Annotated in this window: 113 protein-coding genes, 1 tRNA gene, 1 pseudogene and 1 riboswitch (2 of these 116 running past the window's edge); of the genes and pseudogenes, 49 read left to right on the top strand and 66 right to left on the bottom strand. The window is 69.2% G+C overall.

What is annotated here, in order from left to right; all coding sequences use genetic code 11:
* Both ACSQ2H_RS18895 and ACSQ2H_RS18890 read left to right on the top strand, forming a co-directional pair.
* On the top strand, positions 1-1,009 hold the 3' portion of the coding sequence (locus ACSQ2H_RS18895) for an acetyl/propionyl/methylcrotonyl-CoA carboxylase subunit alpha (protein ID WP_436062916.1). 872 nt of this gene lie to the left of the window's left edge; the window shows 1,009 of its 1,881 coding nt (coding positions 873-1,881); the start codon falls outside the window, past its left edge; it ends in the stop codon at positions 1,007-1,009.
* Between the two features lie 34 nt (positions 1,010-1,043).
* Positions 1,044-1,844 (top strand): aminoglycoside 3'-phosphotransferase, encoded by an 801-nt coding sequence (locus tag ACSQ2H_RS18890; RefSeq protein ID WP_436062915.1) that lies wholly within the window; start codon positions 1,044-1,046, stop codon positions 1,842-1,844.
* Here ACSQ2H_RS18890 and ACSQ2H_RS18885 read toward each other — a convergent pair.
* Positions 1,817-2,608, bottom strand: coding sequence for a hypothetical protein (locus tag ACSQ2H_RS18885; protein ID WP_436062914.1), 792 nt, complete (start codon positions 2,606-2,608; stop codon positions 1,817-1,819). The two genes, ACSQ2H_RS18890 and ACSQ2H_RS18885, sit on opposite strands and share 28 nt — an antisense overlap.
* Before the next feature lie 467 nt (positions 2,609-3,075).
* On the opposite strand from ACSQ2H_RS18885, the gene ACSQ2H_RS18880 reads away from it, so the two are divergent.
* The gene (locus ACSQ2H_RS18880; RefSeq protein WP_436062913.1) at positions 3,076-4,098 is read left to right on the top strand and encodes a hypothetical protein; all 1,023 of its coding nucleotides are present in this window, start codon (positions 3,076-3,078) and stop codon (positions 4,096-4,098) included.
* A gap of 12 nt (positions 4,099-4,110) precedes the next feature.
* Here ACSQ2H_RS18880 and ACSQ2H_RS18875 read toward each other — a convergent pair.
* The 7 genes and pseudogenes from ACSQ2H_RS18875 to ACSQ2H_RS18845 all read right to left on the bottom strand — a co-directional run.
* A pseudogene (locus tag ACSQ2H_RS18875) lies at positions 4,111-4,292 on the bottom strand (S-(hydroxymethyl)glutathione dehydrogenase); the annotation flags it as partial.
* A 4-nt stretch (positions 4,293-4,296) separates the two neighbouring features.
* Entirely contained in the window at positions 4,297-5,121 is an 825-nt protein-coding gene (locus tag ACSQ2H_RS18870) for a phosphate/phosphite/phosphonate ABC transporter substrate-binding protein (RefSeq protein WP_436062912.1), read from the bottom strand.
* Between the two features lie 19 nt (positions 5,122-5,140).
* Positions 5,141-6,253, bottom strand: a complete 1,113-nt coding sequence (locus tag ACSQ2H_RS18865; RefSeq protein ID WP_436062911.1) for an S-(hydroxymethyl)glutathione dehydrogenase/class III alcohol dehydrogenase — start codon at positions 6,251-6,253, stop codon at positions 5,141-5,143.
* A gap of 79 nt (positions 6,254-6,332) precedes the next feature.
* Positions 6,333-7,532: an alanine racemase gene (locus ACSQ2H_RS18860; RefSeq protein ID WP_436062910.1), complete on the bottom strand. Its 1,200-nt coding sequence runs from the start codon at positions 7,530-7,532 to the stop codon at positions 6,333-6,335.
* Complete coding sequence (locus ACSQ2H_RS18855; RefSeq protein ID WP_436062909.1) at positions 7,529-8,044, bottom strand: Rid family hydrolase; 516 nt, start codon at positions 8,042-8,044, stop codon at positions 7,529-7,531. Before ACSQ2H_RS18855 ends, ACSQ2H_RS18860 begins: the two co-directional genes overlap by 4 nt.
* A 102-nt stretch (positions 8,045-8,146) precedes the next feature.
* Positions 8,147-8,638: a RidA family protein gene (locus ACSQ2H_RS18850; protein ID WP_436062908.1), complete on the bottom strand. Its 492-nt coding sequence runs from the start codon at positions 8,636-8,638 to the stop codon at positions 8,147-8,149.
* A gap of 56 nt (positions 8,639-8,694) precedes the next feature.
* A complete protein-coding gene (locus ACSQ2H_RS18845; protein WP_436062907.1) occupies positions 8,695-10,269 on the bottom strand; it encodes a flavin monoamine oxidase family protein in 1,575 nt (524 codons plus the stop codon).
* Between the two features lie 649 nt (positions 10,270-10,918).
* Between ACSQ2H_RS18845 and ACSQ2H_RS18840 the strand changes: the two genes are divergently transcribed.
* Positions 10,919-13,576, top strand: coding sequence for a TonB-dependent receptor plug domain-containing protein (locus ACSQ2H_RS18840; protein WP_436062906.1), 2,658 nt, complete (start codon positions 10,919-10,921; stop codon positions 13,574-13,576).
* Here ACSQ2H_RS18840 and ACSQ2H_RS18835 read toward each other — a convergent pair.
* Positions 13,549-14,142 (bottom strand): GNAT family N-acetyltransferase, encoded by a 594-nt coding sequence (locus ACSQ2H_RS18835; RefSeq protein ID WP_436062905.1) that lies wholly within the window; start codon positions 14,140-14,142, stop codon positions 13,549-13,551. The two genes, ACSQ2H_RS18840 and ACSQ2H_RS18835, sit on opposite strands and share 28 nt — an antisense overlap.
* A 105-nt stretch (positions 14,143-14,247) precedes the next feature.
* Between ACSQ2H_RS18835 and ACSQ2H_RS18830 the strand changes: the two genes are divergently transcribed.
* Positions 14,248-15,621, top strand: a complete 1,374-nt coding sequence (locus tag ACSQ2H_RS18830) for an L-serine ammonia-lyase (protein ID WP_436063588.1) — start codon at positions 14,248-14,250, stop codon at positions 15,619-15,621.
* Positions 15,622-15,720: 99 nt separating this feature from the next.
* Positions 15,721-16,122, top strand: coding sequence for a DUF6491 family protein (locus ACSQ2H_RS18825; protein ID WP_436062904.1), 402 nt, complete (start codon positions 15,721-15,723; stop codon positions 16,120-16,122).
* Here the strand turns inward: ACSQ2H_RS18825 and ACSQ2H_RS18820 are convergent.
* The gene (locus tag ACSQ2H_RS18820) at positions 16,119-20,033 is read right to left on the bottom strand and encodes a CHAT domain-containing protein (protein WP_436062903.1); all 3,915 of its coding nucleotides are present in this window, start codon (positions 20,031-20,033) and stop codon (positions 16,119-16,121) included. The genes ACSQ2H_RS18825 and ACSQ2H_RS18820 overlap by 4 nt on opposite strands.
* Positions 20,034-20,124: 91 nt before the next feature.
* Between ACSQ2H_RS18820 and ACSQ2H_RS18815 the strand changes: the two genes are divergently transcribed.
* The gene (locus tag ACSQ2H_RS18815; RefSeq protein WP_436062902.1) at positions 20,125-21,321 is read left to right on the top strand and encodes a S1C family serine protease; all 1,197 of its coding nucleotides are present in this window, start codon (positions 20,125-20,127) and stop codon (positions 21,319-21,321) included.
* Positions 21,322-21,329: 8 nt separating this feature from the next.
* On the opposite strand, the gene ACSQ2H_RS18810 is transcribed toward ACSQ2H_RS18815, so the two are convergent.
* The 3 genes from ACSQ2H_RS18810 to ACSQ2H_RS18800 form a co-directional block, all read right to left on the bottom strand.
* Positions 21,330-21,419, bottom strand: a tRNA-Ser gene (locus ACSQ2H_RS18810).
* Between the two features lie 48 nt (positions 21,420-21,467).
* The gene (locus ACSQ2H_RS18805) at positions 21,468-22,424 is read right to left on the bottom strand and encodes a hypothetical protein (RefSeq protein WP_436062901.1); all 957 of its coding nucleotides are present in this window, start codon (positions 22,422-22,424) and stop codon (positions 21,468-21,470) included.
* Positions 22,391-23,296, bottom strand: coding sequence for a tetratricopeptide repeat protein (locus tag ACSQ2H_RS18800; RefSeq protein WP_436062900.1), 906 nt, complete (start codon positions 23,294-23,296; stop codon positions 22,391-22,393). The genes ACSQ2H_RS18805 and ACSQ2H_RS18800 overlap by 34 nt, the downstream gene beginning before the upstream one ends.
* A gap of 139 nt (positions 23,297-23,435) precedes the next feature.
* Between ACSQ2H_RS18800 and msrA the strand changes: the two genes are divergently transcribed.
* Genes msrA through ACSQ2H_RS18785 form a run of 3 tightly spaced genes read left to right on the top strand, consistent with a single transcriptional unit; the run spans position 23,436 to position 24,765 of the window.
* Positions 23,436-24,089, top strand: coding sequence for a peptide-methionine (S)-S-oxide reductase MsrA (msrA, locus tag ACSQ2H_RS18795; RefSeq protein ID WP_436062899.1), 654 nt, complete (start codon positions 23,436-23,438; stop codon positions 24,087-24,089).
* Positions 24,086-24,430 carry an MmcQ/YjbR family DNA-binding protein gene (locus tag ACSQ2H_RS18790; protein ID WP_436062898.1) on the top strand — a complete coding sequence of 115 codons (345 nt, stop codon included), beginning with the start codon at positions 24,086-24,088 and terminating at the stop codon, positions 24,428-24,430. Before msrA ends, ACSQ2H_RS18790 begins: the two co-directional genes overlap by 4 nt.
* A complete protein-coding gene (locus ACSQ2H_RS18785) occupies positions 24,427-24,765 on the top strand; it encodes an MmcQ/YjbR family DNA-binding protein (protein WP_436062897.1) in 339 nt (112 codons plus the stop codon). Before ACSQ2H_RS18790 ends, ACSQ2H_RS18785 begins: the two co-directional genes overlap by 4 nt.
* Here the strand turns inward: ACSQ2H_RS18785 and ACSQ2H_RS18780 are convergent.
* Both ACSQ2H_RS18780 and ACSQ2H_RS18775 read right to left on the bottom strand, forming a co-directional pair.
* Positions 24,762-25,475 carry a DUF599 domain-containing protein gene (locus ACSQ2H_RS18780; protein ID WP_436062896.1) on the bottom strand — a complete coding sequence of 238 codons (714 nt, stop codon included), beginning with the start codon at positions 25,473-25,475 and terminating at the stop codon, positions 24,762-24,764. The two genes, ACSQ2H_RS18785 and ACSQ2H_RS18780, sit on opposite strands and share 4 nt — an antisense overlap.
* A gap of 55 nt (positions 25,476-25,530) precedes the next feature.
* Positions 25,531-25,911 carry a DUF983 domain-containing protein gene (locus ACSQ2H_RS18775; RefSeq protein WP_436062895.1) on the bottom strand — a complete coding sequence of 127 codons (381 nt, stop codon included), beginning with the start codon at positions 25,909-25,911 and terminating at the stop codon, positions 25,531-25,533.
* A 163-nt stretch (positions 25,912-26,074) separates the two neighbouring features.
* On the opposite strand from ACSQ2H_RS18775, the gene ACSQ2H_RS18770 reads away from it, so the two are divergent.
* On the top strand, positions 26,075-26,236 hold the full coding sequence (locus tag ACSQ2H_RS18770; protein WP_436062894.1) for a hypothetical protein: 162 nt from the start codon (positions 26,075-26,077) through the stop codon (positions 26,234-26,236).
* Positions 26,237-26,241: 5 nt separating this feature from the next.
* Here the strand turns inward: ACSQ2H_RS18770 and ACSQ2H_RS18765 are convergent, their stop codons facing one another.
* Positions 26,242-26,379: an entericidin A/B family lipoprotein gene (locus ACSQ2H_RS18765; RefSeq protein WP_436062893.1), complete on the bottom strand. Its 138-nt coding sequence runs from the start codon at positions 26,377-26,379 to the stop codon at positions 26,242-26,244.
* A gap of 98 nt (positions 26,380-26,477) precedes the next feature.
* Here ACSQ2H_RS18765 and ACSQ2H_RS18760 point away from each other — a divergent pair, with 98 nt between their 5' ends.
* Positions 26,478-26,870: a DUF2784 domain-containing protein gene (locus tag ACSQ2H_RS18760; RefSeq protein ID WP_436062892.1), complete on the top strand. Its 393-nt coding sequence runs from the start codon at positions 26,478-26,480 to the stop codon at positions 26,868-26,870.
* Here ACSQ2H_RS18760 and lepA read toward each other — a convergent pair.
* Positions 26,839-28,644, bottom strand: a complete 1,806-nt coding sequence (gene lepA, locus ACSQ2H_RS18755) for a translation elongation factor 4 (protein ID WP_436062891.1) — start codon at positions 28,642-28,644, stop codon at positions 26,839-26,841. The two genes, ACSQ2H_RS18760 and lepA, sit on opposite strands and share 32 nt — an antisense overlap.
* A gap of 143 nt (positions 28,645-28,787) precedes the next feature.
* Between lepA and ACSQ2H_RS18750 the strand changes: the two genes are divergently transcribed.
* On the top strand, positions 28,788-29,414 hold the full coding sequence (locus ACSQ2H_RS18750) for a DUF1134 domain-containing protein (RefSeq protein ID WP_436062890.1): 627 nt from the start codon (positions 28,788-28,790) through the stop codon (positions 29,412-29,414).
* Positions 29,415-29,434: 20 nt separating this feature from the next.
* Entirely contained in the window at positions 29,435-30,193 is a 759-nt protein-coding gene (locus ACSQ2H_RS18745) for an alpha/beta fold hydrolase (protein WP_436062889.1), read from the top strand.
* Positions 30,194-30,204: 11 nt separating this feature from the next.
* Here ACSQ2H_RS18745 and ACSQ2H_RS18740 read toward each other — a convergent pair whose 3' ends face one another.
* From ACSQ2H_RS18740 to rpmI, 6 genes are all read right to left on the bottom strand, one after another.
* Positions 30,205-30,753, bottom strand: a complete 549-nt coding sequence (locus ACSQ2H_RS18740) for a TIGR00645 family protein (RefSeq protein WP_436062888.1) — start codon at positions 30,751-30,753, stop codon at positions 30,205-30,207.
* Positions 30,754-30,807: 54 nt separating this feature from the next.
* A complete protein-coding gene (gene pheT / locus ACSQ2H_RS18735) occupies positions 30,808-33,183 on the bottom strand; it encodes a phenylalanine--tRNA ligase subunit beta (protein WP_436062887.1) in 2,376 nt (791 codons plus the stop codon).
* Positions 33,180-33,584 (bottom strand): ASCH domain-containing protein, encoded by a 405-nt coding sequence (locus ACSQ2H_RS18730; protein WP_436062886.1) that lies wholly within the window; start codon positions 33,582-33,584, stop codon positions 33,180-33,182. The genes pheT and ACSQ2H_RS18730 overlap by 4 nt, the downstream gene beginning before the upstream one ends.
* Positions 33,584-34,687 (bottom strand): phenylalanine--tRNA ligase subunit alpha, encoded by a 1,104-nt coding sequence (gene pheS / locus ACSQ2H_RS18725; protein ID WP_436062885.1) that lies wholly within the window; start codon positions 34,685-34,687, stop codon positions 33,584-33,586. Before pheS ends, ACSQ2H_RS18730 begins: the two co-directional genes overlap by 1 nt.
* 258 nt (positions 34,688-34,945) lie before the next feature.
* Positions 34,946-35,302 carry a 50S ribosomal protein L20 gene (rplT, locus tag ACSQ2H_RS18720; RefSeq protein WP_056017012.1) on the bottom strand — a complete coding sequence of 119 codons (357 nt, stop codon included), beginning with the start codon at positions 35,300-35,302 and terminating at the stop codon, positions 34,946-34,948.
* A gap of 13 nt (positions 35,303-35,315) precedes the next feature.
* A complete protein-coding gene (rpmI, locus tag ACSQ2H_RS18715) occupies positions 35,316-35,516 on the bottom strand; it encodes a 50S ribosomal protein L35 (RefSeq protein WP_183771800.1) in 201 nt (66 codons plus the stop codon).
* Positions 35,517-35,707: 191 nt separating this feature from the next.
* Between rpmI and ACSQ2H_RS18710 the strand changes: the two genes are divergently transcribed.
* A complete protein-coding gene (locus ACSQ2H_RS18710; protein WP_436062884.1) occupies positions 35,708-36,418 on the top strand; it encodes a DUF1345 domain-containing protein in 711 nt (236 codons plus the stop codon).
* Here ACSQ2H_RS18710 and ACSQ2H_RS18705 read toward each other — a convergent pair.
* From ACSQ2H_RS18705 to ACSQ2H_RS18695, 3 genes are read right to left on the bottom strand one after another with little or no spacing between them, the layout of a single operon-like run.
* Positions 36,415-37,320 carry an EamA family transporter gene (locus tag ACSQ2H_RS18705; RefSeq protein ID WP_436062883.1) on the bottom strand — a complete coding sequence of 302 codons (906 nt, stop codon included), beginning with the start codon at positions 37,318-37,320 and terminating at the stop codon, positions 36,415-36,417. The two genes, ACSQ2H_RS18710 and ACSQ2H_RS18705, sit on opposite strands and share 4 nt — an antisense overlap.
* Before the next feature lie 34 nt (positions 37,321-37,354).
* Complete coding sequence (locus tag ACSQ2H_RS18700; RefSeq protein ID WP_436062882.1) at positions 37,355-38,560, bottom strand: MFS transporter; 1,206 nt, start codon at positions 38,558-38,560, stop codon at positions 37,355-37,357.
* Positions 38,557-39,798, bottom strand: a complete 1,242-nt coding sequence (locus ACSQ2H_RS18695) for an MFS transporter (RefSeq protein ID WP_436062881.1) — start codon at positions 39,796-39,798, stop codon at positions 38,557-38,559. The genes ACSQ2H_RS18700 and ACSQ2H_RS18695 overlap by 4 nt, the downstream gene beginning before the upstream one ends.
* A 282-nt stretch (positions 39,799-40,080) precedes the next feature.
* Positions 40,081-40,187, top strand: a riboswitch (SAM-I-IV-variant riboswitch).
* A 44-nt stretch (positions 40,188-40,231) separates the two neighbouring features.
* Here ACSQ2H_RS18695 and ACSQ2H_RS18690 point away from each other — a divergent pair.
* Positions 40,232-41,161 (top strand): homoserine O-succinyltransferase, encoded by a 930-nt coding sequence (locus tag ACSQ2H_RS18690; protein ID WP_436062880.1) that lies wholly within the window; start codon positions 40,232-40,234, stop codon positions 41,159-41,161.
* 22 nt (positions 41,162-41,183) lie between these two features.
* Here the strand turns inward: ACSQ2H_RS18690 and ACSQ2H_RS18685 are convergent, their stop codons facing one another.
* Both ACSQ2H_RS18685 and ACSQ2H_RS18680 read right to left on the bottom strand, forming a co-directional pair.
* Positions 41,184-42,158, bottom strand: coding sequence for an acetyl-CoA carboxylase carboxyltransferase subunit alpha (locus ACSQ2H_RS18685; RefSeq protein WP_436062879.1), 975 nt, complete (start codon positions 42,156-42,158; stop codon positions 41,184-41,186).
* On the bottom strand, positions 42,159-42,644 hold the full coding sequence (locus ACSQ2H_RS18680) for a PaaI family thioesterase (RefSeq protein ID WP_436062878.1): 486 nt from the start codon (positions 42,642-42,644) through the stop codon (positions 42,159-42,161).
* A 96-nt stretch (positions 42,645-42,740) separates the two neighbouring features.
* On the opposite strand from ACSQ2H_RS18680, the gene ACSQ2H_RS18675 reads away from it, so the two are divergent.
* Positions 42,741-43,352, top strand: coding sequence for a TetR/AcrR family transcriptional regulator (locus ACSQ2H_RS18675; protein ID WP_436062877.1), 612 nt, complete (start codon positions 42,741-42,743; stop codon positions 43,350-43,352).
* Positions 43,353-43,441: 89 nt separating this feature from the next.
* Here the strand turns inward: ACSQ2H_RS18675 and infC are convergent, their stop codons facing one another.
* The 3 genes from infC to ACSQ2H_RS18660 form a co-directional block, all read right to left on the bottom strand.
* On the bottom strand, positions 43,442-43,963 hold the full coding sequence (infC, locus tag ACSQ2H_RS18670) for a translation initiation factor IF-3 (RefSeq protein WP_436062876.1): 522 nt from the start codon (positions 43,961-43,963) through the stop codon (positions 43,442-43,444).
* A gap of 114 nt (positions 43,964-44,077) precedes the next feature.
* Positions 44,078-45,052 carry a glycosyltransferase family 9 protein gene (locus ACSQ2H_RS18665; RefSeq protein ID WP_436062875.1) on the bottom strand — a complete coding sequence of 325 codons (975 nt, stop codon included), beginning with the start codon at positions 45,050-45,052 and terminating at the stop codon, positions 44,078-44,080.
* Entirely contained in the window at positions 45,052-46,230 is a 1,179-nt protein-coding gene (locus tag ACSQ2H_RS18660; protein ID WP_436062874.1) for a glycosyltransferase family 4 protein, read from the bottom strand. Before ACSQ2H_RS18660 ends, ACSQ2H_RS18665 begins: the two co-directional genes overlap by 1 nt.
* Before the next feature lie 84 nt (positions 46,231-46,314).
* Here ACSQ2H_RS18660 and ACSQ2H_RS18655 point away from each other — a divergent pair, with 84 nt between their 5' ends.
* On the top strand, positions 46,315-47,061 hold the full coding sequence (locus ACSQ2H_RS18655; protein ID WP_436062873.1) for an alpha/beta fold hydrolase: 747 nt from the start codon (positions 46,315-46,317) through the stop codon (positions 47,059-47,061).
* A gap of 3 nt (positions 47,062-47,064) precedes the next feature.
* Positions 47,065-48,402 carry a chromate efflux transporter gene (gene chrA / locus ACSQ2H_RS18650; RefSeq protein WP_436062872.1) on the top strand — a complete coding sequence of 446 codons (1,338 nt, stop codon included), beginning with the start codon at positions 47,065-47,067 and terminating at the stop codon, positions 48,400-48,402.
* A 128-nt stretch (positions 48,403-48,530) separates the two neighbouring features.
* On the opposite strand, the gene ACSQ2H_RS18645 is transcribed toward chrA, so the two are convergent.
* Entirely contained in the window at positions 48,531-49,391 is an 861-nt protein-coding gene (locus ACSQ2H_RS18645) for an SDR family oxidoreductase (protein WP_436062871.1), read from the bottom strand.
* 11 nt (positions 49,392-49,402) lie between these two features.
* Entirely contained in the window at positions 49,403-50,272 is an 870-nt protein-coding gene (locus tag ACSQ2H_RS18640) for a UTP--glucose-1-phosphate uridylyltransferase (RefSeq protein WP_436062870.1), read from the bottom strand.
* 281 nt (positions 50,273-50,553) lie between these two features.
* Here ACSQ2H_RS18640 and ACSQ2H_RS18635 point away from each other — a divergent pair, with 281 nt between their 5' ends.
* Positions 50,554-50,850 carry a hypothetical protein gene (locus ACSQ2H_RS18635; protein ID WP_436062869.1) on the top strand — a complete coding sequence of 99 codons (297 nt, stop codon included), beginning with the start codon at positions 50,554-50,556 and terminating at the stop codon, positions 50,848-50,850.
* Positions 50,851-50,854: 4 nt separating this feature from the next.
* Here the strand turns inward: ACSQ2H_RS18635 and glmS are convergent, their stop codons facing one another.
* Entirely contained in the window at positions 50,855-52,675 is a 1,821-nt protein-coding gene (glmS, locus tag ACSQ2H_RS18630; protein ID WP_436062868.1) for a glutamine--fructose-6-phosphate transaminase (isomerizing), read from the bottom strand.
* A 111-nt stretch (positions 52,676-52,786) separates the two neighbouring features.
* Between glmS and glmM the strand changes: the two genes are divergently transcribed.
* Positions 52,787-54,139 (top strand): phosphoglucosamine mutase, encoded by a 1,353-nt coding sequence (gene glmM, locus ACSQ2H_RS18625; protein WP_436062867.1) that lies wholly within the window; start codon positions 52,787-52,789, stop codon positions 54,137-54,139.
* Positions 54,139-55,152, top strand: a complete 1,014-nt coding sequence (locus ACSQ2H_RS18620; RefSeq protein ID WP_436062866.1) for an adenosine deaminase — start codon at positions 54,139-54,141, stop codon at positions 55,150-55,152. Before glmM ends, ACSQ2H_RS18620 begins: the two co-directional genes overlap by 1 nt.
* 198 nt (positions 55,153-55,350) lie before the next feature.
* Here ACSQ2H_RS18620 and ACSQ2H_RS18615 read toward each other — a convergent pair whose 3' ends face one another.
* From ACSQ2H_RS18615 to ACSQ2H_RS18605, 3 genes are read right to left on the bottom strand one after another with little or no spacing between them, the layout of a single operon-like run.
* On the bottom strand, positions 55,351-56,364 hold the full coding sequence (locus ACSQ2H_RS18615; RefSeq protein WP_436062865.1) for a DUF2891 domain-containing protein: 1,014 nt from the start codon (positions 56,362-56,364) through the stop codon (positions 55,351-55,353).
* Positions 56,342-57,292: a DUF979 domain-containing protein gene (locus ACSQ2H_RS18610; RefSeq protein ID WP_436062864.1), complete on the bottom strand. Its 951-nt coding sequence runs from the start codon at positions 57,290-57,292 to the stop codon at positions 56,342-56,344. Before ACSQ2H_RS18610 ends, ACSQ2H_RS18615 begins: the two co-directional genes overlap by 23 nt.
* Positions 57,289-57,966 carry a DUF969 domain-containing protein gene (locus ACSQ2H_RS18605; RefSeq protein ID WP_436062863.1) on the bottom strand — a complete coding sequence of 226 codons (678 nt, stop codon included), beginning with the start codon at positions 57,964-57,966 and terminating at the stop codon, positions 57,289-57,291. Before ACSQ2H_RS18605 ends, ACSQ2H_RS18610 begins: the two co-directional genes overlap by 4 nt.
* Before the next feature lie 259 nt (positions 57,967-58,225).
* On the opposite strand from ACSQ2H_RS18605, the gene ACSQ2H_RS18600 reads away from it, so the two are divergent.
* The gene (locus tag ACSQ2H_RS18600; RefSeq protein ID WP_183771836.1) at positions 58,226-58,381 is read left to right on the top strand and encodes a hypothetical protein; all 156 of its coding nucleotides are present in this window, start codon (positions 58,226-58,228) and stop codon (positions 58,379-58,381) included.
* 57 nt (positions 58,382-58,438) lie between these two features.
* Here ACSQ2H_RS18600 and ACSQ2H_RS18595 read toward each other — a convergent pair whose 3' ends face one another.
* The 4 genes from ACSQ2H_RS18595 to ACSQ2H_RS18580 form a co-directional block, all read right to left on the bottom strand.
* On the bottom strand, positions 58,439-59,743 hold the full coding sequence (locus tag ACSQ2H_RS18595) for a UDP-glucose dehydrogenase family protein (RefSeq protein ID WP_436062862.1): 1,305 nt from the start codon (positions 59,741-59,743) through the stop codon (positions 58,439-58,441).
* A 122-nt stretch (positions 59,744-59,865) separates the two neighbouring features.
* Positions 59,866-61,365: a phosphomannomutase/phosphoglucomutase gene (locus ACSQ2H_RS18590; protein ID WP_436062861.1), complete on the bottom strand. Its 1,500-nt coding sequence runs from the start codon at positions 61,363-61,365 to the stop codon at positions 59,866-59,868.
* A 96-nt stretch (positions 61,366-61,461) separates the two neighbouring features.
* Positions 61,462-62,424, bottom strand: coding sequence for a KpsF/GutQ family sugar-phosphate isomerase (locus ACSQ2H_RS18585; protein ID WP_436062860.1), 963 nt, complete (start codon positions 62,422-62,424; stop codon positions 61,462-61,464).
* 14 nt (positions 62,425-62,438) lie between these two features.
* Positions 62,439-62,684, bottom strand: coding sequence for a hypothetical protein (locus tag ACSQ2H_RS18580; RefSeq protein WP_436062859.1), 246 nt, complete (start codon positions 62,682-62,684; stop codon positions 62,439-62,441).
* A 102-nt stretch (positions 62,685-62,786) separates the two neighbouring features.
* Here ACSQ2H_RS18580 and gpmA point away from each other — a divergent pair, with 102 nt between their 5' ends.
* The 4 genes from gpmA to ACSQ2H_RS18560 all read left to right on the top strand — a co-directional run bounded on the left by gpmA (position 62,787) and on the right by ACSQ2H_RS18560 (position 66,110).
* Positions 62,787-63,497, top strand: coding sequence for a 2,3-diphosphoglycerate-dependent phosphoglycerate mutase (gene gpmA, locus ACSQ2H_RS18575; RefSeq protein ID WP_436062858.1), 711 nt, complete (start codon positions 62,787-62,789; stop codon positions 63,495-63,497).
* Positions 63,497-63,940: a bifunctional diaminohydroxyphosphoribosylaminopyrimidine deaminase/5-amino-6-(5-phosphoribosylamino)uracil reductase RibD gene (locus ACSQ2H_RS18570; RefSeq protein WP_436062857.1), complete on the top strand. Its 444-nt coding sequence runs from the start codon at positions 63,497-63,499 to the stop codon at positions 63,938-63,940. The genes gpmA and ACSQ2H_RS18570 overlap by 1 nt, the downstream gene beginning before the upstream one ends.
* A gap of 80 nt (positions 63,941-64,020) precedes the next feature.
* On the top strand, positions 64,021-65,280 hold the full coding sequence (locus ACSQ2H_RS18565; protein ID WP_436062856.1) for a pentapeptide repeat-containing protein: 1,260 nt from the start codon (positions 64,021-64,023) through the stop codon (positions 65,278-65,280).
* A gap of 62 nt (positions 65,281-65,342) precedes the next feature.
* Positions 65,343-66,110, top strand: coding sequence for a crotonase/enoyl-CoA hydratase family protein (locus ACSQ2H_RS18560; protein WP_436062855.1), 768 nt, complete (start codon positions 65,343-65,345; stop codon positions 66,108-66,110).
* Positions 66,111-66,226: 116 nt separating this feature from the next.
* Here the strand turns inward: ACSQ2H_RS18560 and ACSQ2H_RS18555 are convergent, their stop codons facing one another.
* Positions 66,227-66,682, bottom strand: a complete 456-nt coding sequence (locus ACSQ2H_RS18555; RefSeq protein WP_436062854.1) for an Hsp20 family protein — start codon at positions 66,680-66,682, stop codon at positions 66,227-66,229.
* Positions 66,683-66,942: 260 nt separating this feature from the next.
* Between ACSQ2H_RS18555 and ACSQ2H_RS18550 the strand changes: the two genes are divergently transcribed.
* Together ACSQ2H_RS18550 and ACSQ2H_RS18545 are read left to right on the top strand one after the other, a co-directional pair.
* Entirely contained in the window at positions 66,943-67,785 is an 843-nt protein-coding gene (locus tag ACSQ2H_RS18550) for a class I SAM-dependent methyltransferase (RefSeq protein ID WP_436063587.1), read from the top strand.
* A gap of 67 nt (positions 67,786-67,852) precedes the next feature.
* On the top strand, positions 67,853-68,746 hold the full coding sequence (locus ACSQ2H_RS18545; protein WP_436062853.1) for a class I SAM-dependent methyltransferase: 894 nt from the start codon (positions 67,853-67,855) through the stop codon (positions 68,744-68,746).
* Here the strand turns inward: ACSQ2H_RS18545 and ACSQ2H_RS18540 are convergent.
* On the bottom strand, positions 68,743-69,354 hold the full coding sequence (locus ACSQ2H_RS18540; RefSeq protein ID WP_436062852.1) for an MSMEG_1061 family FMN-dependent PPOX-type flavoprotein: 612 nt from the start codon (positions 69,352-69,354) through the stop codon (positions 68,743-68,745). The genes ACSQ2H_RS18545 and ACSQ2H_RS18540 overlap by 4 nt on opposite strands.
* 158 nt (positions 69,355-69,512) lie before the next feature.
* Between ACSQ2H_RS18540 and ACSQ2H_RS18535 the strand changes: the two genes are divergently transcribed.
* The 3 genes from ACSQ2H_RS18535 to ACSQ2H_RS18525 all read left to right on the top strand — a co-directional run bounded on the left by ACSQ2H_RS18535 (position 69,513) and on the right by ACSQ2H_RS18525 (position 71,865).
* On the top strand, positions 69,513-69,956 hold the full coding sequence (locus tag ACSQ2H_RS18535) for a DUF3617 domain-containing protein (protein ID WP_436062851.1): 444 nt from the start codon (positions 69,513-69,515) through the stop codon (positions 69,954-69,956).
* A 101-nt stretch (positions 69,957-70,057) separates the two neighbouring features.
* Positions 70,058-70,369 carry an SCP2 sterol-binding domain-containing protein gene (locus ACSQ2H_RS18530; RefSeq protein WP_436062850.1) on the top strand — a complete coding sequence of 104 codons (312 nt, stop codon included), beginning with the start codon at positions 70,058-70,060 and terminating at the stop codon, positions 70,367-70,369.
* 2 nt (positions 70,370-70,371) lie between these two features.
* Positions 70,372-71,865, top strand: a complete 1,494-nt coding sequence (locus tag ACSQ2H_RS18525) for an alpha/beta fold hydrolase (RefSeq protein ID WP_436062849.1) — start codon at positions 70,372-70,374, stop codon at positions 71,863-71,865.
* Here the strand turns inward: ACSQ2H_RS18525 and hisN are convergent, their stop codons facing one another.
* Positions 71,866-72,681, bottom strand: a complete 816-nt coding sequence (hisN, locus tag ACSQ2H_RS18520; RefSeq protein WP_436062848.1) for a histidinol-phosphatase — start codon at positions 72,679-72,681, stop codon at positions 71,866-71,868. It abuts the gene before it with no gap.
* An 80-nt stretch (positions 72,682-72,761) separates the two neighbouring features.
* Positions 72,762-73,163, bottom strand: a complete 402-nt coding sequence (locus ACSQ2H_RS18515) for a helix-turn-helix domain-containing protein (protein ID WP_183771864.1) — start codon at positions 73,161-73,163, stop codon at positions 72,762-72,764.
* A 126-nt stretch (positions 73,164-73,289) separates the two neighbouring features.
* Between ACSQ2H_RS18515 and ACSQ2H_RS18510 the strand changes: the two genes are divergently transcribed.
* A complete protein-coding gene (locus ACSQ2H_RS18510) occupies positions 73,290-74,204 on the top strand; it encodes a lysophospholipid acyltransferase family protein (protein ID WP_436062847.1) in 915 nt (304 codons plus the stop codon).
* On the opposite strand, the gene ACSQ2H_RS18505 is transcribed toward ACSQ2H_RS18510, so the two are convergent.
* The 4 genes from ACSQ2H_RS18505 to gcrA all read right to left on the bottom strand — a co-directional run bounded on the left by ACSQ2H_RS18505 (position 74,201) and on the right by gcrA (position 77,378).
* Positions 74,201-74,947, bottom strand: coding sequence for a M23 family metallopeptidase (locus ACSQ2H_RS18505; RefSeq protein ID WP_436062846.1), 747 nt, complete (start codon positions 74,945-74,947; stop codon positions 74,201-74,203). The genes ACSQ2H_RS18510 and ACSQ2H_RS18505 overlap by 4 nt on opposite strands.
* A 94-nt stretch (positions 74,948-75,041) precedes the next feature.
* Complete coding sequence (locus ACSQ2H_RS18500) at positions 75,042-75,260, bottom strand: DUF2093 domain-containing protein (protein ID WP_183771867.1); 219 nt, start codon at positions 75,258-75,260, stop codon at positions 75,042-75,044.
* Between the two features lie 47 nt (positions 75,261-75,307).
* Positions 75,308-76,765 (bottom strand): exodeoxyribonuclease VII large subunit, encoded by a 1,458-nt coding sequence (gene xseA, locus ACSQ2H_RS18495; RefSeq protein ID WP_436062845.1) that lies wholly within the window; start codon positions 76,763-76,765, stop codon positions 75,308-75,310.
* Positions 76,766-76,862: 97 nt separating this feature from the next.
* Positions 76,863-77,378 carry a cell cycle sigma 70 cofactor GcrA gene (gene gcrA / locus ACSQ2H_RS18490; RefSeq protein WP_436062844.1) on the bottom strand — a complete coding sequence of 172 codons (516 nt, stop codon included), beginning with the start codon at positions 77,376-77,378 and terminating at the stop codon, positions 76,863-76,865.
* A gap of 251 nt (positions 77,379-77,629) precedes the next feature.
* Between gcrA and ACSQ2H_RS18485 the strand changes: the two genes are divergently transcribed.
* Positions 77,630-78,451 carry an ABC transporter permease gene (locus ACSQ2H_RS18485; protein WP_436062843.1) on the top strand — a complete coding sequence of 274 codons (822 nt, stop codon included), beginning with the start codon at positions 77,630-77,632 and terminating at the stop codon, positions 78,449-78,451.
* 13 nt (positions 78,452-78,464) lie between these two features.
* On the opposite strand, the gene ACSQ2H_RS18480 is transcribed toward ACSQ2H_RS18485, so the two are convergent.
* On the bottom strand, positions 78,465-78,875 hold the full coding sequence (locus ACSQ2H_RS18480) for a YbaY family lipoprotein (RefSeq protein ID WP_436062842.1): 411 nt from the start codon (positions 78,873-78,875) through the stop codon (positions 78,465-78,467).
* A gap of 225 nt (positions 78,876-79,100) precedes the next feature.
* Between ACSQ2H_RS18480 and ACSQ2H_RS18475 the strand changes: the two genes are divergently transcribed.
* From ACSQ2H_RS18475 to ACSQ2H_RS18460, 4 genes are all read left to right on the top strand, one after another.
* Positions 79,101-80,279 carry an aspartate aminotransferase family protein gene (locus ACSQ2H_RS18475; protein ID WP_436063586.1) on the top strand — a complete coding sequence of 393 codons (1,179 nt, stop codon included), beginning with the start codon at positions 79,101-79,103 and terminating at the stop codon, positions 80,277-80,279.
* Between the two features lie 128 nt (positions 80,280-80,407).
* Positions 80,408-81,343, top strand: coding sequence for an ornithine carbamoyltransferase (gene argF, locus ACSQ2H_RS18470; RefSeq protein ID WP_436062841.1), 936 nt, complete (start codon positions 80,408-80,410; stop codon positions 81,341-81,343).
* 66 nt (positions 81,344-81,409) lie between these two features.
* Positions 81,410-82,318, top strand: a complete 909-nt coding sequence (locus tag ACSQ2H_RS18465) for an Hsp33 family molecular chaperone (RefSeq protein ID WP_436062840.1) — start codon at positions 81,410-81,412, stop codon at positions 82,316-82,318.
* 43 nt (positions 82,319-82,361) lie between these two features.
* The gene (locus tag ACSQ2H_RS18460; RefSeq protein ID WP_436062839.1) at positions 82,362-83,450 is read left to right on the top strand and encodes a hypothetical protein; all 1,089 of its coding nucleotides are present in this window, start codon (positions 82,362-82,364) and stop codon (positions 83,448-83,450) included.
* Here ACSQ2H_RS18460 and metZ read toward each other — a convergent pair.
* Positions 83,425-84,609 (bottom strand): O-succinylhomoserine sulfhydrylase, encoded by a 1,185-nt coding sequence (metZ, locus tag ACSQ2H_RS18455; RefSeq protein WP_436062838.1) that lies wholly within the window; start codon positions 84,607-84,609, stop codon positions 83,425-83,427. The genes ACSQ2H_RS18460 and metZ overlap by 26 nt on opposite strands.
* 137 nt (positions 84,610-84,746) lie before the next feature.
* Here metZ and ACSQ2H_RS18450 point away from each other — a divergent pair, with 137 nt between their 5' ends.
* From ACSQ2H_RS18450 to ACSQ2H_RS18430, 5 genes are all read left to right on the top strand, one after another.
* Positions 84,747-85,760 (top strand): 2'-deoxycytidine 5'-triphosphate deaminase, encoded by a 1,014-nt coding sequence (locus tag ACSQ2H_RS18450; RefSeq protein WP_436062837.1) that lies wholly within the window; start codon positions 84,747-84,749, stop codon positions 85,758-85,760.
* A gap of 44 nt (positions 85,761-85,804) precedes the next feature.
* Positions 85,805-86,281: a VOC family protein gene (locus tag ACSQ2H_RS18445; RefSeq protein ID WP_436062836.1), complete on the top strand. Its 477-nt coding sequence runs from the start codon at positions 85,805-85,807 to the stop codon at positions 86,279-86,281.
* 32 nt (positions 86,282-86,313) lie between these two features.
* Positions 86,314-87,588, top strand: coding sequence for a phosphoribosylamine--glycine ligase (purD, locus tag ACSQ2H_RS18440; RefSeq protein ID WP_436062835.1), 1,275 nt, complete (start codon positions 86,314-86,316; stop codon positions 87,586-87,588).
* 114 nt (positions 87,589-87,702) lie between these two features.
* Positions 87,703-88,770 carry a phosphotransferase family protein gene (locus ACSQ2H_RS18435; RefSeq protein ID WP_436062834.1) on the top strand — a complete coding sequence of 356 codons (1,068 nt, stop codon included), beginning with the start codon at positions 87,703-87,705 and terminating at the stop codon, positions 88,768-88,770.
* Positions 88,771-88,836: 66 nt separating this feature from the next.
* The gene (locus ACSQ2H_RS18430; RefSeq protein ID WP_436062833.1) at positions 88,837-90,789 is read left to right on the top strand and encodes a transglycosylase domain-containing protein; all 1,953 of its coding nucleotides are present in this window, start codon (positions 88,837-88,839) and stop codon (positions 90,787-90,789) included.
* On the opposite strand, the gene lpxK is transcribed toward ACSQ2H_RS18430, so the two are convergent.
* Genes lpxK through ACSQ2H_RS18405 form a run of 5 tightly spaced genes read right to left on the bottom strand, consistent with a single transcriptional unit; the run spans position 90,786 to position 96,522 of the window.
* A complete protein-coding gene (gene lpxK, locus ACSQ2H_RS18425) occupies positions 90,786-91,778 on the bottom strand; it encodes a tetraacyldisaccharide 4'-kinase (RefSeq protein WP_436062832.1) in 993 nt (330 codons plus the stop codon). The two genes, ACSQ2H_RS18430 and lpxK, sit on opposite strands and share 4 nt — an antisense overlap.
* The gene (locus ACSQ2H_RS18420) at positions 91,775-93,025 is read right to left on the bottom strand and encodes a 3-deoxy-D-manno-octulosonic acid transferase (RefSeq protein ID WP_436062831.1); all 1,251 of its coding nucleotides are present in this window, start codon (positions 93,023-93,025) and stop codon (positions 91,775-91,777) included. Before ACSQ2H_RS18420 ends, lpxK begins: the two co-directional genes overlap by 4 nt.
* 9 nt (positions 93,026-93,034) lie before the next feature.
* Positions 93,035-94,021 (bottom strand): cation diffusion facilitator family transporter, encoded by a 987-nt coding sequence (locus ACSQ2H_RS18415; RefSeq protein ID WP_436062830.1) that lies wholly within the window; start codon positions 94,019-94,021, stop codon positions 93,035-93,037.
* Positions 94,022-94,051: 30 nt separating this feature from the next.
* A complete protein-coding gene (locus ACSQ2H_RS18410; RefSeq protein ID WP_436062829.1) occupies positions 94,052-94,741 on the bottom strand; it encodes a lysophospholipid acyltransferase family protein in 690 nt (229 codons plus the stop codon).
* An 8-nt stretch (positions 94,742-94,749) separates the two neighbouring features.
* The gene (locus tag ACSQ2H_RS18405; protein ID WP_436062828.1) at positions 94,750-96,522 is read right to left on the bottom strand and encodes an ABC transporter ATP-binding protein; all 1,773 of its coding nucleotides are present in this window, start codon (positions 96,520-96,522) and stop codon (positions 94,750-94,752) included.
* Positions 96,523-96,683: 161 nt separating this feature from the next.
* Between ACSQ2H_RS18405 and ACSQ2H_RS18400 the strand changes: the two genes are divergently transcribed.
* Positions 96,684-97,241 (top strand): hypothetical protein, encoded by a 558-nt coding sequence (locus tag ACSQ2H_RS18400; protein WP_436062827.1) that lies wholly within the window; start codon positions 96,684-96,686, stop codon positions 97,239-97,241.
* A 74-nt stretch (positions 97,242-97,315) separates the two neighbouring features.
* Positions 97,316-97,981, top strand: coding sequence for a fused DSP-PTPase phosphatase/NAD kinase-like protein (locus ACSQ2H_RS18395; RefSeq protein ID WP_436062826.1), 666 nt, complete (start codon positions 97,316-97,318; stop codon positions 97,979-97,981).
* A 31-nt stretch (positions 97,982-98,012) separates the two neighbouring features.
* Here ACSQ2H_RS18395 and ACSQ2H_RS18390 read toward each other — a convergent pair whose 3' ends face one another.
* From ACSQ2H_RS18390 to ACSQ2H_RS18370, 5 genes are all read right to left on the bottom strand, one after another.
* Complete coding sequence (locus tag ACSQ2H_RS18390; RefSeq protein WP_436062825.1) at positions 98,013-98,249, bottom strand: DUF4170 domain-containing protein; 237 nt, start codon at positions 98,247-98,249, stop codon at positions 98,013-98,015.
* Positions 98,250-98,266: 17 nt separating this feature from the next.
* Positions 98,267-99,061 (bottom strand): 3'(2'),5'-bisphosphate nucleotidase CysQ, encoded by a 795-nt coding sequence (locus tag ACSQ2H_RS18385; protein WP_436062824.1) that lies wholly within the window; start codon positions 99,059-99,061, stop codon positions 98,267-98,269.
* The gene (locus ACSQ2H_RS18380; protein ID WP_436062823.1) at positions 99,061-100,392 is read right to left on the bottom strand and encodes a TldD/PmbA family protein; all 1,332 of its coding nucleotides are present in this window, start codon (positions 100,390-100,392) and stop codon (positions 99,061-99,063) included. Before ACSQ2H_RS18380 ends, ACSQ2H_RS18385 begins: the two co-directional genes overlap by 1 nt.
* Positions 100,393-100,435: 43 nt before the next feature.
* Complete coding sequence (locus ACSQ2H_RS18375) at positions 100,436-100,837, bottom strand: MAPEG family protein (RefSeq protein ID WP_436062822.1); 402 nt, start codon at positions 100,835-100,837, stop codon at positions 100,436-100,438.
* A 95-nt stretch (positions 100,838-100,932) separates the two neighbouring features.
* A complete protein-coding gene (locus ACSQ2H_RS18370) occupies positions 100,933-102,456 on the bottom strand; it encodes a UbiD family decarboxylase (protein ID WP_436062821.1) in 1,524 nt (507 codons plus the stop codon).
* Between the two features lie 143 nt (positions 102,457-102,599).
* On the opposite strand from ACSQ2H_RS18370, the gene ACSQ2H_RS18365 reads away from it, so the two are divergent.
* Positions 102,600-102,821: a hypothetical protein gene (locus ACSQ2H_RS18365; RefSeq protein WP_436062820.1), complete on the top strand. Its 222-nt coding sequence runs from the start codon at positions 102,600-102,602 to the stop codon at positions 102,819-102,821.
* A 114-nt stretch (positions 102,822-102,935) separates the two neighbouring features.
* Positions 102,936-103,226, top strand: coding sequence for a UrcA family protein (locus ACSQ2H_RS18360; protein ID WP_436062819.1), 291 nt, complete (start codon positions 102,936-102,938; stop codon positions 103,224-103,226).
* A gap of 3 nt (positions 103,227-103,229) precedes the next feature.
* Here the strand turns inward: ACSQ2H_RS18360 and ACSQ2H_RS18355 are convergent, their stop codons facing one another.
* The 4 genes from ACSQ2H_RS18355 to ggt all read right to left on the bottom strand — a co-directional run bounded on the left by ACSQ2H_RS18355 (position 103,230) and on the right by ggt (position 106,196).
* Positions 103,230-103,418 carry a hypothetical protein gene (locus ACSQ2H_RS18355; protein ID WP_183771920.1) on the bottom strand — a complete coding sequence of 63 codons (189 nt, stop codon included), beginning with the start codon at positions 103,416-103,418 and terminating at the stop codon, positions 103,230-103,232.
* A gap of 98 nt (positions 103,419-103,516) precedes the next feature.
* The gene (locus tag ACSQ2H_RS18350; RefSeq protein ID WP_436062818.1) at positions 103,517-103,858 is read right to left on the bottom strand and encodes an MmcQ/YjbR family DNA-binding protein; all 342 of its coding nucleotides are present in this window, start codon (positions 103,856-103,858) and stop codon (positions 103,517-103,519) included.
* Entirely contained in the window at positions 103,855-104,433 is a 579-nt protein-coding gene (locus ACSQ2H_RS18345; protein WP_436062817.1) for a YdeI/OmpD-associated family protein, read from the bottom strand. Before ACSQ2H_RS18345 ends, ACSQ2H_RS18350 begins: the two co-directional genes overlap by 4 nt.
* Positions 104,433-106,196, bottom strand: a complete 1,764-nt coding sequence (ggt, locus tag ACSQ2H_RS18340) for a gamma-glutamyltransferase (protein ID WP_436062816.1) — start codon at positions 106,194-106,196, stop codon at positions 104,433-104,435. Before ggt ends, ACSQ2H_RS18345 begins: the two co-directional genes overlap by 1 nt.
* Positions 106,197-106,360: 164 nt before the next feature.
* On the opposite strand from ggt, the gene ACSQ2H_RS18335 reads away from it, so the two are divergent.
* Positions 106,361-106,651, top strand: coding sequence for a hypothetical protein (locus ACSQ2H_RS18335; protein WP_436062815.1), 291 nt, complete (start codon positions 106,361-106,363; stop codon positions 106,649-106,651).
* Here the strand turns inward: ACSQ2H_RS18335 and ACSQ2H_RS18330 are convergent.
* Positions 106,648-107,154 (bottom strand): YkgJ family cysteine cluster protein, encoded by a 507-nt coding sequence (locus tag ACSQ2H_RS18330; protein WP_436062814.1) that lies wholly within the window; start codon positions 107,152-107,154, stop codon positions 106,648-106,650. The genes ACSQ2H_RS18335 and ACSQ2H_RS18330 overlap by 4 nt on opposite strands.
* Positions 107,155-107,195: 41 nt before the next feature.
* On the opposite strand from ACSQ2H_RS18330, the gene ACSQ2H_RS18325 reads away from it, so the two are divergent.
* Positions 107,196-107,270: the 5' end (the start) of a hypothetical protein gene (locus tag ACSQ2H_RS18325; RefSeq protein WP_436062813.1), read on the top strand. Its footprint extends 444 nt past the window's final position; only the first 75 of its 519 coding nucleotides appear in the window; it begins with the start codon at positions 107,196-107,198; the stop codon falls past the right edge of the window.

Here is a 107,270-nt window from a genome sequence, read left to right as displayed (position 1 = left end):
CATGGAAATGAACACCCGCCTGCAGGTCGAGCACCCGGTCACCGAGGCGGTCACCGGCGTCGACCTGGTCGAGTGGCAGATCCGCGTCGCCGCGGGCGAGCCGCTGCCGCTGGCCCAGGAAGACATCGTCCTCTCCGGCCACGCCATGGAGGCGCGCCTCTACGCCGAGAACCCGGCCGGCGGCTTCCTGCCCTCGATCGGTCCGCTCGAGCACTTCAAGCTGCCCGAGGACCTGGTCCGCGTGGACACCGGCGTGGAGGAGGGCGGCGAGGTCTCGCCCTTCTACGACCCGATGATCGCCAAGCTGATCGCCCACGCCGCCACCCGCGAGGGCGCCAGCGACCTGTTGGCGGAGGCCTGCAGCGAGGTCGAGGTCTGGCCGGTCAAGTCCAACGCCGGCTTCCTGGCCCGCTGCCTCGACCACCCCGACTTCATCGCCGGCGACGTCGACACCGGCTTCATCGAGGCGCGGATCGAGGCCCTGGCCGCCCAGCCGGCGCCGTCCGAGCACGCGCTCGCCTCGGCGGCCATGGCCGTCACCCTCGACGAGGAAGACGCCCCCGCCGATCCGTGGGACGGCCTGACCGGGTTCCGGCTCAACGCCCCGCCGGCCGCCGCCATGCGGCTCTATCTCGGCGACCAGGGCTTCGATGCGCCGCTCTCCAGCGACGACCTGCCGGGCGACGTGCTGCTCACCGACGACGGCGAGGTGGTGGTCTTCGACGCGGGCGAGACCTTCGTCCTCACCCTGCGCCCGCCGGTCAAGGACGCGGCGCACGGCGGCGGCGGCGACGGGGCGATCGCCTCGCCGATGCCGGGCAAGGTGGTGGCCGTCGCGGTGTCGGTCGGCGACAAGGTGGTGCGCGGCCAGACCCTGCTGACCCTAGAGGCCATGAAGATGGAGCACGCCCTCAGCGCGCCCTTCGACGGGCAGGTCGAATCCCTGTCGGTTTCTGTGGGCGACCAGGTCAGCGAGGGGGTGACATTGGCCAGGCTCGTCACCACCTAGGAACCTACACTTTGGCGTGCGAGGAGAGGCGGCCATGAACGAGGTCGCTTCCGCCGATGAGTACGTGCTCTGCATGCTGGAGGCCGCGGGCCTGCCGCGCGGCTGCGCCCCGGTCGAGATCGTCGGCCACGGCCAGTCGGGCGACCTGATCGCCACGGTCGGCCCCTGCGTCGTCAAGTTCGCCCCCGGCGATCATCCCGGCAGCGCCGAAGCCCTGGCCCGCGAGGGCGAGGTCGTGCGCTGGCTGGCCGGCCGCGTGCGCGTCGCCGCCACCCTGTGGAGCGGCCCCTTCGAGGGCGGCTTCTGCCTGGTCAGCGAGCGGCTGCACGGCCAGGCGGTCTCGCACGTCGCGCCGCACGACGCCGCCGACGCCCTGGCCGCCACCGCCGACCTTCTCGCCCGGCTGCACGGCCTCGATCCGGCCGGCTGCCCGTTCGACATGAGCCTGCCCGCCAAGTTCGCCCTCGCCGAGCGCCGCGTCGCCGCCCGCCTGGTCGACGAGGAGGACTTCGACGCCGAGCGGCTCGGCTGGACCGCGCCCCAGGCGCTCGACCACGCCCGCGCGACCCGCCCAGCCAGCGAGCGCCTGGTCCTCACCCACGGCGACGCCAGCCTGCCCAACTTCATCTGGAGCCCCGGCCGCCCGGTCGGCATGGTCGACCTCGGCCGCTTCGGCCTGGCCGACCGCTACCAGGACCTCGCCCTCTTCCTGCGCTCGGCGAAGTTCAACCACCCCCGCCTCGACGCCGCCGCCATCCTGCGCGAGCGCTACCCGCTCAGCGCCGTCGACGAAGCCGCCTGCGCCTTCTACCGGCTGATGGACGAGTTCTTCTGAGCGAGAGAGCCGCTAGGGCGACCCGCTTTGCAGAGGTCGGCGGTTAAGTCATGGATCAGCGGGGCTCCGCCCGACGCGAGGCTATAGCGTAGACGAATTGTAGCGCCAGCCTGCAGAAGCTTTTGGTTCGTGGGGTGGGCGCACATCGTACCGACCACGTCGGATCTGATGTACTCAGCGACCGCATCGCGCGACAGGTCGGCGATGTTGATGAGATAGTCGAAGACTATTGTTCGGGCCTCACGTGAAACGTTGGTCAACGTGGTGACGTCATCGAGCTTCACCGGCAACTCGGGCTTAACCTGCGCAACGGCGGTGTCCAGAATAGCTTCAACCGTCTGCGGGTTGCCGGCGCCTTCGAGCGCGTCATCACCCCAGAGGAATGGGAGGCTCGTGTAGAGCAGCGCGCCGATGACCGCCGTCAGCGCTACGATCTCCAGCGATTTGCGCGGCTTTGAGGCGGTTTCCTGACGTCCGGATCTAGCGTCGCGGTAGAGCTGGCGCACGAGGTAGACGACCCCGCCATAGAAGAGCACCAAGAACGCCACCCCATAGGCGGCGAGCGCCGGACCATTGTCAGTGGCCTGTCTTATGGCGCGACTAATCAGCCCGTCGCCCGTGGGGTCGTCCAGCGTCCCATGGCTTGCGAACAGAAACTGGGCGGCGGCTTGCCAGATCAACATCGCCACGACCCAACGCCAGTAGCTCCAACGCCGATAGCGCAGGATGCCGAAAATCGCGGGTACGTACACCAACAGCCACATGGATCAGCTCCGAACAGCGCTTCCCTGATGTTCTTATTTTGTTCTGGCCAAGTTTGCAATCTCAGATTACATTGTTCTCTCGGCGCGCATAGCGGCATAGGCAGCAAAGGACGGTGTGGATGGATCCTAGGTCGAGGTTGCTCACGATAGTCAGCGAGGCCGGCGACCGGGTGAGGCGGGCGCAGAAGGATGGCCAAGCCGCGATAGCAGCGGTGCGCAACGATGCCGCCAAGCTGGGTCGACAAGTCTCTGCCGAGGCGGTTCGGACGGCGGTGCGGCTGGCTCAGGATCCGCGGCTTCCGCCGAACCTGCGTACGCCTTTGCTTGTTGCGGCTGCGGTTGCGGCATCCAAACCCGGCACGCGGGCGCCTGCGAAATCTGCTCCGCCGCGTCAATCGACGAAGCCTGCGTCACGCCCAGCCGCCCCGCGAAGCTCGGACGCTCGCGGTGCATTGGTCGAGGCGGCGATGCAGGCAGACACCTTTGTTCGGGGCGCCGCCGACGTGCTCGCCTTCCGCAAGTCGGATGAGATCGCTGCCGGGTTGAACGCCGCGGGGGCGACGGCCATCAGCCTGATAACGCCGACGACGAAAGACGATCGATCCTTCAGAGAGAACTTCGCGGCGGAACTGGCCGCGGAGCAAGGACGCGATGCCTTCGACAAGGCAAATCGATCGACCGCCCGGTCCACAGGACAAATCGCGGGCGCGGGGCTTGGGCTCGCGGCGGGCAACATGGGAAGCGGCGCGGCGATCGTTCGCGCCATACCGAACGGAGCGCGCATCGTGAGAAATGCGCAGCCTGTGCAACGCCTCGGCCTGGACATGCGTGGCGTTACGCGACTGTCGGCGGTCGGCGGGGCTACTGTGGGCGGCGGAGGGCAACTCGCTGCTGACGTCGCTCAAGGCGAGCTAAGCAGCGCACGCGACTACGGGGCCGCAGTGTTGGCCGGGGGTGTTAGCGGCGTTGCGGGGCGCTTTGGCGGCGTGAAGGCTGCGGCGAGCGCCGCCGGCGCCGTTACCCCGCTTGCCCAATCGCTGGCCTCAGGAGAGGCGACTAGTGCTGCGGACCTGATCGACGACGCGACACATGGCGCATTGGCCGGCTTTGTCGCCGGACGGGCAGCGGGCGGACTCGGCACGTACGGCTCAAGCGCGTTGTCGCCGAAGTTGAAGGGGCGGCTTGGCGAGGGCCTATCCTACGTGAAGTCGGTCGCTCGCGATGGACGAGCGCCGAAGACACAAGTCGAGCGAGAATTCGGCGGCCGCAAGACGATTGCGGATCAGGCGTTGCAGGACGGACTGCTCGAAGCAAAGTTTGGTCGCTGGGCGAAGCTTAGCGCAGGCCAGAAGGCGGCCCTCAGGGCGTTGGGACACAAGTACATCATCGACCACTTCCTGCCGCGCGATGTTGGTCGCATCGCTGGTGTTGGCGCTGCAGTAGGCGCCGCTGGACGGACCGCTGACGACCGCGGTCCACCGCAACGCTGAGAACGATCGCCCCTAGAACACCACCACGCTTCTGATGCTCTCGCCCGCGTGCATCAGGTCGAAGGCCTTGTTGATGTCTTCGAGCGGCGGCCGCGGGCGCCGCCGAAGGCCGAGCCCTTCCAGACGCGGCCGGTGACCAGCTGGAACGGGCGGGTGGAGATCTCCTTGCCGGCCTCGGCCACGCCGATGATTACGAAGCTACGGGATCGGGGCCGAAAACCGCGCGTAGGGCGCCTCGCCGTAGGCCATGAGCCGCACCGCTCCCTCGGTCTCGGACCACCCCTTGGCGAGTTCGGCTGCCACACCGGCCTCGCTCAGCAGCACAGCCCCGATCTCGTCGCACGGCGTCGTCGCGGCGCGGACGCAGACCACCGGCCCGGGCGGCAGCGGGTCCGAGCGCCACAGCTCCACCAGGCCTTCGGCAGCGCGCGGGTCTTCGGCCTTCAGCTTGCGCCAGGGTCCCTCGGCGAAGGCGGCGAGGTCGGCGGTTCCGGCTTGCAACGCGGCCAGCGCCGCCTCGTGGGTCCCGGCCTGGTCGACCTGTGTGAAGCTGCTCGGTCCGAGGCGGGTCTCGCGCAGCGCGGCTGCCTGGACGAGGGCGCCGGAGGTCGAGCCGGGCAGCACCTCGGCGTAGCGCAGGCGCGCCGCCTTGGCCGGCAGATCGGCCATCGAGGCGAGTCCAGCGTCCCGCCGCGCGACCAGCACGCCGCGATAGAGCCCGGCGGTCGCCTCCGGCACGTCCAGCACCGCGACGGCCTGCACGTTCGGCTCGGTCCGCGCGGCCAGATAGGAGGCGAGGTTGGTCATGGCGACGTCCACCTCGCCGGCGCGCAGCGCCTGGGCCAGGGCGTCGGGGTTCTCCAGCAGCACGATCTGCGTCTGGCGCCCCAGCGCCGCGCCCAGGCGCTCGGCCATCGGCGCCAACGCCACGGCGCGGTCGTACTTGGGATAGGCGTAGGTCGCCACTTTCAGCGGCGGCGGCGCGGCGGCCGCCAGTTGCGCGGCGATCAGGAAGGAGATCATGCCCGCCGCGCCATTGTCTCTAGAACACCACGACGCTTCTGATGCTCTCGCCCGCGTGCATCAGGTCGAAGGCCTTGTTGATGTCTTCGAGCGGCATGACGTGGGTGATCATCGGGTCGATCTGGATCTTCCCGTCCATGTACCAGTCGACGATCTTCGGCACGTCGGTGCGGCCGCGGGCGCCGCCGAAGGCCGAGCCCTTCCAGACGCGGCCGGTGACCAGCTGGAACGGGCGGGTGGAGATCTCCTTGCCGGCTTCGGCCACGCCGATGATCACGCTCTCGCCCCAGCCGCGATGGCAGGCTTCCAGCGCCTGGCGCATGACGTTGGTGTTGCCGGTGCAGTCGAAGGTGTAGTCCGCGCCGCCGTCGGTCAGGGCGACCAGGTGCTGCACGATGTCGGCGCCGCCGATGTCGTTCGGATTGACGAAGTGGGTCATGCCGAACTTGCGGCCCCAGGCCTCGCGCTCGGGGTTGATGTCGACGCCGACGATCATGTCGGCGCCCACCATCTTCAGGCCCTGGATGACGTTGAGGCCGATGCCGCCGAGGCCGAAGACGACGGCGTTCGAGCCGGGCTCGACGCCGGCCGTATTGACCACCGCGCCGACCCCGGTGGTGACGCCGCAGCCGATGTAGCAGGCCTTGTCGAACGGGGCGTCGGGCCGGATCTTGGCCAGCGCGATCTCCGGCAGCACGGTGTAGTTCGAGAAGGTCGAGCAGCCCATGTAGTGGGCGATGGCCTGGCCACGATAGGAGAAGCGGCTGGTGCCGTCCGGCATCTGGCCCTTGCCCTGGGTGCCGCGGATCGCGGTGCAGAGGTTGGTCTTGCGGCTCAGGCAGCTTTTGCACTGCCGGCATTCGGGCGTGTAAAGCGGGATCACGTGGTCGCCGGGCTTCAGGCTGGTGACGCCGGGGCCGACCTCGACCACCACGCCCGCGCCCTCGTGGCCGAGGATCGAGGGGAAGATGCCCTCAGAGTCCAGCCCGTCGAGGGTGTAGGCGTCGGTGTGACAGATGCCGGTGGCCTTGATCTCGACCAGCACTTCGAACGCCTTGGGACCTTCCAGGTCGACCTCGACGATTTCCAGCGGCTTCTTGGCTTCGAAGGCGACGGCGGCGCGGGTCTTCATGGCGTCCTCATGGGCGGCGTAGGGGGCTGCGGGTGTTCGCCCCCCACTACGACGCGGCTTCCCGAAGGGAAAGCCACGATCAGCGTGAACTGCGCCGTGCGTCCACCGGCCAGGTTTCGAAGGATCCGTCCTCGTCCACCACGAGCAGCGCGTCATAGAGGTTGATGGTCGGGTCGATATGGCCCGGCTGCAGCCAGACCACGTCGCCGACCTTGGGCGCGTCGGCCGGCCAGGCGATCGACGCGTCCTCGTCGGCGGCGGCGACGCCGCCGGCGAAGTCGGCCCCGGCCGCCTTGACCACGCCCATCATCGCCGGATGGAACAGGGCCGCGTGCTCGTCGCCCATCGGCCGCCAGCGCGTCCCCTGCGGCGCGCCGGCCGCCACGCGGGCCGGCGGGCCGTCGACCGAGTGCGCCTTCAGCCCGCTGTCGCAGACCACGTGGGTCTTGTGGCGGGCCGAGACCACGCTGGTGGCGATGAACAGCGCCTGGGCGAACGGCCAGGCCTGGCCGTCGATGGCGCCGCAGTCCTCGTACTCGACGTCCATGAACACGTAGGAGCCGGCCTGGATCTCGTTGAACACGCCGCTGGCCAGGTCCTCGACATAGGTGCCGGTGCCGCCGCCGGTGACCAGCTCCGGCTTCAGCCCGGCCTGCGTCAGCTCGCCGACCAGGGCCCCCAGCCGCTGGCGGGTCACCTGGCAGGCGGCGCGCCGCGCCTCCAGGTCGGCCAGGTGCTGCAGGTGGCCGAGATAGGCCTGGATGCCGCGATAGGCGAGGCCCGGCGTCCCGGCGGCCAGCCGCGCCAGGGCCTCGACCTGCTCGGGCGGCACGCCGGTGCGATGGGTGCCCAGGTCGATGTCGACCACCAGGCCGACCGTGGTCCCGGCGGCCAGGGCCGCCGCGCCCAGCCGCGCGATTTGCTCGGCGTCGTCGGCGACCACCGCGATGTTCACGCCCGAGGCGGCGATGGCGGCGATCTTCTCCGCCCCCCACGGCGCCGGCGGCGAGGTGATCAGCAGGTCGCCCACGCCCGCGGCGGCGTAGGCCTGCGCCTCGCCGACCGTCTGGCAGCACAGCCCGACCGCGCCCAGCTCGACCTGCCGGCGTCCCAGCGTCGTGCACTTGTGCATCTTGCCATGGGCCCGCAGGCCGACGCCCGCGGCGCTGCACGCGGCCTGCATGGTCGCCAGGTTCGCCTCCAGCGCCGCTCGCCGCACGACCAGGGCCGGCGTCACGGGAGGTTGGAACGAGAGCAGGGGGCCCAGGGTGTCGGTCACGGTTTCCTCGCCGGCGAATGGACGATGAGCTGGACTTCTACGAGCCCGGTCTCACCGAGGAGCCCGGTCGTACCAACCGCGGTCCAGGCTGGATAGGGCGGCTTGAAGTATTCGCCCACCACCTCCTCGAAGGCGGCGAACTGCTGGTCCTTGGTTCCGGCGAAGTTGGGCCCGTCCCAGACGTGGAACGAGTTGATCATCGCCACGTCGGCGAAGCTGACGCCCGATGCGGTCAGGGTCTTCTTCAACTGCTCGAATCCCCGCCGGGCCTGCAGCTTGAAGGCCGCCGCGTCATTGCCTTCGCCCGGCGCGCGGAACACCACCACGCCGGAGACATAGAGCGTGTCGCCGGCCCGCCGCGCGGCGGCGTAGCGCCACTCGTCGTGCGCCTTCTTGGCGCCGGCGTTCGGCAGGATCACTTCGCCGCCGGGCGAGGGCAGGCGGATCGGATAGTCCTGGGCCGACGCCGAACCGGCGGCCAGCAGCAGGAAGGCGAAGATCAGGGCGCGCATGCGGGGCTCTCGTCTGGACAGCTGAGCTTCCGACGAGAACCCCGATTGCGCCAGTGGCGAAGCGCCGGTCGACCAAGGCCAATCCCTGGGCGACCAGGCGGCCTATTTCTTCGGCTTGGCGGCCTGCACCTCGATCTCGACCATCATGCCCGGCGCCACCAGGGCGGCGACCTGGCTGGTGATCCGGGCGGTCTTGTTCGGCTGGGCGTCGGTTCCGTAGAACTGCTTGTAGCCTTCCATCATGCCGGCGAAGTCCATCGCCCCGCCCTTGGCCGGGTCGCCGACCAGCAGCACCCGCATCATGAACACGTCGCCATGGGTCAGGCCCTCGGCCTTCAGGATGTCCTCGATCCGCTTCAGCACCCCGATGGTCTGGGTCTTGGTGTCGCCGAACTGCGGCGGCGTGCCGGCCGGCGCCCCGGCGTTGAGGGCCGGCGGGGTGATGCCGCTGACGTACATGATGTCGGTCCCGGCCGGCACGACCGCCGCCTGCAGGATCGGCGAGGTCGCCGCGCCGATCCGCTTGACCTGGGCCGCGGCGGGCGTGGCGGCGACCAGCACCAGCAGGGCGGCCGGCAGGATGAACTTTCGCATGAACTTCGGTTTCCTATGACTGAACTTGGCTATTGGGCAGGCGAAGGCGGCGGCGATCAAGCCGCCGCGCGGGTCTCCACCAGGGCGCGCTCCTTCACCTGGCCGTTGAGCGCCACGATCGTGCGTTGCGCGGAGAACACCGCGCCTTCCTGCCAACCGGGCGTCTGGCTGAGGTGGGCGCCTGCAAAGTGCACACGCCCGTGCGGCTGGTTCAGCAGCCGGTACTCGGCCGAATCGAAGTGGCCTTCCTGCATGCCGCCGCGTTCGCCCCAGCGCGGCCAGGGTCCCATGTTGAAGGGGATCTTGCTCCAGTTGACGACGACGGGGTTGGTCAGTTGCGCCTCGTGGCCGGGGTGCAGCTTGCCGACCACGCTGCGGGCCATGGCGATCTGCTCGGCCAGCGGTCGCTTGGCGAAGCCTTCCGCGCGCCCGCCCGAGCCGTAGCAGGCCAGCAGCATGCCGCGCTCGGTATGCAGGCCGTTGGATGGGTACCAGATCAGGCTGGTCTCGCCGCCGACGAACGAGATGCCGCCGTAGATCTGCTCCTTCTCCCAGAAGCGCGGCGCATCGAAGCCGATCTTGTTGGAGAAGTCGTTGGGCACCGAGGCGATCGCCGCCTTCACGTCCTTGTCGAAGTTGTTGTCGATCTTGGCCAGCAGGGCCAGCGGCAGGGTGATGATCGTGTAGTCGCCCTCGATCGCCTGGCTCTTGCCGCTGACGCAGTCGCGATAGGTGATCTTCACGCCCTTGCCGTCGGCGCGGATCTGCGTGACCTCGGCGTTCTTGATCACCGGGCTGCGGATCGCGCGCTCAAAGCCGGCGATGATCTGGTCCATTCCGCCGGTCGGCTGGAACATCGTCGCCTGCATGTTGATGTTGTCCTCGAACAGCGTCGCCCCGATCTGCGGGTGACCGATCAGGTCGCGGAACGCGGCCGGATCGCGGGCCTTGGCGAACTGGTCGGCGGCGCCTGGCGCCTGCAACAGGCCCGAACGCTCGGTGCCCTTGAAGGCCATGTCGTCGCCGAGGTCGCCATAGGCCTTGAGGAACGGCAGCAGCTTCTCCTTGTCCTCGAGGCTCAGGTCCTGGTCGAGCGCGCCCTTGTTCACCGCCTTGGCCAGCAGCTCGGAGATGTAGCCGCGGGTGTCGTTGACCCCTTGGCGCATCTGCAGCTTCTTGCCGCCGTCGGCCCACAGATAGGCGCTGCGACTGGAATTGATCTCCACCTCCAACGGCACGCCGAGCTTGCTGCAGTAGGACAGCAGACCCTGGTGATGGCTGGGGATCCGCGCCGGCCCCGCGTTCATGTAGAGCCCGTCGGAGAAGCGCACGGTCTGCGTCTCCTCGCCGGCCATCTCGACCTTCGAGCCGTTGCGCAAAGTCCAGTTGCGCCCGCCCAGGCGGTCGCGCGCCTCGAGCAGCGTCACCGTGTAGCCGGCGCGCTCCAGTTCATAGGCCGCCACCAGGCCGGCGACGCCGCCGCCCAGAATGACCACCCGCTTGCCGCGCCCGGCGTCGGCGGCCATCGCCGGCGTCGCCGCCGACGCCACCGCGCCCATCAAGCCCAAGGTCCGCATCGCCGAATAGGTCGCGCCGTATCCCCCGGTCGCGCCCAAACGGTGCAGAAACAAACGCCGACTGATCCCCATCTTTCGAGTTCCCCAGATCAACCACCAAGACGTTCATGACCCGCCTGCTCGCGCAGCGGTTCAAGCGACGCGCTGGTCCAGGGGTGTTTCGGCGAACGGTGTGATCAATCGCGCGGCGCCGGCGGCTCGAATATTCCGCATCCGGAACACTGTCCGAATCCCAAGGAATGTCGATCTCTGAGGTATTGATTAAAACCGGGCAGCCCGATGTCTGAACCTCGGGCAGCAGTCATTTCCTTGGCTGCTTTATCCAGGGGGACTGATTGACAGTCTAAACCTGCCGCGTGGAGCCTTCGGGTGTCGCGGCGGACGATATCCCCGCGCGGCGCCAGTAACCGCAAGACAAGAAGCAAGAGCGCGTTCGAGGAAACACACAGGGCCCGGGCTCTCACCTGCGCGGAGAGTGTCTGAGATGTGCCTGCGTAAGCCCGTTCAACGTTCAGACGCGCCGAGGCCTCGGGCTTCGATCGCCGCGACCTCATTCCAAGACATTACGGCGCGAGGCGACCAGGCTCGCCAGCGCCCGACCAATCCAGGCCCCTGACCGCCGAAGGCGGCGCCGGGGGGCTGTGACGAATGACGGTCGATGTCGGCCGTCAGTGCTGTGGGGGCAATAAACATGAGAACCAAAGTGCGTACCGGACTGCTCGCGGGCGTCTCTCTCGCGACTCTGTTTTCCGCCGGGATGGCTGCGGCGCAGTCATCGACCATCGACGAGGTGGTGGTCACCGGCTCGCGCGCCCTGCCGCGCACGGTGATGGAATCGCCGGTGCCGGTGGATTCGTTCAGCGCCGCGGACATCGAGGCGATCTCGCACTCCGACACCCAGGACCTGCTCAAGACCCTGGTGCCGTCGTACACGATCACGCGGCAGCCGATCTCGGACGGCGCGACCTTCATTCGCCCGGCGGCCCTGCGCGGCCTGTCGTCGGACAAGACTCTGCTGCTGGTGAATTCCAAGCGCCGCCACCGCGCCGCGTTGGTCACCACCGGCGGCGACGGCAGCCAGTCGGCGGACGCCGCGCAGATTCCGTCGGCGGCGTTGAAGTCGGTGGAAGTGCTGCGCGACGGCGCCGGCGCCCAGTACGGCTCGGACGCGATCGCCGGGGTCATCAACTTCATCCTGAAGGACAATTCCGAGGGCGGCGTCCTCAGCATCCAGGCCGGCCAGTACTACGAGAAGGACGGCGAAGGCATCGTCATCGGCGGCAACAAGGGCTTCTCGATCGGCGACTCCGGGTTCGTCAGCGTCTCGTTCGAGTGGGCGACCGATCAGCCGACCAGCCGCGGCAGGCAGTACTGCAACCGCAACATTCCCAATCAGGCGGCGGGCTTCTGCTCGGAGCTGTTCCCGACCGAAACCACCGCGCCCGGGTCTCCGTTCAGCGCCGCCTACGCCCAGTCTGTGGGCTACGGTCCCGGCCGCATTCCCGACGTCTGGCAGAAGTGGGGCCAGCCGGAATCCGAAGCCCTGCGGGTCTTCGTCAACGCCGGCTACGAGTTCTCCGACAACCTCGAGTTCTACATCTTCGGCAACTACGGCCAGAGCCACGCCAAGGAAGACTTCAACTACCGGCCGCCGATCGACATCGGCGCGACCACCAACCAGGCCGACGACTACGTCTACACCCGCAACGGCGGTCTGTTTCGCGCCAACCAGATCTTCCCGCGCGGCTTCACGCCCCAGTTCTTCGGCGACGTCTATGACGCCAGCGTCGCCGGCGGCTTCCGCGGCGAGGTGCTCAATGGTCTCGGCTATGATCTGTCGGCCCGCTATGGCCGCAACGAGCTGGCCTACGATCTGACCGAGACGGTCAACTTCTCGCTGGGCGAGGCCAGCCCGACAGAATTCCACGTCGGCTCGCTGGTCTCCGACGAGTGGTCGCTCAACGCCGACTTCACCTACGAGGTCGCCACCGGCTTCACCGAGAACCCGCTGGCCGTCGCCTTCGGCGCCGAGTACCGCAAGGAGGGCTACGAGATCCTGACCGGCGATGTACCGTCCTACACCGCCGGCCCCTATTCGACCCAGGACCCGTACGACTTCTGCACCAATGAAGCGGCGATCGCCCAACGCACGCTGCGTCCGACCGCGCCGCAGAACGCCGGCATCGTCTGCAACACCTCGACCATCGTGCTGAACGGCCGGACCATCACCAACCCGGTCTATGCGGTGCTTGGAGTCGGTTCGAACGGCGCGCCGGGCTTCCCGCCGCTCTATTCGGGCCGCCTGACTCGCGACTCCTACGCCGCCTACGCCGAGGCCAGCCTCGACGTCACCGACCGCCTGTTCCTGCAGGGCTCGCTGCGGGGCGAGGACTTCTCCGACTTCGGATCGACCGTCGACTACAAGGTCGCCGGCCGCTTCGAGATCACCGACGGCATCGCCATCCGCGGTTCGGTCGGCACCGGATTCCGCGCCCCGACCACCGGTCAGACCTTCACCACCTACACCTCGACCGTTGTGAACAACGGGGCGCCGGTGGCCCAGGGCCTGTTCCCGGCGACCAACCCGGTCGCCCAGTATCTGGGCGCCGCGCCGCTGGGCCCTGAGAAGTCGCAAAACTACTCGATCGGCCTGACCATGCAGCTGTTCGACGGCCTGAACATCACGCTCGACGCCTACCACATCAAGGTCGACGACATGTTCTACGCGATCACCCCGATCACGGTGACGCCGACCATCACCGCCGCGATGATCGCCGCCGGCATCCCAGGCGCCGACACCATTGGCCAGGTGAACTTCTTCCAGAACGCCTTCGACGCCAGCGTCACCGGCCTGGACCTGGTCGCGACCTACGCCCGCGCCTGGGAGAACGGCCAGAGCACCAACTTCTCGGCCTCTTTCAACATCAACAACCCGGTGGTCGAGGAGGTGAAGAAGTTCGTCGACGCCACCGGCACGACCCGCACCTTCTTCGACGGAGAGTACATCTACGACTTCAAGCACGCGACGCCGCACTGGCGCTCGGTGCTGACCGCGACCCACCACATGGGGGCGTTCTCGATCATGGGGCGGGCGAACGTCTATGGCCCGTACAAGAACATGTACAGCGTCTCGATCCCGACGGTTCAGACCTGGGATCCGGAGGTCCAGTTCGATGTCGAGGCGAACTGGGACATCGATGAGACCTACACCCTGACGCTCGGTGTCCGGAACATCTTCGACAGCTATCCGACCCCGGACGAGACGGGCGAGCAGGGCACCAACGGGCGCATCTATCGCTCCGACTCGATCGTCGATTGGCAGGGCGGCTTCTACTACGCCAAGATCCAGATGAAGTTCTGATCCTGCTGGGCGGCCTTGCCGGGCCGCCCGGCCTTCGACTTGCCCATCCGCACCAGCGGCACCTTCACGCCGTTCGAGGTCTCCGCCTCGAACGGCTCGATGCGCTGGTAGCCGCAGGCGACGTAGAGCGGCTCGCCGGCCATGGTCGCGGCCATCTCGCAGCGGCTGAATCCTTCGGCCTTCGCCTTGGCCTCGCAGGTCGCCAGGATCAGCCGCCCGACGCCGCGCCGCACGAAGCCGGGATCGGTGTACATCGCCCGCACCCGCGCCGGATCCGTGGCCGGGTCGACCAGCGCCGCGTCGCGGCCGGCCGAGTGGTCGCCGCCGAACAGGGTGGCGCGTCGGCTCCAGCCGCCGCAGCCGGCGATCACGTCCCCGGCCTCGACCACGTAATAGGTGCCGTCCTCGATCAACTGGGTGTCCAGGCCCATGACCTCCTGCGAGGCCAGCACCTGCGCGGGCGGCAGGAACGCCGGCAGCAGCGCCTTGATCGCCCGGTCCATGACCAGCTTCAGGGCCGGAATATCTTCGCGCTCGGCGGGTCGGATGTGCAGACTCTGGGTCATGCCCTCTAGCTAGTGGCCCGGGCCGCCCGCGTCATCCCGCGGCTTGCGGCGCGGAACGCCTTGCCCCGACTTGGCGTAAATCGCGCAATGACGTACCAACCTGCCATGGCGAGCGCGTTCGATTTGTTCAAGTTGGGTGTGGGCCCGTCCAGCTCCCACACCATGGGTCCGATGACTGCCGGCGCGCGCTTCGTGCAGCGCCTGGCCGACCAGGGGCTGCTCGCCCAGGTCACCCGGGTCGAGGTCGCGCTCTATGCCTCCCTGGCCCTGACCGGCCGCGGCCACGCGACCGATCGCGCAGTGATCCTCGGCCTCGCGGGATTCGTGCCCGCCAGCATCGACCCGGACGCCGCCGACGCCGCGCTTGAGGCGATCGCGGCGGCCGGCCGGCTGCGGCTCGGCGGGCAGGGCCCCGAGATCGCCTTCGACGCAGCCCGCGACCTCCTCTGGGAAGGCCGCACCCGTCTGCCGCAGCATCCCAACGCCCTGGCGTTCCGCGCCTATGGCGGCGAGGCGCTGCTCGACGAGAAGCTCTACTTCTCGATCGGCGGAGGCTTCGTGGTCGACGAGGCCGAACTGGCGGCGAACGCGGCCCCGGCCCAGACCGCGCCCGAGCCCTATCCCTACACGTCGGGCGCCGAATTGCTGGCCCAGGCCCAGGCCGCCGGCCTGACCATCGCCGAGCTGATGTTCGCCAACGAGACCGCCGTGCGGACGCCGACCGAGGTCGAGACCGGTCTCGACGCCATCTTCGCAGCCATGGAGGCCTGCATCGAGCGTGGCCTGCGCCAGGACGGCTGCCTGCCGGGCGGGCTCAAGGTCCGCCGCCGCGCGCGCCAGATCCACACCGACCTGATGAGCAAGGTCGAGCGCAACATCTCCGATCCGCTGGCCGCGCTCGACTGGGTCAACCTCTGGGCCCTGGCGGTGAACGAGGAAAACGCCTCGGGCGGCCGCGTCGTCACCGCGCCGACCAACGGCGCGGCCGGGCTGTTGCCGGCGGTGCTGCGCTACTACGACCGCTTCCATCGCGGCGGGCCCGAAGGGCGGCGGACCTTCCTGCTGACCGCCGCGGCGATCGGCTCGCTCTACAAGCGCAACGCCTCGATCTCGGGCGCCGAGGTCGGCTGCCAGGGCGAGGTGGGGGTCGCCTGTTCGATGGCGGCCGCGGGCCTCACCGCGGCGCTCGGCGGGACCAACGCCCAGATCGAGAACGCCGCCGAGATCGCCATGGAGCACAATCTCGGCCTGACCTGCGATCCGATCGGCGGCCTGGTCCAGATCCCCTGCATCGAGCGCAACGCCATGGGCGCGGTGAAGGCCATCGACGCCTCGCGCCTGGCGCTGCTGGGCGACGGCCAGCACACCGTCAGCCTCGACAAGGTGATCGCCACCATGAAGCGCACGGGCGAGGACATGAGCGAGATCTACAAAGAGACCTCGCTCGGCGGCCTGGCCGTCAACATCGTCGAATGCTGAGCCGATGAACGCCGGATGAACGGCGCTCTCAAAGCCAGTTCAAGGCGCCGTTTCTAACGTCCAGCCTCGGGCTGGGGCGTCCTACGAAAGGGACACGAGATGAAGACCCTGATCGCCGCCCTCGCCGGGGGCGCGATGCTGCTGACGGCGAGCTTCGCCGCGGCCGATCCTGCTCCTGCTCCAGCCGCCGCGCCGGATGCGCGGCCGCTGGGCGTCGACGCCCGCATCCCGTTCGCCAACAGCACCGGCATCCGCAACTTCCAGGCCGACGGCGACAACGCCCTGTGGATCGAAGGCCGCAGCGGCGAGTGGTATCGCGCCGAGCTGTTCGGCCCGTGCATTGGCCTCGACCACTCGATGAAGGTCGGCTTCATCACCCGCGGGACCAGCACCCTCGACCGCTTCGGCCAGGTGCTGGTGGACGGCTCGAAGTGCCAGATCTCCAGCCTGGTGACCTCGGCCCCGCCGCCCGCCAAGGTGAAGAAGGCCAAGGCGTCCTAGGGCGGCGACAGCCGCAGCACGACCGCCGCGCCGCCCAGCGATCCGCCCAGCAGCGCTTCGCCGGGCCGGCTTGCGTCCGCCGCGGACAGGTAGAGGTTGGATCCCGACTCCAGCAGCCTTTGCGCTGCGACTGCGCCATCGGCCCGCAGGTGGACGATCATGCCGCTGTACTGGGTCGTCGCCTCCTCGGGCTCGCCAGGGGCGACCACCGCCGTGGCCGGGCGATAGTCGACCTGGCTGGCCTTGATCGCGGCCACCAAGGTGGCTCCTTCAGCGGCCGGCGCCAGGGCGCGGACCTCCGAGCGGCCCAGGCTCTTGTCCTCGAACACCACGCGCGGCTGCAGGCCGGCGTCCAGGGCGACGACGCCGGCTCGCAACTCCGCCTCACACGCGCCAATGACTCCGCCGCCAAGCAGCACCTCGCCGCCTCGTGCCATGGCGCTCGACACAGTCCAGCCGCTCAGCTCCCGTGAGGCGACGAGCGCGCCGGTCCGGCTGTCGCGCAGCTCGGTCCAAGTGATCGGCACGCCCAGGCACGACGGCGCGTCATAGTCGTCCTCGACCAGCTGGCGGCGCGGGGGCGCGGGATAGCGCGCAGTATAGGTGACCAGCAGGCGCTCGCCGATCGGCGTGATCGTCGCCTCGTCGATGGCGACGGCGGCCGTCGGGACGATCTCGAACAGCAGGCGGGCGGCCGCGCCGTGTTCGGAGACGATCACCCGCACGCGATCGCCCTCGCGCCGGCCTGCTGCCCGGGCCAGTAGGGCGCGGTCGACCACGACAAAGGCCGCGCTGGTCGGCGTCAGCGCCGCGCCGGCGTCGATGAACGAGTCGTAGTCGCCCCGCGTCTCGCCCCGCCACTTGCCGCGAACGGCGCCGGTAGCGAGATCCAGCGTCTCCAGGGTCGGCGCCTGGCGGCCGTCGGCGCCCGGCTGATAGCCGCCAAGGACCACGCTCGTCCCCTGTTCGACAAGAACGCGGCTGGCCCCGATCGACGGATCGGCGTGACGCCATCCCGGCGTCAATGTCGCCCCGGAGACGTAGCTGTCGGTCCCAGCGGGCTTCGCCAGGAAGCGGGTCAGGACGCCGGCGTCGGACCGGCGCAGGGCGATGACCTCGCCGGGATCGTCGGTCACCGCTTCGACCGCGACGGCGCCCTTGGACGCGGCCGCAGGCGGCGGCCGCGCCCCGTCGCCCAGCACGATCAGCGGCGCCCAGAAGCGCGGATGCAGATAGGCCCGCGCCGGCGGCGCGGCGAGGAACGTCCGCTGCGCCTGGGCCAGCGCCAGGGCGGGGCTCTCGCCGTGCTCGGTGCGCAGGGTGGCGAAGGTGGTCGCCACGACCTCCTTCGTCGTCTGGGAATCCACGGCCCACAACGATCCCAGGGTCGAGGGCACGCCCGCCACCGCGAAGGCCGACGCCAGGGCCGGCAACTCGCCGGCCATCTGCGCGACGTCATAGTTGGCGGTGTTGCAGGCCGACAGCGCCACGAAGCGCGCGCCGAGGTTCAGGTCGGCGATCTCCGAGGCGGTCAGCAGCCCGTCGTCGAAGGGATCGATGGAGGACACCGGCGTCAGCGCCAGCGCCGGCTCGCTCAGCCCCTCGATCTCATCGCGGATCAGCCCGTGGGTCGCGAACGACAGGTATCGATAGGAGCCCAGCAATTGACCGCGCACCCCGCGCTCGGTCGCCGCGTTCTGGACCAGCAGCTTGGTGGTCGCAAAGCCCTTGGCCGAGCGCTCCAGCTCGTCCCTCGTCTCCGGCAGCGGCGTCAGGGCGGCCAGGCCCGCGCTGTGCGAGCCTTGCAGCAGCATCTTGGCGCGGTCTTCGCCCTGCGCGGTCGCCCCGCTCAGCACCGGGTCGCCGACGCCGAGGAAATCGAAGTCAGAAGCGGGCGCCAGCGCGCCCGAGCGCGCCGCCAGGATCGCGGCTGGCGAGCCGGCGTAGCTGACGGCGTGACGCCGCACGAGCCAGTCGGCCTGCGCCAGATCATAGCCCTCGCCCAGCTTCGGCGGCGCCTGGGGCAGCAGCACCGCCAAGGGCAGAGGGGTGACCGAGGCGTTCGCGAGCCACAGCAGGTGGTCGCCTTCCTTCACGCAGTCTCCGAACGGAGCGACCAACAGCTGGTGCATCCGCACCGCCGCCGCCGCTGGGAACTGTGCGTCGAGCGCGTCCGAGGGGGCGTGGCCGGCGGTCAGCGCGGCCTGCAGGATCTTGATGTCCAGTGTGGCCTGCCGCAGGTCGGCCGGCGCCGTCAGCCGCACCACCCTGTCCTGGCGCACGCACATGTAGGCCATGCCGCCGGGGACTGTCGCCACGCTCAGCGCCGCCTCGCCGGGACGCAGCGCGGCCTGGAACCGCTTCAGTTCGACCAGGTTCGAGCCGCTCGCCGGCGGCAGCGATCGATCGATCTTGCCCAGGCGGACCGCAAAGTCGCGCAGCACTCCGCGGGCGGCGACGTCGTGCCTGAGCGGGGCCTGCGTCGGCGGGGCGCTGGTGCGCACGGCCAGTTGGGCCAGTTCACTCCGCTCATAGGCGTCCCGCCGCGCGCGCAGTCGAAGCCCCTGGTGGATCGCGCGGCGCTGCAACGCCTCCTTGGCCTGTGACAGCGCGACCAGGGAGTCGGCGTCGACGCTCGCTTGAGTCCTCGCGGCGAGCTGGAACAGCGTGAAGTTCACTTCGTCCGCCTCGGCCCCGACCTGCTCGGCTTGGCTGAGCGCGAAGGAAATCAGGATCTGCTCGATCGCAGCTGGGCGGCGGGAGGCGCCGACGCCCAACGCGGGAGCTCGCTTGGCCGCGGCGGTGATCAGACGCCCGGCCTCTGTGAGCCCCGCCTGCCGCTCGGCGCCCGGCGCCAACGCCAGGGCGCGCCCGGCGGTGCGGTAGATCGCGGCCGGCTCGGCGTTCGCCCCAGCGCCGCCTTCGTAGGGAGCCGCCTGCGACAGAGCCTTGGCGGCGACCGGATCGGGGCGCTGTTCGATCGCCGCGACCAGCGCCCGCGCCGCCAGATAGGCGGTTTCCTCGAAGTCCGCCGGCGTGCGCCCGGCTCGGGCATAGAGCTTGGCGTAGGGGTGGGCGCCCAGCGCTTCGCGCGCGCAGTCGGGCTTGAGCAGGCCGGTGCAGGCCACGGCCTTGCGGGTCAGGGCCTGCGCGATGACGTAGGCGCGGCTGTCGTCGTCCAGTTCGATGGCCTGGGCGGTGGCGACGGCGAGGTCGAGCACGGGCAGCGCGGCCGCGAACTGGCCCTGCTCCAGCAGCAACTCGGCCTCGACCAGCCGGAACATCATCGCATCGACGCTCAGCGGCGGCAGCGAGGCGGCGATGAAGCCGCGGCTGGCGCGATAGACGCCGTAGGCGCGGTCGCTCTGCCCCAGCACCCGCAGGCTGTCGATCGTATCCGACAGCGCCCAGGCGACCAGGAAGGCGTCGTCCTGCGGGTTCTTCAAGGTGGCCAGCAGCGACAAGGTCTTGTCGACGGTCGCGCCCGCCGCCGCATAGTCCTCCAGTTCGAGCTGGATGCTCGAGGCCAGGACCTGGCGGCGCAGATAGAGGCCGGGGTTGGCCGAGTTCTCCTGACGCCAGAGCTCGCCCTCGAGGATCTTCGCCGTCACCGGCGCCGCGCCGTAGGTGAACTTGCCGTAGTCGAGGAAGTAGCCGGTCCGCCGGACGTCCTCGCGCCGCGCCAGGTCGTTCGCTGCGGGCGGCGTCGGCAGGGCGATGTACTTCGGGACCTGCTCCAGCACGCAGTCGCGGGCCCGGCTGTGAATGCAGATCTCCAGCAGCGTGGCGGTCGCCGTCCGCCGCGCCGCGGGAGACAGCTCCTCGCTCGCCAGTTGTCGCTCCAGCTGCTGCCGCGCGGTCTGGCCCTTGCCCTGGAAGTAGAGACCCCAGGTCGAGGGTTCGGCCGCCACTGCCGGTTGCGAGCTGAGCAATATGAAGCTTGCGAGCGCGCCCCACGCCGCTAGGCTTCGCATGGGCGAAGTCATCAGGGGGAAAGGCGCCATGCGGCGGCTCCAGATCTGCGCGGCGGTGTTGCTCCTAGCTTCACCATCCTACGGCCTAGCGCAATCGGCGGTAGGCCGGGCGGGCGGCGCGATGCCGGCGCCCGGCCTCGACGCTGTCGACGCCAAGCGTTCGATCGGCGCGGTCCCCTCGCTGCCTGGCGCGCGCGCCGCGCGCTACGCCGCCGCCATAGACGGCGCGGCCGCCGAGCCCCGCCAGGTCACCCGCGGGGCCAAGGACGCCCAGGTCTATCAGTCCGCATCGCCGTCGGTGGTGCTGATCCTGGCCGGCCCCGCCTTCGGCTCCGGGGCCCTGATCAGCGCCGACGGCAAGATCATCACCAACCTGCACGTCGTCGGCGACGCCAAGGAGGTCGGCGTGGTGTTCAAGCCCGCGGCCGAGGGCGCGTCTTTCGGCAAGGCCGACGTGCGCCGCGCCAAGGTGATCCGCCGCGACGAGGTCGCCGACCTCGCCCTGCTGCAGGTCTCCGAAGTTCCGGCCGGCGCCAAGCCGTTGCCGCTGGCCGCGTCCGGCGCGGTGCAGGTCGGCTCGGACGTCCACGCCATCGGCCACCCCACCGGCCAGGCCTGGACCTACACCCGCGGCATCGTCAGCCAGGTGCGCAAGGACTTCGCCTGGCGCACTGAGATGGGCATCGATCACAAGGCGACGGTCGTGCAGACCCAGACCCCGATCAATCCGGGCAATTCCGGCGGGCCGCTGCTGGACGACAATCTCGAGATCATCGGCATCAATAGCTTCAAGAGCGACGGCGAGGGGCTGAACTTCGCGGTCTCCGCCGACGAGGTGCGCGCCTTCCTGACCCTCAAGGAGGACCGCCGCGCCACCCGCTCGGCCGGCCAGCGCGCGACCTCGGCCGGCGGCGAGTGCGAGCCCACGTCTTTTAAGGAGTGGGCCGTCAGCGACCCCAAGGGCCTCGGCTTCATGATCGACGTGAATTGCGACGGCGAAGGCGACTTCGTGCTGATCGAACCAGCCAAGAAGAGCGAGCCGCACACCTACCTCTTCGACCATGACGGCGACGGCAAGATCGACGCCGAGATCATCGACCTCGGCCGCGACGGAAACTTCGACGAGGCGCTGCTCGATGTCGACGGCGACGGGCAGTACGACCTGGTCGGCCAGTTCAAGCCGGGCGAGGCCGACCCCTACCGTTATGAACGCATCCAGAAATGAGGAAGGGATGGCGGTGAGAGAGGGATTCGAACCCTCGATAGGCTTTCACCTATACACGCTTTCCAAGCGTGCGCGATCGACCACTCCGCCACCTCACCACAGGCCTTGAGCGGCGCATGGCCCCTCGCGGAAGGCGCGCAATATACTCATGACGTCCTTTCGAGCAAGCGGCCTTCCACCGCAGCGCGAAGGGTTTTCGGGTCGAACAGCGATCGCCCCTCGTGACGGCTGAGCTGTAGCGCAAGCGGCGGCAGGCGTTTGCGCCAGGCGGCCAGGCGCGCCGGCGCGTCCGCGCGCCCGCTTCGCACCGCCTCGGCGATCGCGGCCAGGTCGGCGTCGGCGCTTCGCAGGGCGTGGCGCTCGGCGTCGAAACTCGGCCCGGCGAATCGCTCGTCGATCAGGCCCAGCCGCGCACGCGCCCCGGCGATCATCAGCAGGCGCGTGGCCGGGTCGGGCGCGGCCGCCGCGGCCGCAGCCGCCCGGTCCGCGTCGTCCAGCATGCCCTTGACCCGCACCGGCCTGGTCGCGGGCGTCGGGCAGGCCTGCGGCCCGAGGCTGCGCACATAGTCGGCCAGGCCGGTCAGCACGGCCGGCGAGGGTTCGGGGCCGTCGAACTCCTCGACGACCAAGCCGCGGATGAAGGTCTCCAGCGCCGGCGGCGCGACCTTCAGCCGGGCGCGCTCGCCCGAGAGGTCGGGTATCGGAACCGGATCGTCCCGGCCGTTGCCGCGATGCGAGGACAGCAGCGACGAGGTGACGTCGGCGGTGCCCGGCGCGCCTGAGACGCCGGGAAACAGGAATTCGGGGTTGCCGCGCCCGCCGCGGTGGCAGCTCTCGCACGACAGCCCCGCCCGCGCCGCCTGTCCGCCCAGCAGCACCGGCGTGCGGAACGCCGCCCGCCCGATCTCCACCGAGGCGCGGACGGCCTCTGTCGGCGCGTAGCATTCGGCAGGTTCGGTGGTCAGGACGCCGGCGACGTCGGCCTTCGGGTTCGTCCAGCCGACGGCGCGCAGGGGAAGGGCCCCAGCCGCCACAGCCAATCCGCCCACGCCCAGCGCGGCGGCGAAGGCTAGCGCGCCGGATCGCCGCCGACGTCGATCCAACGCCGCAGTTCCTCGGCCTCGGCGCAGCCGTAGGCGCAGGTGCGGTCGAGCCTGGCCAGCAGCGTCCGGGCCCCGGCCATGTCGCCGCGCTCCACCTTCAGCTCGCCATAGTACTCGGTCGCGCCCTTGTGGTTCGGGGCGATCGCCAGCGCCTGGCGATAATAGCTCTCGGCGCGGCCCCACTCGCCCTTCTTGCGCCAGACATAGCCTTGGTAGGTCAGTACGTCGGGGTGCGGCCCCAGCGCTTCGCGGGCGTGGTCCAGCGAGACCAGCGCCTCGTCGTAGCGGTGCTCGTTGATCAGCCCGACCGCGTGGAGGTAGGCCCGGTCGCCGCCGTCGGCCAGCAGCGCAGGCAGCGCCGCCGCCGGCGCGGCGCCCGCCATCGCGCTCTCGACCGCGGCTGTCGCCGACTTCAGCGTCGCCGCGTCCGCGCAGCCGCCGCAGCTCGCCTCGCGGGCCTTAAGCCAGTCGAGCTGTTCCTGGGCCTTGGGATCTTTCAGCGCGCCCAGCGCCACGCCCAGGCCCTGATGGCCCTGGATGTTGTCCGGCTCGAGCTTCACCGCGTGTTCGAAGGCCTTGCGCGCGCCCTTGTGGTCGTTCTGGCCGGCGTCGGCCATGCCCAGCAGCCGCCAGGCTTCGGCGTTCTTCGGGACCGCGCTGACCACGTTCTTCAGCGCCCGCTCGGCGTCCTTGTAGTTCTGGGCGTTCAGGGCGGCGACGCCCTTCATGTACTCGGCGGCGGGATCGTAGGCGGGGGCCGAGGCCGACGGCATGTCGCCGGCGCCTCCGCTGCCGCCCGAAGCCAGCGAAACGCCAGCGCTCGTGAAGCTCATCACGATCCCGGCCAACAGCACGTGTCGAAACTTGCTCATTGCGCCCTCCATGAAGGCTGGCGCGAGTATTCCACGAAACCGGTGTTATGTCAGCGCCGACGCCTGGGCGCCGCGGGCGTGCAATCGGCGGCGGGCGATCTTATGTTCCGGTTCAAGTTCACACCTGATCGGGCGCGCCATGATCTTCGCCAAGAAAACCCTCGAGCTTCCCACCATCGACACCGCCCTGCCGGGCCGGTCGAACCCGTTGCCGACCGCCGAGACCCACTTCCTCAACGGCCGCCCGCTGAAGGGCCCGTATCCGGACGGTCTGGAGATCGCCGATTTCGCCATGGGCTGCTTCTGGGGCGTGGAACGCAAGTTCTGGCAGGTCCCGGGCGTCTGGGTGACGGCCGTCGGCTACGTCAACGGGATCACGCCCAACCCGACCTACGAGGAAGTCTGCAGCGGCCGCACCGGCCATACCGAGGCCGTCCGCGTCGTCTACGACCCGCGCGTGGTCACCTATGAGGACCTGCTGAAGGTGTTCTGGGAAAACCACGACCCGACCCAGGGCATGCGCCAGGGCAATGACATCGGCACCCAGTACCGCTCGGGCATCTATGTCCACAACGACGCGCAAGGCTCGGCCGCGGCCGCCTCGCTGCAGGCCTACCAGCAGGCGCTGTCGGACAAGGGTTATGGCGCGGTGACCACCGAGATCGCCGAGGCTCCCGAGTTCTACTTCGCCGAGGACTATCACCAGCAGTACCTGGCCAAGAACCCGGCCGGCTACTGCGGCATCGGCGGCACCGGCGTCACCTGCCCGATCGGCGTCGGCGTCAGCGCGTGACGCGCGAGGAGTTCGACGCCGCCGCGCGCCGGCTCCCCGGGGCGACCATGGACGTCCAGTGGGGCGACGACTGCATCTACAAGGTCGGCGGCAAGATGTTCGCCGGCACGGACGGCGGCTACAGCAACTGCTCGTTCAAGGTCACCGACATCGCCTTCGAGGCGCTGGCCGAGTCCGGCCGTGCGCGGCCGGCGCCCTACATGGCCCGCGCCAAGTGGGTGATGTTCGACGACTTGGCCGGCCTCGACGCCGCCGAGGTGGCCGACTGGCTGGCGACGTCGCATGCCCTGGTCGCGGCCAAGCTCACCCGCAAGGCGCGGGCGAAGATCGGCTTGGCATGACCCGCGAGGAGGTGGAGGCGATCGCCTTGGACCTGCCGGCGGCGACCAAGATCGTCCAGTGGGGCGGCTCGGACGTCTACAAGGTCGGCGGCAAGGTGTTCGCGATCTGCGGCCTGCGCGGCGGCCTGTCGTTCAAGGTCAGCGAGATCGGCTTCATGGTGCTGACCGACGAGGGCGGACCGGGCCGCCAGGCGCCTTATCTGGCCAAGGGCGGCTGGGTGATCGTCGATCTGGACGACGCCGGCGCCGACGAGGCGGCCGGCTGGATCGCCGCGGCCCACGAGCTGATCGCCGCCAAGCTGACCCGCAAGGCGCGGGCGGAGCTCGGCCTCTAGTCCTCGCGGTTCTCGAGCAGCCCGCGGATGTCGCTCACCGCCCGGGCCGAGGGCGAGTGGCGCTGACGCATGAACAGCAGCACGACCGCCGAGACCGTCACCGTTAGGAAGGCGACCGGCCCGAACAGCCAGGCCGCAGCGGCCAGCGCGAAATAGTAGCCGCGGACCCCGCGATTGAACGACGACAGCGCCGGATTCAGCAGCCGCGCGGTCGCCTCGCCATAGGTGCGCTGGAAGCCTTTGTCCTCGGTGGTCGGCGTCGCCCCGATCACCGCCAGGCAGTAGTTCATCTGCCGGATCGCCCAGATGAAATCGAGCAGCCCGCGGGCCAGGGCCAGCAGCACCAGGGCGATCTGCGCCTCGAACAGCATCCGCGAGGAGGTCTTCAGCACCATCAGGCTCGAGGCGCTGCGGAACGCGCCTTCGCCGCCGAACAGCACGCCCGCCGCGCCGGCGATGAGGATCAGGTTCGAGGAGGCGAAGAACGAGGCCGAGTTCAGAGTGTGGCCCAGCAGCTGGCCGTCCATGAACTTGTTCTCGCGCCCGGCCATGGTCCGCATCCAGGCGGCGCGCACGACGGTCATGTCGGTGTTGATCAGCCCCTTGCCGCGCGCCATCGTCCTGAGCAGCGGCTCATAGGCCAGCCAGACCAGGGCGAAGACGGCGAGCGCGACGATGTCAGCGCTCGATAGGGCGTCGATCAGTTTCACGAGATGCGTTCCGGTAGCGGGCGGCCCGATGGTAGGGCGCCTCGCCCCAGATCGGCTAGCGGTCGGCGACGTCCGCGGTGTGGATCGCCCCGTCGCCCTGCTTCACGCCCAGCGCGTACAACAGGCCGATGAACCAGCCCTTGGTCACATGCAGCAGCAGCAGGGTGACGATCGCCAGCGGGATCAGCGTCGCCGGCAGCACGATGGCGGGCGAGGCCTCCCAGATCACCGGGAAGATCAGCAGCGGCGCGACTACCAGGTGGCCGACGATCAGGATCGTGAAATAGGCCGGGCCGTCGTCGGCCGGGTATTTGGCCAGGTTCAGTCCGCAGTGCTCGCAGGTCGGCTGCACCTTCAGATAGCGGCTGAACAGCTTGCCTTCACCGCAGGCCGGGCAGCGGCCCTTCAGGCCGCGGAGCATCGATTGCACGAACATGGACACGCTACCTGGGTGACGTCGCGCCCGGATATGCGCCTTGACGGACGTCAATGAAAGGGGCCGCGCGGCCGCATCTGCAGGAACATCGTCGCGTCGGCGGCTTTAAATCTGCAGGCGGACGACCGATCTTCGGTCCTTCCCCGGTGCAAGGGAGCGCCCGATGAGCGACCAACCTCACACGCCTGCCGAGAAGGATCCGCACGGCCACGTCGGGCCTGCGACCCCGGCCGAGGACGTTTCGCGCAGCGCCGATCCGGCGGTGGTGCCGCCGAAGGACAAGGCCCGTATCGCCGAGGAGGCGTCCCGCGAAGAGGACGCCTGACGCGCCTAGCGCTTCATGTCGTCGGCGGCGCCGGCGACGGCCGCGCCGGCGGCCTGGGCGTCACGGCCGAGGCCGGCCACGGTGTTGCAGGCCGAGGTCATGAGCGCGGCGGCGACGGCGGCCAGGACGATGATCTTGCGCATGGGTGGTCCCCCGAGTGGTTTGGCCGCCTGATGCTCAAGCTTCCTGGCGCTTTTTAGGCCGGCCTCGTCCCCCGGATCAACGGCCGATAAGGTGGGGCATGGGCAATCTCGGCGCCTGGGTCCTGGCCGTCCACCTGGCGGTCATCGCCTTCAACCTGTTCGGTCTGGCGGCGATTCCGCTGGGGGCCTGGCGCGGCTGGGCGTTCGTGCGCGTGCGCTGGTGGCGGGCGCTGCACCTGGCCTCGCTGGCCGTGGTGGCGCTGCAGGCGCTGGCCGGTCGGGCCTGCTTCCTGACGATCTGGCAGGACGAGATGTCGGGCGCGGCGAGCGAGCAGCCGCTGATCATGCGGGTCGTCAACGGCCTGATCTACTGGCCGCTGCCGATGTGGGTGTTCACCGCGGCCTACGCCGCGGTGTTCGTCTACGTGCTGGCGCTGTGGAAGCTGGTTCCGCCTGTCGCTAGTCGGCGTCCATCTTCAGGGCGGCGATGAAGGCTTCCTGCGGGATCTCGACCTTGCCGAACTGGCGCATGCGCTTCTTGCCGGCCTTCTGCTTGTCCAGCAGCTTGCGCTTGCGGCTCATGTCGCCGCCATAGCACTTGGCGGTCACGTCCTTGCGCAGGGCGCGGATGGTCTCGCGGGCCACGATCCGGCCGCCGATCGCCGCCTGCAGCGGGATCTGGAACTGGTGCGGGCTGATCAGGTCCTTCATCTTTTCGACCATGCCGCGGCCGCGGGTCTCGGCGCGGTCGCGGTGGACCAGCATCGACAGCGCGTCCACCGGCTCGGAATTGACCAGGATCGACATCTTCACCAGGTCGCCGACCCGATAGCCTTCGATCGTGTAGTCGAACGACGCATAGCCCTTCGAGACGCTCTTCAGGCGGTCGTAGAAGTCGAACACCACCTCGTTCAGCGGCAGGTCGTAGACGACCAGCGCACGCGACCCGACGTAGCTCAGCTCGCGCTGCTCGCCGCGGCGGTCCTGGCAGAGCTTGATGACCGAACCCAGGTACTCGTCCGGGGTCAGGATCGTCGCCTTGATCCACGGCTCGCTGATCGAATCGATCTTCACCGGGTCGGGCATGTCGGCCGGGTTGTGCAGCTCGATCTCGCTGCCGTCGGTCATGTGGATCTTGTAGACCACGCTGGGCGCGGTCGCGATCAGGTCCAGGTCGAACTCGCGGCTCAGCCGCTCCTGGATGATCTCCAGGTGCAACAGGCCCAGGAACCCGCAGCGGAAGCCGAAGCCGAGCGCGGCGCTGGTCTCCATCTCGTAGGTGAAGCTGGCGTCGTTCAGGCGCAGACGGCCGATGGCCGCGCGCAGGTCCTCGAAGTCGGCCGCGTCCACCGGGAACAGGCCGCAGAACACCACCGACTGCGCGACCCGGAAGCCGGCCAGGGCGGTCTCGGTCTGGCGCTTTTCCTCGGTGATGGTGTCGCCGACGGCGGCGTCGGCCACCTGCTTGATCTGGGCGGTGATGTAGCCGATCTCGCCGGGGCCGAGCTCGGCGACCTCGGTCTGCTTGGGCCGGAACACGCCGATCTTGTCCACCTGGTGGGTGGCGCCGGCGTTCATCATCCGCACCTTCATGCCGGCCTTCAGCACGCCGTCGATGACGCGCACCAGCACCACGACGCCGAGATAGGGGTCGTACCAGGCGTCGACCAGCAGCGCCTTCAGCGGCGCCTCGCGGTCGCCCTGGGGCGCGGGCAGGCGGGCGACCACGGCTTCCAGCACCTCGGCGATGCCTTCGCCGGTCTTGGCCGAGCAGAGCACCGCGTCGGAGGCGTCGATGCCGATGACGTCCTCGATCTGCTGGCGCACCCGGTCGGGCTCGGAGGCCGGCAGGTCGATCTTGTTGAGGACCGGCACGATCTCGTGGTTGTTGTCGATCGCCTGGTAGACGTTGGCCAGGGTCTGGGCCTCGACGCCCTGCGAGGAGTCGACGACGAGGATCGAGCCCTCGCACGCGGCCAGCGAGCGGCTGACCTCATAGGCGAAGTCGACGTGGCCGGGAGTGTCCATCAGGTTGAGGACATAGGTCTCCCCGTCCTGGGCCTTGTACTCCAGGCGCACGGTCTGAGCCTTGATGGTGATCCCGCGCTCGCGCTCGATCTCCATGTTGTCCAGGACCTGCTCGGTCATCTCGCGCTTGGTCAGCGCGCCGGTCTCCTGGATGAGCCGGTCGGACAGGGTCGACTTCCCGTGGTCGATGTGAGCCACGATGGAGAAGTTGCGGATGCGGGAGAGGGGCGTCGTCATTGCGCCCGCCCTCTACCACATTCGGAGCGGTTCGCGAGTAGGCCGTCTTCGACGCGCCCTCATGGTTAATCGCCCGTTAAGCCTGACCGCCGCATTCATGCCCCCTGGGGATGTGAGGCTCGTTCAAGCTTCAAGGGAATTTCATGGACCGCCGCACGCTGATCGTTTCGGGACTGGCCACGCTTGGAACCGCGGGCTGCGCGACCGCCCAGCCGGGCGGGCCGGGCGAACTGCCGCCGCCGAGCCCGAGCGCCACGGCCAATCCGAGCTATTCGACCGGCCAGGCCGAGACCTACAGCCGCGATGAGCTGGTCAACAACGTCTCCGACTTCCTGGGCGTGACCGCCGAAGCCGCCGGCGGCGCGGTCGAGCGCGTCTTCCAGGACAACGGCCGGCCGACCGCCTACATCGCCGGCGAGGAAGCCGCCGGCGCCTTCGTGGGCGGCGCGCGCTACGGCCGCGGCCTGCTCTACATGAAGAACCGCGAGCCGATCGAAGTGTTCTGGCAGGGCCCGTCGGTGGGCTGGGACTTCGGCGGCAACGCCAGCCGGGTCTTCACCCTCTGCTACAATCTCCAGTACCCGGAAGTGATTTTCCAGCGGTTCCCGGGCGTCGAGGGCGCGGCCTATCTCGTCGCCGGCCTGGGCGTGAACTACCTGCGCTCGGACGACATTATCCTCGCCCCGATCCGCACCGGCGTCGGCGTCCGCCTCGGCGCGAATGTCGGCTATCTTGGATTCAGCAGGACTCGGCGCACCCTGCCGTTCTGAGGAATCCGGGGGGCGGCGCAATGCGGCCGGTCAGCGACACCAAGTGGGTCCATTGCATGACCCCGGCCGGCGACAAGCTGGTCTTCGCCGCGCGGCCTGAACTTCGCGATCGCCACAAGTCGGTGGTGGTGCTGATTCACGACGTGCTCAGCACCCCTGGCGCCATGGCCCCCTGGTTCGCTCGCCTGGAGCCCGAAGCCGAGGTCATGCTCGCCTGCCTGCCGGGCCACGGCGTCGCCCCGCCGCTGTCCTCGCCCGGCTGGGACGAGCTGGTCGCCGGCCTGCACCAGAGCCTGCGCACGGTAGTGCCTGGCCGGCGGGTGCTGGTGGCTGGACTGGGCCTAGGCGGCGTGCTGGCCCTGGCGCTCGGGGCGCACGGCTACGCCGCGGTCGCCTTCGATCCCTTCTTCGCCACCGCTGGCCGCTGGCCGCTGGAAATCGCGCTCGAGCGCGCCGCCGACCGCGGCGAGCTGCCGGTCCCTGACTTCATGTTCGAGACGCTCGGCTGGCGCGATGGGGCGATCGTCCAGAACCGCAGCTATGGCGGCCTGCTCGACCGCCTGAAGGCGCCCGCGTTGGTGGTGTGCGGCGACATGCCTCTCGCCCCGCCGCGGGACCTGGCCATGGCCCCCTCGCTGATGGACGAGGCCGACCACGCCCTGGTCGCCGCCTACCCGGACTTGCGGGTTAAGATCGCGCCGGGCTGCGGCCACGACGTCCTCGGCCAGGCGACCGACCTCTGCCGCGACATCATCCTCGACGAGCTGGCCCGCGCCTGACGCTCAGCGCCTCAGTGCTTGTCGACCTTGGCCGCTAGCCAGTCCATCAGCGCCAGCAGCACGCCGGAGAACACGAAGGTCACGTGGATGACCACCAGCCACATCAGGCTGCGGTCCGACAGTTCCTTGCCTTCCGACAGCTCCATGAACGCCTTCAGCAGCGCGATGGCCGAGATCGCCACGATCGAGGCGATCAGCTTCATCTTCAGGCCGGAGAAGTCGACCGTGCCCATCCAGCCGGGCCGATCCTCGTCGTCGTCGGTGTCGATCTTGGAGACGAAGTTTTCGTAGCCCGAGAAGATCACGATCAGCAGCAGGTTGCCGGCCAGCGACAGGTCGATGAGCTTCAGCACCATCATGATCGCCTGGTTGGGCGTCATGGTCATCAGGCCCGACAGCTCGTGGACCGCCTCGTTGAAGAACACCACAAGCAGGGCGGCCAGCGCCCCGACCAGCCCGACATAGAACGGCGCCATCAGCCAGCGCGAATGGAACAGCCCCGTCTCCAGCCAGCGTTCGGCGGCGGGCTTGGGCTTCTTGATGCGTGGCGCGTCGGTCATGCGGTCGGGGTCTCTCCTTGATGCCCAGGAAAGACCCCGCCGCGGACTCTCAGGTCAAGCGCGGAGCTTGGCGCTCACGGCCTTTTCAGCGGCGGCGACCACCTTGGCCGACAGCGCCTCGATCTCGGCGTCGGTCAGGGTCTTCTCGCGCGGCTGCAGCAGGATCTCCACCGCCACCGACTTCGACCCCTCGGCCACGCCCTGGCCGCGATAGACGTCGAACACGCGGGCCTGAGTGATCAGCGCCTTGTCGGCCCCGGCCACGGCCTTGATCAGGTCGCCGGCGGCCACGGCCTCGTCGACGACGAAGGCGAAGTCGCGCGACAGCGGCATCAGCGCCGACAGCTCCAGCGCCGGCTTGGTCTTGGTCGATTTCTTCTTCGGCTCCGGCACGTTGTCGAGGATCAGCTCGAAGCCGAGCACCGGGCCCTCGACGTCCAGCGCCTTGAGAATGCGCGGATGGATCTCGCCGAACTCGACCAGCGCGTTCTTGCCCAGCCGCAGCGCCGCCGAGCGGCCCGGATGCCACCAGTCGGACAGGCCGCCCTGGACGGTCTGCAGCGAGCTGGTCGGCGCGCCGAGGTCCTCCAGCAGCGACAGCACGTCGGCCTTCAGTTCGAACAGGGCGTCGGCCGCCCCGCCGTCCCAGCGCCGGGGCGCGTGCGGCGCGACGACGGCGCTGATCGCGGTCAGCTGGTCGGCCGGCTGGTCGCCACGATAGAGCGGGCCGATCTCGAACAGCGCCACGTCGGGGAAGCCGCGCCGCGCGTTGCGGCCGGCCGCCTCGATGAGGTTCGGCAGGATCGACGGGCGCATGCAGTCGAGGTCCGAGGCGATCGGGTTGGTGATCACCAGCTCCGGCTGGCCGCCGCCGAACAGGGCCGCGGTCTCGCGCTTGGTGAAGCTCCAGGTGATGCTCTCGGCGTAGCCCTTGGCGGCCATCGCCCGGCGTCCGGTGCGCACGCGGGCCTGGCGCGCGGTCAGCACGCCGCCGGCCGGCCGCGCCATCTCGGGCAGGGCCGAGGCGGGCAGGGCGTCGTAGCCCTCGATGCGGGCCACTTCCTCGACCAGGTCGGCCTTGCCCTCGACGTCGCGGCGCCAGGTCGGCGGCTGCACCTTATCGCCGTCCACGACGAAGCCGAGGTCGGTCAGGATCTGGTCGATGCGCACGGCCGGCAGGTCCAGGCCCGACAGCTGCTTCACATAGGCCCGGTCGAAGACGAGGGCCTCCGGCGCGGCCGGTGCCTTGCCGACCACGGTGACTTCCGACGGCTCGCCGCCGCAGAGCTCCAGGATCAGCTTGGTGGCCAGCTCCAGGCCCGGGACCTGGCTGGCCGGGTCCACGGTGCGGGCGAAGCGGTACTGCGCGTCCGAGGTGATCCCCGTCGTGCGGCCGGTCTGGGCGATTCGGATCGGGTCGAACCAGGCGCTTTCCACGAACACGTCGACGGTCTCGTCCGAGCAGCCGGTCGACAGGCCGCCCATCACCCCGCCCAGGCCGATCACGCCGGAGCCGTCGGCGATGACGGTGATCTCGGGGCTGACCGCATAGGTCTTGCCGTCCAGCGCCTCGACGCTCTCGCCGTCCTTGCCGGCGCGGGCCTCGATGAAGCCGCCGGAAAGCTTGCTGACGTCATAGACGTGCAGCGGCCGGGCGCGGTCGTAGGAGATCAGGTTGGTGACGTCGACCAGGGCGTTGATGGGGCGCAGGCCGATCGAGGTCAGCTTCTGCTGCAGCCAGGCCGGCGAGGGGCCGTTCTTGACGCCGCGGATCAGCCGGCCGGTGAACTGGCGGCAGCCGTCCGAACCGTCCAGGCGGATCTCGATCGGATTGGCGAACTGGCCGGCGACCGGCGCGACCGAGACGTCCTTCAGCTTGCCCAGGCCCGCGGCGGCCAAATCGCGCGCGATGCCGACCACGCCCAGCCAGTCGGGGCGGTTGGGGGTCACCTCGAAGTCGATCACCGCTTCCAGGCCCAGAGCCTGCGCCACCGGGGTGCCGACGGCCAGGCTGTCGGGCAGCTCCATGATGCCGTCCGACTCCGCGGCGGTCTCCAGCTCGGAGGCCGAGCAGAGCATGCCGTGCGAGACCACGCCGCGGACCGGCTTCTCGACCAGGGTGACGCCGAGGCCCGGCACATAGGCGCCGATCGGGGCGTAGACGACGGTGATCCCCGCCCGCGCGTTCGGCGCGCCGCAGACGATCTCCTTGCGGCCGTCGCGGGTGTCGACCTGGCAGACGCGCAGGCGGTCGGCGTTCGGGTGCTGCACGGCCTCGACGATCTTGGCGACCGAGAACGCCGCCAGCTTGGCGGCGGGATCGTCGACATGCTCGACCTCCAGCCCGGCCATGGTCATGGCGTCGACGACCTGTTGCGTGGTCGCGTCGGTTTCGAGGTGGTCTTTCAACCAGGAGAGCGTGAACTTCATTGATCGGCTCCTTCGCCGATGATCTCGACCAGGCGGAAGCGTTCGCACCAGAGCATCATGTCGGGTGCGAAGGCGCCTTCGCGGGTGAAACAGTCTTCGTGGACGGCGGCCCAGTGTGCGTAGCTCAGGTCGCCTTCGCCCTCTTCGGCGGCGAAGTCGGCCGGCACCTCGTCGAAGCGCCGCTGGACCAGTTCGGTGGACTCGATGACGATGCGGGGCGCGCCCTCGCCGTCGAGCACCACATAGCGCGCGCCCAGGGCGCTGCCCTTCAGTCCCTGCGACGCCGGCCAGCAGGTCGCGGTCTTCTTGCCCTGGAGCACCAGGGCTAGAAGCTCGTCGGCCATCGCCGGGCTGTCGCCGAAAGCGAAGTGCTCCAGCGTGCTGTGGGCGCCAGCGGGCATCAGCTCAGGCCCGAGGCCTGGTTCGGCGCCGCGTAGGGGCTGAAGCCGTAGTGCTCCAGCCAGCGCACGTCGCTGGCGAACATGTCGCGCAGGTCGGGCATGCCGTACTTCAGCACCCCCAGCCGGTCGACGCCGCAGCCGAACGCGAAGCCCTGCCAGACGTCCGGATCCAGGCCGCAGTTGCGCAGCACGTTCGGGTGCACCATCCCGCAGCCGAGGATCTCCAGCCAGTCGGTGCCCTGGCCGATCTTCACCTCGCCGCCCGAGCGGTCGCACTGCACGTCCATCTCGGCGCTCGGCTCGGTGAACGGGAAGTGGTGCGGGCGGAAGCGGGTGACCACCTCGGGCGTCTCGAAGTAGCGCGACAGGAAGGTCTCCAGCGTCCACTTCAGGTGGCCCATGTGGATCGCCTTGTCGATCACCAGGCCTTCGATCTGGTGGAACATCGGCGTGTGGGTCTGGTCCGAGTCCTTGCGGAACGTCCGGCCCGGCACGATCACCCGGATCGGCGGCTCCTGGCCGTTGGCGATCCAGGACGGCAGCTTCTCGTTGACCGCATGCATCACCCGCACCTGCACCGGGCTGGTGTGGGTGCGCAGCACCTTGCGCTCGCCGTTGGCGTCCTCCGGCAGGAAGAAGGTGTCGTGCATCTCCCGCGCCGGATGCTTGGGCGGGAAGTTCAGCGCCGTGAAGTTGTTGAAGTCGGTCTCGATGTCCGGGCCCTCGGCGACCGAGAAGCCCATCTCGGCGAACACCGCGATCATCTCGTCCATGACCTGCATGGTCGGGTGGACGCTGCCCTTGCGGCGCGGCGGCGCCGGCAGGGTCAGGTCGACTTTCTCGGCCGCCAGCTTGGCGTCGAGTTCGGCCGCCTCCAGCACCTGCTTGCGCGCGGCGATGGCGGTCTGGACCCGGTCGCGCAGGCCGTTGATCTGCGGGCCGCGCTCGCGCCGCTCATCGGGGCTCATGCCCCCCAGCGACTTGAGCAGGTCGGAAATGGAGCCGGACTTGCCGAGGGCGGAGACGCGCACGGCCTCAAGGGCGGCGGCGTCGCCCGCGCCGTCGACGGCGGCGAGGATGTCAGCTTCGAGTTGGGCGGTCATGGGTTGACGTCTTTAGAGGGGGTTCGGCTGAAGCGAAATCCTTTCCTCCCCTGCGAAGCGGGGGAGGGGGACCGCGCGCCAGCGTGGTGGAGGGGGCGAGACCGGACGCTGAGCCTGCCGCCGCCCCCACCACCACCCTTCGGGCGGTCCCCCTCCCCCGTGAACGGGGGAGGAAAAATGGAGACAGCAAAAAGCCCTCCGGCGGTCCTCGCCGGAGGGCTTCTCGAATGCTCAGTGAGTCTGACGACTCAAACGGCCTCAAGCCAGCGCGGCGCGAACCTTGTCGGCGATGGCCTTGAACCCGGTGGGATCGTTACCCGCGATGTCCGAGAGGACCTTGCGGTCGATTTCGATCCCGGCCTTGTCCAGGCCGAAGATAAATTGCGAGTAGGTGAAGCCTTCCAGGCGAGCCGCAGCGTTGATGCGCTGGATCCACAGCGAACGGAAGTTGCGCTTGCGGACCTTGCGGTCGCGGTAGGCGTATTGACCGGCACGATCCACGGCCGCCTTGGCGGCGCGGATGGTGTTCTTGCGGCGCCCGTAGAAGCCCTTGGCTTGCTCGAGAACCTTCTTGTGCTTGGCGTGGGCGACGACGCCCCGTTTCACGCGAGCCATGTGTCAGTTCTCCTTAAAGGCCGTAGGGGAGCCAAAGCTTGACGATCTTGGTGTCAGCTTCGGTCATCACCTTGGTGCCGCGGTTCTGACGGATGTACTTCGCGTTGTGGCTGATCAGGCGGTGACGCTTGCCAGCGACGCCGGCCTTCAGCTTGCCGGTCGCGGTCAGTTTGAAGCGCTTTTTCACGCCCGACTTAGTCTTCAGTTTGGGCATTTCTCTGCGGAGCCTCGCGGCCCCGTCCTCTGGTGTATTGATGAACCGCCCTGGCATGCCTTTGGCCAGACGACTCCGAAGAGCGGGGCGTTTACGCGAAAGGGTGAGGGAAGGCAAGGCTTTGAGTCCGCCTGCGGCGACTCGCGCTCGCCTGGGATATAGTTCCCCGACCGGTCCGCTACGAGGTCCAGATGGCGTCCACGCCCGCTCCGCCAGCCGCTGCGCCCCGCCGTCGCCGCCGCATGCTCGGGGCCTTCGTCGCCCGGCCGCGGCTGCTGGCCGGCGTCGGCGCCGGCCTCGTGGTCTGGGCCGCCTGCCTGCTGATTCCCAACGAGCTCAGCATGGTGACCGCCGCGATCCTGGCCTGGGACGCCACCTGTCTGACCTTCATCGCCCTGGCGATCTCGATGATGTGGGGCGCCGACCCGGCCCGCATGCGCGCCGTGGCCGCCACCCAGGACCAGGGCCAGGGCGTGATCCTGGGGCTGGCGGTCGCCGCCGCCGCGGCCAGCATCTGGGTCATCGCCCGCGAGCTCTCGGCCGCCAAGGCCGATGAGGGCCTGGTCAAGGCGCTGCGCGTGGCCCTGGTGTTCGCCACCGTCGCCGCCTCCTGGTTCATGGTGCAGCTGATCTTCGCCCTGCACTACGCGCACGAGTACTACGCCCCCGACGACGACACCCCGCGCGACGCCGGCGGCCTGCTGTTCCCGGGCGGCGAACTGCCCGACTACTGGGACTTCGTGCACTTCTCGGTAGTCATCGGCGTCGCCTGCCAGACCGCCGACGTCTCCTTCACCTCCAAGGAGCTGCGTCGGATCGGCACCGTCCACGGCGTCGTCGCCTTCGTGTTCAACACCGTGGTGCTGGCCCTGACGATCAACCTGCTGGCTGGGCTGTTCTAGGGCGCGGGCGCCGCGTCCTCGGCGATCTGCCCCGCGGCGGCGGGATCGGTCAGGATCACGCCCACCGAGGCGGCGATGATCAGCCCGATCGCCGCCCACTGCGAAAGCGCCAGGTGCTCGCCCAGGATCAGCAGCCCGGCCACCGCGCCGGCCGCCGGCTCCAGGCTCAGCATCACCCCGAAACTGCGCTTGGGAATGCCGCGCAGGGCGACCATCTCCAGCGAGTAGGGGATGGCGCTCGAGACGATCGCCACCACCAGCCCCAGGGCCAGCAGCTTGGGGTCGAACAGCGCCGCACCGGCCTCGACCAGGCCGAACGGCACGACGATCAGCGCCGCGGTGCTCATGCCCAGCGCCACCGACTGCCCGGCCGGCAGGTGGCCGGTGCGCTTGCCCAGCACGATGTAGAGCGCCCAGAACACGGCCGCTGCCGCGGCGTAGGCGACCCCGACTGGATCCAGCGCATGGGCCGCGTCGCGCAGCGGGAGCAGCAGCAAGAGGCCCAGGGCCGCCAGCCCGATCCAGACGAAGTGGATCGGCCGGCGGGCGTGGATCAGCGCCAGGCTCAGCGGGCCGATGAACTCGATGGCGATGGCCAGTCCCAGCGGAATGGTGCGGATCGCCATGTAGAAGCTGAGGTTCATCAGCCCCAGCACCGTCCCGTAGAGGGCCAGCCGGCCCAGGTCGTCGCGGGTCAGCGGCTGGCGCCACGGCCGCCAGATCAGGCACAGCAGCAGCGCCGAGAACCCGACCCTATAGGCGGTCGCCCCCTGCGCCCCGACCAGCGGGAACAGCTGCTTGGCGAACGAGGTGCCTGCGCACAGCGATACGATCGCGCCGATCAGCGCCGCATAGGGGATCAGGGCGCGCGACGCGCCGGCCGGGGCAGGGACCTGGGACATGTCGGCGACCTACTAACGAAGCCGCCCGTCTTCGTCACGCCGGGCGCGGCATCCGTTTCAGGATCTGCAGCGCCATCACCACGGCCGGAATGATCAGGATCGCCGTCACCACGAAGGCCGCGCCGGGATCGACCAGCGAGAACAGCTGGCCGGCGAAGATCGGTCCGCCGATCCGTGCCAGCGCCATGTTCGACATGTTGAGCCCCAGGATCTCGCCCTGGCGTTCGGGCGGCGCGGCCTGCGAGATCAGCGCCGTCAGGCAGGGGAAGCAGATCGACTGCCCGAAGCAGACGAACGCGAACCCGACCATCGCCACCGGCCAGTTGGGCGACAGGAACTGGAAGAGCATGCCGATCCACATGGCGGCCAGGCCGGCGGTCAGCACCGTGGTCTCGCCGTGGCGGCGCACCAGCGCGCCGGTCACCACCGCCTGGCAGAACGCGCCCAGCACGCCGATGCCCATGAACGCGAAGCCGATCTCGCGCGGGCCCCAGCCGAACCGGTGTTCGGTCCACAGGCCGTAGGTCGCCTCGATCCCGGCGAAGCCGGAGATGACCACGAAGCTGATCAGCATCACCCGCAGGATGATCGGGTGGGCCAGCGAGGCGCGCAGCACTTCCATCCGGTTGGGCTGCGGGCCATGACGCCGCTCGGGCCGGCTCTCGCGCACGAAGGCCAGCACCGCCAGCGCCGACAGCAGGCCAAAGCCCGCGGCCGCGAACAGTGGGATCTGGAAGCCGATGGTCCCCAGTTCGGGATGCGCCAGCAGGCCGCCCAGGGCTGGACCGACCATGAAGCCCAGCGAGAAGGCCGAGCCCATCAGCCCCATCTTCGCCGCCCGCTCCTCGGGCCGGGTGATGTCGGCCAGCGCGCCCTGCAGCGTCGAGATGTTGCCCGACAGGAAGCCGCCGACGAACCGCGCCAGGAAGGCCAGCCAGATGTTCGGCGCGAAGGCCAGCGCAACATAGGCCAGCGCGCCGCCGGCGATGGTGACCATCAGCACCGGCCGGCGCCCGACGCGGTCGGACATCCGCCCCCAGAACGGCTCGCCCAGGAACTGCCCGAACGAGAACGCCGAGAACAGGATCGCGATCTGCCAGGCCGGCGCGTCCAGCGACTTGCCGAAGAACGGCAGCAGCGGGATCACCAGGCCAAAGCCCGCGATGTTGAGGAAGATCACAGACAGCAGGACGACCAGCGCCCGTGTCTCCTCCCCGCGCGAGACGGGGGGCGAGGTCATGGCTGTTCCGCCGCCTGGGCTTGCTGCGCCTCCAGGTGGGCCCGGGCCTTGCGGCTGGCCGACAGCGCCAGGAAGATCGCCGGCGCCACCACCAGGGCGCCGATGATGAAGGGCCCGTTGAGCACGTGCTCGAAGACGAAGCCCGCGGTGATCGGCCCGACCACCCGGGCCGCCGCCCCGCAGGCGTTGTTCAGCCCCAGGATCTGCCCCTGCTTGTGTGGATCGGCGGTGCGCGAGATCAGCGCCCCGACGTTGGGGTACGCCACCGACTGACCGACGGCGGTGAAGCACATCAGGGCGATGGTCATCGGGCCGCCCGTCGATACGGTCTGCAACAGCGCGCCGACCACGGTCATGCCCATGCCGATGGCCAGCATCGGTCCCTCGCCGAATCGTTCGGACATCTGGCCGGTGACCAGGGTCTGGGTCAGGAACGCCGCCATGCCGACGAAGGCGAAGCAGACGCCGATGTCGCGCGGCTCCCAGCCGAAGCGGGCGTTGGACCAGGGGCCGAACATCGACTCGATCCCGGTGAAGGCGAAGCCGACCAGGAAGGTCAGCAGCATCAGGCGGCCGATCACCGGATGGCTGACAGCCTCGCCGATCGCCGACCAGCGGCTGGGCCGATCGGTGATGCTGGTGTCGCGGATGCGGCTCTCGCGGATGAACAGCATGATCGCGATGACGCAGAGCAGGGCCAGGCCCGAGGCGATGAACAGCGGAATGCGGAAGCCGGCCGGACCCGCGCCGGTGTGCACGAACAGGCCGCCGACCGACGGACCGACGATCAGCCCGACGTTCCAGGCCGCGCTCTGGTACGACATCTGCCGCGCGCGCTTTTCGGGCGGGGTGACGTCGGCCAGGTAGCCTTGCACGACCGCGCCGTTGCCGGCCGCCAGGCCGCCGATCAGTCGGATCGCGAACGCCGCCCAGATGTTGGGGGCGAAGGCCAGGGCCAGGTAGCAGAGGCAGTTGCCGCAGATCGTCGAGATCAGCAGCGGCTTGCGGCCGTACTTGTCGGACAACCGGCCCCAGAAGGGTTCGCCGAAGAAGGCGCCGACCGAATAGGCCGCGAAGATCAGGCCGATCTGCCAGCCCGGCGCGTTGAACGACTTGGCGTAGAACGGCAGCAACGGGACGATGATCCCGAAGCCGAGCATATTGATAAAAATGACGGCGATCAGGGACGGCGCGGCCCAGCGGGACGGAACCTTCCCGCGCGGCGCGGTGTCGGACATGTGAGCGCTGTTAAGACGACCTGCGTTACGCCGCAAGCCCGAGTTCTGCGCTTGGTTGTTCGGACGCAGGGGTGCGGCTTCGAGGCCTCAGTATGGCGCGCGAGGTCCTCGCCGGCCGCCGCGCACGAACCCCTCCGGCCCCGCTGCCGCGACGGCACGATCCCACCCTGCGAAACCCCGATGCCGGCCGGTTCGTGCCGACGGTTCGGCCGCGGGCGCGGCGCGGGGGGCGGCCGACGAATCGTCGGGGCTTGTGGTCTGCGCCGGCATTTTCTATTGCTGCTCTTGCATCAAGAGTTGGGCGTCGCCCAACGCCAACCTGCTTTCCCGAGCAAGGTGGCGCTCCCCCAGGGGAGGATGTGGCCGAGGCGGCAACCAACCGGGTGATCCCAGCTCCGTCCCAGCCGAATTGAACGTTTCCGAGGGCCGAGCCTTGCCGATCAAGATTCCCGACGCCTTGCCTGCGCGCGCCACCCTCGAGGCCGAGGGCGTCATCGTCATGGCCGAGACCCAGGCCGCCCGCCAGGACATCCGGCCGCTGCGCATCGGGCTGCTGAACCTCATGCCCGACAAGCCGAAGACCGAGATCCAGTTCGCCCGGCTGCTGGGCGCCACGCCGCTGCAGGTCGAACTCTCGCTGGTCCAGCTGGCCAGCTACACGCCGCGCAACACGCCGCCGGAGCACCTGGCCGCCTTCTACCGGACCTGGGACGAGGTCCGGCACGAGCGCTTCGACGGCTTCATCGTCACCGGCGCGCCGGTCGAGACGCTGCCCTTCGAGCAGGTCGACTACTGGGACGAGCTGCGGCGGATCTTTGACTGGACCGAGAGCCACGTGCACAGCAGCCTGAACATCTGCTGGGCGGCCCAGGCCGCGCTGCATCACTTCCACGGCGTCGGCAAGCACGTGCTGCCGGCCAAGCGCTCGGGCGTCTTCACCCACCGGCTGGTCGCGCCGGCGTCTCCCTATCTGCGCGGCATGTCCGACGAGGTCGACGTGCCGGTCTCGCGCTGGACCGAGGTGCGGCGCGAAGAACTGCCCCAGCACGCCGGGCTCAAGGTGCTGCTGGACTCCGACGAGTCCGGCCTCTGTCTCGTCGAGGACACGGTCCGGCGCGGGCTGCAGATGTTCAACCACCTGGAATACGACGCCGCCACGCTCGCCGACGAGTTCGCGCGCGACAGCGTCAAGGACCCCGCCACTCCGCAGCCCCGGCATTACTTCCCGGGCGGCGACCCCGGCCGCGCGCCGAACAACCGCTGGCGCAGCCACGCCCACCTGCTGTTCGCCAACTGGATCAACGAGATCTACCGCACGACGCCGTACGACCTGCAGAACATCGGCACGGAAGTGTACGCCTGACGCTGATCGCCGCGCCGGTCGATCAACTGGAACGCGCCGGCTCCGCTGGTCGATGGCGACCGATGGCGTAGAAGCGCTCGCGCCGCTGGCGGCGGAGCTCGTCCGCGCTGAGGCCTTCCAGCCCGTGAAGCTCCGCCTCGACGGCGTCGCCGACCGAACCGATCGTCTCGCCGGAATCGGAGTGGGCGCCGCCCGGCGGTTCGGGAACCACTCGATCGACGATGTTGAGGCCGAGCAGATCCTGAGCGGTGATTTTCATGGCGCTCGCCGCCTCGCTGGGCGTGCTGGCGCCGCGCCAGAGGATGGAGTTGGCGCCTTCCGGGCTGATCACCGCATAGACCGAGTGCTCGAGCATCAGCACCTTGTTGGCCGCGGCTAGGGCCAGCGCCCCGCCTGACATGCCCTCGCCGGTGATCACCGCGATGTTGGCGACGCCCAGCGACAGGCCACGTTCGATGCAGCTGGCGATGGCCTGGGCGACGCCGCGCTCCTCGGACGCCGCGCCCGGATAGGCGCCGGCCGTGTCGGCGAAGCTGATCACCGGCAGATTGAACCGCTCGGCCAGGTCCATCAGCCGGAGGGCCTTGCGGTATCCCTCGGGGCGCGCGGCGCCGAAGTTGTGCTTCAGCCGCGTTGCGGTGTCGTGGCCCTTCTCGATGCCGATCGCCACGACCGGCCGCCCGCGGAAACGGCCCAGTCCGCCGACGACCGCCTGGTCGTCGGCGAAGCTGCGGTCGCCGCGCAGCTCGACGAACTCGTCGATGAGACCGGCCAGATAGTCGACGCAGTGCGGCCGCCCCGGATGCCGGGCCACCTGGGTCTTCTGCCAGGCGTCCAGGGACCTGAAGGTGTTCCGGCGCAGTTCGTCGGCCCGGGTCCGCATCGCCTCGAGCTCGGCCTCCAGGCTCGCCGAGCCCAGCGTCTCCGCCAGCCTGGCGAGCTCAGCGATCCTGGCTTCCAGTTCCGCGATCGGTCGTTCGAACTCTAGTTGCTGCAACTAGGCCTCCCCCGCTTGGGGGGCGGCCATCGCCTCGATCGCCGCCTTTTCGGCGGGCCAGCGGTCGAATGTCATCAGGATTTGCTGCGCCGTGGCGTCGGCGATCAATTGGCCATCGCCGCGCCGGAACTCGGCGCGGACGGTGATCAGCTGGCGGGTCTCAGCGACCACGCGGGCTTCGATGGCCAGTGGATGGGCGCGGCCTACTTTCAGGAAGTTGAGCTGCAGGTTGACGGTGCGAAACAGCCGATCGTCGGGAACGACCGTCATCGTCGCGAACGACAGGACCTGATCCGCCAAGGCCGCGAGATAGCCGCCGAACAGCGAGCCGTCTGTGGTCGCCAACTCAGGTGCGGGACTCCAGGATTTCCGCACCCAGCCCTCGCCCCAGTCGTCGATCAGGCCGAGCTTCAAGGTCTGTACGACGGGCGGCGGCGTGGCGCTCCCCGCTTTCAAGGCATCCAGCCGGTCGCTCGCCCAGGTCACTCGATCCTCCCCGAAAAGTGCTCGGGCGAAGGTAGGGGCGTCGCGCGGGCTCTGTTACTCAACTTACAAAGCCGGGAGCGATCGGAGGGAGCGGACATGAGCATCGTTGAAAATGCTCGCAAAACACCGCGTCAGCAGAGGGCGAGGGACTCGGTCGACGTCGTTCTGGAGGCGGCGGCTCAAGTCTTGGAGGCGACTGGCGAGGCTGGTTTCAACACCAACGCTGTGGCCGAGCGGGCCGGCGTCAGCATCGGCACGCTCTATCGCTACTTCCCGGACAAGCGCTCGATCCTCCAGGCGCTTGCGCTCCGCGAGACCGAGGCGCATCGCCAGGCGGTGATGGACGTGCTGGAGGGCGGCAGCCCTGGCGTGGCGCGGGATCGGGCGATCATTCGCGCCTTCGTGCAGGCCTTCGCCGGCCGCAGCCAGGCGCGGCGGATCGCCGTCTCGGCCCTTCTGGCCCATGCCGATCACGGCGAGCTGGCGGCGAAGTTCGCAGCGGTGGAAGACGGCATGACCGATGCCGAGGGCCGCCCGCTCACCGCGGTCCAGGCCTTCGTGCTCGGCCGAGCGGTGCAGGGCGCGATGCGCGCCGCCGTGCTGGAGGGGGTCGATTTCCTCCAGAGCCAGGAGTTCGAGGACGAGCTGGTGCGGCTGGGACGCGCCTATCTGGGTTACGCGGCGTCAAAACCGCCGACGACCGCCTAGGAGCTTAGCTCGCCGTTCAACGCGGCGCCCAAACGCAAACGGCCGCCCCGGAGGGCGGCCGTTCGTCGATCTGTCGATGGTGCTGAAGCCTAGCGCGGGGCCAGGATCATGATCATCTGACGGCCTTCCATGCGCGGCTCGTACTCGACCTTGGCGACTTCGTCGAAGTCCGCCTTGACCTTCTGGAGCAGCTTCATGCCCAGTTCCGGGTGCGCCAGTTCACGACCGCGGAAGCGCAGGGTGACCTTCACCTTGTCGCCTTCCTCGAAGAACCGGTGCATCGCCTTGGTCTTCACTTCGTAGTCGTGAATGTCGATGTTCGGGCGGAGTTTGATCTCCTTGATCTCGACGACCTTCTGGCGCTTGCGGGCCTCGTTCTTCTTCTTCTGTTCCTGGAACTTGAACTTGCCGTAGTCCAGGATCTTGCAGACCGGCGGATCCGCGTTGGGCACGATCTCGACCAGGTCGAGGCCGGCTTCCACAGCGGCCTCCATGGCGCTCGACGTCGGCATCACGCCCTGCTTCTCGCCATGTTGGTCGATAAGCAGAACCTTGGGGACGCGGATCTCATCATTGATGCGCGGTCCGTCTTTGACGGGCGGCGCCTGCATGGGGCGGCGAATAGGCTTTCGCTCCTAGAGCTGTTGAAACACGTGCGGCCGGCAGCGTGGGGCTCCGGTCAGGTCGCCATATATGACGAAGGCGGTGGCCCCAATCAAGCGGTGCTAGGCCTGCGGCAGCAAAGCGTTCGCCGCCTGTAGGACCTCGGCCACAGAAAGGTCGCTCAGGCTGCCGGACCGCAGCACCGTCACATGTCCGCGCGGGGCGGCCAGTTCAGGGTCCGAGGCGCTGGAGAACAGCACCACCGTCGGGGCGCCGGTGGCCGCGGCCAGGTGCAGCGGGCCGGTGTCGTTGCCGACCACCAGCGCGGCCTTGGCGCCCAGCATGGCGACCTTGGCGAAGTCGGTGCGGCCGGTCAGGTCGCGGACATGGCCGACTTCGCGCTGGATCTGGCGGGCCAGGGCGCTTTCCTGCGGGCCGCCGATGATGACGATGTCGTAGCCGCGCTCGGCCAGGATCTTGCCCAGTTGGCCGTAGCGCTCGGCCGACCAGCGCTTGTCCAGCCGGTGGGCTGAGCCGCCGGGCACGAATAGGGCGTAGGGCTTGGGCCTGACCCCGCCCGGCACCGGCCGCGTCTGGCTCGGCTTGGGCAGCACCCACGACAGGTCTGGTCCCGGCGCGCTGCCGGGCTCGGTCGGGGCGTCGGGCCAGATGCCGGCGTACTTCAACTGGTCGGCGTGGCGCTCCAGCGTGTGCATCCGGTTGCGGTTGGGGTTCTTGTGCGGCAGCGAGCAGCCGGCCGCGATTCCGGACCATTCCGGCGGGAAGGGGGTCAGCAGGTGGAAGATCCGCGCCGACTGGGCCGAGGTCTGCAGGTCGTAGACCCGGTCGTACTTCGCCGCCTTCAGCCGCTTGCGCAGCGCCAGCCATTCGCCCAGTCCCTGCGGGCGCCCGTCGGTCTCCACCGCGTTGAAATAGGGGCAGGCCTTAGCCAGGCTTTCGAACGGCGGGGTGGTCAGCAGCGTGATGTGCGCGCGCTTGTGGACCTGGCGGATCTTCTTCATCGCCGCCAGCGCCAGCACGAAGTCGCCCAGCGCCGACAGCTTGATGACCAGGATCTTCTTGATCTCGCGCGACATCAGCCGTGGAATCCCGAACTGCGGGCGGCCAGCACGCGGGCGTAGGCGTCCAGCGTCGCCTCGCACATGGCGTCCACCGAATAGAGCCGGCGCGCACGGTTCGCGGCCGCCTGGCCCATGGCCGCCAGCCGCGGGCCGCCCATCTCGATCGCCTTGCCCATCGCCGTGGCCCAGGCGTCGGGGTCGTCGACCTTGACCAGCCAGCCGGTCTCGCCGTTCAGCACCGTCTCGGTGGTGCCGCCGTGGTCGGAGGCCAGCACCGGCTTGCCCATCACCTGCGGTTCGACCGCCGTGCGCCCGAACGATTCCGGCTTGGTGGTGGGCAGCATGGCGATGTCGCAGATCTGGTAGGCGGCCGGCATGTCGTCGCAATGGCCGACCAGCCGCACCTGTTCCGCCAGGTCCGCCGCGACGATCGCGGCCTCGACTTCCTCGCGATAGCCGGTGCGGCCCTGGTCGTCGCCGGCGAACAGGATCAGGAAGTCCTTGATCCCGCCGGCCCGCATGCGCTTGGCCGCCTCGATGATCAGCAGGTGGCCCTTGATCCGGGTCAGCCGCCCGGCCAGTAGCAGCTTCACGCGGCGGTCGCGGGCCTCCACGCCCCAGGCTTCGCGCAGCGCCTGCACGCGCTCGGGCGTCACCCAGCTGGGGTTGAAGCGCTCCAGGTCGATGCCGCGCGGGATCGAGACGATCCTGGCCGGGTCGAGCTTGTGCTCGGCCAGCACGTGGTCGCGCGTGTAGTCGGAATTGGCGATCACCAGGTCGCCGCGGGTCATCACCGCGTTGTACCAGCGCTTGACGCTGTTCTTGGCCCCGTAGACGCCGTGATAGGTCGCCACGAACGGCGTGCGCGTCGCTTGCGCCGCCCACAGCGCCGAGAACGCCGGCGCGCGGCTGCGGGCGTGGACGATCGACACCTTCTCCTTGCGGATCAGGTCGACCAGCCGCGCGGCGTTGCCCAGCATCACCAGCGGGTTCTTGGTCTGCACCGGCATCTGGGCCAGCCGCCCGCCGTCGGCTTCGAGCCGCGCGGCCATGCGCCCGCCACGGGTCGCGACCAGCGCCTTGCCGCCGGCGCGCACGACCGCGTTGGCCACGTCGATGGTGGTCTGTTCGGCCCCGCCGGTTTCGAGTTCCGGCACGACCTGCAGGAGAGTGAAGTCTGGGGGAAGCGTCACGAGGTTCTGCATAGCGCAAGCCTCGGTTTGGTAAACCCTCTGCGCGCGCTTAACGATGTCACATCCGCGCGTTATGACCGCTCCATGGCTGAGACGAGCGGATTTCTGGAACGGCCCGACGGGGCGAAACTGGCCTGGCGGTCGGTGGCGGGCGCGGGCCCGACCGTGGTCTGGCTGGGCGGCTTCCGCTCGGACATGGCCGGGACCAAGGCCCAGGCCCTGGCCGATTGGGCGCAGGCGCGCGGCCGCGCCTATGTCCGCTTCGACTACTTCGGCCACGGCGAGTCCGAGGGCGACTTCGCCAGGGGCACGATCACCCGCTGGCGCGACGACGCCCTGGCGGTGCTGGAGACCCTGGTCGAGGGACCGGCCGTGCTGGTCGGCTCGTCGATGGGCGGATGGATCTCCTGCCTGGTCGCCGGCGCGGCGCCCGAGCGTGTCGCCGCGATGGTGCTGATCGCTCCGGCGCCCGATTTCACCGAAAAGCTGATGGCCCCGGAAATGACCCCGGCCGACCGCGCTCAGATGGCCGCGACCGGCGTCTGGCTGCGGCCGTCCGAGTACGGCGAGCCCTATCCCATCGCCCGCGAGCTGCTCGAGGACGGGGCCCGCTGGTCGATCCTGCCGGGGCCGGTCAACATCGACTGCCCGGTCCGCATCCTGCAGGGCGGGGCCGATCCCGACGTGCCCTGGCGCCACGCCCTGGAGCTGGCCCAGGCGATCCGCGGCGAGGACGTGGTCTTCACCCTGATCAAGGACGGCGATCACCGGCTGTCGCGAGGCCAGGACCTCGCCCGCCTCACCGCGGCCCTCGACGAGCTCAGCGCCTAAACCATGGCCCCGTCACAGATCCCGAGCTTCTGGGAGGCGGCGCGGGTCTGGGCCCGTATCGGCTGCCTCAGCTTCGGCGGCCCGGCCGGCCAGATCGCCCTGATGCACAAGGTGCTGGTCGAGGAGCGCGGCTGGATCGGCGAGCGGCGGTTCCTGCACGCCCTCAACTACTGCATGCTGCTGCCGGGCCCCGAGGCCCAGCAGCTGGCCACCTATGTCGGCTGGCTCATGCATCGCACCGCCGGCGGGCTGCTGGCCGGGCTGCTGTTCGTGATCCCCGGCGCCCTGGTGATGCTCGGCCTCAGCATCGCCTACGTGCTGCTCGGGGCCACGCCGCTGGCCGCGGCCCTGTTCCTCGGCGTGAAGTCGGCGGTGCTGGCCATCGTGGTCGAGGCGGTGCTGCGCGTCGGCCGCCGGGCGCTCAAGACCCGCGCCGCCGTGCTGATCGCGGTCGCCGCCTTCCTCGCCCTCTACGCTCTGCGCGTCCCGTTCCCGATCGTGATCCTCGCCGCGGGCCTGCTCGGCTGGTTCGCGCCCGCCCTGATGGCGCCGCCGGCCCAGGGCCAGGACGCTCCGGACGCGCCCGACCTCGTCGACGCGGTGGTCGCTGCGGGGCAAGGCGGGCACCTGGCGCCGTCGCGCGGCCGCGCCCTGCGGGTCCTGGCGGTCTGGCTGCCGGTCTGGCTCGCGCCCGTCGCCGTGCTGTTCCTGCTGACCGGCGAGGCCAGCGTCTGGACGCGGCTGGCCGGCTTCTTCTCGACCATGGGCGTGGTCACCTTCGGCGGCGCCTATGCGGTGCTGTCCTACGTCGCCCAGGCCGCCGTCGACGGCTTCGGCTGGTTGCGCCCCGGCGAGATGGCCGACGGCCTGGGCCTGGCCGAAACCACGCCCGGCCCGCTGATCCTGGTGCTGCAGTTCGTCGGCTTCCTGGCCGCCTACCGCCAGGCCGGCGACCTTGACCCGCTGGCGGCCGGAACCCTCGGGGCGCTGCTGACCACCTGGGTCACCTTCGCGCCGTGCTTCCTCTGGATCTTCCTCGGCGCGCCCTATGTCGAGGCGCTGCGCGGCCACCGCGCCGCCGCTGCCGCGCTCGCCGCCATCACCGCCGCGGTGGTCGGCGTCATCGCCAACCTCGCCCTGTGGTTTGGCCTGCACCTGCTGTTCGGCGAGGTCGTGCGGCTCGGCGGCTGGGGCCCCGACGTCCCGGTCCTGGCCAGCTTCGACTGGCGCCCCGCGCTGCTGGCCGCGGCGGCCGCGATCGCCATGCTGCGTTTCAAGGCCGGCCTGACCGTGACCCTGATCGCCTGTGCGCTCGGCGGCCTGGCGCTCGGATCGCTCTAGAGCAATTCCTCCCCTGCTGGGGGAGGTGGATCGGCGCGGAGCGCCGAGACGGAGGGGGACTGCCGACTCAGCAAACCCCCTCAGTCAGCCTGCGGCTGACAGCTCCCCCAGCGGTGGAGCAATCGGCGTCAGCCCGTCCCCGCCAGGATCGCGGCGAGCCCTTCGCGATAGGTCGGATAGGCCGGTCGCCAGCCCAGCTCGGCCTTGGCCCGTGCGTTCGAGACCCGGCGGTTCTCGCGGTAGAACCGCTGCGCCTTGACCGGCAGGGCGTCGATGTCCAGCGGCGTCAACGGCGGCGGCTCCAGGCCCAGCAGGCGGGCCGCATGGGCGATGACCTCGCTGTTGGCGGCCGGCGCGTCGTCGACGAGGTTGTAGATCCCGCCGGCCCGCGGCCGGGCGATCGAGGCCTCCAGCCCCGCCGCCACGTCGTCGACATGCACGCGTCCCACCACGTGGCCAGGGGCGTCATAGCGTTTGGCGCGGCCCTCGCGCAGGCGATCGAACGCCGAGCGTCCGGGGCCGTAGATCCCAGGCAGCCGGTGAACGGTGACGGTCAGGCCCATGCCGCGTCCGACCTCCAGCCAGTCGCGCTCGGCCGCCACCCGCCGCGCGCCTTCCGGCGATTGCGCCGCCAGCCGGCCGTCCTCGAACGCCCAGCCGCCGCGCCGGTCGCCATAGACGCCGGTGGTCGAGAGGTAGCCGATCCAGTCGGGAAACGCCCCGGCCTTGGCCAGGGCCGGAACCAGCACCTGCAGCGCCGGGCAGCCCTCGGGGCGCGGCGGCGGGGTCACCAGCACCGCCTGCACGTCGGCCAGCCGTTCGGCGATCGCCTGCTTGTCTTCGGCCGGCAGGGGCTCGACGCCCTCGGCGCGCATCGCCTTGGCGGCGGCCGGATCGCGCCACGTGGCCGCCACGTCCCAGCTCGCAGCCTTCATCCGCCGCGCCGTGGCGCGTCCAACGAAGCCGTAGCCGTAGACCAGCAGGCGCACCGAACGTCCTCCTAGAGCAGCTCCGTGATCGCCTGGCGGGCGGCGTCGGCGAATTCCGGACGCTGCAAGGCGAAAGCGACATTGGCCCGCAGCAGGCCGATCTTGTCGCCGCAGTCATAGGTCACGCCGTCATATTCCAGGGCGTGGAAATCCTGGTCCTTCATCAGCTCGATCATCGAGTCGGTCAGCTGGATCTCGCCGCCCGCGCCCTTGCCCTGGCGCTCCAGCAGCGGGAAGATTTCGGGCTGCAGGATGTAGCGGCCGGAGATGATCAGGTTCGACGGCGCGGTGCCGGGCTTGGGCTTCTCGACCATCGCGGTCATCCGGTTCAGCCGGCCCTCGCGCCCGTCCAGGGCGACGATGCCGTACTTGTGGGTCTCGCTCTCGGGCACCGGCTCGACCACCACGATGTTGCCGCCGACCTGGTCGTGGGCGGCCACCGCCTGGGCCAGGGCCGGGGTCTGCGCGGCCATCAGCATGTCGGGCAGGATCACCGCGAACGGCTCGTCGCCGATGATGTCGCGGGCGCACCAGACCGCGTGGCCCAGGCCCAGCGGCGCCATCTGGCGGATGAAGCTCATCGATCCGGGCGGCAGGATGTCCCGGCGCACCTCGGCCAGCACGTCAGTCTTGCCCTTGGCCTCCAGCGCGCCTTCGATCTCGGGGTTGCCGTCGAAATAGTCCTCGATCGGCCCCTGGCCGCGACTGGTGATGAACACGAAGTGCTCGATCCCGGCGGCCCGCGCCTCTTCGACGACATAGGACAGGATCGGTCGGTCGAAGACGTTCAGCAGGTTCTTCGGCGTGGCCCGCGCCACGGGCAGGACGCGGGTTCCCAGTCCAGCCACCGGCAGCACGGCCTTGCGCACACGTTTGGTCATCCAAGCTCTCCCGCATTCCCCCGTACGGGATGCTCGATAGGCGATGCCGCATCATGCCAGCCGAAAGTGGACATCAGGTTTCGACCAGGCTCAGGCATTGCATGATGGAAGAGCTTTGCAACGGATTGAGTTGCCTGAAAGCTAAGGTTTGTCTGTGGGCGCTTGAGCTCAAGCTCAGCTATGGCACGCTATTCAAAGGTGTTTCGTGATCGCGCGGCCGGAACTCACGAGGCCGTGAACGGTTCACGAGGCGCACTCACAGTTCGAATGAAGGGCTTTCCATGAAACTTCGCACCTACACCGCGCTCGCGGCCGCCTCGGCGCTCGCCTTGACCCTGGCCGCTTGCGGCAAGAAGGCGGAGGAGGCGGTTCCCGCCGATACGGCCGTGACGCCGCCGGTGGACAGCATGGCCGCGACGCCGCCGGCAGACTCGATGGCTGCGACCCCGCCGGCCGGCTCGATGGCGACCACGCCCCCGGCCGGCTCCATGACCGCGACGCCGCCGGCTACGGGTTCGATGGCGACCACCCCGCCGCCGGCCGTTGAAGTGCCGCCGGCCACCCCGCCGGCCAAGTAGGCCGCTACTCGACGGTCACCGACTTGGCCAGGTTGCGCGGCTGGTCGACATCCGCGCCCTTCTGGACGGCCACGTAATAGGCCAGCAACTGGATGGGCGCGGAGAAGACCAGCGGCGCGATCAACGGATCGCACTTGGGCGCGGTCACCACCACGCGCGCGCCGGCCGGCGCGCTGCGCTCGCCCTCGGGGTCGGTGATGAAGACGACCTGTCCGCCGCGGGCCATGACCTCGCTCATGTTCGAGGCGGATTTCTCGAAGTAGCTGTCGAAGGGCGCCAGGATCACGATCGGCGTCGCCTCGTCGACCAGGGCGATGGGGCCATGCTTCAGTTCGCCGGCGGCATAGCCCTCGGCGTGGATGTAGCTGATTTCCTTCAGCTTCAGGGCACCTTCCAGGGCCAGCGGGTACATCGGCCCGCGGCCCAGATAGAGCACGTCGCGCGCCTTCGACACCTCGACCGCGATGGCTCGCACGGCGTCTTCGAGGTTGATCGACTCGGCGATCAGCCGCGGCGCCTCCAGCAGCACCTTCACCAGCCGGTTCTCCTCGGCCTCGTCGATCTTGCCGCGGGCTCGCGCGGCGGCGACGGCCAGCGCGGTCAGCATGCTGACCTGGGCGGTGAAGGCCTTGGTCGAGGCGACGCCGATCTCGGGACCGCAATGGATCGGCCAGATCACGTCGGCCTCGCGGGCGATGGTCGACTCCACTGTGTTGACCAGGGCCGCGCTCGCCATGCCCTTGGCCTGGCAGTAGCGGAAGGCGGCCAGGGTGTCGGCGGTTTCGCCCGACTGCGAGATGGCGATGGCCAGCGAGCCCGGTCGCAGGGCCGGCTCGCGGTAGCGGAACTCCGAGGCGACCTCGACGTCGACCGGCAGGTCGGCCATCCGCTCGATCAGGTACTTGCCCAGCATGCCGGCGATGTAGGCCGTGCCGCAGGCGACGATCTGGATGCGCTCCAGCTTCGAGAAGTCGATGTTCCCGGGGATCGCGGTGCGGGCGGTCAGGGCGTCCACATAGGCCGCGATGGTGCGCTGAACGCCTTCGGGCTGGTCGTGGATCTCTTTTTCCATGAAGTGGCGATAGTTGCCCTTCTCCATGACCGCGGCCGAGGCGGCGAGCGTCTTGATCGGCCGGTCGGCCGGCGCGCCGCTGGCGTCGAAGATCTTCGCGCCGGCGTGGTCGATGATCACATAGTCGCCGTCGTCCAGGTAGGCGACGCGGTTGGTGAAGGGGCCCAGGGCCATGCCGTCCGAGCCGACGAACATCTCGCCGTCGCCATAGCCGACCGCCAGCGGCGGGCCGTTGCGCGCGCCCATGATCACGTCGCCGTCGCCGGTCACCAGCACGGCCAGGGCGTAGGCGCCGCTCAGCCGGTCCAGGGTCGCCTTGAAGGCGGCCAGCGGCTCCAGGCCGCTCGCCAGGTTTTCGTCGAGCAGGTGGGCGACCACCTCGCTGTCGGTGTCGCTGGCGAACACGCGGCCCTTGGCCTGCAACTCGGCCTTCAGTTCGGCGAAGTTCTCGATGATGCCGTTGTGGACCACCGCCACGCGCCCGGCGATGTGCGGGTGGGCGTTGCGTTCGGTCGGCGCGCCATGGGTGGCCCAGCGGGTGTGGCCGATGCCGGTCGCCGCGACCAGCGGCTCGCGTTCCAGCACCGCTTCCAGCTCGCGCAGCTTGCCGGGCGCGCGGCGGCGCTCCAGCACGCCGTTCACCTGCGCGGCGACGCCGGCGCTGTCATAGCCGCGATATTCCAGGCGCTTAAGGCTTTCGACCAGGCGCCCGGCCACCGGGGACTTGCCGACGATTCCGATGATGCCGCACATGCCGCCGTGGTTCCTTTCGCCGCTCGAAAGCGTGATAATCCTGCGTCGCCTTTAGCATTCGCAAACGCGGCGTCGACTAAATCTGAGTTTCGCATCGTTTCGGGAACACGAATGTCCAAACGCGCCTATTTCGGCACCGACGGTATCCGCGGCCAGGCCAACAGCCATCCGATGACCGCCGAAGTCGCCCTGCGCGTCGGCCTCGCCGCCGCCAAGCTGTTCAAGTCCCAGGACGAGCGCCGGCACCTGGTGGTGATCGGCAAGGACACCCGCCTCTCCGGCTACATGGTCGAACCGGCCCTGGTCGCCGGTTTCGCCAGCGTCGGCATGGACGTGCGCCTGCTTGGCCCGATGCCGACCCCGGGCGTGGCGATGATGACGCGGTCGCTGCGCGCCGACCTCGGCGTGATGATCTCGGCCTCGCACAACCACTACACCGACAACGGCATCAAGCTGTTCGGCCCCGACGGCTACAAGCTGTCGGACGAACGGGAACTCGAGATCGAGGCCCTGATGGGCCAGACCCTGCACGAAGGCCTCGCTCCGCCGACCGAACTCGGCCGCGTCGCGCGCGTCGACGACAGCCAGGCCCGCTATGTGGAGATCGCCAAGGCGACCTTCCCGCGCCGCCTGTCGCTCTCGGGCCTGCGCGTCGTCATCGATTGCGCCAACGGCGCGGCCTACAAGGTCGCCCCGGTGGTGCTCTACGAACTGGGCGCCGAGGTCATCAAGATCGGGGTCAGCCCGGACGGCACCAACATCAACGAAGACTGCGGCTCGACCCATCCGGAAGCGGTCGCCCGCGCGGTCAAGGAGTTCCGCGCCGACATCGGCATCGCCCTGGACGGCGACGCCGACCGGCTGATCATCTGCGACGAGAAGGGCCACGTGGTCGACGGCGACCAGATCATGGCCCTGATCGCCGACTACTGGGCGGGTCGCGACCGGCTCAACGGCGGCGGCGTGGTCGCCACCGTGATGTCGAACCTCGGCCTCGAACGCTTCCTGGCCGCCCGCAATCTCAAGCTCGAACGCACCAAGGTCGGCGACCGCTACGTCATGGCCCGCATGCGCGAAGGCGGCTTCAACCTCGGCGGCGAACAGTCCGGGCATATGATCATGTCCGACTTCTCGACCACGGGCGACGGCCTGCTGGCCGCGCTGCAGGTGCTCGCGGTGCTCAAGGACTCCGACAAGCCGATGAGCGAGCTGGCCCGCCAGTTCGAGCCGGTGCCGCAGATCCTCGAGAACGTCCGCTTCGCCGGCGGCAAGCCGCTGGAGACCGAACACGTCAAGGGCGTCATCGCCGACGCCGAGCAGCGCCTCAACGGCAGCGGCCGCATCGTGGTCCGCGCCTCGGGCACCGAGCCCCTGATCCGGGTCATGGCCGAGGGCGACGACGAGAAACTGGTCCACGCGGTGGTCAAGGACATCGTCGGCGCGGTGAAGAAGGCGGCGGCCTGATGGGCGACCTGGCCGCCTTCATCCGCGGCCTGCCCAAGGCCGAGTTGCACTTGCACATCGAGGGCAGCCTCGAGCCCGAGCAGATGTTCGAGCTCGCCCGGCGCAACGGCGTCGATCTGCCCTTCGCCAGCGTCGAGGAGGTCCGCGCCGCCTACGCCTTCTCCAACCTGCAGGACTTCCTGGACATCTATTACCAGGGCGCCCAGGTGCTGCTGACCCAGCAGGACTTCCACGACCTCGCCATGGCCTATTTCCGCAGGGTCGCCGCCGACGGGACGCGTCACGCCGAGATCTTCTTCGACCCGCAGACCCACACCGACCGCGGCGTGCCGTTCGCCGTGGTGATCGACGGCCTGCTGTCGGGCATGGACGAGGCCGAGCGGACCCTCGGGGTCACCTCCAAGCTGATCCTCTGCTTCCTGCGCCACCTGTCGGAAGAGGCGGCGTTCGAGGCCCTGGAGCAGGCGCGGCCCTATCTCGACCGCATCGCCGGGGTCGGGCTCGATTCCTCCGAGGTCGGGCACCCGCCCGCCAAGTTCGCCCGGGTCTTCGCGGCCGCCCGCAAGCTCGGCCTCAAGGTCGTGGCCCATGCCGGCGAGGAGGGGCCGCCCGACTATGTCTACGAGGCGCTCGACCTGCTGGAGGTCGACCGCATCGACCATGGCAACCGCGCCCTGGAAGACGACGCCCTGACCGAGCGGCTGGCGCGCGAGGGCATGACCCTGACGGTCTGCCCGCTGTCCAACCTCAAGCTCTGCGTGGTCGACGACCTCGCCGCCCATCCGCTCAAGCGGATGCTGGACCTCGGCCTGCGCGCGACGATCAACTCCGACGACCCGGCCTATTTCGGCGGCTATCTCGGCCAGAACTGGATCGAGACGGCGCAGGCCCTGGACCTGTCGCGCGAGGACCTGATCACGCTGGCGAAGAACAGCTTCACCGGCTCGTTCCTCGCGCCCGACGAGATCGCCCGCCACCTGGCCGAGATCGACGCCTACGCGGCCCGCTCCTAATTGCTCCCCCTCCTGGGGGAGCTGTCAGCCGACCGGCTGACTGAGCGGGCTTGCTGCTTCAGCAAGTTGAGAGTGGTCCCCCTCCGTCTCGATGCTCCCGCCCAAGAGGGGAGGAACTGGTCCTCAAGTTGCTCCCCCTCTGGGGGAGCTGTCAGCCGAATGGCTGACTGAGGGGGACTTCCGATTCGTCTGTCTCGATCAAGCCTCCAGCGCCAGCAGCGCGAAGGTCGCCAGCCAGTGCTCGCCCATATAGTCCCCGGCCACGTGCTCCAGGCCCGCGGCCAGGTGTTCGTCGGCCGCCGCCTGCGCAACGCGCCGCGCCGGATCGGTCAGGGCCAGCGACTTGCAGATCGAGCGCCAGCACCACGCTCGGCTGAGGTTCAATCCATCCAGATGGGCGATCTTGCCGTCGCTGCGGTCGCTGACCGTGGCCGGCGTGAACAAGGTCGCCGGAAGCCGCTCGGCGGCCTCCGGCAGGTATCTGGAGAACCAGGCCCGAAAATCTGCCGATGGCAGCACCCGGCGCAGGCATTCGGCTTCCATCAATGTCGGCGACAGGAAGTCGTCGCCGCTCGGCTCCCAGGCGTTGGCGCCGGCGTCGCCGAGGTACCAGCCGCGGGCCGTCGTCTCGACCATCCGGGCCAGCTCGTGGTCGCCGACCTCGCCCGCGTATTCGTGCGCCAGGGCAAGCGCAAACGCTGTGTTGTAATGGGTTCCGGTGCGGATCGGGTAGGTCGCCTTGGGCAGGAACGCCTTGAACCGATCGGCGAAAGCCTGGGCCAGAGGACGCAGGTTGGCGGCCCATGGCCGCCCCTCGTGGCGCTCCAGTTCGGCGGCCAACATCAGCAGCCAGGCCCATCCATAAGGCCGCTCGAACCCGGCGCTGGTCGGCCGCCGCAGGTAGGCGAGCTCGCCAGCGACCTTCTCGGGGGTGATCATCTCGTTGAACAGGCTGACGATTTCGTCACCGGCAGGCAGATCGGCAACCTGCCGAAGCAGGGTCGCGAGCAGCCAGTAGCCGTGCACGCACGAATGCCAATCGAAGCTGCCGTGGAAGATCGGATGCAGCATCCGCGGGGGCAGCACGTCCTCGTCGCCGGCCAGCACCTGGTCGAGCTTGAAGGGGTAGGGCCGTCGCACATGGCCCAGCGCCAGCCGCGCGAATTTTTCGGCAAGTGCTTGATTAAGTTCAGAAGCGGAAGACGAGGACATACATCAGCGCCGTGTTGGCCAGCAGGAGGATGAGGGCGGTCGGGACCTGGGCGCGGATCACGCCGTTGCGGTCCTTCAGCTCCAGCAGCGCCGCCGGGACGATGTTGAAGTTGGCGGCCATCGGCGTCATCAGCGTTCCGCAGAAGCCCGAGAGCATCCCGATCGCGCCCATGATCGCCGGATCGCCGCCAAACCTTTGAACGATAAGCGGAAGTCCGATCCCCGCGGTCATCACTGGGAACGCCGCAAAGGCGTTGCCCATGACCATCGTGAAGATCGCCATCCCGAAGGTGTAGGCCGCCACCGCCGCCAGGCGGCTCCCGTCCGGCAGCCATTGGCCGGCCAGTTGGCCGATCACCGCCCCGACTCCGGCGGCGGCGAATACCGCCCCCAGCGCCGCCAGCATCTGCGGCAGCACCGCGGCCCAGCCGACCGTATCGAGCAGCCGGCGGCCTTCCTGCAAAGGGGTTGCGGGACGCGCGCGCAGCATCGGCATGGCGATCGCCAGGGCGACCAACACCCCGAGGATCAGCGAGACCAGGGTCGCCTGCTTGGGATCGACGAGCCCCGCCAGCTCCGGGCGCTTGAAGAGGAAGGTTCCGGCCAGGGCCGTGGCCGGGATCGCCAAGGCGGGCAGGAACAGGCGGTTGCCCAGCCGCGCAGCGCTCTCGGCGCGCTCGGTCGGACCGGTCGTCGCCGGTTCGCCGCGGCCCAGACCGCCGAAGCCGGCGACGGCGACCATAGCGATGACGATCAAGCCGTTGGCGAAATCGGGCAGGTGCGAGCCGAACAGGAAGCTCATCGCGAACAGGCCCCAGAAGGCGGTGTTCTTCCAGCGCTTGGGGTTGCTGGCGTCGCGGGCGCTGAGCACGGCGACGGCGGCGAAGAACGCCCCGCCGACGACATAGAGGACCTCCAGCCCGATCATGCCCGGCCCTCCGCCAGGGTTCGCGCCAGCCGCCGGTCGAGCAGCATCAGCCGGGTTCCGTGCACGAGCAGCGCCACGATCGCCGTCGGGATCGCCCAGACCGAAAGCTGCAAGGGCTCGACGATGATTCCATTCTGCTCGAGGAAGCCCTTGATCAGCAGGATCGAGGCGATGGCGATGAAGATGTCCTCGCCGAAGAACAGCGCGACGTTGTCGGCCGCCGCGGCGTGGGCGCGGACCGTCTGGCGGACGTCGTCGGGCAGGGGGCCATGGTGGGTTTCGGCGGCGGCCTCGGCCATCGGCGCGATCAGCGGGCGCACCATCTGGGCGTGACCGCCGAGCGAGGTCAGGCCGAGCGCCGCGGTCGCCTGCCGCAGGATGAAATAGAGCAGCAGCAGGCGTCCGACGGTGGCCGCCTGGACCTGGCCGATCAGGCTCTTGGCGCGCTCCTGCAGCCCGGCCCGCTCGAGCAGGCCGATGACCGGCAGCACGACCCAGACCACTGAGACGTAACGGTTTTCCTTGAACGCCTTGCCGAAGGTCTCGATCACCTCGACAGGGCCCATGCCGCCGGCCAGCCCCGTGACGAGCGCCGCGACGGTGACCACCAGCAGCGGGTTCAGCCGGGCCATGAAGCCGACCACGACGACGGCGATGCCGATCAATGGAAGCAAAGCTTGCGGGCTCCTCGCATGCGCGCCGACAAGCGCGCAGGTCGTGAACTCTAACCGCCGCCGTGCGTCGCGTAATCGCAGGAAGAGCCAAGGTTGGCTGAGTTATCCACAGTGAAGATCGGTGCGGGTGCGATCTCTGTTCTTGCGCCTATTTGTCGCGCGCGACCGCGGGTCTTTGCAGATGGGTTAATTCGTGTCAGCCTCTTCCCGTCCCCACCGCTCGACCGGCGGGGATCAAAGAAAAGTCTGGGAGCGAAACATGCCACGACCCGTCGCCTTTGGAGGCGCATCGCGGGGAGCTGCTCGGGGCCTGACCTCGATCGCCTGCCTCGCCTTTGTCGGAATGCTCGCCATCGCCTTCTGGGCCGGCGCTCTTTGGATCGGCAACACCCTCATTCGCGTGCTGGCCGGTTGACGCGAAAAAGGCGGCGCCCGTGCGAGCGCCGCCTTCGGTACTCGGATTGTCGATCTTCTAGGCGCGGCCGATCGAGGCGTACTTGAAGCCGCGTCCGCGCACGTCGTCCGGGCGATAGATATTGCGCAGGTCGATCAGCGCCGGGGTCTTCATGACGTCCTTCACGCGGTCGAGGTCCAGCGCCCGGAATTGATCCCACTCGGTGATGATCACCAGCGCGTCGGCGCCGGCCGCCGCCTCATAGGAATCCGACTTGAACTCGACGCCGGGCAGCATGTGCTTGGCCTCGTGCGCGCCTTCGGGGTCGAAGGCCTGGACCTTGGCGCCCAGGGCCTGCAGGGCCGGGATGATGTCCAGGCTCGGCGCGTCGCGCATGTCGTCGGTGTTCGGCTTGAAGGTCAGGCCCAGCACGCCGATGGTCTTGCCCGTCAGGTCGCCGGCCATGGTGTCGGCGACCTTCGCCGCCATGGCCTTCTTGCGCGCATCGTTCACCGCGACGGTGGTTTCGATCAGCCGCGTCGGCGCGCCGGCGTCGGCGGCGGTGCGGACCAGGGCCAGGGTGTCCTTCGGGAAGCACGAGCCGCCGTAGCCGGGACCGGCGTGGAGGAACTTTCCGCCGATCCGCTTGTCGAGACCGATGCCGCGGGCGACCTGCTGCACGTCGGCGCCCACCGCCTCGCAGAGGTCGGCCATCTCGTTGATGAAGGTGATCTTCATGGCGAGGAAGGCGTTGGCTGCGTACTTGATCAACTCGCTCGTGCGCCGGCCCGTGAACAGGATCGGCGTTTCGTTGAGGAACAGCGGGCGGTAGAGCTCGGTCATGACCGGGCGGGCGCGCTCATCCTCCATGCCCACCACCACGCGGTCGGGGCGCTTGAAGTCCTCGATGGCCGCGCCTTCGCGCAGGAACTCGGGGTTCGAGACCACGGCGAACTGGGCGTCGGGGCGCCTGGCCTTCACGATGCGCTCGATCTCGTCGCCGGTGCCGACCGGCACGGTCGACTTGGTGACGATGACGGTGAAGCCGTCCAGCAGGCCGGCGATCTCTTCGGCAGCGGCGTGGACGAAGGACATGTCGGCGTGGCCGTCGCCGCGGCGCGAGGGCGTGCCGACGGCGATGAACACCGCGTCGGCCTTCTTCACGGCTTCGGCGGCGTCGGTGTCGAAGAACAGGCGCCCGGCCTGGACGTTCTTGGCCACCAGGACGTCGAGCCCTGGTTCATAGATCGGGATGCCGCCGGCGCGCAGGCGCTCGATCTTGCTGGCGTCCTTGTCGATGCAGGTCACCGTGTGACCGAAGTCGGCGAAACAGGCCCCGCTCACCAGGCCCACATAGCCGGTGCCGATCATAGTGACGTGCATGGGTTATCCTTGAGATCCGTTCCCGCCCCGTCTTTCACCACGCCGCGAGCGCCCCCGCAATCGCACGCCGATCCAGAACAGGACATTGGTCTTTTGAGTAAGCAAGTTGCGCGCCAGCGGCGCTAGACTTCCTGATTATAGGCGCCCACCTGCGGACGTCTGGCCAGGCGCGGCTTTACTTCCTGTCGGAAGAGCGCGCGCATGTCGTCCTCCGACTGGGTGCTTTCCACCACCACGACGATCTCGGGCTTGTTCGAAGACGCCCGCACCAGCACCCAGGAGCCGTCCTCCAGCGCGACGCGCACGCCGTTGACGGTGATCACCTCGACGATCTTCCGGCCGAGGATCGTGCCGCCGGCGGCGGCCAGGGCCTCATACTCGGCCACCACGTCGTCGACGACGCCGTACTTCTCCTCGTCGGCGCAATGCGGCGACATGGTCAGCGAGGTGAAGGCGACGGGCAGGGCGGCTTTCAGCTCGGACAGCTTCTTGCCGGGATTGCGGTCCAGCATCGCCAGGATCGCGGCCGCGGCGGTTAGGCCGCAGTCGTAGCCGTTGCCCAGCGGGGCGTTGAAGAAGAAGTGGCCGCTCTTTTCGAACCCGGCCAGGGCGCCGATCTCGGCGGTCTTGCGCTTGATGTAGCTGTGGCCGGTCTTCCAGTAGACGGTGGTCGCGCCGTTGGCGGCCAGCACCGGGTCGGTGGCGAACAGGCCCGTGGACTTCACGTCGACCACGAAGGTCGCGTTCTTGTGCAGGGCCGAGAGGTCGCGGGCCAGCATCAGGCCGATCTTGTCGGCGAAGATCTCCTCGCCGGTGTCGTCGACCACGCCGCAGCGGTCGCCGTCGCCGTCGAAGCCCAGGGCCAGGTCGGCGCTGTGCTCTTTGACGGCCTTGGCCATCTCCTTGAGCATCTCGTGGTCTTCGGGGTTGGGGTTGTAGCGCGGGAAGGTCCAGTCGAGGTCGCAGTCCATCTCGATGACCTCGACGCCCATGTTGCGCAGAGCTTGCGGCGCGAAGGCGCCGGCCGTGCCGTTGCCGCAGGCGCAGACGACTCTCAGCGGCCGCTTGATCTGCGCGCGCTTCGAAACGTCGTCGATGAAGGTCTGGGCGAAGCCCTGGACATGGGTCAGCGAGCCGCCGTCGCGGGTCTTGCCCTCGCCGCCGAGCACGATTTCCTTCAGGCGGCCCATCTCGACCGGGCCGAAGGTCAGCGGACGCTGGGCGCCCATCTTCACGCCGGTCCAGCCGTTCTCGTTGTGGCTGGCGGTGACCATCGCCACGCAGGGCGCGTCGAGCGCGAACTGGGCGAAGTAGGCGGTCGGCGACAGCGCCAGGCCGATGTCGATGACTTCGCAGCCGGCGGCCACCAGCCCGACGGTCAGGGCCTGTTTGATCGACAGCGAATAGGACCGGTAGTCGTGGCCGACGACGATCTTCGTCTGCCCGAGTTCGTGGATGTACGTCCCCAGGCCGAGGCCGAGCGCCTCGATCCCCAGCAGGTTGATCTCCGGGCCGAACAGCCAGCGCGCGTCGTATTCGCGGAAGCCCGTCGCCTTCACCAGCGGGGTGACTTCGTATTCGAACGTATTGGGCGTGAGATCGGCGCGCGGGACAGGCAGCATCGTAACTCCGTTATCTCTGTTTCGTGGCTCTTAAAGGCCCGCAGACCTTAAGACCATGCGAATGCGAACCTTCGGCGCCCGTTTCGTGACGATCCGTCAGACCCCGGCGCGAACCAGATCGTGGACCCGCAGGATGCCGACCGGCCGTCCGTTCTCGACCACGAACAGAACCGTGACCATCGGCAGCGGGTCGCTCATCAGCGCGAGAGCCTCGGCCGCCAGCATCTGCGGCGGTGCGGTCTTCTTCGGTCCGGCGGTCATCACCTCCCCGGCGGTGTGGGTCAGCAGGCCGTCGAGGTGGCGGCGCAGGTCGCCGTCGGTGATCACGCCCTTCAGCGCGCCGCTCGCGTCGGTGACCCCGACGATGCCGAAGGCCTTCTCGGTCATCACAAGCAGCGCCTCGGACATCGGCGTCGCCTCGCCGACCAGCGGCAGCTCGTCCCTGCCGTGCATCAGGTCGCCGACCGTACGCAGCATCGCGCCCAGCTTGCCGCCCGGGTGGAAGATCTTGAAGTCCTTGGCGCTGAACCCGCGGCGCTCCAGCAGCGACACGGCCAGGGCGTCGCCGATGGCGATCTGCAAGGTGGTCGAGGTGGTCGGCGCCTTGACCTCCGAGGTGACCTCGGTGGTGTCGGCCAGCAGCAGCGCCACGTCGGCCGCCTGACCCAGCGGGCTGTCGGCGAAGGCGGTGAGCGCGATCAGCGGAATGTGGAAGCGCCGCGAATAGGCGATGACGTCGGCCAACTCCTGGTTCTGGCCGGACTTCGACAGCGCCAGGATCACGTCGCCCTCGGCGATCATGCCCAGGTCGCCGTGGCTGGCCTCGTTGGCGTGCACGAAGAAGGCTGGCGCGCCGGTGGAGGCGAAGGTGGCGGCGATCTTCTTGGCCACATGCCCGGACTTGCCGATGCCGGTGCAGATCACCCGGCCCTTGGCGGCGAAGAGCAGGTCGACGGCCCTTTCGAAGGCCTCGCCCAGGGTGTCGGCCTGCAGGCGCAGGGCGTCGGCTTCGGCGGTCAGCACCCGCCGGCCCACGGCGACGGCGTCGAACTTTGTCATCTGGGCGGCGTCCGTCATTTCGTGGGGCTGAGCTTCTGGGTTTGGATGTCGGCGACCGCCTCGCGCGCGGCCTTGAGCCGCTGCTCGGAGGCTTCGGTCTCGCGTTGCATCGCGGCCTTGGCCTGAGCGGTCTGCTGCACCGGCGTGTGGCCGAACGGCCCCGGCGAGCGTGCGCCCAGGCCCTGCGGCCAGACGGCGCCCAACGCCACAAGCGCGAGCGCCAGGATCGCGGCGAAGGGGAAGAACAGGCGATTGGACATGTGTGCTCATATAGACAGCGCCGCCCTCAGGGGCCAGCGGACCTTGACGCTGGGGACGCCGGGCCTTAGCCCGCTGGCGACCCACAGATGGAGCGCCGCGCCTTGCCCACCTTGATCCTTCTTCGTCACGGCCAGAGTCAATGGAACCTCGAGGACCGCTTCACCGGCTGGGTGGACGTGGACCTGACCGCCGAGGGCGAAGCCCAGGCCAAGAAGGGCGGGGAACTGATCAAGGCGGCCGGCCTGCAGATCGACCGCGCCTACACCTCGGTCCTGACCCGGGCCATCCGTACCCTGTGGCTGGCCTTGACCGCCGCCGGCCAGGTGTTCGTGCCCGAGACCAAAGACTGGCGCCTGAACGAGCGCCACTACGGCGGGCTGACCGGCCTCAACAAGACCGAGACCGCGGCCAAGCACGGCGATGACCAGGTCAAGGTGTGGCGCCGGTCGTACGACGTGCCGCCGCCGCCGCTGGCCGCGGGCGGCGAGTTCGACTTCTCCAAGGACCGCCGCTACGCCGGCGCCGTCCTGCCCGACACGGAAAGCCTGAAGACCACGCTCGACCGCGTGCAGCCGTATTGGGACGCCGAGATTGCCCCGCACCTGAAGGCCGGGGAGACCCTGCTGGTTGCGGCGCACGGCAACTCTCTACGCGCGATTGTGAAGCTGCTGTTCGGATTGTCGGACGAGGGCATCATTGCTGTGGAAATCCCCACCGGAAATCCTCTGCTGATCGAGCTCGACGCTAACCTTAAGCCGACCTCGGCGCGCTATCTCGATGAGGCCCGCGCCACCGCCCTGCCGGCCATCTGATGACCTCGGACGCCGACCTTGCCCACATGCGCCGGGCCATCGCCCTGGCGAGGACGCACGTCGGTCTGACCGGGGACAATCCCAGCGTCGGCTGCGTGCTGGTCAAGGACGGCGTCGTCGTCGGCGAGGGGGTCACCGCGGAGGGCGGCCGCCCCCACGCTGAGGAGCAGGCTATTGAAAAGGCGGGTGAAAACGCGCGTGGTGCGATCGCCTACGTGACGTTGGAGCCATGCGGAGCACGATCGTCCGGCGCGGCGTCGTGCTCGCAGCGCCTGGTGAGCGCCGGCGTCGTGGAGGTGGTGATCGCTTGCGAGGACGCCTCTCCCTACGCCTCTGGCCAGGGCGCCGAGCGGCTGGCGGGCGCAGGCGTTCCAGTCCGCCTCGGCGTGCTCGCCGACGAGGCCGCGAGCCTCTATGAAACCTACGCACCGCCGCGAAATTAACCACCGCAAGCTAACCCGCGGAAAGAGCGTGTTAATTACGCGGACCTAGGATTGGACCCTGAAAGTCAGTGGGGTTTCCGATGTCCGCCCAGAGCGCTCCAGCCCAGGAGTTGCGCAGGCTCGATCAGCACGAGCTCGACGCCGTCTGCGCCAAGCACGACCGCCTTTGGACCTCGAAGCCGGGCGGCGCCCGCGCCGTGTTCGCCTGGAAGGATCTCTCGGGGCTCGACCTGCGCGGCAAGAATCTCTGCGACGCCGACCTGACCGGCGCGGTGCTCGCCGACTGCCAGATGCAGGGCGTTCGCCTCGATCACGCCAACCTGTTCGGCGCCGACCTGCAGAACGCCAATATGACCGACGCCTCGCTGCGCCGGGCCGACCTGCGCGGCGCCTGCCTGCGCGGCGCCAACCTGACCGGCGCCGACATGTTCGAGGCCGACCTGCGCGAAGGCTCGATCGCCGTCGGCGACCGCGACAAGGGCCTGCGAGTGCTTGAGCACATCAACCGCGTGGGCGAGGCGTCCGGCGCGATCCTGGCCGGCGCCAACCTCGAGCGCTCGCGGCTGTCGGGCGTGATGGCGATCAAGGCCGACTTCAGCGACGCGATCCTCAAGGACGCCAAGCTGGTGCGCGCCAACCTCAAGCAGGCCAACATGTCCGGGGCCAACATGGCCGGCTGCGACCTCTCCGGCGCGGACCTGGCCGGCGCCGACATGCGCGATGTGATCCTGGTCGGCGCCAAGACCTTCGCCTGGAACGTCTCCCAGGCCGACATGCGCGGCGTGCTGACCGACGACCCGGTCGGCAAGTCGGTGCAGGATCTGCCCTACAAGACGATGATCCGCGATCACGCCAAGTGGTGTGAGACCGGCGGCGCGGAAGGCACGCCCAGCGTGTTCGACAACGCCGACCTGCGGGCGCTGGAGACTATTCGCGGCTTCAACCTGACCGCCCTCTCGGCCAAGGGCGCGGTGTTCTACGGCCTCGACATGGAGGGCGTGCAGCTGCAGGGGGCCCAGCTCGACGGCGCGGACCTGCGCAACTGCAACCTGCGCCGCGCCGACCTGCGCGGCGCGCGCCTGATCGGGGCCAAGCTGTCGGGCGCGGACCTGCGCGACGCCCAGATGGGGCCGCTGCTGCTGGGCGCCGATCGCACCCTGCCGAGCAACCTGACCGGCGCGACATTGAAGAACGCCGACCTGGCGCGCGCCGATTGCCGCCACGCCATCTTCGTCGACGCCGACCTCAGCCGGGCCAACTTCACCAGCGCCATGGTCCGCAACGCCAACCTCACCAACGCCCAGAAGTGGGGCGCGCGCGGGCTCGAAGACGTGATCTGAGCCCGTTGGGCTGACGTCCGGGCAAGCCGCTATCGTCGACCTCCGCCAAGGAGGCCGCGCCCATGCAAACCGTCAGCGTCGAAGTCCGCGGCCGCACCGCGGTCGTCACCATCGAGCGGCCTGAGCGCCGCAACGCCGTCGACGGGGCGACGGCCCAAGCCCTCTACGACGCTTTCAAGGCTTTCGACGCCGACGACGCCCTGGACGTCGCGGTGCTGCAAGGCCGCGGCGGCGCGTTCTGCGCGGGAGCCGATCTCAAGGGCGTCAGCGAGGGGCGGGGCAATCCCGTCCACCGCGAAGGCGACCTGGGCCCGATGGGTTGCACGCGGCTGGCGCTTTCCAAGCCTGTGATCGCCGCGATCGAGGGACACGCCGTCGCCGGCGGGCTGGAGGTGGCGGCCTGGTGCGACCTGCGCGTCGCGGCCGAGGACGCGGTGTTTGGAGTGTTCTGCCGCCGCTTCGGCGTGCCGCTGATCGATCTGGGGACCGTGCGGCTGCCGCGGCTGATCGGCCATTCGCGGGCCATGGACCTGATCCTGACCGGCCGCCCGGTCGGCGCGCGAGAGGCGTTCGAGATCGGGCTGGCCAACCGCCTGGCGCCGAACGGCGGGGCGCTGGACGCCGCGCTGGAGCTGGCCGCGCAGATCGGCGCCGTCCCGCAGACCTGCCTGCGCAACGACCGCGCCTCGGCGATCGCGCAATGGTCGATGGACTGGGAAAGCGCCGCGCGCTTCGAGGTCGAGCTCGGCCGCGCCACTCTGGCCACGGGCGAGGCCCTCGACGGGGCGACCCGCTTCGCCTCGGGGCAGGGACGACACGGCGCGTTCTGAGGCCAAAAGAAAGGGCGGCGCCTTGCGGAGCCGCCCTGCACAGTCTGGGAGGGGAGTGGGGCGGCGCAGGTCGCTGCGCCGCCCCGGAGGGCTGGAGGGCCGCCTCGGGGGGGAGGTTAGGCGGCCTTCTCGCCTTCGATCAGGTTGGCCTCGGTCGAGGTGGTGATCGCGATCGTGCGGGGCTTCAGCGCTTCAGGAAGTTCGCGCTTCAGCGAGATCGACAGCAGACCGTCGGCGAGCTTGGCTTCGGTGACCACCACGTAGTCGGCGAGTTGGAACCGGCGCTCGAAGTTGCGCTCGGCCAGGCCGCGATGGAGGAACCGGCGCTGGTCGTCGTTGGCGGTCTTGCGGCCCTGGACGGTCAGGAGGTTTTCCTTGACCTCGATGTTCAGTTCCTCGGGACGGAAGCCGGCGACCGCGATCTCGACGCGGTAGGCGTTCTCGTCGGTGCGCTCGATGTTGTAGGGCGGATAGCCGGCCGCGGCGTCAGCGCTGGCGGTCTCCAGCAGCGAGGCCAGGCGGTCGAAGCCCACGACAGAGCGATAAAGGGGGGAGAAGTCGATCGTACGCATTTCCAGATACCTTCTTGTCTCAAGCAAGGTTGCGATGGCGGACGGCGCGCGAGCCGGGATCGGCCTCGGCAGTGTCCGGAAGGCCCGGGTGTCCAGCGCCTTCGAATGTCTAGGTGGGAGGCGGATTGCGCCGTTCAAGACCTGTCGGGCGCAACAATCTTGCATGGCCTGGCTGTCGAGCACGCAAGCCGGGTTGCCAGCCGCGCCGACCCCTCTAGGCTGCGCCGCGTCCAGGAAAACAACCAGAAGGCTCGATGCAGATGTCCCCCCGTATGTTCGCGCTCGCCACCGCCGCGGCGATCGCCGTCATCGCCCAGCCGGCGATCGCTTCGGCTGAAGACGCCGCCCTCAAGGCCGCCATCGCCGGCCCGCAGCGCGGCGCCGACCATGTCGCCCGCGACCCCGCGCGCCACCCCTATGAGAGCCTCGAGTTCTGGGGCGTGAAGCCCAAGGCGACGGTCATCGAGATCTCGCCCGGTTCGGGCTATTGGACCGAGATCCTCGCCCCCTACGCCAAGGCCACGGGCGGGACCTACGTCGCCGGCGTCGCCGACCTCGCGAACCCCAAGCTGTCCGACGGCGCCCGCAAGGGCCGCGCCGACTTCGAGGCCAAGTACGCCGACCAGGCCAAGTTCGGCCCGATCACCTATGTCGGCTTCGGCCCGGCGTCGGGCCCCCTCGGCGCGCCGGGCTCGGCCGACGTCGTCATCACCGCCCGCAACGTCCACAACTGGATGGGCCAGCCGGGGATGCTGGACAAGGTGTTCAAGGATTTCCACGACGTGCTGAAGCCCGGCGGCGTGCTGGCGGTCGAGGAGCATCGCTCCGATCCCACCCGCGCTCAGGTCGCCGGCGCCTCGGACGGCTATGTCGCCACCGATTTCGTGATCGCCACCGCCGAGAAGGCCGGCTTCAAGCTCGACGCCAAGTCCGAGATCAACGCCAACGCCAAGGACACCAAGGACCACCCGTTCGGGGTCTGGACCCTGCCGCCGGTCCGCCGCTCGCCGGCCGCCGACAAGCCTGATCCGAGCTTCGATCGCGCCAAGTACGACGCCATCGGAGAGAGCGACCGGATGACCCTGCGGTTCGTCAAACAGTAGGGCCACGCTTTGACCATCGTCCCGGGTCAGGTAAGCCGCTCGGGACGATGGCCAGTTCGGGATCTCCATGCGGCGTGTACTTGCAAGTTCGGCGGTTTCCTTCTCGCGCCGGGGCGCTCTGATCGGGGCCCTGGCCCTGGCCGCCTGCAGCAAGAAAGGCGAGGCTGAGCCCAAGACCGCGCCGACCAAGGCCGCGCGCAACATGACGCTCGCAGAGGCCGTCGCCGGCGAGTGGCGTTCGCCCGCCGACAAGGCCCGGGACGCTTGGCGCCACCCCGTCGAGACGCTGGAATTCTGGGGCCTGAAGCCCGGCCAGACGGTGGTCGAGTTCTGGCCCGGCGCGGGCTGGTACAGCGACATTCTCGCGCCGTACCTGGCGGCCAACAAAGGCAAGCTGATCGCGGCCGATCTCGAGCCGACCGACCCGGCCTCGACCGAGATCGTCGAGGCCTACCGCGCCCGCCTGAAGGCCAAACCGAAGATCTACGGCGACGTCGAGATCACCGCGTTCGGCCCGACCAGCGGTCCCGTGGCGCCGGCCGGCGGCGCCGACCTGGTGCTGTTCCTGCGCAACCTGCACAACTGGATGGCCGCCGGCATCGCCGAGAAGGCGTTCCGCGACGCCTTCGCCGCCTTGAAGCCCGGCGGCGTGCTCGGGATCGAGGAGCATCGCGCCGCGCCGGGCGGGGTGCAGGACGTGCTGGCCGCCAACGGCTATGTCCAGGAGGCCTACGCCGTGCGTCTGGCCCAGGAAGCCGGCTTCGTCCTCGACAAGACCAGCGAGATCAACGCCAACGCCGCCGACGACCGCGACCACCCGTTCGGGGTCTGGACCCTGCCGCCGGTGCGGCTCACCGCGCCGCGCGGCGAGCCGGCCGATCCGAACTTCGATCGCGCGCCCTACGACGCCATCGGCGAGAGCGACCGCATGACCCTGCGGCTGGTGAAGCCCGTCGTCTAGAGCTGCTCGCGGTAGCTGGCGATGATCTGTTCGTCCGGGACGGGCACCTTGCCCATGTTCAGTTGGTCGAAGATCATTTCCGCGCCGGAGGGCAGGGCGGTCCGCTCGACTTGCGCCTCGGCCTCCCACAGCCGGGCCCGCATGATCGCCTTGGGACAGTGCAGGAAGGCTTCCTCGATGGCGACCATCACGACCAGCCGCGGCGTCTTGCCGAACTCGACGAACTTGGCGAGCAGGTCGGGATCGGCGGTGGCGGTGGCCCGGCCGTTGACCCGCAGCACGTCGTCGAAGCCGGGGATCATGAACATCAGGCCGATGCGGCCCGGCCCCGACAGCAGATTACGAATGGTGTCGAGCCGGTTGTTGCCTGGCCGGTCGGGCAGGTAGAGCGTCCGCCCGTCCTCGCTGACATGCACGAAGCCGGGCTCGCCGCCGCGAGGCGAGACGTCGACGGCGCCGTCCGGTCCCGCCGAGCTGACAACGCAGAACGGCGACAGGCCGATGAAGGCGCGGCCGTGCTTTTCGACATGGTCCAGCACCTTGTCGAGCACCAGCTTGCCCGGTTGCTTGTAGAGCTCGTCGATGCCGGCGAGATCGAGGGTCTTCATGTGCGTTCTCCCCGCTCTTGTTGAGAGTTGTTCGCAAACATGCGCTTGAACCTGCGCGCTGTCATCCCAAGATGAACGGGCCCGCGCCCAGTTCTGTCAGCATGTGGTCACCTGCAAGCTGCTAGCTTGACGCGAACTCGATGCGCTAAAGGCCAGACATGCTCCGAAACGTCCTCCTCGCTCTGATCCCCGCCAGCCTGCTGCTGGCTGCTCCCGCCGTGGCGCAGGAACAGACGATCCTGCCCGGATATTGGGAGGTGACGAACAAGGTGTCGGCGATCATCAGCCAGACCAAGACCGAGAAGCGCTGCATCACGCCGTCCGAAGTCTCGAAGTTCGTGATGGGGCCGTCGAACCGCCACTACAAGTGCGATTACCCGACCCGGGTGTTCAAGGACGGCAAGATCCGCCTGAAGGGCAATTGCGCCACCAAGAACGGCAGCCAGGCGGCGCTGGAGGCGACCGGAACCTATTCGCCGACCACCTTCACCATGAATGCCAAGATCAGCACCACCTACGCCGGAGTGCCGCTCAGCGCCAACGCCACCACCATCGCAAAGCGCCTCAGCGAGACCTGCCCCGCTGCGGCGCCCGCCTCTTAACCAAGCCCCAGACGAAATCCCCGCTCAAACCCTGGCTGAGCCGTTTACTTGGCTCGCGCTTGAGGCGAAGCTGCCGCTCACGACCATGTGAGACGGTGTGTATGACGACGACCCTAGAAGAACTGACCCAGCGCGTGGCCGCCGCCGTGGGCGAGGGCTCCGGCCTGGGCAAGACCTTCAAGGTCGACCTGCGCGGCGAAGGCTTCATCCATATCGACGGCGCCTCGGTGACCAACGAGGACAGGCCGGCGGACCTGACGGTTTCGATCAGCCGCAAGGACCTCAAGGCTCTGGGGGCGGGCGAGCTCAACCCCATGACCGCGGTGATCACCGGCCGGCTCAAGGTTTCGGACATGGGCCTGGCCATGTCGCTGCAGCCGCAAATGCAGGCGTTGTTCGCCAAACTGGGATGAGCATGTCGCCGGCGCCTTTGATCTCCATTCCAAGCGCGCCGGTTCCGGCCGGCGCCGAAGCGGCCTGGTTCGAGGGTGCGGGCAAGGCCCGGCTCCGGGCGGCGCTGTTTCCCGCCCGCGGCGCTGTCCGCGGCTCCATCGTGCTCAGCGGCGGCCGCACCGAGCCGATCGAGAAGTATTTCGAGGTCATCGAGGACCTCACCGCCCGCGGCTATGTCGTTCTGGCTCACGACTGGCGCGGCCAGGGGTTGTCGGATCGCGAACTGCCCGACCGCCTGGCCGGCCATGCGCGCGGCTACGACGCCTTCCTGGCCGACTATCGCGCGCTGCTGGCGGCCTATGAGACCCGGCTCCCCAAGCCGTGGTTCGCCATCGGTCATTCGATGGGCGGATGCCTGACCCTGCTGGCCCTGGCCAAGGGCGAGGCCGCGCATTTTCAGGGCGCGGTTCTCTGCGCGCCGATGCTGGGGCTGCAACTCGGCAAGACGCCGCCGGCGGCGGCGCGGCTGATGGCCGGCCTCAACGTGCTGCTGGGGCGGGGCGGGGGCTTCGCGCGGCCAGCCGGGCCGGCCGAGACCTTCGAGACCAACATCCTGACGCACGACCGCGCGCGCTACGAGCGGGCCAAGGCCCAGGTGCGCGCCGAGCCGAAGCTCGACCTCGGCGGGCCGACCTGGGGATGGATCGACTTCGCGCTCAAGGCCACGGCCTATCTGTCGCGGCCCGAGAACTTGAAAAGCGTCACGATTCCGGTCGTCATCGTCTCTGCCGAACAGGACAGACTCGTCGACAACACCGCCCAGCGCGTGGCTGCGAGGAACCTGCCTGCGGGCGAGTTCGTCAGCGTAGCCGGCGCGTTCCACGAAATCCTGATGGAGACGGACACTATGCGGAACATCTTCCTGCGTGCGCTGGACGCCCTGCTGGGCCGCTCGGCCCCGGCGCCGGCGCCTGCGGCGGCGCCCAAGCCGGCGGAGCCCGCGCCACTGGCCGCCGCTGCTCCGGCTCCCGCTCCCGCACCGGCTCCGGCGCCGGCCGCCGAGGTCAAGCCAGAGCCTGCGCCCAAGGCCCCGGAGCCTGCGCCGGTCGCCCCGGTCGCCGAGGTGAAGCCGGCCGCGCCGAAGTCCGCCGCCAAGCCTAAGGCTGCGCCGAAGCCCAAGGCCGAAGCCAAGCCTGCCGCCAAGCCGCCTGCGAAGCCCAAGGCTGCGCCGGCCGCCAAACCTGCGGTGAAGACGGCGGCCAAGCCTGCCGCGAAGGCTGCTGCGCCGAAGGCCGCGCCGGCTCCGAAGACGACGGCGAAAGCAGCGGCTCCGAAGGCTGCGGCCAAGACCACCGCGCCCAAGCCCGCCGCGGCTCCGAAAGCCGCCGCCAAGCCCGCCGTGAAGGCGCCGGCCGCGAAGGCCGCCCCCAAGGCTGCGGCGGCCCCTAAGGCCGCAGCGAAACCGAAGGCGGCTGCCAAGCCGGCCGCCGCCAAGAAGGCTCCGGCGAAGAAGTAGCTATTTCGCCGATCGCTTGAGGGCGACCAGGGCCTCGTCCAGGCAGGCCCGGTCGCCGGCGATGGCGATCTGGCCGCCGTTCGGCCCCACCGGCTGCCCGCGCCAATTGGTGACCAGACCGCCGGCGCCCTCGATCAGCGGGATGGCGGATTCGATGTCCCACGACTTGAGGCCAGCCTCGATCACCATGTCCATCTTGCCCATGGCGACCATGGCGTAGGCATAGGCGTCGCAGCCTAGTCGGGCCAGTCGTGCGGCGGCGCGCACCTGGGTCCAGGCGCCCAGCTCGGCGCCGTCGAAGCAGCCTTCAGGATCGGTGGTGGCGATGATCGCGTCGGTCAGCTTGGGACAGGGGCGGACCTTCAAGGGCGTGACCTGGCCGTTGGCGACGAGGCGCGATCCGCCCGCGTGGCCGATGAAGACTTCGTCCAGATAGGGCTGGCCGATGGAGCCCAGGACCGGGCGGCCCTGGTGGCGCAGGCCGATCAGCGTCGTCCAGAGCGGCAGGCCGGCGATGAACGCGCGGGTGCCGTCGACGGGGTCCAGCACCCAGACAAACTCGGCGTCGGGGCGGTCCTCGCCGTATTCCTCGCCGATTACGCCATGGTCGGGAAAGCGGGCCGCGATCAGTTCGCGGATCGCCGCTTCCGCGCCCTTGTCGGCGGCGGTCACGGGATCGAACCCGCGCGCGCCGCCCTTGTCCTCCAGCCCGTGGTCGGACCGGAAGTAGGGCAGGGTCACGCGCGCCGCGGCGGCGTTGAGTTCGAGAAGAAAGTCGTCGAGTTCGGCCAGACGGCCGGCGGCAAGGGCGGGCATGGCATCCGCTTTACCCTGCCGCCGGCCTCCGCGATATCCCCCTGTCGGGGGTCGCTCGGTCGGGCGCAAGCAGTCGGGCGTCAGGCCGCCTCGTGTTCGCCGTTCAGCGACTTGGCGAGGTCGAGCAGACGGCGACGCGGGCGTTCGCCAAGCTGGTAGTAGGCGCGGATCAGGTCCAGCGTCTCCTTGCTGGCCAGCATCTCACCGCCGGCTTCACCGGGGCCTTCGCCCAGCGCGTGTTCGCGCTGCGCGGTGTCCGAAAGGCCGTCGTAGAAGTAGCCGACCGGCACCTCGAGCGCCTCGGACAGCTGCCACAGACGGGCTGCCGAGATGCGGTTGGCGCCGCACTCGTACTTCTGAATTTGTTGGAACCGCACGCCGCAGGCGCCGGCCAGTTGCTGTTGCGTCAGCCCCAGCAAGCGCCGCCGACGGCGCAACCGCTTGCCGAGATGAACGTCGATATTGCTACCCATGGACTCCATCGCCCCCAATCCCTCTGCTTGCCGCCCGTCCCAAAGCGAGACGGCCTGCAGGGATTTTCGCAAGTCGCGCGCCAAGCGAGCGCTGTTCGCGTTGCGCGACAGGGAACGACGCGACTAGTAGAGGGCATGACGCAGGCTAAGCCCCCGGTGGCGCAGGATCTTTTATGGCGGTTGGAGGCCCTGGCCTTCGACGTGGTGATCGCCTTCGCGCGGATGTTGCCGGTCGACCTCGTGTCAGATTTCGGCGCGTGGTTCTTCAAGGCGGTGGGGCCGCTGACCAGCGCCCAGAAGGTGGCTGAGACCAATCTGCGCATCGCCTTTCCCGAGGCGTCGGACGCGCAGATCGCCGACCTCCTGAAGGCGCAGTGGGACAATACCGGCCGCACCTTCCTCGAGCTGCTGATCATGGACAGGATCATCGGCGCGCCGGGCAGGGTCGAGATCGTGGGCGGCCAGCGCTTCGACGAGATTGCCGCCAACCAGGAGCCGGTGGTGTTCGTTTCGGGGCACTTCGCCAACTTCGAGGTGATGCCGGCGGCGATCGTCAATTCGCCGGTGCAGTGTCAGATCACCTATCGGGCGATGAATAACCCGCATGTCGAAAAGCGGGTGCGCGACTATCGCTTCCGCTACGGCGTCCGCTACTTCGCGCCCAAGGGCGGCGACGGCGCCCGCGAGCTGCTAACCGCGCTTGGGCGCGGCGAGTCCGTGGCGCTGATGAACGACCAGAAGTTCAACGGCGGGGTCGCTGCGCCGTTCTTCGGGGTGACCTGCCACACCGCGCCCGGGCCCTCGCGCCTGGCGCTGCGCTTCAACACCGTGCTGCAGCCGATGTCGGTGCAGCGTAAGCGCAAGGCGCGGTTCCGGGTGGTCGTGCACGACCCGATCCACCTGGAGCACACCGGCAACACCACCGCCGACATCGAGGCGGGCGTGCGCAAGATCAACGCCATGATCGAAGGCTGGGTGCGCGAACGGCCGGCCGAGTGGTTCTGGACCCACAAGCGCTGGCCGAAGGAAACCTATCGGCGCAATCGCTAGGCCGCGGCCGGGCCAGGCGCGCCTACCATCAGCATCGGGTTCATGTGCCGCCCGCGCCACTTCAGCCGCCAGCACAGGTGCGGCCCGGTCGCGCGGCCGGTCGAGCCGACCGCGCCGATGCGCTGGCCGCGGGTCAGGGTCTGGCCGCTGGAGACGTCGACGCTGCTGAGATGCAGGTAGGCTGAGACCAGGCCCTGGCCGTGGTCGATCATCACCAGCCCGCCCTCGAACAGCATGCCGGGATCGGCCAGCACCACCAGGCCGCCGGCGGGGCTGGATACGGGCGTGCCGGTCGGGGCGGCCAGATCGATGCCGTAGTGCGGTGGACGCGGCCGCCCGTCGATGATCCGCTGACCGCCGAAGCGGGCGGTGACCCGGAAGTCGCGCAATGGCGCGGAGAAGCCGCCCCTGAAGTCGTCCCGGTCGGCGACGCTGGCGAAGGCGGCCGACTTGCGCCGGGTCTCCTCGGCGATGCGGGCCTCGAGCTCGGGGCTGGCCTGGCCCTGATAGACCCGGCGCAGGCCCTTGATGCGCTGGACGTCGTACTCGGCCCGGTCGATCTGCAGAGCGCGGACGACGTCGCTCCCGCGCGCGTCGATGCGCACCTGGGCGCTTGGACCGGCGTCGCGGTCGAAGCCGAGGTAGAAGAAGCCGTCATCCGAGGCGCGGGTGATCAGCTGGCCGTCGAGGAGCACTTTCGCACGCGGCGAGGTTCGGCCGATCGCAAAGCCGCTTTGCTGCATGCGCCCGTTGAGCGCCAAGTCGGCGGCCCGGACGGGCGTTGCAAGCGCGGCAGAGGCCAGCCCGAGAACCGCCGTGCGGCGGTTCAGCGGCGCGTCAGGGATGCAGCTCTTTCCACCGCGCCAGCGCTTCGACCGGCGTGGCGTAGGCTTCCTGGAGGGCTGGGTTCCAGTAGCGCAGGGCCTCCACCGGGATCTTCACCTTCGAGACGGCGCAGATCACGTAGCGTCCCGGCTTGAGCACGACGAATTCGCCGTCGCCATAGTGCAGCGAGGCGATGTCGGAGCCGGTGAGGTCGCGGTCGTGGGCGTTCATGGAAATCTATGTAGCGCGCCGGACGCGGCGAGAACAGGGCGTCGCCGCTAGAACAGGTCGCCCTGGTTGGACGGGGCTGTCGGCGGCCTGGGCGCGCGGGCCGGCTTGGCGGCGGGCGTCGGGGGTGCGGGCGGGACGGCGCTGGGCGTCCCGTCGATGGTCGCCTCGCGGCTCTGGTCGGCGAAGACCAGCCGCACGCCCTCGCCGCTGACCAGCGAAGCGCCTTCGCGCACCAGCGATCCGTCGGCCCGATGCACGCGGGCGAAGCCGCGCTTCAAGGGGGCGCTGGGGTCGACCGAGGCATAGAGCTTGGAGAGACTGGAGAGCCGCTCGGCGGTGCGGTCCAGGCCGCGCGCCATCGCCGGCTTCAGCCGCAGGACCAGACGCGCCAGGCGGTCGGCGTGAACCTGCTGCGGGCGTTGCAGAAGGCCGGGCGACAGCCGGGAGGAGACCCGCACCAGGTCGGTGTGGTGCGCGGCGACATTGCGCGACAGACCCGCGCCCAGCCGGCTGGAGGCCAGGTTGAAACGCTGGGCGGCCATTTCGACCAGGTCGGGCACCCGCGCCAGCGCCCGGCCGGCATGTTCGACGCGGCCGCGCCGGTCCTCCACGGTCCGGCCGCCGCAGCGGTGCAGGCGCGCCGAGAGGTCGCCGATATAGGCCTTCAGCTCGGCCAGGACCGGCGTGGCCATCTCGGCCGCGGCGGTCGGGGTCGGCGCGCGTCGATCTGAGACGAAGTCGATTAGAGTGGTGTCGGTCTCGTGTCCGACCGCCGAGATCAGCGGGATGGTCCCCGCCGCCACGGCGCGGGCCAGGGCCTCGTCGTTGAAGGCCCAGAGGTCCTCGACCGAGCCGCCGCCGCGGGCGACGATCAGGATGTCGGGGCGCGGCACGGGGCCGTCCGGGGCCATGGCGTTGAAGCGCGCGATGGCGTTGGCGACCTGACCGGCCGCGGCGTCGCCCTGGACGACGACCGGCCAGACGATCACCCGGCACGGCCAGCGGTCGCGGATACGGTGCAGGATGTCGCGGATCACCGCGCCGGTGGGGCTGGTGATGACCCCGACGACGGCCGGCATGGTCGGCAGCGGCCGCTTGCGCGACGCCTCGAACAGGCCCTCGCCGTGTAGCTTGGCTTTCAGGCGTTCGAGCTGGGCCAGCAGGGCGCCGACGCCGGCGGCCTCCATGGTCTCGATGACCATCTGGTAGCGCGAGCCGGCTGGATAGGTGGTGATCTTGCCGGTGACCACGACCTCCATGCCCTGTTGCGGGCGGATGGAGAGGTTCTTGACCGATCCCTTCCAGACCACGCCGTCGATCGCGGCGCGCTCGTCCTTGATGGTCAGGTAGACGTGGCCGTTGGAGTGGTGGGTGACCTTGGAGAGTTCACCGCGCAGCCGGACGAACCCGTAGGCGTCCTCGAGGGTGCGCTTCAAGGCGAAGGCCAGCTCGGAGACCGAGTAGGCCTTGGCGTTGCTGTCGGTGTCGGTCGCGACGTCGGTCATAGGGCAGAGATAGCGGCCTGCGCCGTCAAAAAGAAGTTCGGGCGCGCCTGACAGCGAAGCTGCCGCTCGGCGCGCCCGGAACCCATCCCCCCGGATACTAGATGTAGCGGCGCAGCGAGCGGGCCAGTTCGTTGGCGCCGCCACGCTTCTTGGTCTGCACCGGCTGATAGGCGACGCGGGCGTGCTCCATGCAGTAGGGGCCGTCGTCTTGGCGGCGGCCGCAGAAGGTGAAGCTGTCGCTCGACGGATCGCCGATCGGCCACTTGCACATGTGAGCGCCCAGCGTCAGCACCGTGGCGGTGCCCGGGGCTTCCTCGACGTAGCGCACCGGCGACGGTGTCGGCGTCGGCGCGGCCGCGGCGACCGCGGTCGGCTCGGCGATGCGGCGCGGCGCGGCCGGAGCCGCAGCGGCCGGACGGGCCGGACGCGGCGCCTTGAAGGCCGGACGGGCCGGCTTCGACGGCGCAGCGCGTCCCGACAGGCCCAGGCGATGGACCTTGCCGATGACGGCGTTGCGGGTCACCCCGCCCAATTGTTTCGCGATCTGGCTGGCCGAAAGGCCATCTTGCCAGAGTTTCTTCAGACTCTCGACGCGTTCGTCAGTCCAACCCATGTCTGGCTCCACCCGCTTGCACGCTCCCAGCGCCGCCCCCGCGGGTGGCCGGGATCAATATCTTGTGGCAGTCCGAAAACCTGACCGCCATCAACCACTAGATATCGTAACCCATCCATTAACGGCCACAATAGGCGCCCTCGCCTTCGTCCACAGAAACTAGATATTGATTCTGTCCACAGGGTTCGCGTGGAAAGCGGCGCCGTGACGGGTGCTTGCGAACTTCGACAAGCGGGCGCACATCCTGGGCCATGAAGGACATGCCCGCCGCCGACGCCGTCATCCCGCCGCAGCCCCGCAATTATCACGGGTTCAACTGGGCCGGGTTCGGGACCCTCTATACCCGAGAGGTGCGCCGCTTCTGGAAGGTGGGCATGCAGACCCTGGCCGCGCCGGTGGTGACGGCGCTGCTCTATATGATGGTGTTCGTGGTTGCGGTGCGCGGCGCGGCCCCGCCCATCCATGGCACGCCGTTCGCCGTGTTCGTCGCGCCCGGCCTGATCATGATGCAGGTCCTCAACAACGCCTTCGCCAACTCCTCGTCGTCGCTGTTGCAGGCCAAGTTCAACGGCCTGGTCGGGGACTTCATGACCCCGCCGCTGACGCCGCTGGAGCAGGTGCTGGCCTTCTCGCTCGGCGCGGCGACCCGCGGCGTCGTGGTCGGGGCGGTGACCTTTGCGGCGATCCTGCCGTTCGCCGCCCTGCCGATCACCCACGTGTGGGCGGTGCTCTACTTCGGGATCGGCGCGGCCCTGATCCTGGGGATGCTGGGCATCATGGCCGGGCTGTGGGCCGAGAAGTTCGACCATATGGCGGTGGTCACCAACTTCATCATCATGCCCCTGACCTTCCTGTCCGGGACCTTCTATCTGGTCGACAAACTGCCCGAGCCGTTCCGCACGGCCAGCCACTACAATCCGTTCTTCTATCTGATCGACGGCTTCCGCTACGGCTTCATCGGCCACGCCGAGGGCTCGCTGATCGCCGGCGTCGGCATGACCGCCGGCCTCGTGATCGCCTTCGCCTGCCTGTGCCTCTGGATGTTCGAGACCGGCTACAAGCTGAAGACCTGAGGCCGACGGCGCCTTAGTTCTGCGGCACGCCCACGGCGATCATCTCGACGTGGTGCGGCGCGCCGCGGGTGATCACCGGCGTATGGGTGTCGGTGATGAAGCGCAGCTTGCCGTCGACCTCGATGCGCGCCGACACCGTGTAGGTGTGGTTGTCGACGATCGTGGCCGGATCGTAGGTCAGCGCGAACTTGTAGGGCGGTGAGCCGCCGGTCAGCACCTGGGTGTCGATCACCTTGGCCGGGGCGTCCATCAGCGAGGTGTCGGCCAGGGTCACGGTGACCGTCGCGGTCGGCGGCAGCATGATCCGTTCGCGATACAGCACCGAGCCGGTGACCTGACCTTTGGCGGCCGGGGCGGGGGCGGTGCTGGCGCACCCGGCGACAGCCAGGGCGACGAGCGGAACGAGAGCTTGGAGAGTCTTCATCCGGGCCTCCTCGGTGCAAAACGTGGCCAAACATGGACCCCCGCATGCAGGTGGTCCATGAAGCTTCACAGAAGCGGTCATTGACAGACCGCCGTTCCCAGCGGAAAACGCCAAGCCTTCCAGTCCCCGCCGCCGTCGCCGCGGGGACGCTTACGTTTTCGGAGGGCGATCCCCGTGACTGAAAAGACCGCGCAACAAGCCGCGACCGTTCCCAGCGACCACATCATGGGCGTCTACAACCGCGCCCCGCTGGCGTTCGAACGAGGCGAGGGCGCGCGCCTGTTCACCACGGACGGAGACGCCTATCTCGACTGCATGGCCGGCATCGCGGTGAACGCGCTCGGCCACTCGCACCCCAAGCTGGTCGCCGCGGTCAAGGACCAGGCCGAGAAGCTCTGGCACGTCTCCAACGTCTTCAAGATCCCGGGCCAGGAAAAGCTGGCCAAGGTGCTGACCGACGCTACCGGCCTGGACGAGGTGTTCTTCACCAACTCCGGCGCTGAGGCGATCGAGTGCGCGATCAAGACCGCGCGCAAGTATCACTGGGCCAACGGCGCGCCCGAGCGGATCGACATCATCGGCTTCGACGGCTCGTTCCACGGCCGCACGCTGGCGGCCGTCAACGCCTCGGGCAACGCGGCCTATCTCGAAGGCTTCGGTCCGCGCATGCCGGGCTTCGTCCAACTGCCGTTCGGCGACATGGATGCGCTGAAGGCGGCGGTCGGCCCGACCACCGCGGCGATCATCGTCGAGCCCGTGCAGGGCGAAGGCGGCGCGCGCTCGCTGAGCGAGCAACAGCTGCAGGCGCTTCGCCAGCTCTGCGACGAGACCGGCACGCTGCTGATCCTCGACGAGATCCAGTGCGGCCTGGGCCGCACCGGCAAGCTGTTCGCCTGGGAATGGGCGGCTGGCGTGAAGCCGGACATCGTGGCCCTGGCCAAGGCGCTGGGCGGCGGCTTCCCGGTCGGCGCTTGCGTCACCTCGGCGGCGGCCGGCGCCGGCATGACCGTGGGCTCGCACGGCTCGACCTACGGCGGCAACCCGCTGGCCATGGCCGTGGCCCTGGCCTCGATGGAGGAGCTGTCCAAGCCCGAGCTCATGGACCATGTCCGCGAACTGGCCGGCTACTTCACCCAGCAGTTCAACGGTCTGAAGGACCGCTATCCGGACGTCGTGCTCGACATCCGCGGCAAGGGCCTGCTGATGGGGCTGAAGCTGGCGACGCCGAACCGCGAGTTCATGCAGCACGCGCGCGACCAGCATCTGCTGATCGCCGGCGGCGGCGACAACTGCGTGCGTCTGCTGCCGCCGCTGACCCTCACGCTCGAGGAGGCCCGCGAGGCGGTGGAGAAGCTCGACCGCGCCTGCGAAGCCGCCCGCGCGAAGGCCAAAGCCGCCGCCTGACCCCCATTCCACCGCTCTTTCCCGCGAAGGCGGGAACCCAAGCAGACTCCCAAGCGCATCGCCGTTCGGCAAAGCAGCTTGGGTCCCCGCCTTCGCGGGGATGAGCGGATTTAGGATCCGGATCCCAAATGACCCAACCCGTCAGACACTTTGTCGACCTCTGGAAGATCGAAGCTTCCGACCTGCGCGCCATTCTCGACGACGCCAAGGCGCGCAAGGCCGCCCGCCGCGGCTGGCCGCAGGGCCGCGTGGACGGCGACGCCCCGTGCCGTGAGCGCACGCTGGCGATGATCTTCCAGAAGAACTCCACCCGCACCCGCTTCTCGTTCGACGCGGCCATGCGCCAGCTGGGCGGCGACGTCATCATCTCGACGGCCAACGACATGCAACTCGGCCGCGGCGAGACCATCGAAGACACCGCCAAGGTGCTCTCGCGCATGGTCGATGCGATCATGCTGCGCGCCAACAGCCACGAGGATGTCGAGCGGCTGGCCTACGCCTCTACCGTGCCGGTGATCAACGGCCTGTCGGACAAGGGCCATCCCTGCCAGATCATCGCCGACCTGATGACCTTCGAGGAGCATCGCGGTCCGGTGACCGGTAAGACCCTGGCCTGGATCGGCGACGGCAACAACGTCTGCTCCAGCTTCATCCACGCCGCGCCAAAGCTGGGCTTCAAGCTGAACATCGCCAGCCCGGCGCTCTATCACCCGGACCTGATGGACCTGGCCCGCGCGGCCGACCTGCAGGGCCAGGTGTTCACCACCGACGACCCGCGCGAAGCCGTGCGCGGCGCCGATTGCGTGATCACCGACACCTGGGTCTCGATGGGCGACGTCGATCACGACGAGCGGATGGAGGCTCTGGAGCCCTATCAGGTCGACGGCGACCTGATGTCTCTGGCTTCCAAGGACGGCGTCTTCCTGCACTGCCTGCCCGCCCACCGCGGCGAGGAAGTGACCGACGACGTCATCGATGGTCCGCAGTCGCTGATTTGGGACGAGGCGGAAAACCGCATCCACGCCCAGAAGTCGATCCTCGCCTGGTGCTTCGGGGCGATCTAACCGCGTCAGGGGGAGGCGGCTGCTGAAGCTCGCAACTTCGGCCGCGCCTCCCTATATGCCGCCACCATGTCCGACACCGTCATGAACGCCATCCCCGACGACATCGTCGCCCCCTTCCAGATCGAAGGCGAAGCCGTGCGCGGCCGCCTGGTCCGCTTGGGCCCGGCGGTGCACGAAATCCTGTCCGGCCACGCCTATCCCGAGCCGGTCGCCAACCTGTTGGGCGAAGCCTGCGCGCTCGCCGCCCTGGTCGGCTCCAGCCTGAAGTTCGACGGCCGGCTGATCGTCCAGGCCCAGGGCGACGGCCCGGTGCGCTACGTGGTGGTCGATTACGACACTAGCGGCGCCCTGCGCGGCTACTGCCGATACGACGAGGAAGAGGTCGCCAAGCTGACGACCGGCTTCGTGCGTCCCGGCGCCAAGAGCCTGCTGGGCGGCGGCGTGTTCATCATGACCGTGGACCAGGGTCCCGACATGGACCGCTACCAGGGCGTCACCGCCATCGAGGGCGAGACCCTGGCGCTCTGCGCCGAACAGTACTTCGCCCAATCGGAGCAGACCCCGACCCGCGTGCGCCTGGCGGTCGGCCAGGCCGACGTCGGTCAGGGCCCGCAATGGCGCGCCGGCGGCATGCTGATCCAGAACATCGCCGAGGACGACGCCCGCGGCTCGACCACCGAGGCCTGGGTCCGCACCCAGGCGTTCTTCGAGACCATCGGCGAGGACGAACTGCTCGATCCGACCATCTCGGCCGAAACTCTGCTATTCCGCCTGTTCCAGGAGGACGGCGTGCGGGTGTTCGAGCCGAAGCCGCTGCAGGCCTTCTGCCGCTGCTCACAGGACCGCATAGAGACGGTGCTCAAGTCGTTCGGTGAGGACGAGCGTGCCGACATGGTCGAGGACGACGGCCAGATCCGGGTCACTTGCGAGTACTGCTCGCGGGTCTATGCGATCGATCCGGCCGGCCTGGCCTAACACCGGGCTGGTCTCCGGTCGTCGCCGACGCGACTATGGCGTCATGCAAGACGCCGACCGCGAATTTGACGAACTCGCCGCCCTGACCGGCGCGCTGCTGGGCGCGCTGGAGGCGCTCGCCTTCATCGGACGGCGGCTGAATCCGCCGGACCTGCCCGCGCTGCTGACCGCCGTCGGGACGCCGGAGGACGCCCTGCGCGAGTCCCTTCAGCGCATGGCCGCCTGGCAGGGCCAGGTCGTCGCGCTCCGTGAGCCGCTCGAGGAAGCCGGCCTCGCCGTGGTGTCAGGCTTCGAGGAGCTGCGCGCGGGCGTGGCGGCCGGCGACGTGATGCAGGCGTTCCGTGGCCTGCGCCATGGCCCCCGCGCGCAGGAGGCGCTCTATCCCCTGGCCGGCCTGCTGCCGCCCGTGAACCGCTACTTCCTGGAGCCCGGCGTCCGCGGGGACGCCGGGCTCCAGGCGCGCTTTCGCACGCCCGCGCCGCACACCGGCGTCATGCATGCCGGTGGCGAGCCGGGCGCTCGCGGGGCTTTCTCGCTCTATGTGCCGGAATACTACTCGGCTGACCGCGCCTGGCCGCTGGTGGTGGCGCTGCACGGCGGCTCCGGCAACGGCCGCGCCTTTCTGTGGAGCTGGTTGCGGGCCGCCCGCAGCCGCGGGGCGATCGTGGTCGCGCCCACCGCCGCCGGCCAGACCTGGGCACTCTCAGGCCCCGACTTCGACACCCCCAACCTGGCGCACATTCTCGCTGAGATCGGCGCGCGCTGGAATTTGGACCACAGCCGTCTGCTGCTCACCGGCATGAGCGATGGCGGCACCTTCAGCTATGTGAGCGGGCTGGAGCCGAACTCGCCGTTTACGCATCTCGCGCCGGTCGCGGCCGCCTTCCATCCGATGCTGGCCCAGGCGGCTGACAGCGATCGTCTGCACGGGCTGCCGATCCAGGTCGTGCACGGCGCGCTCGACTGGATGTTCCCGATCGACATGGCGCGCGCCGCCGTCGACGCCCTGAAGGGCGCCGGCGCGGATGTCGTCTATCGGGAGATCGAGGACCTCGCCCACACCTATCCGGTGGAGATGAGCGGCGAGATCCTCGACTGGCTTGAGCTTAGGCCGCGTCCAGCGCGCGGCTGACGTCGCGGCTCAGGTCGCCCGATCCTTCCAGGCCGACGCTCATCCGCACCCAGCCTTCGGTCAGGCCGATCTCCAGCCGCTCGGCCTCGGGCATCGACCGGTGCGTGGTGGTGCAGGGGTGCGTGGCCATCGACTTGGCGTCGCCGAGGTTGTTGGAGATGTCGACGATCTCGAGCGTGTCCAGGAACCGCCAGGCCGCTTCACGGCTGCCCAGGTCGAAGGCCACGACATTGCCGCCGCCGGTCATCTGGTTGGCGATGATCGCCGCCTGCGGGTGGTCGGGACGGGTGGGGTAGAGCACCGTCTTGGCCTTGGAATGCGCGGCGATGACGTCGGCGATCTTCGCCGCGTTCTGCGCCTGGCGGGTGACGCGCAGCTCCAGCGTTTCCAGGCCCTTGAGCAGCACCCAGGCGTTGAACGGCGACAGCGCCGGCCCGGTGTGGCGCAGGATGTCCTTGTAGGACTCGGTCATCAGCGGCTCGGCGCCCAGGATCGCGCCGCCCAGCACCCGGCCCTGGCCGTCGATGTGCTTGGTGGCCGAATAGACGACGATGTCGGCGCCCAGGGCCAGCGGCTTCTGGAAGACCGGCGTGGCGAAGACGTTATCGACCACCAGCTTGGCGCCGGCGGCATGGGCGATCTCGGCGACGGCGCCGATCGCGGTCACTTCCAGCAGCGGGTTGGCAGGGCTTTCGACTAGGAACACCTTGGTGGTGGGGCGGACCGCATTCTTCCAGGCGTCGAGGTCGGTGGCGTCGACATAGGTCACCTCGACGCCGAAGCGCGGCATCCATTCCGACAGGATCCAGCGGCAGGAGCCGAACAGCGCGCGGCCGGCCACGATGTGGTCGCCGGCCCGCACCAGGCCTTGCAGGGCCACGTGCACGGCGGCCATGCCCGAGGCGGTCGCCTTGCAGGTCTCGGCGCCCTCCAGCAGGGCCAGGCGGTCCTCGAACATCTGCGTCGTCGGGTTGCCGAAGCGCTGGTAGATGAAGCCCGGCTCCTCGCCGGAGAAGCGCTTGTCGGCGGCGCCGGCGCTCTCGTACGAGAAGCTCTGGGTCAGGAACAGCGCCTCGGAAATCTCGCCGTAGGGCGTGCGTACCATGCCGCCGCGCACCAGCTTGGTCTCGAGCTCCCAGTCGCGCGTGTCTTCGGCCATGGTGGTTCCTTTCAGCTTAGGCTGGCGGTTCTAAACCTCGACCCAGGCCTTCGCCACCAGTGAAAATCTGCCGCAGCTTGCAGCCAGGCGGGTGCGAAGCCTTGCCAGACTCGTGGCGGACGGCGAGTGTCGCGGCGATGAGCCAAGCCGCCGGTATCCTGCCTTCCCAGTCCATCGATGACCTGATCGCCGCGGGCGCCATCACGTCCTCCCGTCCGTTCGACGCCGACCAGGTGCAGCCGGCCAGCCTCGATCTGCGCCTGGGCGCGCGGGCCTGGCGCGTGCGCGCCTCGTTCCTGCCGGGCCTTGGCCGCACGGTGCCCCAGCGCATCGAGGATGTGGCGATGCACGAGCTCGACCTGACCAAGGGCGCGGTGCTCGAAAGGGGCTGCGTCTACATCGCCGAGCTGCAGGAGGCCCTCGCGCTGCCCAAGGGCATCTCGGCCCGCGCCAACCCGAAGAGCTCGACCGGCCGGGTCGACGTCTTCGTGCGGCTGCTGACCAACAATTCCGTCGCCTTCGACGACGTCGCCGAGGGCTATGCCGGGCCCACCTTCATCGAGATCGCGCCGCAGACCTTCTCGATCCTGGTGCGGACCTCCACGCGGCTGAACCAGCTGCGCTTGAAGCGCGGCGAGCCGCCGAAGCTCCAGATCCGCAGCGTCGGGGTCGACCTCTCCGACGGCGTCGCCGGCTTCCGCGCGCGTCGTCACGCCGGAGTGGTCGACATGGACCATGTCGACGGCCACGATCCCAAGGACTTCTGGGAGCCGCTGATCCCGCGCCGCGGCGAACTGCTGCTCGATCCGGGCGAGTTCTACATCCTGGCCTCCAAGGAAGCGGTCGAGATCCCGGTCATGGAGGCGGCCGAGATGACCCCGATCGATCCGTCGGTCGGGGAATTCCGGGTTCACTACGCCGGCTTCTTCGATCCCGGTTTCGGCACCGAGGAAGCGGGCGGCGTCGGCTCGCGCGGCGTGCTCGAGGTGCGCAGCCACGAGACGCCCTTCCTGCTCGAAGACGGCCAGACCGTCGCTCGGCTGGTTTATGAGCCGCTGACCGCAAAACCTGCCCGTCTCTACGGCGAGGGCGGGTCCCATTATCAGCGCCAGGGCCTCAAGCTCTCCAAGCATTTCCGGGTCTGGGGCTAGGCCCGTGTGCTATGCTGGCCGCCTCCCCATGGAGGACGGTCGGCATGCTGAAGCTTGACCACGTGGTGTTTCCGGTGCGCGACGCCGGCGCCAGCCTCGCCTTCTATCGCGACATCGTCGGCCTTGAGCTCGTCGAGGCCCATGAGGGCGACGACTGGGGCGACTACGCCTGGCTGATGATGATCTTCGCGCTGCCGGGCGGCGGCGAGATCGTGCTGGTCGAGCTCAAGGGCGCGCCGGCGCCGCTCTATCGCGACCTGCCGCGCGACGCACGCCACTACGCCGTGGCTGCGGACACTGTGGCGGAGCTGGCCGCCTGGCGGCTGCGGTTGCGCGAGGCCGACGTGCGCTACTGGGAAGAGGATCACGGCGCCCAGCAGTCGATCTACTTTGAGGACCCCGACGGTGTGGTGCTTGAGGTCACCGCCCCGCCCAGTAGACCGGCGGCCAAGACGTCCGAGCGCGCGCGGGCGACGGTCCGGCGCTGGATCGAAGCGGGCCCCGGCGCGGCCCATCCTTGACCGCCGCGCCTGCGCGCGCCAAACGCTCGCCCATGAACATCCTCCTCGTCGGCTCGGGCGGGCGCGAACACGCGCTGGCCTGGAAGATCGCGGCCTCGCCGCTGGTGAAGCGTCTGGTCATGGCGCCGGGCAATCCCGGCATGGCCTCGCTGGGCGAACTGCGGCCGCTCAAGGTCACTGACGTGACCGCCCTGGTCGCGCTGGCCAAGGAGATCGCCGCCGACCTCGTGGTCATCGGCCCCGAGACCGCGGTCGAAGCCGGGCTCGCCGACGCGTTGAACGTGGCCCAAATCCCGTGCTTCGGACCTGTGGCCGCCGCCGGCCAGCTCGAGTCCTCCAAGGCCTTCACCAAGGCCTTCACCGACCGCCACGGCCTGCCCACCTCTGGTTACAAGGTTTGCGATACGGCAGAGGCCGGCAAGGCCGCCCTGGCCGCGTTCAAGCCGCCCTACGTGATCAAGGCCGACGGCCTGGCCGCCGGCAAGGGCGTCGTGATCGCCCAGGACCGGGCCGAGGCCGAAGCCGCCATCGACGACGCTCTGGGCGGTCGCTTCGGTACGGCCGGCGCGCGAGTGGTGATCGAGGAATTCCTTGAAGGCGAGATCGGCTCGCTGTTCGCGCTCTGCGACGGCAAGGACTCCATCGTCTTCGGCGGCGTCCAGGACCACAAACGCGCCTATGACGGCGAGCTTGGTCCCAACACCGGCGGCATGGGCACCTACTCGCCGGCCCCGGTCTTCACGCCCGAACTGATCGAGCAGGTCCGCACGCGGCTGGCCGAGCCGGCCTTCGCCGGCATCGCCTCGGAAGGCGCGCCGTACAAGGGCGTGTTGTTCGTCGAGTTGATGGCGACCAAGGACGGTCCCAAGCTGGTCGAGTTCAACGTCCGCTTCGGCGATCCGGAATGTCAGGTGCTGATGCTGCGCCTGGAAAGCGACCTGGTTCCCTATCTCGTGGCCTGCGCCGACGGCACGCTGGCCCAGATGCCGCCGCCGGTCTTCCGCGACGAGTCGGCGATCTGCGTCGTGCTGGCCGCCGACGGTTATCCGGAAACCCCGGTGACCGGCTCGATCATTCGCGGCGCCGAACAGGACTTCGGGCCGGAGGTGGTGGTCTTCCATGCCGGCACGTCGCGCGACGCCGACGGTACCCTGCGCGCTTCGGGCGGGCGGGTGCTCAATGTCTGCGCCCTCGGCGCGACCCTGCAGGAGGCCCGAGACAAGGCCTATGCGGCGGTGGCGAAGATCGACTGGCCCGGCGGCTTCCATCGCACCGACATCGGCTGGCGAGCGCTGTCGCGTCCCTGACGGCTGCGTCATTTTTTAGAATATTCGGTATGGAATTCGCCTGGGTGCTTGCTCGGCGGGCGCGCGCCTCGGTATGGTGGTTCAAACAACTGTACGAACGTCGAGGGAAACGCCATGGCCGACGCCGCCGAGCAGCAGCGCGAACAGCTCAACAGCGGGACCAAGGAGGTCGCTGAGTCCCATCGTTTCGATGAGGCCGCCCTGGCCGCCTGGATGGAAGCCAATGTGGAGGGCTATGCCGGGCCGCTGGAAGTGCGCCAGTTCAAGGGCGGTCAGTCGAACCCGACCTACCAGCTGATCACCCCGACCAAGAAGTACGTCCTGCGGCGCAAGCCGCCGGGCAAGCTGCTGCCCTCGGCCCACGCGGTCGACCGCGAGTACAAGGTCATCACCGCGCTCTACCCGACCGGCTTCCCGGTCGCGCGCTCCTACGGCCTCTGCACCGACGACAGCGTCATTGGCACCATGTTCTACGTCATGGACATGGTCGAAGGCCGGATCCTCTGGGATCAGCAGCTCCCCGCCTACGAGCCGGCCGAGCGCCACGCGATCTTCATGGCCAAGATCAAGACCCTGGCCGACTTGCACAACACGGACTACCAGGCCATCGGCCTCGGCGATTACGGCAAGCCCGGCAACTACATGGGCCGGCAAGTCGACCGCTGGACCAAGCAGTACAAGGCCTCCGAGACCGCCCACATCGAGGAGATGGAGCGGCTGATCGAGTGGCTGCCCAAGACCCTGCCGGAGCAAGAACGCACCTCGATCGTCCATGGCGACTACCGCCTGGACAACATGGTCATCCACCCGACTGAAGCGCGCGTGATCGCGGTGCTCGACTGGGAGCTGGGCACCCTGGGTGAGCCGCTCGCCGACTTCACCTATCTGCTGATGAACTGGGTCAACGGCACGATCTCGCAGCTGCCGGATCTCAAGGCGCACGGCATTCCGACCATCGAGGAAGCGGTCGCGGCCTATTGCGAGCGCACCGGCCGTTCGGGCCTGCACGACCTCGACTGGTTCCTGTCCTACAACATGTTCCGCCTGGCCGGGATCTGTCAGGGCATTGTCGGCCGGGTCCGTGACGGCACCGCCAACAGCCCGCAGGCCGCGGCGATGGCCGAGCGCGTGCCGCAGTTGGCCAAGTCGGCCTGGACCTACGCCCAGAAGGCGGGGGCCTAGCAACCGTCCCGGCGGCGTGCGAAGAGGGCGATCGGCCGATCGCCCAACGTCCGAGTACGGAGCCCCATGACCGAGCTTACCGGCGCACCAGAAGTCGTGCGCGAACGGCCGCCGATCTGGCGTCGCCGCCCCTGGCAGATCGCTGCCGGCGCGGTGCTCGCCATGGTCGCCGTGATCGTCTTCATGGTCTGGTCGCTGCCGCTCGGGCGGGCTCTGGAGCCCCTGCCTGACCCGACGCTGGTGCTGGTCACCGCCGACGGCAAGCCGTTCGCCCGGCGCGGCTCGTACAAGGAGCAGCCGGTCGATGCGACCAAGCTGCCCAAGTATGTCTCCGGCGCGTTCATCGCCATCGAGGATCGGCGCTTCTACAGCCATTTCGGCATTGATTTGAAGGCCTTGACCCGCGCCCTGCAGCGCAACGTCTCGGCCGGCGAGGTCCAGCAGGGCGGCTCGACCATCACCCAGCAGCTGGCGAAGAACGCCTTCCTCAGCAACAAGCGCAGCCTGCGCCGCAAGGCCCAGGAAGCGATGATCGCGCTCTATCTCGAGGCGCGGCTGTCGAAGGACGAGATCCTCTCGCGCTACCTCTCGACCGTCTATTTCGGCGACGGCGTGTTCGGCCTGCGGGCCGCCGCGCGCCACTACTTCGACAAGACCCCCGAAACCCTGTCGATCGGCGAGGCCGCGATGCTGGCCGGCATGGTCAAGGCGCCGTCGCGCCTGGCCCCGACCGAGGACCTCGAGGCCGCCCGCGCCCGGGCCCGGATCGTCGTGGCGGCGATGGCTGAGCAGGGCGTCATAACGCCGCAGCAGGCCCGCGGCGTGCGTCCCGCCAGCGTCCGCTCGGGCCGCGAGAAGCTGCCCGTCGGCTCCTACTTCGCCGACTGGGTGTCGTCCCAGGCGCGCGAGGCGTTCGAGGCCGCCTATGGTGAAGTCATGGTCCCGACCACGCTGGATTCTATCCTGCAGGACCGCGCCGAGGAGATCGTCAGCACCGCCCTCAAACGCCACGGCGGCTATCTGCACGCCACCCAGGCGGCGCTGGTCGCCATGCGCCCGGACGGCCGGGTGATCGTCATGGTCGGCGGCGACGACTACAAGACCAGCCAGTTCAATCGCGCCGCAGACGCCCAGCGGCAGCCGGGCTCGGCCTTCAAGCTGTTCGTCTACCAGGCCGCCTTGCGCCAGGGCATGACCCCCGACAGCCTGATCCTCGACGCGCCGGTCACCATCGCCGACTGGTCGCCGAAGAACCACGAGGGTCACTACGCCAACCGCGAGATCCACCTGCGCAACGCCTTCGCCGGTTCGTCCAACGTGGCCGCCGCGCGCCTGGCCCAGCAGGTCGGCCGCGGCGCGATCATCAAGGCCGCCGAGGACATGGGCCTGCGCTCAGAGTTCCCGCCCGACCTGACCCTGGCGCTCGGCACCGCGCCGACCACGCTGCTCGATCTGACGGCGGCCTATGCCGGCGTGGCGGGCGGCCGCTATCCGGTGACCCCCTACGGCGTGATCCAGGCCCGCAAGCCTGCGTCGCACGAACTGCCGGCCAAGGAGCGCGATGGTCTGCGCGACATGCTGCGGGCCGCGGTCACCTTCGGCACCGCGAACGGCGGCAACGTCTCGCAGTACGCCTATGGCAAGACGGGCACGACCCAGGACTACCGGGATGCGCTTTATCTCGGCTATGTCGGCGATCTGGTGATCGGCGTCTGGGTCGGCAACGACGACAATAGCCCGATGAACGGCGTGGCCGGCGCCGGGCTGCCGGCCGAGATCTGGCGCGACTTCGCGCGGTTCGCGATGAGCAAGGGCGTGGTGCACGCCAATGGCCGTCAGATCGGCCTGGCCCCCGTCGCGCCGCCGCCGGTCGAGGCGCCGGAGCTGACGATCGACGATCTGATGCCCGTGGAGCCGACCGACCCGGCCGCGACGCCGGCCGAGCCCGCGCCAGCCCCGACGCCGACCCCAGCCGCGCCGCCGCAGCCCGCTCAGCAGCCCGCCCAGCCGATCTTCTAGCGGTAGGGCGCGATCAGGCGTTCGAGGGCGGCTTCGTCCTCGAACACCGCCCGCACGGGCCAGGCCCTGGCGCGCTCGCGCCAGGCGGGCGGCAGGCGCACCCAATCCTTCTCCGTGGTGACGAGGCCGGCGTCGAAGATTTCGGCGCGGCCCTCGATCAGCTTCAGAGCGGCGGCGTCGTAGGCGAAGTGGTCGGGGAACGGCACGAAGTCGACAAGCTCACAGCCGGCCGCCTTCAGCGCCCGCTCGACCTTCCAGGGCATGCCGATGCCTGCGAAGCCGACCTGCGGTCCCGGCGGCGGCGGCTCGGCCGGCTCCAGCCGCGCGATCAGCACCGGCTTGGCGGCGAGGGCGGCGAGCAGTTGCGGGTCCGGCTCGGGCAGGTCCGCCGGCAACATGACGATCACCGCGTCGGCCCGCGCCAGCCCGACCGCCAGCGGTTCGCGCAGCGGACCGGCGGGGAACACCGACCCGTCGCCCAGCGGCCAGACGTCGTTGCGGGTCTCGCCGTCGACCACGACCAGCGACAGCGCCTTCTTCAGACTCGGGTTCTGGTGTCCGTCGTCCATGACGATCGCGGATGCGCCGGCCTCGACGGCGGCCAGGGCCCCCGCGGCGCGGTCGCGGGCTACCCAGATCGGCGCATCGGCGGCCAGCATCAGCGGCTCGTCGCCGACCTGCGCGGCGGTGTGGCGGGCCGGATCGACGCGCAACGGACCACGCTCGGACCCGCCGTAGCCGCGCGACAGTCCGTGCGCGCCGGGCAGGCGGCGCAACAGTTCGCGCACGACCGGCGTCTTGCCGGAGCCGCCGACGGTGAGGTTGCCCACGCAGATCACCGGGGCGCCGGGATCGACCGGTTCGGCCTTGGCCATGCGCCGCGCGGTCGCCGCCGCCCAGATCCACGAGACGGGCTTCAGCAGCGCGCGGGTGATCGGGGCCGGCGCGCCCTCGCGGACGTACCACCAGCGCGGGGTCGAGAGCTTCATGCGGGCAGCAGGGGCTTGAGGAGGGCCAGGGCCTCGTCCAGGGCCGCGCCCTGGCGTTCGGCATAGGCGAGGGCGGCGCGGCCGATCCGCGGAGCGATCAGCGGCTCGTTCAGCAATCCCCGTAGGTCGCGGGTGAGGGCGGCTTCGTCCGCGCAGCGGATCGCCGCCACGCGATCGAACATCTCCTCATAGGTCGAGGCGGCGTTGAACACGTCCGGACCGGTGAGGATCGGAACGCCGAGCCGCGCCGGCTCCAGCGGATTGTGGCCGCCGACGCCGGGTACGAAGCTGCCGCCCATCACCACGACGTCGCAGGCGCGGAAGAACAGGCCCATCTCGCCCAGGGTGTCGGCGACATAGGCTGTGGTCGCCTCGGTCAACGGCTCGCCCGCCGCACGTCGCGCCGTCACGTAGCCCAGCCGGGTGAGCAGGGCGGCCACCGCCTCGCCACGGTCGGGGTGCCGCGGGGCGACGAGCAGCAGCGCGCCTGTCCCGGCGGCGGCGCGGGCGATGATCTCGTCCTCGCCCGGATGGGTGCTGGCGGCTAGCACGACGCTGCGGCCGCCGATCACGGCCCTCAGCCGATCGAGTTCGGCCTGATCGGCCGGCAGCGCCGCGCCGATGTTCTTGAGGTTGAGGTGCGGCCCGGTGGCCGCGCCCAGGCCCCGCAGCCGCGCCTCGGTGTCGTCATCCTGCGGCAGGACCAGGTCGAAGGCGCTGAGCAGCGCGTGGGCGGCGCCGGGCGCGCGGGCCCATCCGTCGGCGCTGGACTGGGTCATGCGGGCCGAGATCAGCGCCAGCTTTGCGCCGCGGGCCTTCGTGCCGAGGATGAGGTTCGGCCAGAGCTCGCTCTCGACCTGGATCGCGGCGTCAGGCCGCCAGTGATCAAGGAACCGGCGCACGGCCCCCGGAGTATCGACAGGCGCATATTGGTGGATCACACCGGACGGCAGCCGCTTGGCCAGCAGCTCGGCCGAGGTGCGGGTGCCCGAAGTGACCAGCAGGGTCAGGCCCGGCCGGGCGAGCGCCTGGGCCAGCGGCAGCAGCGACAGGCTTTCTCCGACGCTGACGCCGTGCAGCCAGACCAGAGGGCCGGGCGGACGGGCGAGGCTGGCGCGGCCCAGACGCTCGCCAATGCGGTTCGGGTCTTCCTTGCCGCGTGCGGCGCGCCGGCGCAGCAGGCCAGGCGCGAGCGGCTCGGCCAGCCCTGTGGCGGCGGCGTAGAGCGCGAGGGAGAGCGGACGCAAGGGCCGGGCTCAAATCGCGTGGGCGTTGGCGAGCCGGCAGGCCGCCGAGTGCCCGGTCTCGACCTGCAGGGTCGCATGGCCGATGCCGAACGTATGGGCCAGGCCCTCGCAGGCCTCGTGCAGGAACGCGTCGCTTTCGGTGTTTTCCGGGCGGGTCACGTGGGCGGTCATCGCCGTCTCGGTGGTGCTCATCGCCCAGACGTGCAGGTCGTGCACCTCGGTCACCCCTGGCCGGGCCAGCAGCCAGGTGCGCACGGCCTCGACGTCCATGCCGCGCGGTGCGGCGTCCAGCACAAGGTCGACGGAGTCGCGCAGCAGCGCCCAGGTGCCGATGACGATGACGGCGGCGATCAGCAGGCTCAGCGCCGGGTCGATCCACAGCAGGCCGGTCAGCGCGATCACGCCGGCCCCGATCACCACGGCCAGCGACACGGCGGCGTCCGCGGCCATGTGCAGGAAGGCGCCGCGGATGTTGAGGTCCTCATGCCCCTTCATGAACATCAGCGCCGTAGCGGTGTTGATCACGACGCCGATGGCGGCCACGGCCATCACCGGCCAGGTGGCGATGGGCGCGGGCTCGGCGAAGCGGTGGATGGCTTCGGAGACGATGACCCCGACGGCGACCAGCAGCAGCACGGCGTTGGCCAGCGAGGCCAGGATCGTCGCCTTGCGCAGGCCGTAGGTGCGGCGCGAGGTCGGCGCCGACTTGGCGAGAATGGTCGCCCCCCAGGCCAGCAGCAGGCTCAGCACGTCCGAGAGATTGTGTCCGGCGTCGGCCAGCAGCGCCAGCGAGCCCGACCAGATGCCGACGCCGGCTTCGGCCAGGACGAAGGCGAAGTTCAGTCCGACGCCGATCGCGAAGGCGCGTCCGAAGTCCTTCGGCGCATGGCTGTGACCGCCCGGCCCGTGGGAGTGACCATGGCCATGCGCGTGGCCGTGCCCGCCATGATCGTGATCATGGTCGTCATGCCGATGGCTGTGATGGTCGTGCGCCATGACCCTATGTGTCACCCTGGCGCGGAAGGATCAACGCCGCCCGACCAGGGCCTGGGCCCGCTGGGTGGTGGCCGTGAGCTTGGCCGACAGATCGGCGATCAGCGCGGCGATCTCGGCCTCGCCAGCGTCGGCGGGCACGTAGAACGGGCCGTCCCAGGCGGTCGCGCCACGCCCGAACGGCCAGGCGAAGGTGACCTTGTCCCAGGTGTCGAGCACGATGGCCGGCGAAACCGCCAGTCCCATCAGATAGATCGGCGCGCCGGTCTTGCGCGCAATCTGCAGCGAGCCGGGGGCGATCACCTCGGCCGGACCGCGCGGACCGTCGGGCGTCACGATCAGCACGCCGCCGTCATTGACCCAGTTCATCGCCTCGCGGATCGCGGCGACGGCTTGGCGGGCCTTGGTGGTGTCGCCCTTCTTGGCCGAGGAGGTGCGGATGGCCGGGAAGCCGGACCGCGACAGCGCCTGGGCGATGAATTCCCCGTCGGCCGACGGGGAGACCATGCAACGGACCTTGTCGCGCCGCCACCAGACCGGCGCCAGGCCCAGGCACAGCGGGATGCTGCCGTGCCAGAACAGCCCCACCGCCGGCTTGCCGTCCTGCAGGACGGGCTCCACGCAGGCCAGGTTGTCATGCGTCCAGCGGCGGCTCTTGAGCGTAACGATCAGGTGCAGCCACAGCAGCCAGCTCAGGAACGTCTGGACGCCGGGGCTACGCAACAGGTTCTTCAAAGCGCGGGTTCCATGTCGAGGTCCTGGCTCTTGGCCAGCCGGGCGTAAAGGCCGCGCTTCTTGACCAGGTTCGCATGGTCGCCGGTTTCGACGACCTTGCCCTTCTCGATGACATAGATGCGGTCAGCGCCGCGCACGGTGGACAGGCGGTGCGCGATCAGGATGGTGGCGCGCCCGTGCATCAGGCGCGACAGCGCGGCCTGGACCTGGGCTTCGCTCTCGGTGTCGAGCGCGCTGGTCGCCTCGTCCAGCAACAGGATCGGGGCGTCCTTGAGGAAGGCGCGGGCGATGGCGATGCGCTGGCGCTGGCCGCCCGACAAGCGCGCGCCGGCCTCGCCGACCAGGGTCTCGTAGCCTTCGGGCAGGGCGCTGATGAACTCGTGCGCAGCGGCGGCCTTGGCCGCCTCGATCACCTGCTCCGGCGTGGCGCCGGGGCGGGCATAGGCGATGTTCGCCCGGATGGTGTCGTCGAACAGGAACGGTTCCTGGGTCACCAGCGCGACGTGGTCGCGCAACGAGGCGAGCGTGACGTCTCGGACGTCGACGCCGTCGATCGTCACCTTGCCGCTGCTGGCGTCGTAGAAGCGCGGAATCAGGTTGAGGATCGTGGTCTTGCCGCCTCCGGACGGGCCGACGAGGGCGACGGTCTCGCCGCGCCGGACCTCGAAGCTGACGCCCTGCAGCGCGGGACGGTCCTCGGCGCCGTAGGCGAAGCCCACGTCGTCGAAAGCAACGGTGCCGTCGGTGATGACCAGCGGCTTGGCGCCCGGGCGTTCGCGGACTTCCGGCTCGACGTCGAGGGACGCGAACAAGCGGCGCGCGGCTGAGAGGCCTTCAGCCATCACCGTCTGCAGGTTGGCGAGCTGGCGCAACGACTGCGAGGCCAGGCCCAGCGCGCCGATGAAGGCGACGAAGGCGCCGACGTTCATGCCGCCGGATTGCGAGCGCCAACCTGCGTAGGCGATGACCCCGGCGGTGATAAGCGTCATCAGGGTTTCGGTCGCCGGAGCGGCGCGCGCCCGGGCGTTGGCGCCCTTGACCAGGAACTTCTGGCGGCGCTTGACCACTTCGGCCACACGCTCTTCCTCATAGGCCTCGCGGTTCTCGATCTTCACCACCCGCACGCCGTCGAGGCTTTCCATGATCGCGGTGGAGAGGGCCGATGTCTCGGCCATCGCGCCCTTGGTGGCCTTGACCGTTCGCTTGGAAAACCGGCGCATGACCCAGGTCGACAGCGGCGCGGCCACCACCAGGGTCAGCGACAGCATCGGGTCGTTGCTGACCATCACGACGATCGCGCCGATCACGGTCAGCAGGTGCTGGGTGTAGTTGATCACGCCCGCGGTCGCCGCCTCGCGGATCAGGCCCGCGTCGTAGAGCACCGAGGAGACGAACGAGCCGGTGTGGCCGGCCCGCAGCCGGGCCAGGTCGGCGCGCACCAGCTTGCCGAACAGCTGCACCTGGACCTGGCCGACCACCTCGTTGCCGATGCGGTTGACCTGGGTCGCCTGGATCACCTGCGAGAGACCGCGGGCCAGCGCGAGACCGGCGATGGTCAGCGGCACCGCCAGCAAGGTTCCGGGCTTGTGGTTGACCAGCAGGTCGTTGATCGCCGGCTCGAGGATCTGGATCAGGCTGGCGCTCAGATAGGCCACCGCGATCGCGGCGATCATCGCCACGGTCCAGCCCTTCCAACGCGGCGCCATGTAGACGCGCGCGATCCGGGCGACGACGGCGCGGGTGGAAAGTTCGGCGGCGGGCTCGCTCATCGGTCCTGGGGTCGGCTCTCGGCGCGGGGAAGTCAAGAAGGCGTCTTGGCCCGGCGCAAAGGCGGCATATGGTGTCGGTCGGGGTGAAATCGAACGGCGCCGCCGATCCTGACCCGTTGCGACGGGCGCGGCGGCGATCCTCACCCCATATGGAGACCGTCATGCGCACCGTCGCATCCGTCCTGGCCCTGGCGCTCGTCCCGGCGATCGCCATTGCGCAGCCGTCCCCGGCCGCGCCTGCAGCGCCCGCGGCCAAGGCGCCCGCCCCGGCGCCTGCGAAGGCTGCGCCAGCGACGCCGCCGGCCAAGCCTGCGCTTGCAACGACGCCGGTTCCACCCGCCGCCCCGCCGGTCGCGCTCGGCAATGAGCCTGAGCTGTCGCGGGCGCAGAACACCGCAATCGCCAAGTCGATCGCAGGGCTGAAGACGCCGGAGGAGCGGCGCATGGCCACCGGCTGGAGCAACGCCAAGAAGGTCGCCGAAGTGATCTGCCGGCCGGCCGCCTTGCCCGCGCTGAAGAAGCAGGTGCCCAACGCCGACCGGGTGTTCCTGGGCACCGACGATCCCAAGACCCTGACGCTCGTCAGCACCCGCAGCCTGACCGGCGCGGGGCAGGTGCGCTCTGGCTCGTCCTGGCGCGACTTCACCTTCACCTGCGCCCTGATGCCCAGCAGCGGCAAGGTTGCGGGGTTCACCGCCGTGCTGAAGCCCGTGACCTAGGACCAGACGTCGCGCTTGGCTTCCGCTGGCGCCTCGAACCGCCTATCTAGGCGCGCGCAACGCAGGAAGCTCGCTTGGCCGATTTCGACCTCACCACGCCCAAGGGGCGCACCGCGGCCTATCTGGATTATCTCTGGAAGGATCACGCCTATCTGCGCCTGGGCTTCTCCAACGCCCATTGGATCAGCGACGAACTGGTGCGCACCAACCAGCCCTGGCCCCATCAGCTGGCCGAGTGGAAGAAGCGCGGCATCAAGACGGTGATCAACCTGCGCGGCGGGTTCGACGCCAGCTTCCACGCGCTGGAGAAGGACGCCTGCGAGCGCCTGGGCCTGAAGATGGTCGACTTCACCATCACCTCGCGTGAGGTCCCCAGCCGCGCGCGCGTGCACGGCGCCAAGGAGCTGTTCGAGACGATCGAGTACCCGGCGCTGATGCACTGCAAGTCCGGCGCGGACCGGGCCGGCATCATGAGCGTGTTCTACATGCACTTCCGCAAGGGCCTGCCGATCCGGGAGGCGCTGGATCAGCTGCACATCCGCTACCTGCATGTGAAGCAGGGCAAGACCGGGGTGCTGGACTACACCTTCGAGCGCTATCTGGCCGAAGGCGAGCCCAAGGGGCAGAGCTTCCTGGAGTGGGTCGACAGCGACGCCTACGACGAGGCCGGCATCAAGGCCGACTTCCGCGCCCAGATGTGGGGCCGCCTGCTCACCGAAGGCATCCTGAAGCGCGAATAGCCCCTCCCTGGCGGGAGAGGCCGCGCGTCACCTAGTCGTGCTCGGTGTCCTTGTCGGGATCCAGCAGCTTGTGGGCGTGGATCACGAAGTAGCGCATGTGCGCGTTGTCGACGGTTTCCTGCGCCTTGCGGCGCCAGGCGGCGACCGCCTCGCCGTGGCTGGCGAAGGCGCCGACGAGGTCGATCTTCGTCAGATCGCGGAACGTGTTGTGCTCCAGATCCTCAAGTTCGCCGCCGATGACGAGGTGCAGAAGCTGCTTCTCGGGCATGATGTTCCCCAAAATGGTCAGTTGGGTAGGTCGATATGCCGTACGCGCTCAAGGATCAATGGGGCCAAGCGCGGAGCGGCGCAAACTAGGCTCGGTTGTGCAGGTTTTACGCCATTGTACACGAACGGCCGTCCGCGGTGATCGCCCACGAAGGCGCCGGCTTCCCGGGCGATGAGGTCGGCGGCGGCCAGATCCCAGTCGAACTTGGCGACCAGCGCCAGGGTGGCGTCGAAGGCCCCCGCGGCGATGATGCACATCCGGTAGGCGGTTGAATTGCGCGCTTCGATCCGCATTTCCGGCCAGGGGGTCGGCCAGGCGGGATGGGCGAACATTCGGGCGTCGCCGACCATGCCGCAGCCCTCGACGACGTCGCGGTCGGAAGCCTGAATGGGCTGGCCGTTGAGGTGCGCGCCCTTGCCGGCGATCGCCTGGTAGGTCTCGTCGACGTCGGGGGCGAAGACCACGCCGGCGATCGGCTTGTCGTCCTCGACGACGGCGACGGACACCGCCCACCAGGGCCGGTTCTTGATGAAGGCGCGGGTGCCGTCGATCGGATCGACCACGAACAGCCGCCGCCGCGAGCGGCGCGCCGGATCGTCGGCGGTTTCCTCGGACAGCCAGCCATAGTCGGGGCGGGCGCTGGTCAGGATCTGCTTGATCAGCGCGTCGGTGGCGAGGTCGGCGTTGGTGACCGGCGAGTCGCCCTCCTTGTAGGACGTCTCCAGACCCTCGCCGCGCAGCTTCTGGGCCAGCGCCCCGGCGTCGAACGCCGCTTGGGTGATCAGTTCGAGGTCCTGGGCGGGATCCGTCATCAGCGCCCGGCGATCGCCAGTCCGTCGACGAGCAGCGACGGCGAGTTGGCCGAGCCGCGGATCTCCAGGTCGGAGCCCGGGACCAGCCGGCCGTAGATGTCGATCAGGTTGCCGGCGACGGTGATCTCGGCGACCGGATAGGCCAACTCGCCGTTCTCGAACCAGAAGCCCGAGCAGCCCACAGACCAGTCGCCCGTATTGCCGTTCAGCGAGGGGCCGAACATCGAGGTGATCAGCAGGCCCTTGCCAGCCTGGCCGATCAGTTCGGCCTGACTGTGCGCGCCAGGTTCCAGCGTCAGGTTGGTGGTCGACACGCCAGGCGCGCCGGCCAGCCCGCGCGAGGCGTGGCCGGTGGTTTCCAGCCCCAGCTGGCGGGCCGACGAGGTGTTCATCAGCCAGGTGGTCAGAATCCCGTCCTCGATCAGCGCCCAACGGCGGTTGGCGACGCCTTCGTCGTCGAACGGCGAGGAGCCGAGGCCGCGGACCTTGTGCGGGTCGTCGACGATATTCACGCCCTTGGCGAACAACTGGGCGTTCAGCTTGTCCTTCAGGAACGAGGTGCCGCGCGCGATCGACGGGCCGGCGATGCCCCCGATCAGCGGGCTGATCAGCGACATGGCCACGCGGTTCTCGAAGATCACCGGGGCGGTGGTGGAGTCGATCTTGCGCGCGCCAAGGCGTTGCGCTGCGCGGCGGCCGGCTTCTTCGCCGATCGACTGTGCGCTGGGCAGGTCGCCGCGCCAGCGGGCCGAGCGGCCGTCGTAGCCGCTTTCCATGGTCTCGCCGTCGCCGGCGATCGCCGAGGCGGTGATCGAGAAGGCGGAGGCCTGGTAGACGCCGGAGAAGCCGTCCGAGGTCACCAGCCGCCAGTGCGACGACGAGGCCGAGGCCGAGCCGCCGTCGGAATTGGTGATCTTGGGGTTGGCGCGGGCGGCGTCCTCGGCGGCGCGGGCGACTTCCTCAAGTGATTCCGGAGTGTACTCCTGCGGATCGTAGAGATCCAGGTCGGCGAACGGCCCCTGGGCCAGACGCTCCTTGGGGGCGAGGCCGGCATAGGGATCTTCCGGCGCGAGCTTGGCCATCGCCACGGCCCGCTCGATCAGCTTCGCGCGGGCTTCGGGCGAGATGTCCGATCCGGAGACGGTCGCCTGCCGCCGGCCGACGAAGACGCGCAGGCCGAGATCGCGGCTTTCCTCGCGCTCGACCTCCTCCAGTTCGCCCATGCGGACATTGATGCCGAGGGCGGCGCGCTGCGCCCCGACGGCTTCGGCGGAGTCCGCACCGGCTTTCAGCGCGGCGGAGACGACATCTGCGAGGAGGTTTTCGTCCATCAAGGCCATATGGCGGGATGCGCGCCCCGCGGCAAGCGGCGGCTCACGCGATGGCGTAGAACAGCAGGGCGACGCTGGCGAAGACATAGGCCAGCCAGGTCAGGGTGACGCCGATCGAGCGGGCGAACGAGGCGCCGCCGCTGCGCGACAGACCGAACGCGTGCAGGCCGCGCCCGACGAACAGCATCAGGCCGGTCAGGTGCACCGCCAGCGGCGGCGCATCCACCATGGCCAGCACCGCGATGCCGACCATGGCGGCGGGGACGTACTCGGTCGCATTGCCGAACGCGCGGATCGCCTGGGCCAGTTCCGGCACCCCGCCGTCGCCTAGCGCCACCTTGTGCCGCCGGCGTTGGCGCACGACCAGCAGCGACAGCACCAGCAGCAAAATCAGGTGCAGCCCGACCCATAGGGCCGCAGCGTGGCCGGATGTCACGGCGTCCATACTTGATTGTCCCTCTATCGCCCCCGCGAAGGCGCGCAGTTGGACTTGGATTTACGCAAAGGGCAAGGCTTGCCCCGGTCACGTCCTTCGTGAGGTCAGACCTCTGCTCCGCCGCCAGGCAAGCCCAGGCGCGCCCACTTCTCGGTGACGGCCTTCACGGTAGCCTCGTCCATGCCCAGTTTCTCGCCCCATTCGCGATGGGTCTCGGGCGGCCACTTGTTGGTGGCGTCCAGCCCGATCTTCGAGCCAAGGCCGCTCTCGGGCGAGGCGAAGTCGAGGTAGTCTATGGGGGTGCCCTCGACGAGGGTGATGTCGCGGGCGGGATCCATGCGGGTCGACAGCGCCCACATGACGTCCTTCCAGTCGCGGGCGTTGATGTCGTCGTCCACGACGATCACCCACTTGGTGTACATGAACTGCCGCAGGAAGCTCCAGACGCCCATCATCACGCGCTTGGCGTGACCGGGGTAGGCCTTCTTCATCGAGACCACGGCGATCCGGTAGGAGCAGCCCTCCGGCGGCAGCCAGAAGTCGACGATCTCCGGAAACTGCTGGCGCAGCAGGGGAATGAACACCTCGTTCAGCGCCTCGCCCAGCACGCTCGGCTCGTCCGGCGGCCGGCCGGTGAAGGTGGTCAGGTAGATCGGGTCCTTGCGCATGGTGATGGCGCTGACCTTGAACACGGGGAACTGCTCGACCGAGTTGTAGTAGCCGGTGTGATCGCCGTACGGCCCCTCGTCGGCGTACTCGTCCAGCATGACGTGGCCTTCGATGACGATCTCGGCCTGGGCGGGGACCAGCAGCGGCACGGCCTTGGCCTGGACCAGGTCGACCTTGGCGCCGCGCATCAGGCCGGCGAACTGGTACTCCGACAGCGTCTCCGGGACCGGCGTCACGGCGGCCAAGATGGTGCCGGGATCGGCCCCGATCACCACGGCGGCGGGCAGGGCGTCGGGCTTGCCGGCCGCTTTCCAGCGGCGGTGGTGCTGCGCGCCGCCGCGGTGCGCCAGCCAGCGCATGATGGTCTTGTCCTTGCCGAGCACCTGCATGCGGTAGATGCCGAGGTTGTAGTCGTCCTCGCGCTCGTCGGACGGGCCCTTCGTCACCACCAAAGGCCAGGTAATCAGCGGCGCGGGCTCGCCCGGCCAGCAGGTCTGGATGGGTAGTTTGGTCAGGTCGATCTGATCGCCTGTCCAAATGACCTCTTGAACCGGCGCCTTCTTCACGGTGGCCGGGCGCATCGACATGACCGTCTTGGCCAGCGGCAACATCTCGAAGGCGTCTTTCAGGCCGCGCGGGGGCTCGGGGCTGCGCAGGAACGCCAGCAACTCGCCGACCTCGCGCAGTTCGCCGGCGGTGGTGCGCTCCTGGCCCTCAAGGGTCACGCCCATGGCCACGCGCTTCACGGTGCCGAACAGGTTGACCAGGCACGGCATGGTCGAGCGTTCGCCGTCGGCACGGATGACGTTCTCGAACAGCACCGCGGGACCGCCGGTCGCCAGCAGCCGACGTTGGATCTCGGTCATCTCCAGCACGCTGGAGACCGGTTCGGAGACGCGAACCAATTCACCTGCGGCTTCCAGCTTGGCGATGAAATCCCTCAGCGACCGATAGGCCATGCGCTCTCCATTCGTGCTGGCGTTTGGTCTAGAGCGGGTTGAGGAAAAGTGCGAAGCGGTTTTCCGCCCGCAACCCGCTCCAATGCCGCAAAGGCGGGGCGGCTCTGGCGTCACCTGCGCGGCGCCGGTAAAATCGGCGGGTCATGAAGCGCATCGATCTCGACGACCTCCCGCCCAAGCTCGCCCAATTGCTCGCCGCCTTAGAGGAGGGCGAGGAACTGCTGCTGGTCCAGAACGGCGCGGTGGCCGGCCGACTGATCGGCGCGGCTGCGCCGCAGCCCGCTCCGGAGCCGGAGCAGCCCAGCAATGAGCGCGCCGCCGAGATCTTCGAGCAGTTCCGCTCGGCGATGGAAGACGAGTTCTAGGCGTCCGATTTTCGGTGGCGCGGCTGCCGCAAACCCCATATCTGTCAAGCGTTGTGGCGTGACGAGGCCGCAGAGCCCCGCCGCTGCGGCTTATTTCGGCAGTAGGGAAACGCCATGCTCAAAATCATCGCAGTTTCGACTGCGCTCGCCCTGGTCGCGGGCGCTGCAGTCGCCGCTCCAGCCGGATACGGCTCCGCCGTGGTGAGGATCGGGGACATCGATGCGGGCCGTCCAGCCGACGTCGCCCGGCTTCAAAAGCGCTTGGAGGCCGCCGCTCTGGAAGCGTGCGGCGCGCAGGCCGACAGCGTCCGGATGGTCAAGCAGGCCATCGCGCGCTCGGACTGCTACCGTGAGACCCTTGCCCGGGCTTCGGCCCAGGTGCGGACCGGCCTGGCGACCCGCTAACGTTCAGTCGTCGTCATCGTCGAAGTCGTCGTCGCCGCCCAGGACTTCGTTCAGGGCGTCAATGATGGCGTCCATCTGGTCCGGCGAAACCTCGAGCGCGACCGGCTCGCCGCCAGCGCCGGCGACCGTCAGCAGATAGCCCTCGTCGGTTTCCTCAAACTCGAACCGTTCGAGCGGTTTCGGCTGGGCCATGGGGATCTCCTGTCCGTTGGCGTCGCGAAGTGCGCGGACCATCGCCCCTCTGAGCGGATGCGCGCCATCTCCGTTCCACGAAATCTTCCGTGGGGCGCTCAGGCGCCTGCGTCGCGGGCCTTCACGAGCTTCTTCGGCGCGATCTTGCGCCAACGGCGTTCCAGGAAGTTCTGCAACGACCCGGGGTGCAGGTCTGCGATGCGGGCCAGCACGCTAGGATAGTCCTTGTAGTGCGGGGTGATGTGAAAGGTCGCCGGCTCGGCCTCCATCAGCATCTCGCGTTCGTCGTGGCTGACATCGAGCAGCACCAGGCTTTGATCTTCGCCGCGCAGACGGGTGAAGAATTTGCCGTTCACCTTGAACGACGGCTGACCGTAGGACGTGCCCTCTTCGGCGCCCGGAAACGCCAGCACAAATTCGCGGACTTCGTCGTGGGTCATCGCGCTTCCCTCTTGGTCGCGGAGACCAGCTTCACCCCGTCCGCGCAGGCGTCAATGAGGATCGCCATCCGCTTGGCTCGGGTTTCGGCTCCCTTGGCGCTGACCACCCGGTGGATGGCGACCTTTCGATACGACGGCGGGAAGGCCTGGAAGTTGGCCCAGGCTGGCGCGTTCGCCTGGAACTTCGCCGTCTCGGCCTCGGAGAAGACCTGCACGTCGCGCTCATGCGAGTACTCGTTCGTGCGGCCCTTGCCGGCCTCGAACGCGGCCAGCCCCGCAGGATGAACCAGGCCCAGGGCGCGGAGCTCCCCGATCCTGCGGATGTTCACCTGACTCCAGATCCCCTTCGGACGCCGGGGCGTGAAGCGGATGCGATAGCTCTCCTCGTCGATCGAGTGGCGAACCCCGTCGATCCAGCCGAAACACAGCGCCTGGTCGACAGCCTGCGGCCAGGTGATGGACGCCCTGCCCGAGCCTCGCTTTCGGAAGCCGACGGAGAGCTCGATCGCCGTCTCGTGGTTCTCTTCCAGCCAGGCGCGGAACGCCTCGGGCGTCTCGAAGAAGGTCGGCGCCATCAGTAGGCCAAGGCCACGCCGTCCTTGCGCATCTCGGTCGCCGCCGCGTAGCGGCCGGGCCAGCGTTCGATGGCCTGGTAGCCGCCATAACCGCCGGGATCGGGCGCCAGCTTCCAGCCGATGGCCGCCAGCGCCGCCTGGGTCGCTTCCGGCACGCCGCTCTCGAGGTTGAGCACCCCGATCCCCTTCTGCGCCTCACCGGTGGGTTCGCTCGAGCCGCCATGGTGCCAGCGCGGGCTGTCGCCGGCCTCCTGCACGCCGAGTCCGAAGTCGACCATGTTGGAGATGATCTGCGCCTGGCCCTGGGGCTGCATGTCGCCGCCCATCACCCCGAACGACAGCCAGGGATCGCCGCCCTTGGTCGCAAAGCCCGGGATGATGGTCTGGAAGGGCCGCTTGCCCGGCGCATAGATGTTGGCGTGGCCGTCCTCGAGCGCGAACAGCTCGCCGCGGTTCTGGAACATGAAGCCCAGGCCGTCGGGCGACAGGCCCGAACCCATGCCGCGGTAGTTCGACTGGATGATCGAAACCATCATCCCGTTCTTGTCGGCCGTGGTGAAGTAGGTGGTGTCGCCGCGGCTGGGCGCCTGGCCCGGGAAGACCGGCGTCAGGATTTTTCCGGGCGCGATCAGCTTGGCCCGTTCGCGCGCGTACTCCTTCGACAGCAGCCATTCGGTCGGGACCTTGAAGAAGTCGGGGTCGGCGTAGAACTTGGCGCGATCCTCGAAGGCGAGGCGCTTGGCCTCGACGGCATGATGGATCGCCGCCGCCGACTGGAAACCCATGGCCTTGAAGTCGAAGGTCTCCATGATGTTCAGCATCTGCAGCGTCGCCAGGCCCTGGCTGTTGGGCGACAGGCCCCAGACGTCGACGCCGCGGTAGTTGACCTTGTGCGGCGGGTCCCAGCGCGCGTGATGCGCGGCGAGGTCGGCCTTGGTCATCCAGCCGCCGATCCGCTTGAAATAGGTCTCGATGGTCTGGGCGACCTCGCCGCCATAGAACCCGTCGCGCCCGTTGGCGGCGATCTGGCGATAGGTGCGGCCCAGCGCCGGGTTCTTGAAGACCTCGCCTTCCTTCGGCGTGCGGCCGTCCGGGGCCCAGACTTTCCTGAAGTTCTCCACCTCCTCGATCCCGGCCGTCGGGCGTGTGAAGTTCTTGAGCGAGCGGTCGAGGTAGTAGGCGACGTTCTGGGACACCGCGTGCCCCTCTTCGGCATAGATGATCGCCGGGGCGAACAGGTCCTTCCACGGCAGCTTCCCGTAGCGCAGGTGCAGGGTCCACCAGGCGTCGACCGCGCCGGGGACGCTGACCGACACTGCGCCGTAGGAGGGGATCAGTCCGTTCTTGGCCCGGCCCCGCACCGTCTCCAGCGAAAGGCCCTTGGGGCTGCGACCGGAACCGTTCAGTCCTTCGACGCGGCGCGTCTTCGGATCCCAGACCATGACGAAGCAGTCGCCGCCGATGCCGCAGGCGATCGGCTCGACCAGGCCCAGCACCGCATTGGCCGCGATCGCCGCGTCCACCGCCGATCCGCCCAGCCTCAGGACGTCGAGCGCGGCCATGCTGGCCAGCGGATGAGCGGTCGCCGCAGCGCCGTTCGCGCCCCAGGCGGCGCTGCGCGAGGCGAAGGTCGCGCCGTCGATGCGGTCGCCGCCGTGCACGTCGGGCCGGTCGCGGTTGGGATTGTCGGCGCGGCTCTGCGCCAGCGCGCCGCCGGCGAAAGCCGTAGCGGGCAGGGCGGCCAGGAAGGTGCGGCGGCGCATGGGAACTCCAGAAATCAATGCTCGGCGACGCGCCACTATAAGGTGAAGTTTGCCCCGCGCGCGCGGGTTCTGCGGGCCGTCCCGCCTTGTCGCAGGGACTTTCCGTCTCCGTCCGATTGCCCTTTGGGGGACGGCTCGGCTATATGCCGGCTTTGGGGATAGACATGCGAACAATCGACGCCTTGGCGGCGTCGGCGGCGTTGCTTGCCGTTCTGGCGTTCAGCCAGATGGCGGGCCAGCAGGCGTCGCCCGACGAGATCGCCGCCGAAACTTGGATTATCGAGCAGGACATGGTCCGGCTGCTGGGCGCGATGAGCGGCCCGGCCGAGGCCTGCTACGCGATGACTTTGCCGTCGGCCAAGGCGGACGAGGGCCTCCTGCCGCTCGCCAGGGATCGGGCCGGCGTGGCGCTCGCCACCACCTGCGATCCGACCATGATCTCCCAGCTGACCTAGCTGGCTTCCACGTCGCTCAGGATCATCGCGTACGGCACCATCATGCCGTCACGCTCGGCGTAGCCGCTGACCAGCTTGTGCTCGGGATCGACCAGGCCCAGGTCGACGTCTTCGTGCGGGAAGACGACGATGCGGCGGTCGCCGATGCAGACCACCAGCTCGCGGCCCTCCATGGCCAGCTCCGACATCGCCTTCAGGCGCCGGTAGTACGGCTCGCGCTTCCAGGCGCCGGGCTGGCTCGGATCGACGATGACGTTCAGCCGCCGGCCGTCCTGTTCGGTGTACATCAGGAATTTGGCGCGGTCGGGCCGCCAGGCGTCGTCCAGCTTCTCGGAGTCGAGCCACAGGCAGATGAAGCCACGGCAGGCCGGCGGCCGGCCGTCATACACCCCGCAGCCCGCTGCGCGCTTGAAGTGCCCGCACCAGGCCCCAGCCGGCTTGTCCAGGGCCTGAATCGCCAGCAGCTTGCAGCACATGCCGCACTCGCCGCAGCTCTTGCCCATCGCGCCCGTCTCCCGTCATCGTCCGGCGGCGGACGATAGCGATGATGCGTGACGGTTCGGCGACGGGGGATGATGTGATTGGGCGGGCTTTGCTGACGTTGGGTGTTGTCGCTTGC

It is taken from the genome of Phenylobacterium sp. LjRoot97 (assembly GCF_964254345.1).
In the GTDB taxonomy this organism is placed as follows: Bacteria; Pseudomonadota; Alphaproteobacteria; order Caulobacterales; family Caulobacteraceae; genus Phenylobacterium.
The sequence above is the reverse complement of the archived record's forward strand: the minus strand, read 5'-3'. Positions and strand labels throughout refer to the sequence as shown.

Coding starts and splice junctions, on each gene's coding strand:
- ACSQ2H_RS18890 (WP_436062915.1), top strand. CDS start 1,044: ATGAACGAGGTCGCTTCCGCCGATGAGTACGTGCTCTGCATGCTGGAG.
- ACSQ2H_RS18885 (WP_436062914.1), bottom strand. CDS start 2,608: ATGTGGCTGTTGGTGTACGTACCCGCGATTTTCGGCATCCTGCGCTAT.
- ACSQ2H_RS18880 (WP_436062913.1), top strand. CDS start 3,076: ATGCAGGCAGACACCTTTGTTCGGGGCGCCGCCGACGTGCTCGCCTTC.
- ACSQ2H_RS18870 (WP_436062912.1), bottom strand. CDS start 5,121: ATGATCTCCTTCCTGATCGCCGCGCAACTGGCGGCCGCCGCGCCGCCG.
- ACSQ2H_RS18865 (WP_436062911.1), bottom strand. CDS start 6,253: ATGAAGACCCGCGCCGCCGTCGCCTTCGAAGCCAAGAAGCCGCTGGAA.
- ACSQ2H_RS18855 (WP_436062909.1), bottom strand. CDS start 8,044: ATGCGCGCCCTGATCTTCGCCTTCCTGCTGCTGGCCGCCGGTTCGGCG.
- ACSQ2H_RS18850 (WP_436062908.1), bottom strand. CDS start 8,638: ATGCGAAAGTTCATCCTGCCGGCCGCCCTGCTGGTGCTGGTCGCCGCC.
- ACSQ2H_RS18835 (WP_436062905.1), bottom strand. CDS start 14,142: ATGACCCAGAGTCTGCACATCCGACCCGCCGAGCGCGAAGATATTCCG.
- ACSQ2H_RS18830 (WP_436063588.1), top strand. CDS start 14,248: ATGGCGAGCGCGTTCGATTTGTTCAAGTTGGGTGTGGGCCCGTCCAGC.
- ACSQ2H_RS18825 (WP_436062904.1), top strand. CDS start 15,721: ATGAAGACCCTGATCGCCGCCCTCGCCGGGGGCGCGATGCTGCTGACG.
- ACSQ2H_RS18815 (WP_436062902.1), top strand. CDS start 20,125: ATGCGGCGGCTCCAGATCTGCGCGGCGGTGTTGCTCCTAGCTTCACCA.
- ACSQ2H_RS18800 (WP_436062900.1), bottom strand. CDS start 23,296: ATGAGCAAGTTTCGACACGTGCTGTTGGCCGGGATCGTGATGAGCTTC.
- msrA (WP_436062899.1), top strand. CDS start 23,436: ATGATCTTCGCCAAGAAAACCCTCGAGCTTCCCACCATCGACACCGCC.
- ACSQ2H_RS18785 (WP_436062897.1), top strand. CDS start 24,427: ATGACCCGCGAGGAGGTGGAGGCGATCGCCTTGGACCTGCCGGCGGCG.
- ACSQ2H_RS18775 (WP_436062895.1), bottom strand. CDS start 25,911: ATGTTCGTGCAATCGATGCTCCGCGGCCTGAAGGGCCGCTGCCCGGCC.
- ACSQ2H_RS18770 (WP_436062894.1), top strand. CDS start 26,075: ATGAGCGACCAACCTCACACGCCTGCCGAGAAGGATCCGCACGGCCAC.
- ACSQ2H_RS18765 (WP_436062893.1), bottom strand. CDS start 26,379: ATGCGCAAGATCATCGTCCTGGCCGCCGTCGCCGCCGCGCTCATGACC.
- ACSQ2H_RS18760 (WP_436062892.1), top strand. CDS start 26,478: ATGGGCAATCTCGGCGCCTGGGTCCTGGCCGTCCACCTGGCGGTCATC.
- lepA (WP_436062891.1), bottom strand. CDS start 28,644: ATGACGACGCCCCTCTCCCGCATCCGCAACTTCTCCATCGTGGCTCAC.
- ACSQ2H_RS18750 (WP_436062890.1), top strand. CDS start 28,788: ATGGACCGCCGCACGCTGATCGTTTCGGGACTGGCCACGCTTGGAACC.
- ACSQ2H_RS18745 (WP_436062889.1), top strand. CDS start 29,435: ATGCGGCCGGTCAGCGACACCAAGTGGGTCCATTGCATGACCCCGGCC.
- ACSQ2H_RS18740 (WP_436062888.1), bottom strand. CDS start 30,753: ATGACCGACGCGCCACGCATCAAGAAGCCCAAGCCCGCCGCCGAACGC.
- pheT (WP_436062887.1), bottom strand. CDS start 33,183: ATGAAGTTCACGCTCTCCTGGTTGAAAGACCACCTCGAAACCGACGCG.
- ACSQ2H_RS18730 (WP_436062886.1), bottom strand. CDS start 33,584: ATGCCCGCTGGCGCCCACAGCACGCTGGAGCACTTCGCTTTCGGCGAC.
- pheS (WP_436062885.1), bottom strand. CDS start 34,687: ATGACCGCCCAACTCGAAGCTGACATCCTCGCCGCCGTCGACGGCGCG.
- rplT (WP_056017012.1), bottom strand. CDS start 35,302: ATGGCTCGCGTGAAACGGGGCGTCGTCGCCCACGCCAAGCACAAGAAG.
- rpmI (WP_183771800.1), bottom strand. CDS start 35,516: ATGCCCAAACTGAAGACTAAGTCGGGCGTGAAAAAGCGCTTCAAACTG.
- ACSQ2H_RS18710 (WP_436062884.1), top strand. CDS start 35,708: ATGGCGTCCACGCCCGCTCCGCCAGCCGCTGCGCCCCGCCGTCGCCGC.
- ACSQ2H_RS18705 (WP_436062883.1), bottom strand. CDS start 37,320: ATGTCCCAGGTCCCTGCCCCGGCCGGCGCGTCGCGCGCCCTGATCCCC.
- ACSQ2H_RS18700 (WP_436062882.1), bottom strand. CDS start 38,560: ATGACCTCGCCCCCCGTCTCGCGCGGGGAGGAGACACGGGCGCTGGTC.
- ACSQ2H_RS18695 (WP_436062881.1), bottom strand. CDS start 39,798: ATGTCCGACACCGCGCCGCGCGGGAAGGTTCCGTCCCGCTGGGCCGCG.
- ACSQ2H_RS18675 (WP_436062877.1), top strand. CDS start 42,741: ATGAGCATCGTTGAAAATGCTCGCAAAACACCGCGTCAGCAGAGGGCG.
- infC (WP_436062876.1), bottom strand. CDS start 43,963: ATGCAGGCGCCGCCCGTCAAAGACGGACCGCGCATCAATGATGAGATC.
- ACSQ2H_RS18665 (WP_436062875.1), bottom strand. CDS start 45,052: ATGTCGCGCGAGATCAAGAAGATCCTGGTCATCAAGCTGTCGGCGCTG.
- ACSQ2H_RS18655 (WP_436062873.1), top strand. CDS start 46,315: ATGGCTGAGACGAGCGGATTTCTGGAACGGCCCGACGGGGCGAAACTG.
- chrA (WP_436062872.1), top strand. CDS start 47,065: ATGGCCCCGTCACAGATCCCGAGCTTCTGGGAGGCGGCGCGGGTCTGG.
- ACSQ2H_RS18640 (WP_436062870.1), bottom strand. CDS start 50,272: ATGACCAAACGTGTGCGCAAGGCCGTGCTGCCGGTGGCTGGACTGGGA.
- ACSQ2H_RS18635 (WP_436062869.1), top strand. CDS start 50,554: ATGAAACTTCGCACCTACACCGCGCTCGCGGCCGCCTCGGCGCTCGCC.
- glmS (WP_436062868.1), bottom strand. CDS start 52,675: ATGTGCGGCATCATCGGAATCGTCGGCAAGTCCCCGGTGGCCGGGCGC.
- glmM (WP_436062867.1), top strand. CDS start 52,787: ATGTCCAAACGCGCCTATTTCGGCACCGACGGTATCCGCGGCCAGGCC.
- ACSQ2H_RS18620 (WP_436062866.1), top strand. CDS start 54,139: ATGGGCGACCTGGCCGCCTTCATCCGCGGCCTGCCCAAGGCCGAGTTG.
- ACSQ2H_RS18615 (WP_436062865.1), bottom strand. CDS start 56,364: ATGTCCTCGTCTTCCGCTTCTGAACTTAATCAAGCACTTGCCGAAAAA.
- ACSQ2H_RS18610 (WP_436062864.1), bottom strand. CDS start 57,292: ATGATCGGGCTGGAGGTCCTCTATGTCGTCGGCGGGGCGTTCTTCGCC.
- ACSQ2H_RS18600 (WP_183771836.1), top strand. CDS start 58,226: ATGCCACGACCCGTCGCCTTTGGAGGCGCATCGCGGGGAGCTGCTCGG.
- ACSQ2H_RS18595 (WP_436062862.1), bottom strand. CDS start 59,743: ATGCACGTCACTATGATCGGCACCGGCTATGTGGGCCTGGTGAGCGGG.
- ACSQ2H_RS18590 (WP_436062861.1), bottom strand. CDS start 61,365: ATGCTGCCTGTCCCGCGCGCCGATCTCACGCCCAATACGTTCGAATAC.
- ACSQ2H_RS18585 (WP_436062860.1), bottom strand. CDS start 62,424: ATGACAAAGTTCGACGCCGTCGCCGTGGGCCGGCGGGTGCTGACCGCC.
- ACSQ2H_RS18580 (WP_436062859.1), bottom strand. CDS start 62,684: ATGTCCAATCGCCTGTTCTTCCCCTTCGCCGCGATCCTGGCGCTCGCG.
- ACSQ2H_RS18570 (WP_436062857.1), top strand. CDS start 63,497: ATGACCTCGGACGCCGACCTTGCCCACATGCGCCGGGCCATCGCCCTG.
- ACSQ2H_RS18565 (WP_436062856.1), top strand. CDS start 64,021: ATGTCCGCCCAGAGCGCTCCAGCCCAGGAGTTGCGCAGGCTCGATCAG.
- ACSQ2H_RS18560 (WP_436062855.1), top strand. CDS start 65,343: ATGCAAACCGTCAGCGTCGAAGTCCGCGGCCGCACCGCGGTCGTCACC.
- ACSQ2H_RS18555 (WP_436062854.1), bottom strand. CDS start 66,682: ATGCGTACGATCGACTTCTCCCCCCTTTATCGCTCTGTCGTGGGCTTC.
- ACSQ2H_RS18550 (WP_436063587.1), top strand. CDS start 66,943: ATGTCCCCCCGTATGTTCGCGCTCGCCACCGCCGCGGCGATCGCCGTC.
- ACSQ2H_RS18545 (WP_436062853.1), top strand. CDS start 67,853: ATGCGGCGTGTACTTGCAAGTTCGGCGGTTTCCTTCTCGCGCCGGGGC.
- ACSQ2H_RS18540 (WP_436062852.1), bottom strand. CDS start 69,354: ATGAAGACCCTCGATCTCGCCGGCATCGACGAGCTCTACAAGCAACCG.
- ACSQ2H_RS18535 (WP_436062851.1), top strand. CDS start 69,513: ATGCTCCGAAACGTCCTCCTCGCTCTGATCCCCGCCAGCCTGCTGCTG.
- ACSQ2H_RS18530 (WP_436062850.1), top strand. CDS start 70,058: ATGACGACGACCCTAGAAGAACTGACCCAGCGCGTGGCCGCCGCCGTG.
- ACSQ2H_RS18525 (WP_436062849.1), top strand. CDS start 70,372: ATGTCGCCGGCGCCTTTGATCTCCATTCCAAGCGCGCCGGTTCCGGCC.
- hisN (WP_436062848.1), bottom strand. CDS start 72,681: ATGCCCGCCCTTGCCGCCGGCCGTCTGGCCGAACTCGACGACTTTCTT.
- ACSQ2H_RS18515 (WP_183771864.1), bottom strand. CDS start 73,163: ATGGAGTCCATGGGTAGCAATATCGACGTTCATCTCGGCAAGCGGTTG.
- ACSQ2H_RS18510 (WP_436062847.1), top strand. CDS start 73,290: ATGACGCAGGCTAAGCCCCCGGTGGCGCAGGATCTTTTATGGCGGTTG.
- ACSQ2H_RS18505 (WP_436062846.1), bottom strand. CDS start 74,947: ATGCAGCAAAGCGGCTTTGCGATCGGCCGAACCTCGCCGCGTGCGAAA.
- ACSQ2H_RS18500 (WP_183771867.1), bottom strand. CDS start 75,260: ATGAACGCCCACGACCGCGACCTCACCGGCTCCGACATCGCCTCGCTG.
- xseA (WP_436062845.1), bottom strand. CDS start 76,765: ATGACCGACGTCGCGACCGACACCGACAGCAACGCCAAGGCCTACTCG.
- gcrA (WP_436062844.1), bottom strand. CDS start 77,378: ATGGGTTGGACTGACGAACGCGTCGAGAGTCTGAAGAAACTCTGGCAA.
- ACSQ2H_RS18485 (WP_436062843.1), top strand. CDS start 77,630: ATGAAGGACATGCCCGCCGCCGACGCCGTCATCCCGCCGCAGCCCCGC.
- ACSQ2H_RS18480 (WP_436062842.1), bottom strand. CDS start 78,875: ATGAAGACTCTCCAAGCTCTCGTTCCGCTCGTCGCCCTGGCTGTCGCC.
- ACSQ2H_RS18475 (WP_436063586.1), top strand. CDS start 79,101: ATGGGCGTCTACAACCGCGCCCCGCTGGCGTTCGAACGAGGCGAGGGC.
- argF (WP_436062841.1), top strand. CDS start 80,408: ATGACCCAACCCGTCAGACACTTTGTCGACCTCTGGAAGATCGAAGCT.
- ACSQ2H_RS18465 (WP_436062840.1), top strand. CDS start 81,410: ATGTCCGACACCGTCATGAACGCCATCCCCGACGACATCGTCGCCCCC.
- ACSQ2H_RS18460 (WP_436062839.1), top strand. CDS start 82,362: ATGCAAGACGCCGACCGCGAATTTGACGAACTCGCCGCCCTGACCGGC.
- metZ (WP_436062838.1), bottom strand. CDS start 84,609: ATGGCCGAAGACACGCGCGACTGGGAGCTCGAGACCAAGCTGGTGCGC.
- ACSQ2H_RS18450 (WP_436062837.1), top strand. CDS start 84,747: ATGAGCCAAGCCGCCGGTATCCTGCCTTCCCAGTCCATCGATGACCTG.
- ACSQ2H_RS18445 (WP_436062836.1), top strand. CDS start 85,805: ATGCTGAAGCTTGACCACGTGGTGTTTCCGGTGCGCGACGCCGGCGCC.
- purD (WP_436062835.1), top strand. CDS start 86,314: ATGAACATCCTCCTCGTCGGCTCGGGCGGGCGCGAACACGCGCTGGCC.
- ACSQ2H_RS18435 (WP_436062834.1), top strand. CDS start 87,703: ATGGCCGACGCCGCCGAGCAGCAGCGCGAACAGCTCAACAGCGGGACC.
- ACSQ2H_RS18430 (WP_436062833.1), top strand. CDS start 88,837: ATGACCGAGCTTACCGGCGCACCAGAAGTCGTGCGCGAACGGCCGCCG.
- lpxK (WP_436062832.1), bottom strand. CDS start 91,778: ATGAAGCTCTCGACCCCGCGCTGGTGGTACGTCCGCGAGGGCGCGCCG.
- ACSQ2H_RS18415 (WP_436062830.1), bottom strand. CDS start 94,021: ATGGCGCACGACCATCACAGCCATCGGCATGACGACCATGATCACGAT.
- ACSQ2H_RS18405 (WP_436062828.1), bottom strand. CDS start 96,522: ATGAGCGAGCCCGCCGCCGAACTTTCCACCCGCGCCGTCGTCGCCCGG.
- ACSQ2H_RS18400 (WP_436062827.1), top strand. CDS start 96,684: ATGCGCACCGTCGCATCCGTCCTGGCCCTGGCGCTCGTCCCGGCGATC.
- ACSQ2H_RS18390 (WP_436062825.1), bottom strand. CDS start 98,249: ATGCCCGAGAAGCAGCTTCTGCACCTCGTCATCGGCGGCGAACTTGAG.
- ACSQ2H_RS18385 (WP_436062824.1), bottom strand. CDS start 99,061: ATGACGGATCCCGCCCAGGACCTCGAACTGATCACCCAAGCGGCGTTC.
- ACSQ2H_RS18380 (WP_436062823.1), bottom strand. CDS start 100,392: ATGGACGAAAACCTCCTCGCAGATGTCGTCTCCGCCGCGCTGAAAGCC.
- ACSQ2H_RS18375 (WP_436062822.1), bottom strand. CDS start 100,837: ATGGACGCCGTGACATCCGGCCACGCTGCGGCCCTATGGGTCGGGCTG.
- ACSQ2H_RS18370 (WP_436062821.1), bottom strand. CDS start 102,456: ATGGCCTATCGGTCGCTGAGGGATTTCATCGCCAAGCTGGAAGCCGCA.
- ACSQ2H_RS18365 (WP_436062820.1), top strand. CDS start 102,600: ATGAAGCGCATCGATCTCGACGACCTCCCGCCCAAGCTCGCCCAATTG.
- ACSQ2H_RS18360 (WP_436062819.1), top strand. CDS start 102,936: ATGCTCAAAATCATCGCAGTTTCGACTGCGCTCGCCCTGGTCGCGGGC.
- ACSQ2H_RS18355 (WP_183771920.1), bottom strand. CDS start 103,418: ATGGCCCAGCCGAAACCGCTCGAACGGTTCGAGTTTGAGGAAACCGAC.
- ACSQ2H_RS18350 (WP_436062818.1), bottom strand. CDS start 103,858: ATGACCCACGACGAAGTCCGCGAATTTGTGCTGGCGTTTCCGGGCGCC.
- ACSQ2H_RS18345 (WP_436062817.1), bottom strand. CDS start 104,433: ATGGCGCCGACCTTCTTCGAGACGCCCGAGGCGTTCCGCGCCTGGCTG.
- ggt (WP_436062816.1), bottom strand. CDS start 106,196: ATGCGCCGCCGCACCTTCCTGGCCGCCCTGCCCGCTACGGCTTTCGCC.
- ACSQ2H_RS18335 (WP_436062815.1), top strand. CDS start 106,361: ATGCGAACAATCGACGCCTTGGCGGCGTCGGCGGCGTTGCTTGCCGTT.
- ACSQ2H_RS18330 (WP_436062814.1), bottom strand. CDS start 107,154: ATGGGCAAGAGCTGCGGCGAGTGCGGCATGTGCTGCAAGCTGCTGGCG.